Genomic DNA, 81,951 nt, shown 5'->3' with positions numbered 1-81,951 from the left:
CAGCACCGACCGAGGCCCAACCCGCCGGAACGGAGGTCGCCTGAAACTCACCGATCCACAGGATTTGACAATTCCTCGGTGATAAGGCACGCCCAGCTGTTGAGTCAAAAACTCGGTATCGCCGATGGTGCGGTGTTGGCGTTCGTCCAGGGTGCTCTCACGTGGTCCGACCTCGCGATGGTGGCCGCCGGTGATGCGTACCGGCGGACCGAGGTCGCGTTCCGATTCGCTGAGGAAAAGCGTGCGAGCTTTGTGCGCGACGTCTTGCTCGGAACCATTTCCGGCGCCGAGCTGGCGATTCAGGCCGATGCTCTTGGCCTAGACCCGGCCGGTAGCTACGTTGCGATTCGCGGCTTGCCGATGCCCGGCATGTCGAGGCGAAAGTTGGAGTGGACGCTGGGATTTCATGGTGCGAGCGAACAAACGTCGGGTCTGTGTGCGGTAGTCGACGGATGTGTGGCCGGCTTCTTGAGTGAACGACCAACCCGGGACCTGGACGTCGTCGCCGGCGCCGGGCCGGCACTGCCGCTCGATGAGATGGCGGAGTCCTATCGACTCGCGACGCGGGCGCTGATCACGGCTCAGAAGTTCGGTATGCGAGGGGTGCAAGACATCTCGTCGGTCGGGCTGCGTGCCGCCATGGTGGCTGACACCGAGGTCGGGAAGGCGATGCAGACGCGTTACGTCGGCCCGCTACGGGACAGTGGGTCCGCTCAAGAGTTGATCACGACCATTGATGCCTACCTCGAATGTGGGATGAACGTAGAGCGGGCCGCGAAGCAGCTGTATGTCCACCAGAACACCGTCCGGTACCGATTGGCGCGATTCGAGGAACTGAGCGGCTGCGACATCCACGATGTGGAGGATCTCTTCGGGATCTGGTGGGCATTGAAGTACCGATAGCGAGTTAGCGTCGGCCCGGCGAGGGGACCTGTTCACCGGGGTCCGAACAGTCGTCGCAACAGCAGCGCCACCTCGACGTCGAGGCGGTCGTTGCCGATGGGTCGGCCCCGCCGTAGCTCGGCCCGGCCGATGCGGTACCGGACCGAGTTGAAGTGCAGGTGCAATTCTGCAGCCGCGGCAGTGAAACTCGATCCGGTGCGCAGGAACACGCTCAGCGTTTCGCGAAGCCGTTCATCGCTGTCAGTGTCTTCGGCAAGCGGGCCGAGCACCTCTGCGATCCACTTGTGCACCGAGTCTTGTCTCTCTTTGAGTATCGCCGCGAGCAGAATCCCCGGTTCATCCGCCGGGGTGAACCGTTTGTTGCGTGCATCCGAGGCGACCGCGACCGAAAAAGCGGCGGCAGCCTGTTCGTGAGAGCGGCGGAACCCGGCCACGCCGGCCTGGGGTATGCCGGCAGCAAGATACGGTGCAGTGGGTTCGCTACGGACGAATTCACCGACCCGCTCCAATGCCGACGTGCCGTCGCACGTGGCCAGCGGAATCCAGGCCCATCCGGTCAACCGATCCGCGGAGATGAACAACGGCTTCTCTTGTACCCCAAGCAGTTCTGCAACACGGTGCACGAACCGCTCCAAAGTGGCCAGTTCGTCGTTGTTGCCGGATTCGGCAGTCGACAACACCAGCGCGAGATGCGTCCGTTTCAGTGGGTATCCGATCGAGGCGATCATAAGGTCGGTATCGACGTCGCCACCTTCGAGAAGCTCGCGAACACGCAAGGCGCGCAAGCTGCTTCGCTTATCCTGCCAACGATCGTGCTCTTGTTGATACGTGGCGATCGACAGTTGCGTCACCCAGTCGATATATCCGAAGGACAGCTCGGTAATCAGCTCGAAAGTATCCAGCTGAAGTTGGGTCTCCAATCCAGACGCGCGGATAGCGTCCAGCATGATGCCCAGGACTGTCTGATGACCGAGGCGGTAGGCCCGAACCAATGCCGTGGACGCCACTTCCCGCTGAGCCAACCTGCGTGCGTATTCCATGGCCGCGGTCGGCGGCTCAAGACTCTCCAAGGGAATGTTGTTGCGAACTGCGGTGAAGAACGTATCGATGTTGGCCGCGGTGTTGTCACGCAACAGCTGTAGCAACTGCGTGTCGCCACGCAACTCCGAAACGTCGCGCAGGAGAACCTCCTGCGTTGCCTGAGTGACCGCACCCAACTGGTCTCCGAGACGAGCGATGATGCCGGCTGCGGACTCGGCCACGCGCTCGGTGTATTCACGGTTTTGTGCCGTCATGACCAGGAACCCTAGTAGCACGTCCGGGGTATCAGCCGCGGATTTGTATGCAGCATATGAAAACACTCCCCGAGTTGGTCAGGTCGCTACGTCGTCTCGGGGCGGTAATCGCCGTACCTTCGTCTATGCGCCGACAAACAGGATCGGCTCGGCCATAAGTCATTTCTCGGGCGCTGGTCTATCACAGGCCGTACACCCCGCCGTCAACACCTCGACCGGAAATGGAGCCCCATGTCGATCACCGATTCCGTCGACAGCATCGAGCAGGAGCCCGCGGGAAGCCGTGCCCTCCCGGACCCCGGCGCGTTGGTCCCGGCACTGGCATGGCCGACGGTAAGCCTATTCGCCGCCTCACTCGTCGCATTCGTCTTCGCTACGGTCGGCTACGCCCAGGGCTGGCTACCGGCCTGGGTGACCATTGCGGTCAACGCGACGGTCACCTTCACGATGTTCACCGTGCTGCACGACGCCATCCACTACGCGATCAGCACCGTGAGATGGGTGAACGGACTCTTCGGTCGATTGGCCATGCCGTTGATCGTGCCGATCCTGTCGTTCCCGACTTATGCGTTCCTCCATATCGAGCACCATCGGCATGCGAACGACGACGACAACGATCCCGACGCCTGGGCCTCCCACGCCCCGAACTGGCAAGCGCCGGCACGCTGGGCGTTGGCCGAACTGTTCTATGGCAAGTACCTCATCCCCGCGATCCCCAACCGGCCGAAGGCCGAGGTCGCCGAGACCCTCTTCGTCTTAGTACTGAGCGTCATCGGAGTGGCCGTAGCGATTGTCACCGGCCATCTCTGGACCCTCGCCGTGGTGTTCCTCATCCCGCAGCGCATCGGAATCTTCTTCTTGGCTTGGTGGTTCGACTGGATGCCACATCACGGACTGGAAGCCACGCAGCGCAGCAACCGATACCAGGCCACCCGCACCCGCGTCGGGATGGAGTGGCTGTTCACCCCGCTGATGCTGTCGCAGAACTACCACCTGGTGCATCACCTGCACCCATCCGTACCGTTCTACCGCTACGTCAAGACCTGGCGGCGAAACGAGGAAGCCTACCTGGACCGCGACGTCGCGATAGCCACTGTCTTTGGCCAGCAATTGAATTCGGATGAATTTCGGGAATGGAAGCAGCTCAATAGGAAGCTTGGGCGCCTGGTGCCAGTGCATATGCCGCTCACGTCGAGTGCGACTCACGCGGTGCTGCACCGGATTCCGGTGGCATCGGTCGCCCCCATCACCGATGACAGTACCTTGGTGACGTTCGCGGTGCCGGAGGCGCTACAGGACGAATTCCGATTCGAACCGGGTCAGCACGTCACGGTATGCACCAACCTCGGCGGCGAGGGCGTGCGGCGTAACTACTCGATCTGTGTGCCGGCCACAAAAACCCAACTGAAGATCGCGGTCAAACACATTCCCGGCGGGGCATTTTCAAGCTTCGTTGCCAACCAATTGAAGGCAGGAGACGTACTCGAACTGATGACGCCGACCGGCCGGTTCGGCACCGGACTGGATCCACTGGCGCGAAAGCACTACGTGGGATTAGCAGCCGGCAGTGGCATCACTCCAATCCTGTCGATCCTGGAAACGGTTTTGGAAATCGAAACCGAAAGCCGCTTCACGCTGATCTACGGCAACCGCACCAAAGAGTCGACCATGTTCCGCCGCGACCTGTGCCGCCTCGAATCCTGCTATGCGGACCGTCTCGAGGTCCTGTACGTGATGTCGTCGGAGCCACGGCATACTCCCGAGCTGAGGGGCCGGATCGACGCGGCTAAGCTCGACCGCTGGCTCACCACCTCGCTGCGGCCCGGCACCGTCGATGAATGGTTCGTGTGCGGACCGGCGGCTATGTCGACGGCTGCGCATGACACCTTGCTTCAGCACGGCGTGGATGCGGAACGGATTCACGTGGAGCTGTTCACCGGCTATACGAAAACCAGGTCGGTAGCGCATGATTACGCCCCCGCAACGTTGACGTTTCGGCTGTCGGGCCAAGAGCAGACCGTCGATCTGGCAGCGGGTGACTCGATCCTGGAGGCCGCGCTGCAGGTACGCGGCGATACTCCTTATGCCTGCATGGGCGGCGCCTGCGGTACCTGCCGCGCCAAGTTGGTGACCGGGACCGTCGAGATGGATCAGAACTTCGCTCTCGGACGGGCTGAATTGGACGCCGGCTACGTCCTGACCTGCCAGTCACACCCGAGCAGCCCCACGGTGTCTGTCGACTACGACGCATAGTCCTGGCCGTCGTTGAATGATCAGCTGCTGCGTCGACGACTGGGGCCAATCAGCCGAACACGAAGTAGCGCAACCACAGATAGATCGCCGACAGCGCCACCGACACCGCGGTCACCACGATGCCCTTACGGGTGAACTCCCAGAACGAGATGGGATTGCCGGCGCGGCGGGCGATTCCGAGCATCACCACATTGGCGCTGGCCCCGACCGCGGTCAGGTTGCCACCGAAGTCGGCGCCGAGCGCCAACGCCCACCACAATGCGTCGGGATGCAGGTCATCGGGCAGCGTGGCGCTCAACTCCGCGACGATCGGCGTCATGGTCGCCACGTAGGGAATGTTGTCGATGATTCCCGACACCGGAGCCGAGATCCCCAGGATTCCCATCGTGGTCAGCAGCGCATTGCCGCCGGTGAGCTCGGTGGCGGTCTTGGCCAACGCGCCGATCGCGCCGGTGTCCACCAGGGCGCCGACCATCACGAACAGGCCGGCGAAGAACAGCAGGGTCTCCCACTCGACCCCGGACAGGTAGTCCGAACGCTCCAGCCGGGAGATCACGATCAGCACGCCGGCTCCGAGCAACGCCACCACCGACGGTTCCAGGTGCAACGCGCCGTGCCCCAAGAACCCGGTGAACACCGCGGCCAGTACCACCCCGCACTTGATCAGCAGGCTGCGGTCGCGGATCGCCTCACGTTCCTCCAGGGCCATCACGTCGGCGACGCGGTCGGCCTCGACGGTGAACGATCCGGGGAACAGCCAGCGCAGCATGATGACGAACACCACCATCACGATGAGCACGATCGGCGCCAGGTGGATCAGAAACGCGTTGAACGTCAGCCCCGCACGGCTGGCGATGATGATGTTCGGCGGGTCGCCCACCAGGGTGGCGGCGCCGCCGATGTTGGAGGAGAACACCTCGGCCATCAAAAACGGCGCCGCGCTGATTTCGAGGCGGTCGCAGACCAGCAGCGTGACCGGGGCGATCAACAACACCGTGGTGACGTTGTCCAGCAGCGCCGAGGCCGCCGCCGTCACCAGCACCAGCAGGATCATGATCCGCAGCGGGGACCCATTGGCGCGTTTGGCGGCCCAGATCGCGATGTACTCGAACACCCCGGTCTGGCGCAGCACGCTGACGATGATCATCATGCCCAGTAGCAGGAAGATGACGTCCCAGTCGATCCCGGTCGAGTGCGAGTAGAAGATGTCATCGGAGCTGATCACCGGTAGGACGACGACGGCCGCCGCACCGGCCAATGCCACCAGGGTCTTGTTGACGCGGTCAGCGGCGATGAATGCGTAGGCGATCACAAAGACCGCTACCGCGAAATAGGCCATCCGGGGGAGATCAGACTTTCAGCGCGGTAGCCAGCAAACGCGACGCGGTGATCACGCCCTGCAGTTTACCGTCCTTGACGACGGCGACCAGCGGGCTGCGCAGCCGGGCCATGGTCGAGGCGACTTCGATCACCGTCTCGTCCGCCCTGGCGGTCGGCGCTTCGGGCAGATGCTCGGGCAGCATGTCGCGTACCACCTTGGTGCCCAGCTTCTCGGCGGCCTGGTCGGCCATGGACTCGTTGAGCACTCCGGCCAGCGACGGGTCGTCCTGGATGTAGCCCGGCACGATGAATCGCACCACCTGGGAGGCCGGCAGCACCGCGTACGGCTTGCCGGCCGCGTCGATCACCACAATGCCGGGTAAGCGGTGTTCGGCCAACAATCTGGCCGCATCCAGGGCGTTGGAGTCGATCGCCACCACTGGAAATTCTTCAGCTATCTCCTCGGCGCGCATAGGACGACCATACGATGGCCATCCGCCGCGGTGCGTAGACTGGCCGAATGCTTGAAGGGATCCGCGGCCCCGCCGATCTGCAGTACCTTTCGCAGGCGCAGCTGACCGGTCTGGCGGCCGAGATCCGCGAGTTCCTGATCCACAAAGTCGCCGCGACCGGCGGGCATCTGGGCCCCAACCTGGGCGTGGTGGAGCTGACGCTGGCGCTGCACCGGGTGTTCGACTCCCCGCACGACCCGATCATCTTCGACACCGGCCATCAGGCCTACGTGCACAAGATGCTGACCGGACGCGGCCCCGACTTCGGCACCCTGCGCAAGAAGGGCGGGCTCTCGGGGTACCCGTCGCGCGCCGAGAGCGAGCACGACTGGGTGGAGTCCAGCCACGCCAGCTCGGCGCTGTCCTACGCCGACGGGTTGGCCAAAGCCTTCGAATTGACCGGGCACCGCAACCGGCATGTGGTCGCCGTCGTCGGCGACGGCGCGCTGACCGGGGGCATGTGCTGGGAGGCGTTGAACAACATCGCTGCCGGCCACCGGCCGGTGGTGATCGTCGTCAACGACAACGGCCGCAGCTACGCGCCGACCATCGGCGGTTTCGCCAACCATTTGGCCGCGCTGCGGCTGCAGCCCGCTTACGAGCGCCTGCTGGAGCGGGGCCGCGCCGCGGTGCGCGGCATGCCGGTCGTCGGTGAAATCGGCTACCAGGTGATCCACAGCGTCAAAGCCGGACTCAAGGACGCGCTGGCACCGCAGGCACTCTTCACCGATCTGGGTCTGAAGTACCTGGGTCCGATCGACGGCCACGACGAAGCGGCCGTGGAGTCGGCGCTGCGTCGCGCCCGGGGCTTCGGCGGGCCGGTGATCGTGCACGTGGTCACCCGCAAGGGCAAGGGCTACGGTCCGGCCGAGAACGACGAGGCCGAGCAGATGCATGCCTGCGGCGTTATCGACCCGCTCACCGGCTACGCCACCGAAACCGCCGGCCGCGGATGGACGGCGACGTTCTCCGATGCGCTGATCGAGTACGGCGCCAAGCGCCGCGATGTCGTCGCGATCACCGCCGCGATGCCCGGCCCCACCGGACTGACGCCGTTCGGGCAGCGTTTCCCCGACCGGATGTTCGACGTCGGAATCGCCGAACAGCATGCGCTCACCTCGGCGGCCGGGCTGGCGATGGGCGGCCTGCACCCGGTGGTGGCGGTGTATTCGACATTCCTCAATCGTGCCTTCGACCAGATGCTGATGGACGTCGCGCTGCACAAGCTGCCGGTCACCGTGGTGCTGGACCGGTCCGGGATCACCGGCCCGGACGGCGCCAGCCACAACGGGATGTGGGATCTGTCGATCTTGGGTATCGTGCCGGGCATGCGGGTGGCCGCGCCGCGCGACGGCGTCCGGCTGCGTGAGGAACTTGGGGAGGCGCTGGACGTCCAGGACGGGCCGACCGCGCTGCGCTTCCCGAAAGGCGATGTGGGCGAGGACATTCCCGCGATCGAGCGGCGCTCCGGGGTGGACGTGCTCGCCTTGCCCACGGACGGGCTGACCCCGGACGTGCTGCTGATCGCCGTCGGCGCATTCGCGCCGATGGCGTTGGCGGTGGCCGACCGGCTGCACAATCAGGGCATCGGCGTGACGGTGATCGACCCGCGCTGGGTGCTGCCGGTGCCCGGGGTCATCGCTGAGCTAGCGGTCAACCACAAACTGGTGGTGACCTGCGAGGACAACGGTGTCGCCGGCGGCGTCGGCTCGGCGGTGTCGGCGGCGTTGCGGCGCGCCGATATCGACGTGCCCTGCCGTGACGTCGGTCTGCCGCAACGCTTCTACGACCACGCTTCCCGCGGCGAGCTGCTGGCGGAGATCGGCCTGACCGCCCAGGACGTGGCCCGCCAGATCACCGGCTGGGTGGCGGCGATGGGCAGTTGCAGCAGCTGCGTCGAAGAGGTCAGCGAGCACCTGGACTAGTTCGCGGGGGCAACACCTTGTCGAACAACCAGGTGAAAACGAACGTGTAGACGAGGAAGAACGCCAGCAGGCCGACCTCGAGACCGAATGCCTGCAGCAGTGACACGTGCAGGATCCAGGCCACGACCGGCAGCAGCACCACAACCAGCCCGCCTTCGAACCCGATGGCGTGCACCACCCGGCGCCGCGGAGTGCGGGTCGGGGAGGCCTGGCGCCGTTCCCATGCCTCGAACACGGTGTTCCAGATGTAGTTCCACACCACCGCAACCGTGGATGCCGCCACCGCCATGCCCCCGGAACTGCCGCCGCCGAACCCCAACGCGACAAGGCCGATGGCCGTCAGCGCGATGGCGATGAGTTCGTAGCTGATGACGTAGATGATCCGGCGAACAACTGGTGACACAAGGCCCTCCGAGGAGAATCGTCCATGGGAAGTCCTTGACGGTTCGCGTCCATGGCGGCCGTCGCGCGAGAAGCGCTGGCCGACTGCTGAATACGGTTGTTGTGTCCGCAGTCTAGCAACACCGTATGCGGCGGCCGGGGTGCACGCCGCCCGGCGGACGCCCTAGGCGTCGGCGGTCTTGCCGAGGGCCTGAGCCAAAACCCGCACCGTGAGCTCGCGTTGCCAGGGCCGGGCGCCGCCGGCGCTGAGAAATTCTTCGATCGTTACCGCGGGCTCGGCTGTGGCCGGATCCCAGTCCCAGCACAGCCGGCGCAGCAGGTCGGGGGAGAGCAGGTTCTCGGTCGGCACCGTCACCTGCTCGGAGAGCCGGCCCAGCGCGGCACGGGCCGCCTCCAGCCGGGCGGCCGCCTCGGGCCTGCGCCGTGACCAGCGCGACGGCGGCGGTGGGCCGTTGTGGGGTTCGACGGAATCCGGCGGCTCGGGGTTCTCGCGGGCAGCGGCCAGCGCGGCCAGCCAGGTCGCCGCGCTGTGGCGCTGCTTGGGCCCGCCGAAGACCGGTAGGGCCAGCAGCTCCTCGACGGTGGTGGGGTTGGCGATGGCCGCAGCGACGATCGCCGAGTCGGGCAGGATCCGGCCCGGGGCGATATCGCGGCGCGCCGCGATCCGGTCGCGTACCGTCCACAGTTCGCGCACGGCCGCCAGGCCGCGCCGGTCGCGCACTTTGTGGATGCCCGACGTGCGCCGCCAGCGGTCCCGGCGAGTCGACGTGGTGAAGTCAGCGCTCCGCAGATGGTTGAATTCCTGCGCTGCCCAGTCGGTTTTACCCTGATCGGCGAGCACCTCGGCGATGGCGCCGCGAAGATCGATCAGCACCTCGACGTCCAGTGCCGCATAGTTGAGCCACTCGGCGGGCAGCGGGCGCTTCGACCAGTCGGCGGCGCCGTGCCCCTTGGCCAGGCCCAGCCCCAGCAGCCGCTGCACCATCGCGGCCAGGTTGACCCGCTCGTAGCCGGCCAGCCGCCCGGCCAGCTCGGTGTCATAGAGCGCCTTCGGCCACATGCCGACCTCGGCCAGGCAGGCCAGATCCTGGTCGGCGGCGTGCAGGATCCATTCGTCGTCGTCGAGCACCTCGGCGACCGGACGCAGCAGGGCCGCCGGATCCTCGCCGGCGCCGACCGGGTCGATGAGCACGGTCCCGGCCCCGGCGCGCCGAATCTGGATCAGATAGGCGCGGTTGGAGTAGCGGAAGCCCGATGCCCGTTCGGCATCCACCGCGAACGGACCGTGGCCACCGGCCAGCAGGTCGGCGGCGGCACCGACCTGCCTAGGGGTGACCGAGACCTCCGGCACCCCGTCGGCGGGGCAGCGCAGGGGAGTCGGCTCGGGTAGGTCGGGGGCCGGTTCGGTGATCTGTTCAGACATCTCAGACGCGGGTTCGGGAGCTGAGATCGGTGATCCCGACCGGTGGCAGGCCCGCAGCGTGCTCGAGGACTTCGCAGAACGCCTGGACGTGCGCGCCTAGTTCCGGGGTGGTCGCCGTCCAGGACGCCCGCAGCTCCAATTGGTGTCCGCGGGGCGGCCCGGAGATGTCGCCGTAGCGCACCGAGGTGGTCGCGGTGACGGTCCCGCCCAGCGCGGTGACGTGCTCGGTGCGGGAGCCCAGCGCCTCGACGAGCCAGCTCCAGGCTACCTCGGGCAGCAGCGGGTCGATCGCCTCCTGCGGGTCCAGGTCGGCTTGGATGAACGCCACCAGACGCATGGTGCCATCCCAGGCGTCGGTGCCGTCGGGGTCGTAGAGCAGGATCAGGCGGCCGAACGCGTCGCCGTCGGAATCCTCCGGAACGAAGTCGGTCTCGGGATGCTTGACCTCGGCGCCCAGCGCGTAGCTGTAGGGCGCCAGACGCTGCGGGGGCCGGATCGGGCCCAACTCGATTTCTGACCGCACGGTTGCGGCGTGCATCGTTGCCACCGCTTCCCGGAAGGGGGCAGGCTCGGCTGATGTCACGGGTGCCGCTCCTTAACTCATCGCTGTGCGCCGCCTACCTACCGGGTAGCCAGCGGCCGGCCCCCGGGTGCTGTTATGCACCGCCGCGACGCGGGTCGCCGCATCTCACGCTAACCCCCGGCGTCGATCGGCGCAGACAGGCGCGCCGAATCGGGGCTGGGACCGCCGCATGGACCCGGCGGTTCAGCGAGGCTCGACGGAGGAGAGCCGAAGCTGGGACCGCCGCATGGACCCGGCGGTTCAGCGAGGCTCGACGGAGGAGAGCCGAAGCTGGGACCGCCGCATGAATCGGGACAGTTCGCCCGCGTAACCGGGCCGTGGCAGCATTGACCGTGATGAGTGCCCGTCGTGAGCTGCCCGATTCCCCGTTCCTGGCCGCCGCTGCCGGCCGGCGACCCGCCCGGGTGCCGGTCTGGTTCATGCGCCAGGCCGGCCGGTCGTTGCCGGAATACCGAGCGCTGCGCGCCCAGCACAGCATGCTGGACGCCTGCTTCGACCCGGAGCTGGTCTGCGAGATCACCCTGCAGCCGGTGCGCCGCCACCGCGTGGACGCCGCGATCCTGTTCTCCGACATCGTGGTGCCGCTGCGCGGCGCCGGGGTGGACCTGGACATCGTGCCCGACGTCGGGCCGGTGATCGCCGACCCGGTGCGCAGCGCGGCCGACGTCGCCGCCTTGGGCCCGCTGGACCCGCAGCGGGTGACGGCCGTCGCCGAAGCGGTATCGCTGCTGGTGGGAGCACTCGGCGAGGTACCGCTGATCGGCTTCGCCGGGGCACCGTTCACCCTGGCGTCCTACTTGGTCGAGGGCGGACCCAGCAGGAACCACGCCCACACCAAGGCGATGATGCTGGCCGACCCGGACAGCTGGCATCAACTGATGACCCGGCTCACCGACCTGACCATCGCGTTTCTGACCGTTCAGCTCGACCACGGCGTGGACGCCATCCAGCTGTTCGACTCCTGGGCGGGCACCCTGAGCCTGGCCGACTACCGCCGCTTCGTGCTGCCGCACAGCGCCCGGGTGTTCGCCACGCTGGCCGACGCCGACGTGCCGATGACGCATTTCGGTGTGCAGACCGCCGAGCTGCTGGGCGCCATGGCAGAAGCCGGCGCCACCGTGGTGGGGGTGGACTGGCGCACCCGCCTGACCGATGCCGGCGCCCGCGTCGGCGCGGGCGTTGCCCTGCAGGGCAACCTGGACCCGGCAGTGCTGTTGGCGGGTTGGCCGGTGGTGGAACGCGCCGCCCGCGCCGTCGTCGAGGACGGCCGCGCCGCGGTGGCCGCCGGAGCGTCCGGGCATGTGTTCAACCTCGGACACGGCGTGCTGCCGGAATCGGACCCCGGCATTCTCACTGATCTGGTGTCGCTGGTCCATTCATTGTGACCACGTCGTATTGCGTTGTCGGAGGTGGTATCTCCGGTCTGGCCGCCGCCTACCGACTGCGCGCGACGCTCGGCGAAGCGGCCGATATCACCGTGTTCGATCCGGCCGACCGGCTCGGCGGCGTGCTGCGCACCGAGATCCTGGGCGGTATCCCGGTGGACGTGGGTGCGGAGGCGTTCGTCGCGCGCCGGCCGGAACTGCCCGCCCTGCTGGCCGAGCTGGGCCTGGCCGATCGGGAGCGCACCACCACCGGGGTGCGCCCGCTGCTGTACCGCCGGCGCACGCTGCATCCGCTGCCGCCGGGAACGCTCAACGGAATTCCGTCCTCGCCGGAGTCGATGGCCGGGCTAGTCGATGAGGAGACCCTGGCGCGCCTCGCCGGTGAGCCCTCCCGCCCGATGACGTTCGAACCCGGCAGCGACCCGGCGCTGGGAGCGCTGGTGGCCGACCGGTTCGGCGAGCAGGTGGTCGCCTGTTCGGTGGATCCGCTGATCGGCGGGGTGTACGCCGGTTCGGCGGCGACGGTCGGGCTGCGCTCCGCGGTACCGGGTCTGGCCGCCGCGCTGGACGACGGTGCCCCCAGCCTCACCGAGGCGGTGCGTCGGGCGTTGCCGGCGACCACCGGCGCACCGGTGTTCGGTGCTATCGCCGGAGGCTACCAGGTGCTGATCGATGCGCTGGTGCGCCGCAGCAGGCTGCGCTGGGTACAGGCGGCGGTGACCCAGATCGACCCGACCGGAGACGGTTGGCTGCTGCGGGACGCCGCCGGTGGCTACCACCGCGCCGACCGGGTGGTGATGGCCGTGCCCGCCAACGTGTTGGCCCGGTTGGCCACCGGGTTCGCGCCGCGCGCCGCGGCAACGGCCAGCCAGATCGTCAGCGCGTCGTCGGTGGTGGTGGCGCTGGCGGTGCCCGCCGGTGCGCCGTTCCCGGCCAACTCCGGGGTGCTGGTCGCCACCGGGGAGCGGCTCAACGCCAAGGCGATCACGTTGACCTCGCGCAAGTGGGACACCTGGGGGTATGGCGGCAAGGTGGAGGTGCTGCGACTGTCGTTCGGCCGGTTCGGCGACTCGCGCACCGGGGCCTCCGATCGTGAGTTGGTGGCGTGGGCGGTGGCCGACCTGGAAACCGTCTTCGGTGCCGTGGTGGACCCGCTGGAGGTCCGGGTGCAGCGCTGGCCCGCGGCGATGCCGCAATACCGGTCCGGGCACGCCGCCCTGGTCGCCGGGTTGCGCGCCGGACTGCCGCCGACGGTGGCGGTCGCGGGCAACTACCTCGACGGCATCGGGGTGCCGGCCTGCGTTGCGGCGGCCGATCGTGCGGTGGCAGCCGTGATCAGCGCCACCCCGGCGCCCTAGAGACCTTCAGGGCGTGTCGTGGCAGCATGAGACCATGGCGCACCTCGATTACGACAAGCTGAATTCCACCCTCCGCTACGTGATGTTCTCGGTGTTCTCGGTCCGCCCCGGGGCCCTCGACGACGGGCCGGTCAGCCGTGATGAGGTGGCCGACCAGGCGGCCACCTTCCTCAAGCAGCAAGAGGAGCGCGGGGTGGTGATTCGCGGGATCTACGACGTGGCGGGTCTGCGCGCCGACGCCGACTTCATGATCTGGACTCACGCCGAGCGTGTCGAGGACCTGCAGGCCACCTATGCCGGTTTCCGGCGCACTGCGCTCGGCCGGGCCTGCACCCCGGTGTGGAGCAACGTGGGACTGCACCGGCCCGCCGAGTTCAACAAGAGCCATGTGCCGGCGTTCATCGCCGGTGAGCCGGCCGGCGCCTACATCTGCGTGTACCCGTTCGTGCGCTCACACGAGTGGTATGTGCTGCCCGAGGAGGACCGCCGCCGGATGCTGGCCGAACACGGGATGGCCGCCCGGCCCTACAAGGAGGTCCGCGCCAACACCGTGCCGGCTTTCGCCCTCGGTGACTACGAGTGGATCCTGGCGTTCGAAGCGCCCGAACTCGACCTCATCGTCGACCTGATGCGCGATCTGCGTAACACCGAGGCGCGCCTGCACGCCCGGGAGGAGACTCCGTTCTTCACCGGTCCCCGCATCGAGGTCGAGCAGTTGGTGGCCGCCCTGCCGTGAACTCGTCGACCGCCGACGACGCCGAACGGTTCGAGGAGATCTACCGCGCCGATCAGACCGCCCGGGGATTGCCGGCTTCGACGCCGTGGGACATCGGCGGACCGCAGCCGGCGGTGCGGCGTCTGGTGGCGCTGGGTGCGATCCGGGGGGCGGTGCTCGACCCGGGGACCGGGCCGGGTCACCACGCGATCCACTTCGCCTGGCACGGCTTCGACGCGACCGGCATCGACGTGTCCGAGACGGCCATCGAGCGCGCTCGTGCCAATGCGCTGGCGGCGGGGGTGACGGTCGATTTCCGGGTCGGCGACGCCAAGACTCTCGACGGTTTCACCGCTTGTTTCGACACCGTGGTCGACACCGCCTTCTACAACACGTTCGGCGGTGACGCCCAGCACGAGTACCTGCGGGCGCTACACCGGGCGACCAGGCCGGGTGCCCGGCTCTACATGGTCGAGGCCGCCGACTACAACATCAACGGGTTCTTCATGCCCCCGGCGATGTCGGTCGACGAGCTGCGATCCGGGCTACCGGCCGGTGGCTGGCACATCGACTACCTGGGGCCGACCAGCTATCTGGTCAATGTCAGTGCGGCGGGGTTCGCCGCGCAGGTCGAACGGAATCCGGCCGCGCCGCCGCGGATCCGGGCGATCGCGCAACGGCTGGCCGTCATCGAGCCGTTGATGGACGGGCAGTTGGCGCACGCCCCGTTCTGGGAAGTCCACGCGACGCGTATCGACTAGCTTTCGCCGCGGCCGCGGGCGCCTCCCACTCGTCGAGCCTGTAGTTAGCGCGGAAAAGTGCGAGTGGGGACCTCGGTAACTACAGCCTCGGCGCTCAGGACGACGGGACCAACCGGAGGCAAATCGAGTTGATGCAGTACCGCTGGTCGGTGGGGGTGGGGTAGCCCTCTCCGGTGAACACGTGGCCGAGGTGGCTGTGGCAGGCCGCGCACAACACCTCGGTGCGCCGCATCCCCAGCGAGTCATCCGGGCGCAGTATCACCGCATCGGAGTCGGCCGGGTCGAAGAACGACGGCCAACCGCAGTGCGACGGGAATTTCTCTGTGCTGCGGAACAATTCGGCGCCGCACGCCCGGCACTCGTAGACGCCCTGGGTGGTGGTGTCGGTGTATTCGCCGGTGTTCGGCGGCTCGGTACCGGCGCGGCGCAGCACCGCGAACTCTTCGGGGGTGAGTTTGCGGCGCCACTCGTCGTCGGTGAGCGCCACCTTGGGAGAGGTCATGCGTCCACGTTAATCCGCTTCGGCTCGGCCGTCAGCCAGGCCGGATCGATCCCGTCGTCCAGGCGGCCCTGCTCCTTGGCGTCGAGGTAGCGGTAGCACAGCACCGTGCAGATCACGATCAGCAGCAATGACCAGCCATAAGTGATCTTGAGGTAGTCCAGCGGCCGGCCGATATTCATCCACCGGAAGATGAGCCACTTGTCCAGAGTCATGAATCCGTAAATCCCCAGCCATGCCGGCCAGTTGCGCAACACCGAGTTCGGCAGCACCACGGTCATCAGGAACGGGAACAGCACGATCGAGTAGTAGCCCTGGCCCAGCGACAGCACCAGAAACGACGTGGTCAGCAGCACACCCGAGGAGGTCAGCAGCCAAAAGCGGGGGTCGTGGGTGCGGTAGTAGCGGTACAGCAGCCACAAGCTGACCGCCGCGATCACGGTGAACAACACCCGCATGAACAAGATCAGCGCGGGAGGAAGGCCGAAGAACACGCCGTTGCCCAGGATCGAGGAGTTGAAGTAGTCGCGGGTGCCCATGATGTAGGGAACCGTATGGGTGAAGTAGCTGGTCGGATCGCTGGCCAGCGGAAACGCCACCAGGTTGAACAGCAGCGGCGCCGCGACCGCGCCGATCAGCGGCCGCCACTGCCTGCCCAGCACCGGCAGCAACAGCAGCGGCGCCAGCACCGGCTTGACCACCAGGGTCAGCCCGATCGCGACACCGGCCCACCACTGGCGGCCGTGTCGGCCGTCGAGCACCCAGCGCAAGAACAGCACCTCGGCCAGCAGGATGACGCCGTTGATGTTGGTGAACACCAGCGTGCTCGACACACTCTCGGTGAGAAACATCGCGGCCAGCAGGGCCGGGGCCGCCACCGAGGTCAATCCGAAACCGAACATCCGCAGCAGCAGGTAGGCGGCGAGCAGGATCGCGATCGTGTTGGTGGCGATGAAGGTGTACCGCGACAGGGTCTCGGGCAGAAACCCGAACGGCGACATCAGCAGGGTGCCGCCGGGTGAGTACAGGTAGTGCGGGTCGACGTAGTCGAAATGCTCGTTGTAGATGTCCAGGCCGTGCCGGAAGTTCAGCACCGCGCGGTATACCGGCTTGAAGTCGTCGGTGATGTTGCCGTTCAGCGGCAGGATCACGGCACGGTGAATGACCGACATGATGGCCAGTGGCCACAGCACCGACCGCAACACGGTCGCGGTGCTCGGCGGGCTGGTGGGAGGGCGGAATGCGGTGAGCAGACTGGCGCGAAGTGAGTTCACTGCTGTCACCAGCGCACCGTACACCGAACGGGGGCGGCGCCCCGGCTCAGGCCGGGCAGTAAACGTCGGTGTCGGGTAGCTTGCCGCTGTCGAGATAGCCGATCAGCGGCGGCAGGGTGCACGATGAGTACACGGTGGCCCCGTGGCCGATGCCCTGCCACATCACCCGCTTGCTGGCCGCGCCGGCGTTGATGACGGCCGCGGCGGTGGCCGCCACGCCCTCCTCGCCGACGATCGGGTCGTTTTGCACCCCGAACAACAGCACGTCGACCTTAAGGTCCTTCGGCTGCTCCGGGGTGGTGCTGCTGGGCCAACTCAGGCACTGCGCCATGTCGAGGGCCCCGACGGCGCCGAACTGGGGGTAGAGCTTGCCCCAGGCGACCACGAGTTCCCGGACCCGGTCGGGGGTGGGCCGGTTGAGTGCGTCGGCGCACGAGTTGATGAAGTGGCCGTCGCTGCCGACCGTGCCTTGGGCCCGGTTGATCAGGTTGGTCAACAGGTTGGGGTCGCCGGCGTTGGCCGAGGCCAGCGCCTTGGCCAGGTCGTTGGTGGCGCTGACGCGGTCACCGATGGGATAGCCCAGGGCTGTCACGATCGCATGCGTCACCGCGGCCGTCGAGGCGCCGCCCGGGCCGTGCCCGGACCGGGCGGAGTCCAGCACCGCGTCGACGACGCCCTTGGGGTCCGGGGCCAGGGCGCAGTTCACCGCGACGCATTGCGCGCTGAACGCTTCGAATGCCGCCTCCTGGCCCTTGATCCGCTGCTCGGCGGCGGCCTCGGCGGCCACCCCGAGCGGGATGGGGGAATCCAGCGCCAGCCGGGCCACCTTGCCGGGATGCGATGCGGCGTAGGCCAGGGCGACCTGGGCGCCGTTGCCGATCCCGATCAGCGCCAGCGCCGGGACGTCCCAGATACTGCGCAGCCGTTCGAGGTCGGTGGCGGCGTGGGTGTTGTCGTAGGAGGACTCCCCGGGGGAGATGGAGTCGGTGCAGTCGGTGGTGGCGGTCATCGCGACGTCGCCCAGGTTGGCCACCGGGTCGTCACCGGGGGCGAATTGGGCCAGGTTCCACATCTCTTCGCGATCGGTGCGCTCCCGACAGTCCACCGGGCTCGACATCCCGGTGCCGCGCCGGTCCACGGCGACGACGGGGTGTCCGTTGAGCACGTCGGCACCGCCCCGCGCCAGCCAGGTCGGCAGCTGCAGCGACGACGGCAGGTCCCAACCGGTGGTGAAGATCACCGGCCCGGCGTCGGCCGGGGTCTGCACCGACCGGGCCCGCACCACACCGATGCTGATCGCCGAGGAGCCGCCGCCGAGCGGGTCGACGTCGGCGTCGTAGCTGGCGCAGTCCAGCCGCACGCCGGGGGTCGCGGGCACCGCGGCGTCGTTGAATACCCGTGCCGTGCAGTCATGCCAGGGCAGGTCGTTCTTGGGCACCTCGACCGGCGGGGGGCCGGCGGTGTCGGGGGTGGATTCGGGTTGACCCTGCGGGCCCGCGCCGGAATTGGTCGCGAAGCGTGGATCGGCGGCCAGCCCGGGCGCACAACCGGACAACACGATCGCCACCGGCAGGGCGGCCGCGAGCGCGATCCTGGCAAGCCTGGAGTGGCGGGTCATGCCTGCCACCTTATAGGCGGGCACTTTTGACGTAGCGGCCGTAGAGGTAGCCGGATTCGTCGGTCAGCAGATGCGCACACCGCATCCGGGTCGCGACCTCGCCGGGACCGGTGGCGATGCGCCGTGCCAGCCCCCCGACGAGAAAGGGCGCGACGGTCAGACACAGCTCGTCGAGCAGATCGCGTTCGATGAAGGAGCCCAACAGGGTTGGGCCGCCTTCGGTGAGCACCCGATAGTGTCCGCGCGCGGTTAGGGCGGACAGGACGGCCACCTCGTCGACCCTGGCCGGGTCGCCGGCCGAGCAGTCCAGGACCTCCGCGTGCCCGGCCAACCGCCGCCGGGTGTCCTCGGCCGCCGCCGTGCTGGTCAACACCAGCGGCGGCACCTCGGTGTCGGTGAAGACCCGTAGGCCCCTGTCCAGTTGCCCGGAGCTGCTGACGATCGCCAGGCCGGGCACCTCGGACTGCCCGCGGTCGCGGCGGCGCTGGCGCTCGGTGACAGTGAGCCTGGCCCCGCCGTAGTTCTCGACCCGCACTGTGCCCGCGCCGACCACCACGATGTCGGCCAGGGCCCGCAGCAGCATGAACAGCATCCGGTCGCCCGGGCCGCCGAGGTCGCCGGTCTTGCCGTCCAGCGTTGCGCCGCCGTCGATGCTGCCGATGAAATTGGCCCGCAGCCACAGGCGCGGGCTCTCCGGTTCGGGGTAGGCGTACAGCCGGGCCAGGTCGGCATCATCGACGGGCTGAGCCGCATCCAGCCGGGTGAAGCCCGGGTCGGCGCTGAGGTCGGACATGGCCACGATTGCACCATGTGGCTACAGTTCCTGCGTGCCTAACTCCGCCGCCGAGTCGATCGACCACCTGGTGGACCGGCATCCGGCAGTCTCACCGGAGCGGTTGATCGCGCAGCTCAAGCCGCCGCCGACGTTCGCCGAGGCCAGTTTCGCCAGTTACCGGCCCGACCCTGCCGAGCCCACCCAGGCGGCGGCGGTAGCGGCCTGCACCGCGTTTTGCGGGCAGGCGCTGCAACGGCGAGCCGGGCGGCGCCGACTGCTGGGCAGACGCGAAGTGCTGCCCGGAGTCGGGCTCTACCTCGACGGCGGGTTCGGTGTCGGCAAGACCCACCTGCTGGCGTCGGTCTATCGCGAGATCACCGAAACCACCGGGGGAGAGCAGCCGCATCGGACGGCCTTCGCGACGTTCATGGAATTGACCCAGCTGGCCGGTGTGTTCGGTTTCACCGAATGCATCGAGCTGCTCGGCGCCTACACGGTGGTGTGCATCGACGAATTCGAACTCGATGACCCGGGCAACACCACCTTGGTGTCGCGGCTGCTGTCGGAACTGGTGGCGAGCGGGGTCTCGATTGCCGCCACGTCGAACACCCTGCCCGAGCAGCTCGGTGAGGGGCGCTTTGCCGTCCAGGATTTTCTGCGCGAGATCCACGCTCTGGCAAGCATTTTCACTCCGGTGCGGGTCGACGGACCGGACTATCGGCATCGGGACCTACCACCGGCGCCCGAACCGCCGCCGGCGCAGCAGGTTGTGCAGCGCGCCGCGGCACTGCCCGGTGCCACCCTGGACGACTTCGACGCGCTGTGCGCGCACCTGGCCACCATGCACCCGTCGCGGTACCTGACGCTGATCGAAGGCGTCACCACGGTCTTTCTCACCGACGCGCACCCCATCGACGACCAGAACGTGGCGCTGCGCCTGGTCGCGTTGACCGACCGGCTCTACGACGCGGGCATCCCGGTGGTGGCCTCGGGGGCGAAGCTCGACGCCATCTTCAGTGCCGAGATGCTGGCCGGCGGCTACCGCAAGAAATACCTGCGGGCCACGTCGCGGCTGTTGGCCTTGAGCAGCGGCGGTTAGTGAGGCTCGACGGAGGAGAGCCGAAGCTGGGCCGCCGCATCAGACCCGGCGGTTAGTGAGGCTCGACGGAGGAGAGCCGAAGCTGGGCCGCCGCATCAGACCCGGCGGTTAGCTCACAGATTCCACTGCGCCAGGCGCAGACCGGTGTTGCGGGCGAGCATCACCACGTGAGTGACCAGCCCGCGGTAGACGTCCCAATAGACCCCGCCGGTGACGGTCGAGCCCTCCGGGGCGTTGGTCAGCACCGCGTCCAGGGTGGTCGGGTCATCGGTGTGCTTGGACACGTAGGCGTCGCCGCCGGGCGTGACACCGTCGAACGTGACTGAGGCCGCCATGATGTAGGGGTTGGGCACCGAGACCGGGTGGATGGTCACGTTCGCCCGCCACGGACCGCCCTGGGCGCGCCAGCGCGGCGAGCCGTTCTGGCCCCAGCCCGGCGGGATCTCGCTGGGCACCACGTCGTGCACGGTCACATCGGCGATGATCTTGCCGAACGCCTCGTCCTGGTACTGGATGCGCAGGGTGTCGCCGAGCCGGCCGATCGGGGCTTCCGGGGTGGTCGTGGGCGTGGCATATCCGGCGGCCGGCGCCGTCAAGGCCACCACGGTGACTACGGAAGTGGCCAGGGCCAGAATCCAGCGATGCATCATGTCCTTCTTCGATTGGTTTGTGGGCATGATGGCACATCGAGGTGGTGGGCGCACCGGCCTTGCTCAGGGGCGATCGCGAAGTGTTTCAGGGCGTCGGTCACCTCTCGGGTTCAGACTTCTCGGCGGCCGGTTTGGCGGTGATCGACTCCAGGGCCTTCGCGAGGTCGGCCTCGACCCTGTCCCGGTCCACCCCGGCGCGACGCAGCGGTCCGGTGTCGTCTTCGGATTCGAGCAGTGCCAGCAGCAGGTGCTCGGTGCCGATGTAGTTGTGCCCGAGGCGAAGTGCGGTGCGGAACGTCAGCTCCAGCGCCTTGCGGGCTGGCCCGCTGAAGGGAATCAACGCGGGCGGTTCGCCCTCGCCGGGCGGCAGGGTGACGGCGGCGGCGACGGCGCCCGGGTCGATGTGCTGTGCCGCGAGCAAGGCGGTGGCAAGGGCGTCGGGATCGTGCAGCACACCCAGTACCAGGTGTTCGGGGGTGATCTCGGCGTTGCGGGCCCGGTGGGCGGCGTTCTGAGCCGCCACCACCGCGCTGCGTGCCCGGGGAGTGAAGCGGGCGAAGCCCTGCTCGGCATCCAGGGCGGCGGTATCGGGGCGCGGGACGAACCGTTTCTGGGCGGCCTGCTTGGTGACACCCATGCACTTGCCGATCTCAGTCCACGACGCGCCAGACCGGCGGGCCTGGTCGACGAAATGCCCGATCAGGTGATCGGCGACCTCGCCGAGGTGCTCGGCTGCCAGCACGGCGTCGGTCAACTGCTCCAGGGGGTTGTCGTGCACGCCGGTGATGGCGTTGATGAGGTCGTCGAGGCGTACGGGCGGCGTCAGGGGAGTCGGTTCGGCCATATCGTCAACTTTAGGTTGACGATATGGGTTCGTCAACCGTTAGTTGACGATGTACGGGGTGGGGTCAGGAGAGCAGCCATTCGCCGAAGTCGTAGGCGAACCCCGACGACGGCGCGTACCTGACCTTCGTCGGGTTGACGCCGTGCGGTAGCGCGAACACGACGCAGCCGATCGCCGACTCGCCGGGGCTGAGGTGAAACATGCCGGATTCGAAGTTCGTGCATTCGCTGACATTGTTCAGATCCGCCCCGTAGCGCTGGCCGTCGGAACCGAACACCGAGACGTTGGTGTTGACGTCGCCGTCGATGTCCGTCGTCCCCGGGTCGGTGATCTTGAGCCGCGTCGCGATGTAGGTGGCGCCGGGGTCGCCGCCGGCCGGGGTGACGGTCGCGGGGTTGATGACACTGTCAAGGGTGACGGCGATGGTGCTGCCGTCGGCGCGGGTCAGGGTCAGGGTGTCGCCGGTGTGGCCGGTGGCTTTCGGTGTGGCGCTACTGGATTCGGGCGTCTCGATCGATGTGGGGGCCTTCGGCGATTCGGTGTGGCCCGAACACGCCGCCAGCACACCGGCGGACAACAGGGCGCCCGTCGACAGGGCGATGACGGATCGATTCATGGGGGTCATCCTTCGGTACCTTTCCGGCGACACGGGCGTTACTACCGATTGTGCTGCCTGGCCGCCGGTCGGTGGGGAACGACCCGCGATCCGGCCGGGACGGTGACGGCGTGAGGTGGCCTGCGGGCGAGCGGCAAGGGGGAGATCGGTGGTGGGCCCGCCGGCGCCATGCCCGTCCCGGAGCGAAGCGCGAACATCTCCGCCGGCAGGGCATCGGCCCCGACAACACGTGCCGGAACTCGGTGTCGACAAGGTGAAACCGTGGTGCGCGGTACTGGGATTGAACCAGCGACCTCTTCCGTGTCAGGGAAGCGCTCTCCCGCTGAGCTAACCGCGCTTAGAGCCAAGGAACGGAGGTGGAGACGGGAATCGAACCCGTGTGCACGGCTTTGCAGGCCGTTGCCTCACCACTCGGCCACTCCACCGTAAGGGGTTGATGCCACTTGACACCCTCGAGCGGATGACGGGATTCGAACCCGCGACCCTCACCTTGGCAAGGTGATGCGCTACCAACTGCGCTACATCCGCGTGCCACGAGCGAGATCGTCGCCCGTCGCGAAGCAGAACATTAGTCCACTGATGTGAGACAACACAACTTGCCCCGTCAGATCGGCGAGTCGGGCGAAAATCGCCCTGCGCGTTGGGGCGCCGGGACCGGGGCGTGCTAGTCTTCGACCTCGTTCATCCGGTCTCGTAGCTCAGGGGGAGAGCGTCCGCCTCACACGCGGAAGGTCGCTGGTTCGATCCCAGCCGGGACCACAAAATTTGCGCGGTCGTGCCGGCCGCCTTGGCCGATCTCGCCGGTTCAGATCGCTCGCACGGCGCAGGTGTTCAGGCGATCATCGGGTCGATTGCAGACCGGGGCACCAGCACGTGTAACGCCCCAGCGGAGGCGGGCAACAACACACCCTGGTCGAAGAAGAAGATCACCCCGTCGTTGACCACCGCGAAATTCTGATAGTTGGCGGGGTCATACAGTGCGGATTGCGCGATCGGCAACGGTGGTGGCGCCGCGGCGGACGTGGTCGTCGTCGCCTCTCCCGATTGTGCGGGCGGCGGTGCCAGCTGCTGCTGCAGCTCAGCTTGGACAATCGGGGCGACCGTCTTCAGCGGATCGTCCACCTGCCACAACGGCGCATGCTCCTTATCGTCGGGGGCAGGCGCGTACGTGATCGCCTTGCGGTAGGTCTGGTCCCAGTTGAATGCCTTGTACGTCGTCTGGGGCGCCCCGCCGACGCTCTGGTGCACCGTGAACACCACCGCTTGGGTGCCGCGCGGGGGAATCGACGAGGTGTATTCCGTCGGCTTGATGCTCAACTCGTACGGTGCGCTGCGAGGCGCGCCCGACTTGGCCGAGTTGAGGAAAGCCTCACGGGTCTGGGCGATGTACTCGGCGACCGGTTTCTGGTCGGGGTAGTTCAGCGGCATGCTGATGTCGACCTTGTACCCGGGGTCGGAGAGCTGGATCTCACACGTGCGGCCGGTATTGCCACCGTGGAGCTCGGCGCAGTAATCCTTCGGGGCCGCCACAGCCGCGGGCACGCAACCGACCATGGCGGCAACCGTCATGACCGCCACGCTGAAAGACCGCATGGGTGATACCTCCTAGTAAAGGCGGCAACGCGCCGCGAGCAAAGATTAGCGCGCGGCCACCCCCACTACGGCTGGTGAAAGGGCTGGCGAAAGCTAGACCATCTCGGGCACGTTCAAGTGGGCGATCGCCAAGTCGAACTCGGCGACTTCGAGCACCTCGGCGCCGGCGTCGTTGACCGCCCGGGCCCAAATCGCCTGCTCACCGCTGCGGCTGGCCACCATCGCGGCGCGGTCCTCGAAACTGATCGAGGAAACCGCCCGCCCCGAGGCCCGGTCCACCAGCAGGGTGGTGCTGCAGAAGCCGTCGAGGTCGGCCATCGCGGGTATCAGCGCCAGCTTGTAGGTGTCGATCATCCGCTCCAGACCTGCCGGGTCGGTCCGCAGCCAGGTGACCCGCACGCCGGCGTGCCGGCGGGAGCGGTGATCGCGGCGTACCGCGGCGATCTCCCAGCGGGTGATCTCGGCGGTGGCGTGGAAGATCTCGGTGGCACGGTCACATAGCTGCTGGGCGCCGGCCTCGCTGGCGCGCAGGGTGTCCTCGTCCAGCCATGACGACGTCACGATGCACCGGCCGGCGTCGCGGTCGACCAGCATGGACATGCCCGCGCAGCCGTCCATGTCGGCCAGGGTCGGCATCACCACGCCGCGAACGTGAGTGATTCCCTCATCGAGGAAGGACGGATGGGCATGAATGGTGGTTGCACGCGCGAACATATCGGCCTCCGAGTGATCGGGGCGACGCCCCGGCGGCGCCGCCGGTCCCTTCCACCATGCTCCGGCTACGCGGCGGGGACAACCCCTATCCGGCGCCTTCTTCGACGACGTCGGTCGCGTGGCGATGCTGGGCCTCCAGCTCGGCGATGTGGGCGCCGATACGTCCCCGCAGCGCGATGGTGCCGATGACACCGGCGAGCACCGCGACCAGCAACGCGACCCAGGAGAACCGGGACAGCCAGTGCTCGGCGGCCATGCCGGCGTAGTAGACCAGGGCGGTGGTGCCACCGGCCCAGCAGATCGCGCCGGTCACGTTGGCGGTGAGGAACTGCGGGTAGCGCATCTTCAGCGCCCCGGCCAGCGGCCCGGCGAAAATACGCAGCAGTGCCACGAACCGGCCGAAGAACACCGCGCTGGTGCCCCAGCGGGCGAACAGGTGTTGCGCGTAGGCCACGTGGCCGGGACCGAAATGCCGGGGAAACCGCCGGCCCAGGCGGTCGAAGAGCGGCATCCCGAAGCGGCGCCCGATCGAGTACCCGATCGAGTCACCGATCACCGCGCCGATGATCGCGGCCACCGCGACCCCGGCCGGGTCGACGGCCAAGTCATGTCGCGACGACAGCAGCGCGGCGCCCACCAACATGACTTCACCGGGCAACGGGACGCCCAGGCTCTCGATCCCGATTACACCGCCGACCAGCAGATAGACCAGCACGGGCGGGATCGACAGCAACAGGACATCCACCGACATGCGGCCAAGCATGCCTGACGCCGACCCGATACACCCACGCAGACCGTTGTCCAGCGAACATCGGATCACCTTGTAGCGTTACTCGGGCGCTCTCCGGCGGTCGAATCGAGGATGGTCAGTGGAATTCAACCTCGCCCAGGTGTTCTCGGCGGTGGCGACGGCCGTCCCGGACCGCGACTGCGTGGTCTTCGGCGACCGCAGACTGTCTTATGCCCAGATCGAGGACCGCTCCCACCGCCTGGCGCGGGCGCTGTATGAGCGCGGACTGGGCGCGCGCCGGGAGCGCTCGGAGTTGGCCGCCCACGAATCAGGGCAGAGCCATCTCGGGCTGTACCTGGCCAACGGCAATGAATACCTGGAAGGGATGCTGGGGGCCTACCACGCCCGCGTCGCACCGTTCAACGTCAACTACCGCTACGTCGCCGACGAGCTGGTCTACCTGCTGGCCGACGCCTCGGCCGAGGCGGTCATGTACCACGCGCGGTTCGCCCCCACGCTGGCCGCGGCGCTGCGGCAGGCCGGTGGCCGGCTGCCGCCGATGCTGTTGATCCACGTCGACGACGACTCGGGTAACGAACCGCTGCCCGGCGCACTGCGCTACGAGCAACTGCTGGCCACCACCTCAGCCACCGCGCTGGATCTGCCGCTGTCGCCGGACGACCTGTACGTGCTCTACACCGGCGGCACCACCGGCATGCCCAAAGGCGTGCTGTGGCGCCAGCACGACATCTTCATCAGCGCGATGGGTGGCCGGGAGGTCGGCACCGGCGCCGTTCCCACCAGCCTGGAGGAGATCGTCGAACGCGCCCGCGCCGCCGGGCCCGCGAGCTCGATGACGGTGGCTCCGCTGATGCACGGCGCCGCCCAGTGGGCCGCGTTCATCACGCTGCTCGGCGGGCGACCGTTCGTGATGTCGGCGATCACCGAGCGGTTCGACCCGGTCGCGACCTGGGAGATGGCGGCCAAGGAGCGTGTCATCTCGCTCTCGATCGTCGGTGACGCCTTCGCCCGGCCGCTGGCCGACGCGCTGGAAGCTGGCGGTCCCGAGCTGGCCGAACGCCTGGCGGGCCTAGCCGTGTTGGCCAGCGGCGGTGCCCCGCTGACCGTGCCGCTCAAGAAACGGATCCTGGACCTGCTACCGAACCTGTCGATCCTTGACGCCGGCGGCTCCTCGGAGACCGGGGCGCAGATGGCCCAGACCACCAGCCGCGGCCAGGTCTCGACCGGCCGGTTCACCCCGAACCCGGGCGCGGTCGTGGTCAGCGAGGACATGACCCGCATCCTGCGGCCCGGCGACGACGAGATCGGCTGGCTGGCGCAACAGGGTCATGTGCCGCTGGGCTACCTGGGCGACCCGGAGAAGAGCGCGCGCACCTTCCCGGTCATCGAAGGCATCCGGCATGCGGTCCCCGGTGATCGGGCCCGCTGGGATGCCGACGGCGGCATCGAGCTGCTCGGCCGCGACTCGGTGACCATCAACTCCGGCGGCGAGAAGATCTACGCCGAGGAGGTCGAGGCCGCCGTCGCCCGGCATCCGGCCGTCTACGACGTCGTGGTGGTGGGCCGGCCCAGTCCGCGGTGGGGCCACGAGGTCGTCGCCGTGGTGCAGCTGGCCGAGGGGGCCGAGGCCGACGCCGATGCCATCGTCACCGAGGCGGCCCGCTACATCGCGCGTTACAAGCTGCCCAAGGACGTGGTGTTCTGTGAGCGGGTGCAGCGCTCGCCGTCGGGAAAGGCCGACTACCGCTGGGCCACAGCGCAGGCGGCGGCGGTCCATACCTAGCCGAACCGGGGCTTGCGCTTCTCCCGAACGGCGGCCAGGCCCTCATGCACGTCCGGGCCGGAGAAACCGAGGAACTCCAAACCCAGTGCGGTCTCGAAGGCCGGCGCAAACTGCCGGTACCAGTAGTTGAGACTGTGCTTGGTGAACCGGATCGCGTCCTGGGCGCCGTGCGCCAGGTCATCGGCGATGCGCGTCGCGGTCGCCAGCACCTCCTCGTCATCGACACATTTGGAGACCAGCCCGATCCGTTCGGCCTCCTCGCCGTGCAGCGTCTCGCAGGTCAGCAGGTAGTACTTGGCCTTGGCCATGCCCACCAGCAGCGGCCAGCAGATCGCCGCGTGATCTCCGGCGGCCACGCCCAGCTTGGTGTGGCCGTCGATCAGCCGGGCGGTGCGCCCGGCCACCGAGACGTCGGAGAGCAGCGCAACCACCAGACCGGCGCCGACGGCGGGGCCGTTGATCGCCGAGATCACCGGCTTGGAGAAGTTGACCATGTTCAGCACCAGGTCGCGGGCCTCCCGCAGCACCTGCATCCGCCCGGGGTAGTCCCCGATGGTCTTCTCGATCAGCTCGAAGCTGCCGCCGGCGGAGAAGGCCTTGCCCTCACCGCGGACCAGCACCGCGCGCACCGCGTCGTCACGTTCGATCGCCGGCCACACATCGGCGAGGTCGCGGTGCATCTGCGGGCCCACCGAATTGAGCCCGGGCGCATCCAGCACCATCTGCAGCACACCATTGTCGCCGGGCTCGAGTCGAAGGGTGGGGAAGTCGCGGTATCTGTCGGGCATCAGTTGTTTCTACCCGACCGTCACCGGTGCGGTCTAGCGCCGGGAATGGTTCTCCGCGCAGAAACGCGAATACGGCTGGTATGCAAAGGCTTCCGACGAAAGAGCGTCCGCGGCCGGAGTCAGTCCGCGACCGGTCGACCGTACCGCCCGCCTGACCGGTGCCGCTGGATCAGCCGGTCGCCATCAGGTTCAAGAACTGGCGTTTCTGGTGAATCGTCAAGTAGCGCAAGCCATCTGGCCCGGAAATGAACTGTCGCCGGGATCGCCTGGGCATCCACAACAGCGCGCCCGAGGTCAAATCGACGGTGCCCAGTTCGGTGGTGAGCCGTCCGCTACCGGACAGCACGTGGATCAGGGCGTCGATTTCGGGGCCGACGTGCATGCCGGTGTCCTGGCCCGCCGACAGGCTGGTGACGTCGGCGTCGATCTCGCGGCTCTGGACGTCGAGCTTCCAGACCACCCCGGCCGGGTCGGGTTCCACGCCCTCGCCGGTGGTCGTGGTGTCGGTCAGAATCCACGGCACCGCGGTCGAGGAGAGCCGAGAGATTCTGGTCCGCCACAGCGCGCCGCGGTCACGGCCCTTCTCCAGGTACTCCCACCCGTAGCTACCGGGATGCTCGCGTTCGAACTCGAGGCGCAAAGGTTCAGGTTCGTGGTCGTTGAGCAGCACAAACGACTCACCGACAGCCAGTTTGGCGAAGGTCGCGAAGATCGTCTTGTGCTTCTCCGGTTTGGGTAGCACCCGGGCGTCGAGTTCGGCCTCCGGCATTAGGCCTGCCTTTCTAGTTTCTACAAAATCCCTTGTGTAAACTCTACGCCCATGGCATATGTGATCGGGAAGCCGTGCGTTGACGTGATGGACCGGGCCTGCGTGGAGGAGTGCCCCGTCGACTGCATCTACGAAGGCGGGCGAGCCCTCTACATCCATCCTGATGAGTGTGTGGACTGCGGTGCTTGCGAGCCGGTGTGCCCGGTCGAGGCCATCTACTACGAGGATGACCTTCCGGACGAGTTGCAACCCCACCAGGCTGACAACGCGGCGTTCTTCACCGAGGCCCTGCCGGGACGCGATGAAGCACTCGGCTCACCCGGCGGCGCCGCCAAGGTCGGCCCGCTGGGGATCGACACCCCGCTAGTGGCCAGCTTCCCCCCCCAGGGGGAGTGAGCGACATCGCCAAACCGCCTGGGCCGCCTGGAGGACGTCGACTCGACGTACTTCGGCTGGTGCAGGCCGCGGACGAGCCGCTGAGCATCGCGCAGATCGCCGACGAGTTGGGGGTGCATCCCAACACCGTGCGCTTTCACCTGGACACCCTGGTGGAAGAAGGCCGCGTCGAACACACCGAACCCGACCACAAGGGCCGGGGCCGTCCGGCGCTGATGTTCCGGGCGATCCGGCAGATGGACCGTGGCGGCACCCGCCGGTTCCGGCTGCTCGCCGAGATCCTGACCATCGGTCTGGCCGCCGACTCCGATCCCAGCGGCAAGGCGCTGGCGGCCGGCCGGGCGTGGGGGCAGCGCATGCGGCCGCTGAACCGCCCGACCGAGCCGGTCGACGCCCAGGAGTCGACCGACCAGCTCGTCGAATTGCTCGACGAGCTGGGATTCCAGCCCGAACAGCTCGAACCCGACGCCGCCGGCGAGCAACAACTCGGCCTGCGCCACTGCCCGTTCCTGGAGCTCGCCGAGACCTCGACCGAGGTGGTCTGCCCGATCCACCTGGGCCTGATGCAGGGTGCGTTGGAAGCCTGGGACGCCCCGGTGACGGTCGATCACCTCGACTCGTTCGCCAAGCCCGATCTGTGTGTGGCGCATCTGACCTCGGTGAAAGTCGATCAGCCCACACCGGGCCCGAACGGGGCCCGGATCGATCAGTCCCCGCCGGGGACGGTGCGAGTGGAAGGTTCTACCGGGTGAGCATGGCTTCCGGCGTCGCAGTCGCGGCGACATTTCTCTGGCTGGGCATGGTGATCGCGATCTCGTTCATGGAAGCGCCGCTGAAGTTCCGCGCGCCCAACGCGACCATTCCGGTCTGCCTCGGGATCGGCCGGTTGGTGTTTCGGGCTCTCAATGCCGCCGAGTTCGTGCTCGCCGCGGCTATCGCGGTGACGTTCGCCGTCGAGCCCCCGAGCGCCGCGGGCGTCGTGACGTTCGCGGTCGCGGTGGCCATGTTGTTCGCCCAGATGCTGGCCGTGCGGCCCCGCCTGAGCCGCCGCGCCGACCAGGTGCTGTCCGGATTGGACGCGCCGCGATCCCGGGCGCACTACGCCTACGTCGCCTTGGAGCTGATCAAGGTCGCCGCACTGGTGCCCCTGGGCATCGTGTTGCTGTCTCGCTGAGTGTCCGTCCCGAACACCTAACCGCCGAGCCGAAGGACTACCGATGGAATCGACCTCCCTGACCGCGTTGGCCGATGAGAAGCTCGCCGAGGCCAGGCAACACCACAGTGGGCGTTCGGCGCACACCGTCTACGGCGGTTCGGTGCACCACCTGCGCCAGACGCTGGTCGCGCTGAAGGCCGGCGAGGCGCTGGCCGAACACGACAGTCCCGGGGAGTCGACGCTGCAGGTGCTGCGCGGCCGGGTGCGGCTGACCGCCGGCGACGACGCCTGGGAGGGCTCGGCCGGAGAACTCGTCACCGTGCCGCTGGCCCGTCATGCGCTGGAGTCGCTGGAGGACTCGGTGGTGCTGCTGACGGTCGCCAAGAGCGCCGCGCACTGAGCGTGGCCGCGGCCGCACTCGCCACGCCCTGGTCGGTGCGGACCGGGTTGCGGGTTCCCATCGTCAATGCCCCGATGGGCGGGGTGGCCGGTGGTCGGCTGGCCGCCGCGGTCACCGCCGCGGGCGGGCTGGGCATGATCGGGATGGGCAGCACGGCCACGGCCGCGTCGCTGACCACCGAGCTGGCCCTGGCCGGGTCGGCGAGGTTCGGAATCGGCTTGGTGGACTGGGTGATCCGCGATGCCCCGGACCTGCTCGACACTGCCCTGGCCGCCGGCCCGGTGCTGCTCTCGGTGAGCTTCGGTGACGACCTGTCCTGGGTGCAGCGCGCCCACGCTGCCGGGATCCTCGCCGCCACCCAGGTCTATGACGTCGAGACCGCCCGGCGTGCGCAGGATGCCGGGCTGGACGTGCTGGTGGCCCGCGGAGCCGAGGGTGGCGGCCACGGCGAGGTGAGGCTGGCCACGCTGCCGCTGCTCGACGCCGTGCTGGACGCCGTGACGGTGCCGGTATTGGCCGCCGGCGGGATCGCCTCGCCGCGCAGCCTGGCCGCGGTGCTGGCGGCCGGGGCGGCCGGCGCCTGGCTGGGCACCTGCCTGTCGGCCTGCCCCGAGGCGTTGACCGGCGATGGCGCCCGGCGCGCCCTGATCGCGGCGGCTGGCACGGACACGGTCACCACCCGGGTCTTCGATGTCGGTCAGCGACTGGATTGGCCGGCGCGGTTCCCGTCGCGGGTGTTGCGCAACGAGTTCGTCGGTCGCTGGGCGGGCCGGGAGGGTGCCCTGGTCGACGATGCGGAAGCCGGCGCGGAACTGGCGGCCGCTATGGCCGCCGACGATCACCGCATCGCCCCGGTCGACGCCGGGCAGGGCGTGGGGCTGCTCGGCGGCAGCCGTACGGTGTCGGTGGTTCTCGACGAGTTGTGCACCGGGGCGCAACGGTTGCTGGCGCGCTGGGCCTAGCCCGGGTCCGGTGCGGCGCTGAGCACGACGCAGCAGCGCGAGGGGTCCGGGCACAGCCGGGTCCGCGGGCCGTGCGGCGCCAAAGCATCGCTGACACCGCCGATCAGCGCGAGGTTCATGGTGCAGGCCAGCTCCGTCTGGGCCTGGGCCAACGCGTGGAACGGACAGTTGGCCAAGTAGACCTCAGACGCGGCGGGGCCTTCGCGCGGTTCATAGCCGTGTTCGCCGAGCACGCGGATGGCCACCTCGAGCGCGGCCTGCGCGTCGGCGGGCGCTCGTCCCGCGGTCGCCGTGCTGCCGAGTTCGCGGCCGTAGTCGTGGGCCAGGGTTCGCAGTACGTCGATCGCCGGTGTGCCGGTGCGGGTGGATTCGGCGATCGCCTCGGCCATCAGCCGACCGGCCAGCTCGTATTCGCGCGGCGGCAAGCTGACGGCGATCTGGGCCAGGGAGCGTCGGTAGCGCTTCGACGGGCGGCCCGCACCGGGCCCGGAGCGGCCGGTGAGCCGGGCGTAGTCGCTCTGCAGCAGGCCGTCGGCCTCCAACCGGTCCAGATGGAACTTCGCCTGGTGGCGGGCGATTCCGGTCGCGGCGGCAGCCTCGTCGCGGCTGACCGGGTGGGGTTGGGCGGCGACGAATCGGTACAGCTCGCGGCGGACCGGATCGGCCAGGGCGCCGATCCCCGTCACGTCGCGGTCGCGGTTGGGCATGGTCACCGAACTTCTATCGGATGAAACTCTTGACGTTAGATTCTACTCGTTCTAACGTACAAATTGTCGATCGTTAGAACTGAGGAGGATGCCATGGGTACTACCGGTCATGCGAGTTCACCTGCCATTTCGGGGCGGTTGAAGGATCCGCTGTTCGAGGCGTTCTTCCTGCTGCGGACCCTGTTCACGGTCGCTCCGATCCTGTTCGGTCTGGACAAGTTCTTCAACCTGCTGCCGCACGTGCCCGACGGCGCGGGACCGGGTCACTGGGATAAGTATCTGGCCGGCTGGATCAACGACATCCTGCCCGGCAACGGCGACCAGGCGATGTACCTGATCGGCGTCATCGAGATCGTGGCCGGTGTCCTGGTCGCCGTCGCGCCGCGGATCGGTGCCTGGGTGGTGGCCGCCTGGCTCGGCGGCATCATCGTCGACCTGCTCACCTTGTCCGGCTACTACGACGTGGCGTTGCGCGACTTCGGTCTGCTGGTCTCCGCGGTCGTGCTGGCCCGGCTGGCGCAGGCCGTGCACACCCGCCAGGTGACCTGACACCGGCCGCCGCAGACCCGCGACCGCGCCACGACAACCCGATCCGGTCGTGGCGCGGTCGCGCCACCTCGGCGGTCACACCGCGCGCAGATAACGCGTGGCGATGACGCGCTGCGCCACCCGAGCCACCGGCCCGCCCACCCTGATCCACCAGGTGGCGGGCCGGGAGAACGCCCGCACCTGCGCGTAGACGGCGTCATCGGCCGGGTCGTAGCGCACCGCGAACAGCTCCTCACCGGATTCGGGATGCCCGGGGAGCGTGCCGTAGGCGAACCCGCGCCGGTTGTCCTCCTCGATCAGGTAGACCACCCGGCACGGTGCGCTCAGAAATCCCATCCGCACAACCACGGTCGTGCCCACCTCGGCGACGTCGCTGTCTGCCCGCACGCCCAAGCCGGCGCCGCGCTGCATGCCCCAGTGCAGCACCGCCTCGCCCGCCTCCTCGAAGCGCCGCCGGCCGCGGCCGATAGGGGCGGTGTGCTCCAGATGGTGGTATCCCTCGGGCAGTGCTCCGGCGGTGGCGCCCACCTCGGTGTAGGTCAGCTGGAGGTCACGCAGCTTGCTCAGATCCACCGGGCCAACCCTGCCATCGCGGCCGCGGCGTCCGCTCGAGAATCGGCTGAACGTTAAATAGACGGGTGACAGCCCCACATGCCGGCGGCGGTTTCAACCCGCCCGAGCCGACCAAGAAGGGCGGGCCGGACTACGGCCGGTTCCTGGAGACGATGCGTGCCCTGCAGGATCACGCCCGCGCCGCCGACGCCCCCGACGAGGTGATCAGCCGGGCAGCCGACTCGCTACAGGACATCTGCGATCTGTTGGCACCGTTCGACGCCGACGAATGGTCGTCACCGTCGGGGCGCCGGCTGGATCTGCCCATGCGCGGCAACCTGCTCCCGGTGCCGATGAAACTCAAGAAGAGTGAGGACGGGCGGCTGCGCGGCTGGGCCCGGTTCCGACGCTTCCACCTGGGACGTAACGGCGCCGCACACGGCGGCGCCATCGGGTTGCTGTTCGACTCGGTGCTGGGAACCGCATCGTGGTTGCTGACCGGCGGCCCCTACCAGCGCACGGCCTACCTGCACGTCAACTACCGCAGCATCGTCCCGATCGACCGGGAGTTGCAGCTCGAGGCGTGGATCAGCCGGACCGAGGGTCGCAAGATCTTCGTCGAGACCACCCTGTGCGACGGCGACACGCTGCTGGCCGACGGCGAGGCGTTGTTCGTGGTGCTCAAACCCGGGCAGCCATGAGCTCGGCCAGGATCGTTTTCGACGAGATGGACACCGGCCCGGAGCACTTCGCCGCGCGGCTCCCGCTGCCGGGCGAGCTGATCCGGTTTCTGCCCGGCGACGATCGGCCCGACTACTGTCTGGTGAAACTCGACCAACCGCTGCTGTTCGTTCCCGAACCGCCGCAGGAGATACCGGATTGGCTCAAAGAGCGCATCGCGGTCAACGCTTGGCCGACACCGGGCTTCGACATCGGCCGGGCCAGCCCCGACCTGGTGGTCCGGCCACCGGATCGGCCCCCCGCGGTCTGGGTGCACGGACTGATCATCTGCGCGCGGATGGTCGGAACACAGCTGAGTCCGACGATGCGCGATCTGTGGGTCAACGTCGCCTACATCATCGACTCGTCGCAGTTCGGTGCGGACCGGGTGGACTTCGAAAAGAACTACCCGGCCGCGATCGCGCGGATCAACCTGGTCGAGCCGTAACCGGCACTGGTGACGTTTGTTCGGCCTGGGGCAACCGGTGGTGCCCGTCCCGATAGCATGGTCCGGACATCCCGAACGCCCCTACATCCCTGGAGATCAGCAGATGAGCGCGCCCGCCATCCCCGCCCCGGCCACCCCGATTCGGGTGCCCGCCGGAACCACGGCGGCAGACGCGGTGCGCGCGGCGGGCCTGCCCAGCCGCGGGGCACCCGATGCGATCGTGGTGGTGCGCGACGCGCAGGGCAAGCTGCGCGACCTGAGCTGGATTCCCGACGCCGACACCGAAGTGACCCCGGTTCCGGCCGACACCGAAGACGGCCGCAGCGTCATCCGGCACTCGTGTGCGCACGTGCTGGCCCAGGCCGTGCAGGAGCTGTTCCCGGCCGCCAAGCTCGGCATCGGTCCACCGATCACCGACGGCTTCTACTACGACTTCGACGTGCCCGAGGCCTTCACCCCGGAGGATCTGGCCGCGTTGGAGAAGCGGATGCGGGCCATCATCAAAGAAGGCCAGCTGTTCTCGCGACGGGTCTATGAGTCCAAAGAGGCCGCACGTGCCGAGCTGGCCGATGAGCCCTACAAGCTGGAACTCGTCGACGACAAGTCCGGCGACAGCGAGATCATGGAAGTCGGCGGTGATGAGCTGACCGCTTACGACAACCTCAATCCCCGGACCCGCGAGCGGGTCTGGGGCGACCTGTGCCGCGGTCCGCACATCCCCACCACGCGGTTCATCCCGGCGTTCAAACTCACCCGCTCTTCGGCGGCCTACTGGCGCGGCGACCAGAACAACGCCAGCCTGCAACGCATCTACGGCACCGCGTGGGAGTCCCAGGAGGCGCTGGACCGTCACCTGGAACTGATCGAGGAAGCCCTGCGGCGCGACCACCGCAAGCTCGGAGTCGAACTGGACCTGTTCAGCTTCCCCGACGAAATCGGTTCGGGCTTGGCGGTTTTCCATCCCAAGGGTGGGATCATCCGCCGGGAGTTGGAGGACTACTCGCGGCGCAAGCACATCGAGGCCGGGTACCAGTTCGTCAACACTCCGCACATCACCAAGTCGGCGCTGTACGAAACCTCCGGCCACCTGCAGTGGTATTCGGAGGGCATGTACCCGCCGATGCACATCGACGCGGAGTTCGCCGAGGACGGCACGCTGCGAAAGCCCGGGCAGGACTATTACCTCAAGCCGATGAACTGCCCCATGCACCACCTGATCTACCGGTCACGCGGGCGCTCATACCGGGAACTTCCGTTGCGGCTCTTCGAATTCGGCAGCGTGTACCGCTACGAGCGTTCCGGGGTGGTGCATGGCCTGACCCGCGTTCGCGGCATGACCCAGGACGACGCGCACATCTACTGCGCCCGGGAGGGCATGCGCGACGAGCTGACCTCCTTGCTGCGCTTCGTGCTCGACCTGCTCGCCGATTACGGCCTGGACGACTACTACCTGGAACTGTCCACCAAGGACCCGGAGAAATACGTCGGCTCCGACGAGGTGTGGGAGGAGGCCACCGAGACGCTGCGCGAGGTCGCCGAGGCATCCGGGCTGACCCTGGTGCCCGACCCGGGCGGTGCGGCGTTCTACGGGCCGAAGATCTCGGTGCAGGTCAAGGACGCCCTGGGGCGCAACTGGCAGATGTCGACCATTCAGCTCGACTTCAACATGCCCGACCGGTTCGAGTTGGAGTACACCGCGGCAGACGGCACCCGCAAGCGCCCGGTGCTCATCCACCGGGCCCTGTTCGGCTCGATCGAGCGATTTTTCGGTGTCTTGACCGAGCACTACGCCGGGGCGTTCCCGGCTTGGCTGGCGCCGGTGCAGGTGGTCGGCATCCCCGTCGCCGACCAGCACGTGGCCTACCTCGACGAGGTTGCCGCACAACTGCGCAGCCACGGGGTGCGGGTCGAGGTGGACGCAAGCGACGACCGGATGCCCAAGAAGATCGTCAACCACACCAACACGCACGTGCCGTTCATGCTGTTGGCCGGTGACCGCGACGTCGAGGCGGGCGCGGTCAGCTTCCGGTTCGGCGACCGCACCCAGATCAACGGCGTGCCGCGCGACGAGGCGGTCGCTGCGATCGCCGGCTGGATCGCCGCACGCGACAACACCGCCCCGACCGCGGAGACGGTGGAGGCGGTGCTCAAGGCGGGCGACGTCCGGTGACCGGTGATGGGGGCGGCGAGCAGGGGATCGTGGACACCGGTGTCGGTGAGCCCGATCGGCTCGAGCGATTGTGGACTCCTTATCGGATGACCTATCTGGCCGAGGCGCCCCTCAACCGTGCGGAGTCGGGGTCGGCCCGGTCTCGCCAGCCGTTCACCGACATCCCCACGCTCTCCGACGAGGAGGGGCTGGTGGTGGCGCGCGGCGAATACGTCTACGCGGTGCTCAACCTCTACCCGTACAACCCCGGCCACCTGATGGTGGTGCCCTACCGACGGTTCTCGGAGTTCGAAGACCTCACCGAACCCGAGGGCGCCGAGCTGATGACGTTCATCCAGAAAGCCATCCGGGTGATCAAGGCGGTGTCGCGCCCGCACGGGTTCAACGTCGGTCTGAACCTGGGCGAGTCGGCCGGCGGGTCGCTGGCCGAGCATCTGCACGTGCATGTCGTGCCGCGCTGGGGTGGCGACGCGAACTTCATCACGATCGTCGGCGGCTCCAAAGTGATCCCGCAGTTGCTGCGCGACACTCGCCGGCTGCTCGCCGACGAGTGGGCGAAACAACAATGAGCAGACTGCCTTTCCTGTCCCGAGCGACGTTCGCCGGTATCACCACTCCGGTGGCGCGGGCGTTCCTGCGGGCCGGGCTCACCGCCGACATCGTCACGATCCTGGGTACCGCCGGTGCGGTGCTGGCGGCGCTGACACTGTTTCCGACGGGTCAACTGTTCGCCGGCACGTTGGTGGTCTGGTTCTTCGTGCACTTCGACATGCTCGACGGGGCGATGGCCCGCGAAAGCGGCGGCGGCAGCGCTTTCGGGGCGGTGCTGGACGCGACCTGCGACCGGATCAGCGACGGCGCGGTGTTCTGCGGGCTGGCGTGGTGGGCGGCGTTCGGCCTGGACAGTGCCCCGCTGGTCGTCGCGACGTTGATCTGCCTGGTGACTTCCCAGGTGATCTCCTACATCAAGGCGCGCGCCGAAGCCAGCGGCCTGCGTGGCGACGGTGGTTACATCGAACGCCCGGAACGGCTGATCATCGTGCTGGTGGGCGCCGGATTGTCCGACCTGCCGGTGTACCCGCTGCCGTGGGCGCTGCACGTGGCCATGTGGCTGCTGGCGGTGGCCAGCCTGGTCACCTGCGCCCAACGTCTGCACACCGTGCGCACCTCGCCGGGCGCGGTGAAACCGTTGCAGGACGCCGACGGCGAGGGACCAGACGGATCGTGACATTCCTCCCGAGCGGTCTGCGAGTTCCCGGGCTCAGCCAGCTGGACGCCTGGGCCACCGACGCCGGCTTCGCCGCGGGCTGGATGATGGTGCGCGCGCTACCGGAATTCGTCGCCCGCAACGCATTCGATGCGGGCGCGTTGATCGCGGCCCGCGGCAGGGGACCCGAACAGTTGCGCAAGAACCTGGCTCGTGTGCTGGGGGTGACACCGGACCAGGTGCCGGCGGCGCTGATGCGGTCCTCGCTGGCCTCCTATGCCCGGTACTGGCGCGAGGCCTTCCGGCTGCCCACCATGGATCACGCCGCGTTGGCCGGGCGGCTGCACGGTTCGGTGCGGGGCAAGCAGTACATCGAGGCCGCGCTGCAGACCGGTCGCGGCGCGGTGCTGGCGTTGCCGCACAGCGGCAACTGGGACATGGCCGGGGTCTGGCTGGCGCAGACCCACGGCGGGTTCACCACGGTCGCCGAACGGCTCAAACCCGAGTCGCTGTACCGGCGCTTCGTCGACTTCCGGGAAAGCCTCGGCTTCGAAGTCCTGCCGCTGTCCGGCGGCGAACGCCCCCCGTACGAAGTGCTGGCCGAGCGACTGACGGCCAACGGGCTGGTCTGCCTGATGGCCGACCGCGACCTGACCCGCAGCGGCGTGGCGGTCGACTTCTTCGGCGAGACCACCCGGATGCCCGCCGGCCCGGCCAAGCTCGCCATCGACACCGGAGCGGCGCTGCTGCCGGCGCACTGCTGGTTCGACGGCGACGGTTGGGGAATCCGGATCCATTCGCCGCTGGACTGCTCCAGCGGGGATGTCGATGCGATCACCCAGGCTCTGGCCGACACCTTCGCCGAGGGCATCGCCGTCTATCCGGAAGACTGGCACATGATGCAGCCGCAGTGGGTGGCCGACCTTCCCGAATCGCGACGGGCGCGCCTGGGGGAGAGCTGATGCGGATCGGCATGGTCTGCCCCTACTCGTTCGACGTGCCGGGCGGGGTGCAGGCGCATGTGCTGCAGCTGGCCGAGGTGTTGCGTGCCCGCGGACACGAGGTCAGTGTGCTGGCGCCGGCCTCGCCGCATGTGGAGCTGCCCGACTACGTCGTCTCCGCCGGCAAGGCCCTCGCGATCCCCTACAACGGGTCGGTGGCTCGGCTGCAGTTCAGCCCCGCCGCGCATCGCAAGGTCAAGAAGTGGCTCATGCGGGCTGAATTCGACGTGTTGCACCTGCACGAGCCGAACGCCCCCAGCCTGTCGATGCTGGCCCTGAACGTGGCCGAGGGCCCGATCGTGGCCACGTTTCACACCTCGACGACGAAATCGCTGACGCTGAGCATGGCCCAGGGCCTGCTGCGGCCGATGCACGAAAAGATCATCGGCCGCATCGCGGTCTCGGATCTGGCCCGGCGCTGGCAGATGGAGGCGCTGGGATCCGACGCGGTGGAGATCCCCAACGGGGTCGATGTGGCCGCGTTCGCCATGGCGCAGCCGTTGCCCGGCTATCCGCGCAGCGGCCGTACGGTGTTGTTCCTGGGCCGCTACGACGAGCCCCGCAAGGGAATGGCGGTCTTGCTGGGGGCGCTGCCGGCGCTGGTCGCGAAGTTCCCCGATCTCGAAGTGCTGATCGTCGGCCGCGGTGATGAGCCCGAATTACGCAGCACTGCAGGAAAATTGGCCGGGCATCTGCGGTTCCTGGGGCAAGTCGACGATACCGAGAAGGCGTCGGCGCTGCGCAGCGCCGACGTCTACTGTGCGCCGAACACCGGCGGTGAGAGCTTCGGCATCGTGCTTGCCGAGGCGATGGCGGCCGGCGCCGCGGTAGTCGCCAGCGACCTGGACGCGTTCCGCCGGGTGCTGCGCGACGGGCAGGCCGGCCGGCTGGTGCCGGTCGATGACCATGCGGCCCTGGCCGCCGCCTTGATAGAGGTGCTCGACGACGACGCGCTGCGGGCGTCATACGTGGCGGCGGGCCGCGAGGCGGTCCGACGCTACGACTGGTCGGTGGTGGCCGGCCAGATCATCCGGGTCTACGAGACGGTCGCCGGCGTCGGCCGGAAGGTCTCGGTGGGCGACTGATGGGCCCGACGATCGCCGGCACCGTGCTGGTGCTGGTCGCCGTGGCGGTGCTGGCCGCGGCGGTGGGCTGGGCCTACCAGACCGCTAACCGGCTCAACCGGCTGCACGTGCGCTGCGACCTGTCCTGGCAGGCGCTGGACGGAGCCCTGGCGCGCCGGGCCGTGGTGGCCCGGACCGTAGCGATCGAGGCCTACGGCGATGCGGTGGCCGGCCGGCGGCTGGCCGCCCTGGCCGATGTGGCCGAGCGCGCGTCGCGCGACGTGCGTGAGACGGCCGAGAACGCGTTGTCGGCCGAACTGGCGATGGTCGACGCCGCGTCATTGCCACCGGCGATGGTCGCGGAACTGGCCGACGCCGAGGCCCGGGTGCTGCTGGCCCGCCGGTTTCACAACGACGCCGTCCGCGACACGGTGGCACTGCGCGAACGGCCACTGGTGCGGGCATTGCATCTGGGCGGGACCGCGCCCATGCCAACATATTTCGAGATCGTCGAACGGGCAGGCATGATTGCGCACGGCGATCACGGAGTGCTGGATCCGCGCGTCTCGGCGCGGGTGGTGCTGCTCGACGAGACGGGGTCGGTGCTGCTGCTGCGCGGCCGCGACCCGGCCCTGCCCGACGATGCCGACAACCCGGCACCGCGCTGGTGGTTCACCGTGGGCGGGCAGGTGCTGCCCGATGAACCGCTGGCCGACGCGGCCGCACGCGAACTGGCCGAGGAGACCGGCCTGACGGTCGACCCCGGCGAGCTGATCGGACCGATCTGGCGCCGCGACGCCGCCTTCGAGTTCAACGGCGAACGGCTCGACAGCCAGGAGTTCTTCTTCGTCCACCGCACCGGCCGGTTCGAGCCGTCCGGGGCCGCTCGAACCGGGCTGGAGCGGAGCTACCTGCACGGGCACCGCTGGTGCGACGCCGACACGATCGCGCAGTTGGCCGCCGGCGGCGAAAAGGTCTACCCGCTGCAACTGGGCGAGCGCCTCGCCGAGGCGGCCCGGCTGGCCGACGCCGCCGGTACGGCTCCGGACATCCGCCGGATCACCTGAGGCGGCGCCCCGGGCGGGAAAACCCCCCTGGCGGTAAGCCACCCCGCCTAGCCTGGACGGGTGACTGCCAAGCGATCCCATCGCGCCGTTCAGGTACCGTCCGCCGGCGCGTCACTGACTCTGGTCGACGTCGACACCCCCGCACCGGGCCCCGGCCAGGTCCGGATCGCCGTGGCCGCATGCGGTGTCTGCGGTACCGACCAGGCCTTCGTCAACGGTGGCTTCCCCGCGATGTCCTGGCCGGTGACGCTCGGGCACGAGATCGCCGGCACCATCGCCGAACTGGGCTCGGGTGTGACGGACTGGCAGGTCGGCGAGCGGGTCGCGGTCGGTTGGTTCGGCGGAAACTGCAATCACTGCATTCCTTGTCGCAAAGGCGATTTCATTCATTGCGCCAATGGGCAGGTACCCAGCTGGCACTACCCGGGCGGCTACGCCGAATCGGTGACGGTGCCGGCCAACGCCCTGGCCCGGATCCCCGAGGAGTTGTCCCTGGTCGAGGCCGCACCGATGGGCTGTGCCGGGGTGACCACGTACCACGCACTGCGGTCGACGAAGGCCCGGCCCGGCGACCGGGTCGCCGTGCTCGGGCTGGGCGGGCTGGGGCACCTGGGCGTGCAGTTCGCCGCCGCGATGGGCTTCGAGACGATCGCGGTCGCGCGCGGCGCCGCCAAGGAAGCCGATGCCCGCGCGCTCGGCGCCCACCACTACATCGACTCGACCGCCGGGGACGTAGCCCAGGCGATGGCCGCGCTGGGGGGAGTGGCGGTGGTGCTGGCCACCGCGGCCAACTCGCGAGCGATGGCCGACACCGTCGGCGGCTTGGCGCCGCGCGGGGAACTCATCACCATCGGGGTCACCGCCGATCCGCTACCGATCGCGCCCGTTCAACTGATCACCCCGGGGGTCAGCATCACCGGCCACCCGTCGGGCACGGCGCGCGATATCGAGGAGACCATGGCCTTCGCGGTGCTGTCGGGGGTGCGGGCCCGCGTCGAAGAGCGGCCGCTGGCCCAGGCCGCCGAGGCGTATGCCGCCATGGAGCAGGGCCGGGCGCGCTACCGCATGGTGCTGACCATGTGAGCAGCCGACCGGCCGGTCAGGCGCTGCGCAGCGTCGCGTCGTAGTCCCAGCGCGTGGGGGGCGTCATCCCCGGCGGCATCCACCCGATGAACAGGTGCCCCTCGGGGTGGGCGCGAGACGTCGGCTCCACCCCCAGCAGGGCCCGGACCTTGTCGATCGGCTGATCCAGGAGCTCCTCGTAGGGGGCGGCCATCAGGTTGTCGGCCCGTTGCCCGCGGCGTACCGCCTCGCGAAAATAGCGCAGCTTGCGGCTCGGCGAGGCGGGGATCACCGACCCGAGCAGGCCGAGGCTGAGCGCTTTGAGCGCACCGGAGGGCTCCATCTGCCCGCAGTGGAAGCCGAGGTTGCCGAACTCTCCTCCCATGTCCGGCCCGTAACCGCCGAGGGTGTGGAACATGTCGTGCAGGGCGGTGCCGCGCCGCATCATGAAAAAGAAATCCTCGTCCCAGCCGCGGCGCTCGGCGATCGGCCGGATCACCGTGTCCACGTCGAATACCCCGGCATCGAGCCGGTTGGTGCGCAGAAACGAGCGGTAGGCGTGGCCCAGCGATCCCACCGGGAGCGAGGCCAGATAGTCGTCGTCGCCCAGCAGCGCCAACAGATCCGGTTTCTCGGCGAACAGCCGCCGGCCGTTGGGATGGGCCCGCAACTGGTGATAGCTGCGCGCCAGGATCGGCGCCGCGAGGCCCACGATCAGGTCGAAGGCAGAGCTTCCGTTCTTTCCCGGGTTGGCCAGCAGGCGCCAGGAACCGAACACCGCCCGCCAATCCCGCTGCTCGGGTACGCCCGTGTATGTCGCAGCCATGCCGACCAACTCCTCCGTCGGTAACGCGCGGGGAATGCAGTGAGGCTAATAATAGACAAATGAATGAAGATGTCCATATATGCCGAGCGGGCCGGACATGACGGTGCGGCGGCGGGGCCGACCACCCGGCGGCGGTAACCCCCCCGAGCACGCCCGAGAGCTGTTGTTGGACGCCGCGGAGCGCTCCTTCGCTCGCCGCGGCTATCGAGCCTCGACCATGCAGGTGATCGCGCGCGAGGCCGGCTACACCCGGGCGGTGATCTACCGCCACTTCGCCACCCGGGACGAGCTGCTCGACGCCTTGGTGGTGCGGGTCGCCGCCCGCAAGATCGCCGAGATCACCACCCGGCTGCAACCGGCGACCGACCCGGGCGTCCTGGTGACGGAGTCGCTGGTGCTGGTGGCTACCGAAGTCGCCCACGATCCCTTGCTGCGGGTGATCTCCGAGCACAGCGACGAGGGCAACGTCGCGGCACTGATCGCCCGGTCGGTGACCCTCAGCGAGTTGTTGGCGGGCCTCTACGAGATCGGGTTCGAGCAGGCCGGCGAGCAGTTGCGGCCCGGGCTTCGCCCCGGTGATGCCGCCCGCTTCGTACTGTCGGTTGCGCTCGGGCTGCTGCTGGGACTCATTCCCGGCGCCCACGACGCCGACCGGGTCCGCCGCTACGTGCAGGTGTTCGTGTTGCCGGCGTTGATGGCCGACCCGCCGCCGGCAGGTCCGGTCTTCGCGTTGCAGGAATAGTCCCGCGGGTGCGACGCCGAAAATCGGGTCGCGGGCGCCCACTACACTGGGCGAGTATCACGAGCGAGGAGAAGCATTCAGTGGACAGCGCGGCCCAGAACGGCTCGCGCGCCGACGACGACGCAGCGCAAAGCGATGCGGAGCAGCGGCGCCTTAATACAGCCGGCGGACAGACCGGAACAGCGCGGGTCAAGCGCGGCATGGCCGAGATGCTCAAGGGCGGCGTCATCATGGACGTCGTCACGCCCGAGCAGGCCCGCATCGCGGAGGGCGCCGGCGCCGTCGCGGTGATGGCGCTGGAGCGGGTGCCCGCCGACATCCGCGCCCAGGGCGGGGTGTCGCGGATGAGCGACCCGGACATGATCGAGAGCATCATCTCCGCGGTGACCATCCCGGTGATGGCCAAGGCGCGCATCGGCCACTTCGTCGAAGCGCAGATCCTGCAGAGCCTCGGAGTGGACTACATCGACGAGTCGGAGGTCCTCACCCCGGCCGACTATCAGCACCACATCGACAAGTGGCAGTTCACCGTTCCGTTCGTGTGCGGCGCGACCAACCTGGGTGAGGCGCTGCGCCGGATCACCGAGGGAGCGGCCATGATCCGCTCCAAAGGTGAGGCCGGAACCGGGGACGTCTCCAACGCCACCACCCACATGCGTGCCATCGGCGGCGAGATCCGCCGGCTCACGTCACTGTCTGAAGACGAATTATTCGTCGCGGCAAAAGAATTGCAGGCGCCTTACGACCTGGTCGCCGAAGTCGCCAAGGCCGGCAAGCTGCCGGTGACGCTGTTCACCGCCGGGGGCATCGCGACGCCGGCCGACGCGGCGATGATGATGCAGCTCGGCGCCGAGGGTGTGTTCGTGGGTTCGGGCATCTTCAAGTCCGGTGATCCGGCGGCGCGCGCGGCCGCCATCGTCAAAGCCACCACCTTCTATGACGACCCTGATGTGCTGGCCCGGGTGTCGCGCGGGTTGGGCGAGGCGATGGTCGGCATCAACGTCGAGGACATCGCACAACCGCACCGGCTCGCCGAACGCGGCTGGTAGACATTCTCCGTGGCGATCGAAGAGATCCTCGATCTCGAGCAACTCGAGGTCAACATCTATCGCGGTAGCGTGTTCAGTCCGCTCTCCGCCAACCATCAGCGCACCTTCGGCGGGCACGTCGCCGGTCAGGCCCTGGTGTCGGCGGTACGCACCGTGGACCCGCGATTCCGGGTCCATTCACTGCACGGCTACTTCCTGCGACCCGGAGATGCCAGGGCGCCCACGGTATTTCTCGTCGAGCGGGTGCGTGACGGCGGTTCGTTCTGCACCCGTCGGGTCAACGCGGTGCAACACGGCGAGACGATCTTCAACATGTCGGCGTCGTTCCAGAGCGAGCAACGCGGCATCGCACACCAGGATGTGATGCCCGACGCACCCGACCCGACGGACCTGCCCGACATCGCCGCCATGAAGGCCTTCGACGACGAGGGCTTCAAGGCGTTCGCCGAGTGGGAACTGCGCCGGGTGCCGGCCGAACTGTTGCCGCACATCCCGGGCAAGGTCGCCGAGCAGCAGGTCTGGTTCCGTCACCGCGAACCCCTGCCCGACGATCCGGTGTTGCACATCTGTGCGCTGGCCTACATGAGCGACCTGACCCTGCTCGGCGCCTCCTGGTCGATCCACCCCGACGAGCGCGATCTACTGCAGGTGGCGTCGCTGGACCATGCGATGTGGTTCATGCGGCCCTTCCGGGCCGACGAATGGCTGCTCTATGACCAGTCGTCGCCGTCGGCGAATGCCGGCCGGTCGCTCACCCAGGGCAAGATCTACAACCGATCCGGAGACATGGTGGCGGCCGTCATGCAGGAAGGGCTGACCCGGTACCCGTCCGGGCACCACCCGGCCGGCCGGTGAGCAATCCGCGCATCGGCGTCCTCGCCCTGCAGGGCGACGTCCGCGAACACCTCGCCGCGCTGAATGCCGTTGGCGCCGACTCGGTGCCGGTGCGCCGCCACGCGGAGCTCGACGCCGTCGACGCCCTGCTGATTCCCGGTGGCGAGTCGACCACCATGAGTCATCTGCTGCGCGAGCTGGAGTTGATCGAGCCGCTGCGGGCCCGACTGGCCGGCGGGATGCCGGCCTACGGATCCTGCGCGGGCATGATCCTGCTGGCCAGCGAGATCATCGACGCAGGAGCGCAGGGGCGCGCCGCCGTCCCGTTGTCGGGGATAGACATGACCGTGCGGCGCAACGCCTTTGGCCGCCAGGTCGACTCCTTCGAGGGCGACGTGGACTTCGCCGGCCTCGACGGTCCGGTGCACGCGGTCTTCATCCGGGCGCCCTGGGTGGAGCGGATCGGGCCGGGGGTCGAGGTGTTGGCCCAAGCCGCCGGACACCCGGTTGCGGTACGGCAGGAAGCGGTGCTGGCCACCTCGTTTCATCCGGAGGTGACCGGCGATCGCCGGATCCATCGACTGTTCGTGGACATCGTCACCGAGAAAGCCTGACCGCCGCTGACCAAAAAATACCGTCGCAGGCACCGGCCAGGCATGATGTTGGCATGGCAGATCTTGCGCGGGGCGGTTTTCGGCGCGCGGTAAAGCTGGCCAGCCTCCCGGCCGGGGTCGCGGGCCGCGCAGCGCTGGGCGTGGGCAAGCGGATGACCGGCAAGACCAAGGACGAGGTCAACGCCGAGCTTTTGGAGAAGGCCGCCGACGAGATGTTCAAGGTGCTCGGCGAGCTCAAGGGCGGCGCGATGAAGGTCGGCCAGGCGCTGTCGGTGATGGAGGCCGCGATCCCACCGCAGTTCGCCGAGCCCTTCCGCGAGGCGCTGGTCAAGCTGCAAAGCGAGGCCCCGCCGCTTCCGGCGGCCAAGGTGCACCGGGTGCTCGACGCCCAGCTCGGCACCCGATGGCGGGAGCGCTTCGCGTCCTTCGACGACACCCCCGCGGCATCGGCGAGCATCGGGCAGGTGCATCGGGCGGTCTGGAAGGACGGCCGCGACGTCGCCGTGAAAATCCAATATCCCGGTGCCGACGAGGCGCTGCGCGCCGACCTCAAGCTGATTCAGCGGTTCAATTGGGTCGCCAAGCAAGTCGTACCCGGCGCGGACGTGGACCGGCTGGTCTCGGAGATCAACGACACTCTGGAAGCCGAACTGGAATACCGTCGCGAGGCCGACAATCAGCGCGCCTTTGCCAAGGCTTTCGCCGGTGACCCGAAGTTCTTCGTGCCCGCGGTGGTCGCCAGCGCACCGAAAGTCATTGTCTCGGAGTGGGTTGAAGGCCGGCGCCTGTCTGCGGTCATCAGCAGTGGCACCAAACAGGAGCGGGACTCGGCGTGCGCGCTGCTGCTGGAGTTCACCTTGAGCTCCCCGGTGCGGGTCGGGCTGGTGCATGCCGACCCGCACCCGGGCAACTTCATGCTGCTGCCCGACGGGCGGCTGGCCGTCATCGACTTCGGCGCGGTCGCCGAACATCCCGGCGGAATCCCCCCGGAGTTCGCCGAACTGCTGTGCTGGGCGCGTGACGAGCAGTGGGACGAGGTGATCCGGCTGCTCAAGCAGCTCGGCTTCATGCCGGCCGACTATGACCTCAGCGGCGAGCAGCTGGTGGAGTACATCCAGCCGCTGTGGCCCTACATCGACCCGCTGCGGTCGGGGGAGTTCCACTTCACCCGCAAGTGGTTCCAGAAATCGGCGCTGGTCACCACCGATCCGCTGGCGGAAGGCTTCGGCGACCGATTCAAGATGGCCCGCCAGTTGACCATTCCGGCCGGCTACGTCATGTTGCTGCGCACGCTGGGCGGTTTGCTGGGTGTCGCGGTGCAGCTGGACGCCCACGTCGACTACGCCGCACTGATCGAACGATGGGTGCCCGGATTCTTCCCGCCGAACCAGCCCCCGGCGCGCGAGCAGGGCTGACACGTAGACTCGTCGGGCGAAGTTTTTGATTTGACAGTGAGGTAGGCAACTGATGAGCGGCCATTCCAAGTGGGCCACCACCAAACACAAGAAGGCCGTTATCGATGCTCGTCGGGGCAAGAATTTTGCTCGGCTGATCAAGAATATCGAGGTTGCGGCACGGGTTGGTGGTGGTGATCCGTCGGGTAATCCGACGTTGTATGACGCCATCCAGAAGGCGAAGAAGAATTCGGTGCCCAACGACAACATCGAGCGGGCCCGCAAGCGTGGTGCCGGCGAGGAGGCCGGTGGGGCGGACTACCAGACGATCACCTATGAGGGCTATGGACCCAACGGGGTCGCGGTGCTCATCGAGTGTCTGACCGATAACCGCAATCGTGCCGCCAGTGAGGTGCGGGTGGCGATGACGCGTAACGGGGGCACGATGGCTGACCCGGGATCGGTCGCCTACCTGTTTTCCCGCAAGGGGACGGTGACGCTGGAGAAGAACGGGTTGACCGAGGACGACGTGTTGGTGGCGGTGCTGGATGCCGGTGCTGAGGACGTCAACGACCTGGGGGAGAGCTTCGAGGTGATCTCCGAGCCGGGTGACCTGGTGGCGGTGCGTACCGCGCTGGTCGACGCCGGGATCGACTATGAGTCGGCCGAGGCGAGTTTTCAGCCGTCGGTCAGTGTCGCGGTGGACGTCGAGGGCGCTCGTAAGGTGTTCAAGCTGGTCGAGGCGCTCGAGGACAGCGACGACGTCCAGAACGTGTGGACCAACGTCGAGCTGTCCGACGAGGTGCTGGCCGAACTGGCCGAGGACTGAGCAGGCCCGGGCGTCAGTCGGCTCGCGCAGCCGTCGGCATCAGGTCCGGTTGCGTGATCTCGAACGGTCCGGCTTCCACGGTGACCGCCCGCAGGGCGCCGTTCCAGCCGAACGGTGGCAGATAGTCGTCGCAGACCGGTAGACCGCGGTCGTAGCCGAGTGTCAGTTGGGAGCCGCCGTGCTGCCAGACGAACGGAAGCGGACACCCGGCCGAGCCGCTGGCGACCACGGCGTCGTCGACGACAAGGTCGGCGCGCACTCCGCCGGACACCGGCTTCAGCACACAGCCGAGGCGGTGCGCTCCCGGGGGTAGCTGCTGGTCGGACTGCAGGGTGAGCGTTTCACGGGGCAGTGCGACCGCGAGCTTGAGTTGTCCCCCGATCGCATAGGCGACCAGGCCGCCGTTGCGGTCACCGATGGCGAACAACACCCCGCCGGCACCCGTGTCGGCGACCTCGGCATCAGCCATGATTCGGCCGCCCCCCACCAGCAACGGCAAAGCCTCATCGGACACCGGGCCGCCGCCGGGAGAAAGGGTGACCCGCCGAGGGTATTGCAACTCGGTCGCGGCAGACAGCCGATCGATCAGCGATTCGCAAAGCGGGAGAACATTATTGGCTTCGGCCTCGGCCGACCATTGCTGTTTGAGACGCTCGAGCACCTCGGGATGCTCCGACGCGACGTCGCGGGACTCGGAGAAGTCCTCGTCGAGGCGGAACAGCGACCAGCGGTCTTCGTCGAGATCACGGTTGCCCGGCAGCAGGAGTTGCGCATCCTTCACGCCGTCGTGATCGGTGGTCGCTTTCCAACCGTCGGCGAAGATCGACCGCGACCCCAGCATCTCGAAATACTGGACGGACCGCGGGTCGGGAGCGGCAGGATCGGCGAACGTCGCCAGCAGGCTCGCGCCGTGCAACCGAGATTGGGTGACACCGTCGACGACCTCGGGAGCATCCACCGTGCAGGCATCGAGCACCGTGGGCACCAGGTCGATCGCATGCGCGAATTGTGCTCGGGTACCGCCGTAGTCGCGGATATGTTTCGGCCAATGGGCGATAAGGGGGACACGGCTTCCGCCGACCCAACCGTGACGCTTCCACAGCCGGAACGGCGTGTTGCCGGCCCACGCCCATCCCCAGGGGCCGACACCGCCCTGCGCGCCGGCCGCATTGTCGGAGAGCACCAAGATCAGGGTGTTGTCGAGGACCCCGGTGCGTTCGAGGACGTCGATCAACCGGCCGATCTGGGCGTCGGTGTGGCTCACAAAGCCGGCGTACACCTCGTGCATACGGGCGTAGAGCCGGCGCTCGGCCCGACTGAGATCGTCCCACGCCGGGACCCACGGCGGCCGGGGCGTCACTGTGGTCGTCTCGGGAACGATTCCCAAAGCCACCTGGCGGATCAATGATTCGTCGCGCCAGCGGTCCCAGCCGTCATCGAACCTGCCCACGTATTCGTCCGCCCGCGACTGGTCCAGCTGATGTGATGAGCGCAGGGCACCGGGAGCGAAATAGAGAAAGAACGGCTTGCCCGGCGCGCCGGCCTGCTGGCTGAGCACCATGCGGATCGCCTCGTCGGCAAGGTCTTCGGTCAGCCGGTAGCCGTGTTGGGGTTCAGCGGGCGGCTCGACGAACGAGTTGTCCCGAACCAATTCCGGCGCGACCGGGTTGGCGTCACCACGAAGGAAACCGTAGAAGCGTTCGAAACCCAGGCCGAGCGGCCAGCGTCCGAACGGTCCGGCACCGGAGCGTTCACCCCGCGGGGTCAGATGCCATTTGCCCACCGCCATCGTGCTCCAGCCGCAGTCACGCAGCAGCCGCGGGAGGGCCGCCGCTGAGCGTGGGATGCGTGCGGTGTAGCCCGGATGCGAAGCAGGCAGATCGGCGAGGAAACCCATGCCGACGGAATGGTGGTTGCGGCCGGTGAGTAACGCCGCCCGGGTGGGCGAGCACATACCTGTCACATGGAAGCTGTTGTAGCGCAAACCCCCTGCTGCAAGTCGGTCGACTGTGGGAGTGCAGATGTCCGAACCGAAGCAGGCGAATTGGGCGAAGCCGAGATCATCGAGCACCACCACCACGACGTTCGGGGCGTCTTTCCGGGGGTGCTGGCTCATCGGTACCTCGCCTTCTTCGTGTCGAAACTGATGCCTGCCGCTCCACGGTGTCGGGCCGCAGACGCTGGATGGATAAAGGCGTCGGTGCGGCGGTGGTCATCGATAGCCTGCGCTCCTCGGCGGCGTCACGGCGGTCGAGGGCCGGCGTGAGTCAGGTGTGACCAGGCGTCGTTCCCGGAGTGGGGTCACGCCGCTGCGGGGGTGGACCGAAACGGCGCGCACCCTGCGCGACGCCGGTCGGCGCCGGACCGTCCGACGGACCGCCGCGGGACGTCCGCGGCCGCGGATCGCGGCCTCCGGTAGTACCTGACACCGGCTATGAACATGTATTCCGCTGCGGCAGAGGGCATGTCGAATAGGCGGCACGGGCGAAGCAGCCAGGCGCGCCGGCGGTGCCGCCCTCGCCGGCCGGTCGCCAGGATCGCTCAGGCAGGTCGTGGTGATCGGCTGAAGGCGACTTGCCGTCACCGCGTCGGATGCTGCGGCGACACCGGGTGGCCGCGCTGCGTCGTGCTGTCGGGGCCGCCGCCGAGCTGAAATCATCCTGAGCGAATCGGTGCTGGGGCAGGACCGGGGGGCCGGCGTTCGGGCAGGCTTGGGCGCGCCGAGGGATCTGCCGGCACGGCCCCGCGTGTCCTACCCGGGCGCGTCGGTCCCAACGGCTACTGTTCGAACAGGTGTTCACTACGGTAGGGAGCGTGCGGTGCGCGTGATGGGTGTCGACCCCGGGCTGACCCGCTGTGGGCTGTCGGTGGTCGAGGGTGGCAGCGGACGCCAGGTCACCGCCTTGGATGTCGACGTGGTGCGCACCCCGGCCGATCAGCCGCTACCGCAGCGGTTGTTGACGATCAGTGACACCGCCGAGCACTGGCTGGACACCCATCGCCCAGACGTCATCGCCGTCGAGCGGGTGTTCTCCCAGCACAACGTCTCCACCGTGATGGGCACCGCCCAGGCGGGCGGGGTGATCGCCCTGCAGGCCGCCAAGCGCGGCATCGCGGTGCACTTCCACACCCCCAGCGAGGTCAAAGCCGCAGTCACCGGCAACGGGTCGGCCGACAAGGCGCAGGTGACGGCGATGGTCACCAGAATCCTCGGGTTGCAGCAGAAGCCCACGCCCGCCGACGCGGCGGACGCTCTGGCGCTGGCGATCTGCCACTGCTGGCGCGCCCCGATGATCGCGCGGATGGCTGCCGCCGAGGCGCTGGCCGCCGAACAGCGGCGCCGCTACACCGCCAAACTCAAGGCGGCGCGGGCATGATCGCCTCGGTGCGCGGTGAGGTCATCGACATCGCCCTCGACCATGTGGTGATCGAGGCGGCCGGAGTCGGCTACAAGGTGATGGCCACCCCGGCGACACTGTCGACGGTGCGCCGCGGCACCGAAACCCGGTTGATCACCGCGATGATCGTGCGTGAGGATTCGATGACGCTGTATGGCTTTCCCGACGCCGACGCGCGTGATCTGTTCCTCACATTGATCGGGGTGTCGGGGATCGGACCCAAGATCGCCCAGGCCGCCCTGGCGGTCTATGACGCGACCGCACTGCGGCGGGTGCTGGCCGACTCCGACGTCACCGCGCTGACCCGGGTGCCGGGCATCGGCAAGCGTGGTGCCGAACGCCTGGTGCTGGAGCTGCGCGACAAGATCGGGCCGGTCGCCGCATCCGATGGGGCCGTCTTCAACGGGCACGCGGTACGCGCACCGGTCGTCGAAGCCCTTGTCGGGCTTGGCTTCGCCGCCAAGCAGGCGGAGGAGGCCACCGACAAGGTGCTGGCCGAGGATCCTGAAGTCAGCACGTCCGATGCCCTGCGGACCGCGCTGAGCCGGCTGGGGAAGACCAAGTGAACGAGCCCGACGAGCCTGAAGTCCGCGAGGTGTCGCCGGCGTTGACGGTCGGCGAAGGCGATATCGAGGCCGGCCTGCGCCCACGCAGCCTGGCAGAGTTCATCGGCCAGCCCCGGGTGCGCGAGCAGTTACAGCTGGTGATCGAAGGCGCCAAGAACCGTGGCGGCACACCGGATCACATCCTGCTGTCCGGTCCGCCCGGCCTGGGCAAGACGTCGCTGGCGATGATCATCGCCAGCGAACTCGGCAGCTCCCTGCGGGTGACGTCAGGGCCCGCGCTGGAGCGGGCCGGAGACCTTGCGGCGATGCTGTCGAATCTGGTCGAGCACGATGTGCTGTTCATCGACGAGATCCACCGCATCGCCCGGCCCGCCGAGGAGATGCTGTACCTGGCGATGGAGGACTTCCGGGTCGACGTCGTGGTCGGGAAAGGCCCGGGGGCGACCTCCATCCCGCTGGAAGTCGCGCCGTTCACTCTGGTCGGCGCCACCACCCGCTCCGGGGCGCTGACCGGTCCGCTGCGGGACCGGTTCGGGTTCACCGCGCACATGGATTTCTACGAGCCGGCCGAATTGCAGCTGGTGCTGGCGCGCTCGGCGACGATCCTCGGCATCGAACTGGGCGCCGAGGCCGCGGCCGAGGTCGCGCGCCGATCCCGTGGCACCCCGCGGATCGCCAACCGACTGTTGCGCCGGGTCCGCGATTACGCCGAGGTGCGCGCCGACGGGGTGATCACCCGCGACGTCGCGAAGGCCGCGCTGGCCGTCTACGACGTGGACGAGTTGGGGCTGGACCGTCTCGACCGGGCGGTGCTCTCGGCGTTGACCCGAAGTTTCGGTGGCGGGCCGGTCGGGGTGTCCACACTGGCGGTGGCGGTGGGGGAGGAAGCGGCCACCGTCGAGGAGGTCTGCGAGCCGTTTCTGGTGCGCGCCGGGATGGTCGCCCGCACCCCGCGGGGCCGCGTCGCCACATCGGCGGCCTGGACGCATCTGGGTATGGTGCCGCCGGCCGCAGCGGGGGGACTGGGGCAACCCGAGCTGTTCGACTGACCGCTACAGCTTCGCCAGTTCACCGGCCAGCACGTCCAAGCCCTCGGCGAGAAGTTCGTCGCTGATGGTCAACGGCGGCAGCAGCCGCAACACGTTGCCGAATGTGCCGCAGGTCAACACGATCACACCCGCCCGATGACACGCCGCGGCAAGCGCTTTGGTCAGTGCCGGGTCGGGTTCAGCGTCCTCGGGCCGGACCAATTCGACGGCGATCATGGCGCCGCGGCCGCGGACGTCGCCGATGCGGTCGTCGTCGGCCTGCAGCCGGCCCAGCCGCTCGAAGGCCACTCGCTCGATGTGCCGGGCCCGCCCGATCAGATCGTCGGCCTCGACGGTGGCGAACGCCCCCAGCGCCGCCGCGCACGCCACCGGGTTGCCGCCGAACGTCCCGCCCAGGCCACTGACCTGAGGGGCGTCCATGATGTCGGCGCGTCCGGTGACCGCCGACAGCGGCAACCCGCCGCCGATGCCCTTGGCGGTGCAGATCAGGTCCGGGGCGATGGGTTCGTGCTCGCAGGCGAACATCGCCCCGGTGCGCGCGAAGCCGGTCTGCACCTCATCGGCGATGAACACCACGTCGTTGTCGCGGCACCACGCCAGCAGCGCGGGCAGGAAACCCGGCGCCGGAACGATGAACCCGCCCTCGCCCTGGATCGGCTCGATGACCAGCGCGGCCAGGTTGTGGGCGCCGACCTGGTTCTCGAGGACACCGATGGTGCGCTCGGCGGCCCGCTCGCCGTCGCTGCCCAATTCCTTGTCGATCAGCCCGTCCCGGTAGGGATAGGACGCCGGAGCGCGGTAGATATCGGGCGCGAACGGCCCGAATCCGCTCTTGTAGGGCATCGATTTGGCCGTGAGAGCCAAGGTCAGGTTGGTGCGGCCGTGGTAGCCGTGGTCGAACGCCACCACCGCGGACTTACGCGTGTAGGACCGGGCGATCTTGACGGCGTTCTCCAGGGCTTCGGCGCCGGAGTTGAGCAGCACCGAGCGTTTCTCGAAACTGCCCGGGGTGAGCTGGTTGAGCGCTTCGGCGACGGCCACATACCCCTCGTAGGGCGTCACCATGAAGCAGGTGTGGGTGAACGCGCCGACCTGCTCGCGCACCCCCTCGACCACGCGCGGTGCGGCATTGCCGACGGTCGTCACCGCGATCCCCGAACCCAGATCGATCAGCCGGTTGCCGTCGACATCCTCGACGATGCCCCCCGTGGCGCGGGCGGCGTAGACCGGCATGGTGCTGGCCACCCCGCGCGCCACGGCCGCCGCGCGGCGCCCGGCCAGCCGCACCGAGCCGGGCCCGGGAATCTCGGTGGCCAGGTGACGGCTCTGCGGCAGCGGCGGCACAGACATGGGCGGTCTCCTTAGCGGTCCGGGGCGGTCCTTGCCGCGGGTCAGACCTGGCCGAGCGGTCGGCAGGCGTTGCCGAAGGGGTTCCACCACTCGCCGGGCGGGCAGTCCAACGGGGTCGGCCCCTGGCCCAGCGGCATGCAGGTGTTGGTGCTCGGCTCCCAGTACTCGCCGCCCGGGCAGTCCAGCGGCGTCGGCCCCTGGCCCAGTGGCATGCAGGTGTTGGTGCTCGGCTCCCAGTACTGGCCGTCCGGGCAATTCAGCGGCGCCGCCGAACCGATGGCCGGCGCTGCGAAAGCCCCAACCGCCAGCGGAGCTGCCGCGAATGCAACGGCCGTAGCCAGACCATATGCGATGTTTCTCACCGGCCGACCTTTCTCGCTCATCCTGACCCACGATTTCCCACAGCCTAGGCGGCGAACAGCGGTACCGACTCGGAGTCGCGACACACAGTGGCACACTGTTGTCATCGCAGCGGCCCGTCATACCTGGCCCGGTGCCGAAGACTAATAAGAACGAATTGAAAGATCGGTCGTCGTCATGAACAACATGGTTGCCTTCCTGCCCCTGCTCATCGTCATGGGCGCATTCATGTTCTTCGCCTCGCGACGGCAGAAGCGCGCGATGCAAGCCACCATCGATCTGCACGAGTCACTGCAGGTGGGCGACCGTGTTCACACCACCTCCGGATTGGAGGCCACCATCACCGGTATCACCGATGACACCGTCGATCTGGAGATCGCCCCCGGCGTGGTGACCACCTGGATGAAGCTGGCGATCCGCGACAAGATCGAACCCGAGGAGTTTGCCGCCGAAGCAGCGGTCGAGCAGGCCACCGAAGACGTCTAGCCACCGGCGCCCACGACGCGCGGAACGCCTGCCCCAGCACCGAGCCTGCCAGCCGGGCACGTACCCTTTGCGGGTGCGGTCGAACTGATCGTCGCGAGCCGACCCAGCGCGGACCAGCCCCGACGATCGCGAGAGCGCATCGTGCAATGAGCGAAGGAGACTGAAACACGTGGCATCGCCTTCGGCGCCGGTGCACCCTGCCCGCAACCTGGCGGTGTTCCTGGCAATGCTCATCGGCGTCTACCTGCTGGTGTTCCTGACCGGAAACAAGCTGGCCGAACCCAAGCTCGGCATCGACCTGCAGGGCGGCACCCGCGTGACGCTCACCGCCCGCACTCCGGACGGCTCCGCCCCGACCCGCGACGCGCTCAACCAGGCGCAACAGATCATCAGCGCGCGTGTCAACGGCCTGGGGGTGTCCGGGTCCGAGGTCATCATCGACGGCAACAACCTGGTCATCACCGTGCCCGGCAGCGACGGCAACGAGGCGCGCACCCTGGGGCAGACCGCCCGGCTCTACATCCGGCCCGTGGTCAGCGGGGTGTCGGTGGAGGAAGCAAAGCAGGCGGGCGGCGGCCAGATGCCCGGGCTTCCCGGCGGGCCCGGACGGCCCGGCCTGCCCCCGGGGATTCCCGGTGTTCCGGGCGGAGTGCCCGGCGTCCCAGGCGGAATTCCCGGCATGCCCGGTGCAGTGCCCGGTACGGGTGCAATCCCCGGCCTGCCCGGATCACCGGCCAACGGCGGTCAGGCCGGTGATCAGGGCCTGCCGGGTGGGGGCGGCGCCGGCGGGGAAGGCCTGTTCGGCGGGAACGACTCGTTTCCTCAGCAGCCGCTGACCCCCCCGGCACAGCCGCGGCCCTACCCGCAGGAGCCGGCCCCGTCGCCGGGCACACCCACGGAGAGCCCCGCGCCGGGTAACACCACCGAGGCCCCGGGCAGCCCCGGGTCACCGGGCACGGGCGAGGCGCCGGGCCCCGGAGCGCAACTGCCCGGTCTGCCGGGTGTGCCCCCTCTTCCGGGTCAGCCGGGCCAGCCGCAGGGCCTGGCGGCCCGCATCGCCGCGGAGAAGCGGCTGCGGCAGAGCGACAACAAAGTGGTGCAGGCCCTGGCCCTGCAGATCCAGGCCAACCGGTGCGACAAGGAAGACATCCTGGCCGGCAACGACGACCCGGACCTTCCCCTGGTGACCTGCTCGCAGGACCATCAGACCGCCTACCTGTTGGCGCCGTCGATCATCAGCGGTGACCAGATCGCCGACGCCAGCTCAGGCATGGACCAGCGCAGCGGCGCCAACATCGTCCAGGTGCAGTTCAAGAGCGCCGCGGCCGACATCTGGGCCGATTACACGGCGGCGCACATCGGCACCCAGACCGCCTTCACCCTGGACTCCCAGGTGGTCAGTGCGCCGCAGATTCAAGAGGCGATCCCCGGCGGACGCACCCAGATCACCGGCGGCTCACCGGGATTCACCCAGGACGAGGCGCGTCAGCTGGCCAACGTATTGAAGTACGGGTCGCTGCCGCTGTCGTTCGAGGCTTCGGAGGCCGAAACCGTTTCGGCCACACTGGGAATGACCTCGCTGCGGGCGGGTCTGATCGCCGGCGCGATCGGCCTGGCGCTGGTACTGGTCTACTCGCTGCTCTACTACCGGGTGCTCGGGGTGCTCACCGCGCTGTCGCTGGTGCTTGCCGGCGCCGTGGTGTACGCGATCCTGGTGCTGTTGGGCAGATACATCAACTACACGCTCGACCTGGCCGGCATCGCGGGTCTGATCATCGGTATCGGCACCACCGCCGACTCGTTCGTGGTGTTCTTCGAGCGCATCAAAGATGAGATCCGAGAAGGCCGGTCGTTCCGCTCGGCGGTGCCGCGCGGTTGGACGCGGGCCCGCAAGACGATCGTGTCCGGCAATGCGGTGACCTTCCTGGCCGCGGCGGTGCTGTACTTCCTGGCGGTCGGCCAGGTGAAGGGCTTCGCGTTCACCCTGGGGCTGACCACGATCCTGGACCTGGTCGTGGTGTTCCTGGTGACCTGGCCGCTGGTGTACCTGGCGTCCAAGTCGCCGACTCTGGCCAAGCCGACCTACAACGGCCTCGGTGCGGTTCAGCAGGTGGCACGCGAGCGGCGGGCGGTAGCCAGGGCGGGCGGCAGACCGGGCGGCAGACCCGGAGCCAAAGCGGGCGCGCGGGTGACCGCCCAGTCGACGGGACAGGGATAGCCAGATGGCCAAACCGAGCACCAAGGGCGGCACGAAGCGCGCCACGAAGAACACCGAGGCGGTCGAACTGACCGACACCGGCACCGCCGTCGAGGAGACGGCCCGCAAGACCACCGGCACGCCGCGGCCGCCGAAGCACAGCTTCTTGTCGCGGCTCTACACCGGCACCGGTGCGTTCGAGGTCATCGGCAAGCGCCGGCTGTGGTACGCGGTCAGCGGCGCAATGGTCGCGATCGCGATCCTGAGCATCCTGATCCGCGGCTTCACCTTCGGTATCGACTTCGCCGGCGGCACGAAGGTCTCCTTCCCGCGAGGCGAGACCTCGGTCACCCAGGTCGAAGAGGTCTTCCGCAGCAGCGTCGGCAGCAGCCCCGAATCGGTGGTGGTGGTCGGCAACGGCTCGTCGGCGACCGTGCAGATCCGCGCCGAGACGCTCACCAACGAGCAGACCGAGAAGCTGCGCGACGCCCTGTTCGACGCGTTCCAGCCGGTCGGCCCCGACGGGCAGCCCAGCAAGCAGGCGATCAGCGACTCGGCGGTGTCGGAGACCTGGGGCGCGCAGATCACCCAGAAGGCGGTGATCGCGCTGGTGGTGTTCCTGCTGCTGGCGTCGCTCTACATCACCGTCCGCTACGAGTGGTACATGACGCTGGCGGCGATGATCTCCATGGTTTTCGACGTCCTTGTCACCGCCGGGGTCTATTCGCTGGTCGGCTTCGAAGTCACCCCGGCCACCGTGATCGGATTGCTGACGATTCTCGGGTTCTCCATCTATGACACCGTCATCGTGTTCGACAAGGTCGAGGAGAACACCCACGGCTTCGAACACAAGACCCGGCGCACCTACGCCGAAGAGGCCAACCTGGCGGTCAACCAGACCTTCATGCGGTCGATCAACACCAGCCTGATCTCGGCGCTGCCGATCATGTCGCTGATGGTGGTCGCGGTGTGGCTGCTGGGGGTGGGAACGCTGCAGGACCTCGCGCTGGTGCAGTTGGTCGGGGTCGTCGTCGGCACCTACTCGTCGATCTACCTGGCCACGCCGCTGCTGGTCACCCTGCGGGAGCGCACCGAGTTGGTGCAGAACCACAACCGAAAGGTGATGCGGCGACGCAAGACCGCGACCGGTGCCAAGTCCGTGCCGGCCGCCGCCGAGGACGACACCGCCGAGGACGACATCGCCGATAACGACGAGGACGAGGCGACCGTGGCCGCGGGGACCCCGGCCCCCTCGTCGTCCGCCCCGGCACCGGGCGCCAAGCCGGTGCGACCCACCAGCCGGCGCACCCAGCGGCCGACCGGCAAGCCGGGCGCCGGACGGTAACGCCGTGGCGGCCCGTTATCGGTCCGCGGCGGCCCTGCTGGTGGCGGTCGCCACCGCGGTGAGCGCCTGGTCGGTGTCGGCATGCACCAGCGCGACCGTCGACCAGATCGACTACGCCGTGGACGGCGGCCTGCCCACCTACAACACCACCTCGGTGGCAGGCGCGGCCTCGGCGGCGCCGCAGGCGTTCTCGCGCACCCTGACCGGCTTCGGCTACCACGGACCGGACGGGCAGATCGTCACCGACCACGACTTCGGCAGCATCTCGGTCGTCGGCCGCGCTCCGCTGGTGCTGGACTACCAGATCGCCGAGGCGGCGGTCTATTCCGACTCCCACCCGATCACCTGCGACGACCTGGTGCTGGCGTGGGCCGCGCAATCCGGGCGGTTCGAGGGGTTCGACGCCGCCAGCCGGGCGGGCTACCTCGACATCGAGCACATCGACTGCCAGCCCGGCGCCAAGAAGGCCCGGGTGTCGTTCTTCCCCGACCGCAACATCGTCGCCCACGAGGAGCTGTTCACCGCGACCTCGATGATGCCGTCGCACATCCTCAGCGACAAACTCGGCCTGAACGTCACCGAGGCGGTGCTGGGCAAGTTGGGGCCGGTCGAGGATGTCATGCCGAAGATCGCCGCCGCCTGGAACACCACCTGGCGGCTCGACCACGACGCCGACCTGCGGAACTTCCCGTCATCGGGGCCTTACAAGATCGATTCGGTGCTCGACGGGGGCGCCGTGGTGCTGGTCGCCAACGACCTGTGGTGGGGCGCCAAGCCGGTCACCAAGCGGATCACGGTCTGGCCGCAGGGCGCAGACATCGCAGATCGGGTCAACAAACGCGTCGTGGAGGTCGTCGACGTGGCGACCGGCTCCGCCGGATCCCTGATCACCCCGGACGACTACCAGAGCAGCGACAGCCCGTCGGGCGGTATCGAGCAGCTGATCTTCGCCCCGTCCGGGCCGCTCGCGGAGATCCCGGCGCGCCGGGCGGTGGCGCTGTGCACCCCACGCGACGTGATCGCCCGGGATGCGGGCGTGCCGATGGTCAACTCCCGCCTGAACACCGCCATCGACGACGCGTTCGACCAGGCCGAAAACGTGCCCGAGGCCGAGCAGTTCGCCCGCGCCGATCCCGACGCCGCCCGCGACACGCTCGGCGGCAAACCGTTGACGGTGCGGATCGGCTACCGCGGGCCCAACACCCGGCTGGCCGCAGTGGTCGGGGCGATCAGCGAATCGTGCGCGCCGGCCGGGATCACCGTCACCGAGGTGGCCTCCGACGGCATCGGCCCGCAGGCACTGCGGGACGGCCAGATCGACGTTCTACTGGCGAGCACCGGCGGATCCACCGGCAGCGGCTCGACCGGGTCGTCTGCGATGGACGCCTACGAGCTGTTCAGTGGCAACGGCAACAATCTGTCCGGCTACCACAACGACCAGATCGACGGCATCATCTCCGCGCTGGCGGTGACCGCCGACCCGGCGGAGATGGTCCGGCTGCTGGCGGAGAGCGGCCCGGTGCTGTGGGCCGATATGCCGACCCTGCCGCTGTACCGTCAGCAGCGCACCCTGCTGTCGTCGAAGAAGACGTACGGGGTGGCCGCCAACCCCACCCGGTGGGGCGCCGGCTGGAACATGGACCGCTGGGCGCTGCAACAGTGAAACCCGCCGGAGGGCCCGACGATGCTGCCGCCGAGGCCATCGCGTCGTTGACCCGCGAAGTGGCCGATTTCCCCGCCCCCGGAATTGCGTTCAAAGACCTGACCCCGGTCTTCGCCGACGCCGCCGGGCTGGCCGCGGTCACCGACGCGCTGGCCCGCGCCGCCGCCGGGGCCGACGTGGTGGCCGGCGTCGACGCGCGGGGATTTCTGCTGGCCGGGGCGGTCGCCGCCCGGCTCGGGGTGGGGGCGCTGGCCGTTCGCAAGGGCGGCAAACTACCGCCGCCGGTGCTGTCGGAGTCCTATCAGCTCGAATACGCCCAGGCGGTGCTGGAGATCCCCGCCGAGGGAATCGATCTGGCCGGCCGCCGGGTGGTGATCCTCGACGACGTTCTGGCCACCGGCGGCACGCTGGCCGCCGCCCGGCGGTTGTTGCAGCGCGCCGGAGCCGAGGTGGTCGCGGCCGCGGTGGTTTTGGAGCTGGCCGATATGGGCGGACGCGCCGCGGTGGCACCATTGCAGCTCGTGAGCCTTCGGCTGATTTAGCCGATATTCTCGAGGTCGGAGGTGAGCGACGTGGGCTTTGATCAGGGCTCAGCAGAGAACTCCGAGCAGGACCGGCGCGACGCCGAGGGGGGCCAGCCGGTGGCGGTCTTCCAGCCTCCTGCCCAGGACTCGCCCACCGAGCGCACCGACCTGCTCAAGGTGCCCACCAGCGCGTCCCGACGGGTACGGGCGCGCATCGCCCGGCGGATCACCGCCCAACGCGGCGCGCTGAGCCCGGTGCTGGAACCGCTGGTCGCGGTGCACCGGCAGTTCTACCCCAAGGCGAACCTGGCGTTGCTGCAACGCGCCTACGAGGTCGCCGAACAGCGGCACGCCACCCAGTTGCGCCACTCGGGTGACCCCTACATCACCCATCCGCTGGCGGTCGCGACCATCCTGGCGGAGCTGGGCATGGACACCATCACGCTGGTGGCCGCACTGTTGCACGACACCGTCGAGGACACCGGCTACACCCTGGAGGCGCTCGGCGGCGAGTTCGGCGACGAGGTCGCCCACCTGGTCGACGGGGTGACCAAGCTGGACAAGGTGGTGCTGGGCACCGCGGCCGAAGCCGAGACGATTCGCAAGATGGTCATCGCGATGGCGCGTGACCCGCGAGTGCTGGTGATCAAGGTCGCCGACCGGCTGCACAACATGCGCACCATCCGCTTCCTGCCGCCCGAAAAGCAGGCTCGCAAAGCCCGTGAGACGCTGGAAGTCATTGCGCCACTGGCGCATCGGCTGGGGATGGCCACCGTCAAATGGGAGCTCGAGGATCTGTCGTTCGCGATCCTGCACCCGAAGAAATACGAGGAGATCGTGCGGCTGGTGGCCGACCGGGCGCCGTCACGCGACACCTACCTGGCCAAGGTGCGCAACGAGATCATCAACACGCTGGCGAAGTCCAAGATCGCCGCGACCGTCGAAGGCCGGCCGAAGCACTACTGGTCGATCTATCAGAAGATGATCGTGCGGGGCCGCGACTTCGACGACATCTACGACCTGGTGGGGCTGCGGATCCTGTGCGACGAGATCCGGGACTGCTACGCCGCGGTCGGCGTGGTGCACTCGCTGTGGCAGCCGATGGCCGGCCGGTTCAAGGACTACATCGCCCAGCCCCGCTACGGCGTCTACCAGTCGCTGCACACCACGGTGATCGGCCCGGAGGGCAAGCCGCTGGAGATCCAGATCCGCACCCGTGAGATGCACCGCACCGCCGAATACGGCATCGCCGCGCACTGGCGTTACAAGGAAGCCAAGGGCCGCAACGGGGTTCCGCACCCCAACGCCGCCGCCGAGATCGATGACATGGCCTGGATGCGTCAGCTGCTGGACTGGCAGCGGGAGGCCGCCGACCCCGGTGAGTTCCTCGAGTCGCTGCGCTATGACCTGGCCGTCAAGGAGATCTTCGTCTTCACCCCCAAGGGCGATGTGATCACCCTGCCCAACGGTTCGACGCCGGTCGACTTCGCTTACGCCGTGCACACCGAAGTCGGCCACCGTTGCATCGGCGCCCGCGTCAACGGCCGGCTGGTGGCATTGGAGCGCAAGCTCGAAAACGGCGAAGTGGTGGAGGTTTTCACTTCGAAGGCCCAAAACGCCGGGCCGTCACGGGACTGGCAGCAGTTCGTGGTGTCGCCGCGGGCCAAGGCCAAGATCCGGCAGTGGTTCGCCAAGGAACGCCGCGAGGAGGCGCTGGAGTCCGGTAAGGACGGGATCGCCCGCGAGGTGCGCAGGGTCGGCCTGCCGCTGCAGCGGCTGGTCAACGGCGAATCGATGGCCGCGGTCGCTCGCGAACTGCACTACAGCGACGTGTCCGCGCTCTACACCGCCGTCGGCGAGAACCACATCTCGGCGCACCACGTGGTGCAGCGGCTGGTGGCCCAGCTCGGCGGGGTGGATCAGGCCGAGGAGGATCTGGCCGAGCGGTCCACCCCGCTGACCATCTCCCGCCGTGAACGCCACACCGACGACGTCGGCGTCGCGGTGCCCGGCGCGCCCGGCGTGCTGACCAAGCTGGCCAAGTGCTGCACCCCGGTGCCCGGCGACGAGATCATGGGCTTCGTCACCCGCGGCGGCGGCGTGTCGGTGCACCGCACCGACTGCACCAACGCCGATTCGCTGCGCCAGCAGGCGGAGCGGATCATCGACGTCAAGTGGGCGCCGTCGCCGTCGTCGGTGTTTCTGGTGGCTATTCAGGTCGAGGCGCTGGACCGCCACCGCCTGCTGTCGGATGTGACCAAGGTGCTCGCCGACGAGAAGGTCAACATCTTGTCGGCCTCGGTCACCACCTCACGCGACCGGGTGGCGATCAGCCGGTTCACCTTCGAGATGGGCGACCCGAAGCACCTCGGGCACCTGCTCAATGTGGTCCGCAACGTCGAGGGCGTCTACGACGTCTACCGGGTGACGTCCGCGGCCTGAGGCGGCCCGCCCCCTAGTCGGCGCGCACGGACTTGATCGTGACCTTGGTGGCGGGCGGTCCGTCGTCGGGGCTGCGTCCGCCCGGCGCCACACCGGCCTCGGCGATCTTGTCCAGGGTGGCCAGACCGTCCTGCTGGATCCTGCCGAAGACCGTGTACTGCGGCGGCAGCATCGAGTCCCGGTACACCAGGAAGAACTGGCTGCCGTTGGTGCCCGGCCCGGCATTGGCCATCGCCAGGGTGCCGCGCGGATACGTCACCGGCTGCTGGGCTGCGGGGTCGCCCTTGGCGTACTGGTCGGTGGGGTATTCGTTGTCGAACTCATAGCCCGGGCCGCCGGTGCCGTCGCCGGCCGGGTCGCCGCACTGCAGCACGCTGAGCATCGGCGACGTGGTGAGCCGGTGGCACTGGGTTCCGGAGAAGAAGTCTTTGGCGCCCAGGCTGATGAAACTGTTCACGGTGCAGGGTGATTGGGCATTGTTGAGCATCAAACCGATGGGGCCCTGGTCGGTCATCATCGACACGCTGACCTCGGCGGGCTCGGTCGGAACCTTGCCGGACCGCGGCGGGTCGACCGGTTTGCTGGCCGGCCGCGCCTTGGGGTACTGGCAGTCGGCGCCCAGGGTGGGCGAGGCGGTGAACTTCGGCAGCTGTCCGGGTTCGCCGGGCGAGGCCGCGGCAGAGTCGGCGGCCTCCGAGGTCTCCGACGTCGAGGCGGCGTTGACGTTGCCCGAGTCGCCGTCATCGCGCAGCACCACGAACACCACCCCGGCCAGTAGCGCCACGGCCACCACCGCGCCGGCGATCATCAGGATCCGGCGCTGCTTGCGGTCTGCCTCCGCGCGCTGGCGCACCTGCTCCTCCAGCTTGCGCTTGGCCTGGGCGCGCCGTTCTTCGTTCGTGGACACCGCCGGATTACCTCCCTGGCTCGCGGGTGAGTCGGCTCTACAGTCTGCCAAAGTCTCACCAGCACCGCCCACGTCCACGCCGCAACGGCGCGCAATGGGAAACTGGTCGACGTGTTGGTCACCGGATTCCCCGCCGGAATGCTGGCGTGCAACTGCTACGTCGTGGCGCAGCGGCAAGGCGCCGACGCGATCATCGTCGACCCCGGGCAGCGCGCGATGGCCCGGCTGCGCCACATTCTCGACGAGAATCGGCTGACGCCGTCCGCGGTGCTGCTCACCCACGGCCACATCGACCACATCTGGTCGGCGCAGAAGGTCTCCGACACCTACGGCTGCCCCACCTACGTTCACCCCGAGGACCGATTCATGCTCACCGACCCGCTGCGCTCTCTTGGCACGCTGCCGGGCCAGGCGCTTTTCGGCGTGCTGAGCAAAGTGATGTTCTCCGAGCCCAGACAATTGGTCGAGCTGGATCGCGACGGGGACAAGATCGGCCTGGGCGACACCACCGTCACCGTCGACCACACCCCCGGGCACACCCGCGGTTCCGTCGTCTTCCGGGTCGCAGGCTTCGACACCGAGGTGGTGTTCAGCGGGGACACCCTGTTCCAGAATTCGGTCGGTCGCACCGACCTGCCCGGCGGCAGCGGCCGTGATCTGATGAACTCGATCGTCGACAAGCTGCTCCGCCTCGACGACGACACCGTGGTGCTGCCCGGCCACGGACCCAAGACCACCATCGGCGCTGAGCGCCGGTTCAATCCGTTTCTGGAAGGGCTGAGTGCGTGAGCACCTTTGCCGCGCCCAAGGGGGTGCCCGACTATGTTCCCCCGGCCTCGGCCGGCTTCGTCGCGGTGCGCGACGGTCTGTTGACCGCCGCCCGCCGCGCCGGTTACGGCGACATCGAGCTGCCGATCTTCGAGGACACTGCGCTGTTCGCACGCGGGGTGGGGGAGTCCACCGACGTGGTGTCCAAGGAGATGTACACGTTCGCCGACCGCGGGGACCGTTCGGTGACGCTGCGCCCCGAGGGCACCGCCGGGGTGGTGCGCGCGGTGATCGAGCACGGGCTGGACCGCGGCCAGCTGCCGGTCAAACTGTGTTACTCGGGGCCGTTCTTCCGCTACGAACGTCCGCAGGCCGGCCGGTACCGGCAGCTGCAGCAGGTCGGGGTGGAGGCGATCGGTGTCGATGATCCGGCGCTGGACGCCGAGGTGATCGCGGTGGCCGACGCCGGGTTCCGTTCGCTGGGCCTGGACGGGTTCCGGCTGGAGATCACCTCGCTGGGCGACGACACCTGCCGACCTGCGTACCGAGAATTGTTGCAGCAGTTCCTATTCCGGCTCGACCTCGACGAGGAGACCCGTCGGCGCGCTCAGATCAACCCGTTGCGGGTGCTCGACGACAAACGCCCGCAGGTGCGTGAGATGACCGCCGACGCGCCGGTGATGCTCGATCACCTCTCGGATGCCGCCAAGGCGCATTTCGACACCGTGCTGGCGCACCTGGCCGCGCTGGGCGTGCCGTACGAGGTCAACCCGCGCATGGTGCGCGGCCTGGACTACTACACCAAGACCACCTTCGAGTTCGTGCACGACGGGTTGGGCGCGCAGTCCGGCATCGGCGGCGGGGGACGCTACGACGGGCTGATGAGCCAATTGGGCGGGCAGGACCTGTCCGGGATCGGCTTCGGGCTCGGGGTGGACCGGACCCTGCTGGCGCTGGCCGCCGAGGGCAAGTCGGTGGGGGCGACCACCCGGTGCGACGTGTTCGGGGTGGGGCTGTCCGAGGCGGCCAAGTTGCGGTTGGCGGTCCTGGCCGGCCGGTTGCGCGCCGCCGGGGTGCGGGTCGACCTGGCTTACGGGGATCGCGGCCTCAAGGGCGCGATGCGCGCCGCCGACCGCTCCGGCGCGGTGGTCGCGCTGGTAGCCGGTGACCGCGACCTGGCGGCCGGCACCGTCGGCGTGAAGAACCTGGCCACCGGGGAGCAGGTCGACGTGCCGATCGACGATGTCGTGGCTCAGGTGTTGGTCCGGCTGCCGCGAGATTGAAACCATGCAGGAAAAGTCGGCGAATTCCCTGCATGAGTGCAATTTCGCGGACTTGGTGCCGTCAGCAGTCGGGCGCGCGGTCGCGAGGCCTCCGGTAGCGTTGCGTGGTATGACGACCATGCGAAACGCGACAGTCAGGTTCGGCGCGGTGTTGCTGATGGCCGCCGCCGGGGTGGTGACCGGCCAAGCGACGGCATTCGCGGACCCGGGGGAGACGCCGACGCCGACCCCGACCGAAGCCCCGGCGGCGTCGCCGGCCGAGGGGTCCCCGGCGGAGTCCCCGGCGCCGACCCCGAACGAGAACGCGACGGAACCCTCGGCGGATGCCCCGGCCCCGAAGAAGAGCACGGCCGGCGGTCACGAGGTCACCTACACGATCACCGCCACGAGTGATCTGACCGGCAACATCTCCTACATCAAGACCGACCCGCCGAGCATGGCCGCCTACAACGCCAACTCCTCGGAGTACCTCGAGACCATCCGCGTGCCGATCGGCGGGGGACAGCCGCTGGTCTACACCACCACGCTGGCCGACCCGAGCCAGTGGGCGCTGGTCACCGCCAGCGGCGGGTTGCGCATCAACCCCGAGTTCCACTGCGAGATCGCCGTCGACGGTGAAGTGGTGGTATCCCAGCAGGGCGGCAGCGGCGTGACCTGCTCGACTCGCCCCTGGTAAAGACCGATAGGTCAGCCGGCGAACACGTAGACCCAGGCCTGCGCACCGGAGCGCAGCGGCACCGAAATCCGCCGGTAGGCGTCGACTTCGTAGTCGTCGGCGGCCGCCAGCTCGGCCGTGCTGATCGCGAACACCGTGCCGCTGACGAACGCGTCGGGCGCCGCCGAGGGGCGCAGGATGGGGTGGCGGTCGCTGCCGCTGAGCTCGACCACCTCGGGGTCGGTGATCGTCACGTAGTCCAGGTCATAGCCGATGATCGCGTCGGGCCGACCGTCCAGTTCACGCCCGAAGGTGCTGCGCTGCACCTCGGGTAGCCGCAGGGTGCCGTAGGAGAACAGCAGCTCGGTTTTCACCGCGCGGCGCCGGTCTCATCCGTGGCCACGACGAGGACCTCGGCCGGTTCGCTGCCGACCGCCCGGATGCGATGGCTGATCGAGGCGTCGAAGTAGGCGCTGTCGCCGGCCGCCAACGTCCAGGTCTGATCGCCGTACTCCAGTTCGATCATCCCGGTGTGGACGAAGACGAGCTCCTGGCCGTGATGAAGTGCGTGCAGCGGATGCGCATCCCGCGCGGTGTGCCCGCCAGGCCGTAATACGAACGGGGACATCGATTTTCCCAGCATGCCTGAGGCGACCGGCCGGTAGCGCTGGCGGTCCGTGCTGCGGTCGGCGGCGCGGTCGACGGCGATCTTGTCCTCCTCGCCGCGTTCGGAGAACAGTTGCGCGACATCGACCTCCAGGGCCTGGGCCACCTTGATGGCGGTCGCGATCGATGGTGTGCTGCGGCTGCGTTCGATCTTGGACAGGTAGCTCTTGGTCAACCCGGTCCGCTCGGCGAGGCCCTCGAGGGTGAGCCCCCGCTGTTTGCGGACGGTGCGCAACAGTGCCGTCATGGGATCATGATGACACAAAGTGATGACACAATGTGTCCTATCGTTTAAGGTGGTGTCATTATCGTCTTCCGCTGAGGAGCCCCCATGGGTACCACTTTTCACGATTCCAAGCCCGACCTGATGCAGCGCGCCGAGCGCCGGTTCGCGGAGAATTTCGGGCAAGACGATTGGTCCATCCGCCAGAAACTGGCGTTGACCTGCCGGGTCTTGTCGGACCGCGGCCACGACTCAGGGCTGGCCGGGCAGATCACCGCGCGCGCCGAGGCGCCCGGTACGTACTACACCCAGCGCCTGGGCCTGGGGTTCGACGAGATCACCGAGGACAATCTGCTGCTCGTCGATGAAGACCTCAACGTCCTCGAAGGCGACGGAATGGCCAACCCCGCCAACCGCTTCCACAGCTGGATCTACCGGGCGCGCCCCGACGTGCAGTGCATCGTGCATACCCATCCGTTCCACGTGGCCGCGTTGTCGATGCTGGAGACCCCGCTGATCATCTCGCACATGGACACCACGCCGCTCTATGACGACTGCGCGTTCCTGCCGAGCTGGCCGGGGGTGCCGGTCGGCAACGAGGAGGGCGAGATCATCTCGCAGGCCATCGGCGACAAGAAGGCGATCCTGTTGGCTCACCACGGTCAGATCGTGGCCGGCGCCAGCGTGGAGGAGGCGTGCTCGCTGGCGGTGCTGATCGAACGTGCCGCCGCGCTGCAGCTGGCCGCGATGGCCGCCGGCACCATCAAGGAACTCCCCGAGAAACTGGCCCGCGAAGCCCACGACTGGACCTTGCTGCCCAACCGCAGCGCGGCCAATTTCGCCTACTACGCCCGTCGGGCGCTGGCCGGCCACCCCGACGCGATCAGCCGATAGAAAAGGAGCATTTCGTGGCAGTACAGTTGCGCGGCATCATCGGCTACCCGGTCACGCCGTTTGCCGACGGTGCCGGTATCGACACCGCCGCCTTGACCACCGTCATCGACCGCCTCGTAGAGGCCGGCGTGCACGCCATCGCGCCGTTGGGCAGCACCGGTGAACTGGCCTACCTCAGCGAAGCCGAGTTCGACACCGTGGTCGACACCTCGATCGCGGCGGTCGCCGGACGCCTGCCGGTGCTGGTCGGGGTGTCGGACCTGACCACCGCCACGACGGTGCGCCGGGCCCGGTACGCCGCGCGGGCCGGCGCCGACGCGGTGATGGTCGCGCCGGTGTCGTACTGGAAGCTCTCCGAGCGGGAGATCACCACCCACTATCAGGCGGTCTCCGATGCGGTCGACATCGACATCGTCGCCTACAACAACCCGGCTACCTCCGGGGTGGACATGAGTCCCGAGCTGTTGGTGGGGATGTTCCAAGACATCGAGCACGTCACCATGGTCAAGGAGTCCACCGGGGATCTGACCCGGATGCTGCGTATCGCCAAGCTGTCCGACGGGCACCTGCCGTTCTTCAACGGCAGCAACCCGCTGGTGCTCGACGCGCTGCGCGCCGGGGCCGCCGGCTGGTGCACCGCCGCGCCCAACCTGCGTGCCCAGCCGTGCCTGGACCTCTATACCACCATCACCGCCGGTGAGCTCGACAAGGCGCAGGCGCTCTACGACGACTTGAAGCCGCTGCTGGAGTTCATCGTGGCGGGCGGGCTGCCCACTACGGTCAAGGCCGGTTTGGAGTTGCTCGGTGTACCGGCAGGAGCGCCGCGGCGCCCCCTGCTGCCGCTCGACGAGGCGGGCCGCGCTGAATTGAGCCGGTTACTCGCGCTTTAACCCAGATCGGCTGCGGCGAAGGTGTCGCACTGGTTGGGGTCGCCGGTCTGGTAGCCGACGGTGAACCAGTGCTGACGCTGCGCCGACGCGCCGTGAGTCCAGGACTCCGGGTTGACGTGACCGGTGGCGGCCTGCTGAATGCGGTCGTCGCCCACCGACGCCGCCGCAGACAGCGCGTCGCGGATGTCGTCGTCGGTCAAGGGTTTGAGGAACGGCACTCCGGTGCTCTGCTGCTTGGTCACCGATGCGTAGTGCGCCCACACCCCGGCGTAGCAGTCGGCCTGCAGTTCGGTGCGCACCCCCGCGCCGGTGGCGCCCTGCGCGCCGTGCTGAGCCCGGCCGAGCACGCCGCGCAGGTTCTGCACGTGGTGGCCGAACTCGTGGGCCACTACATACTCCTGTGCCAGCGGCCCGCTGCTTGAGCCGAACTGGTCGACGAGCACCTGGAAGAAGTCGGTGTCGAAGTAGGCGGTCTGGTCGGCGGGGCAGTAGAACGGCCCGACGGCGCTGCTGGCGGCCCCGCATCCGGTGTTGGTCTGCCCGGTGAAGAGTTGCACCTGCGGGCGGCTGTAGCCGGGCATCAGCTCCGACCACACCGCGTCGAAGGAGTTCGCGGTGGCCACCACCCGGCACTGCACGTATTTCTTGGCGTCCGCACCGGTGCGGCACTTGTTCAGGTCGAAGCCCGGCGCCGAGTACTGCCCGCGGTCCACCGGCTGCTGGCTGAGCACATCACCGGGGTCGGCCCCCAAGAGCAGCGCCACCACCAGAATCACCAACCCGGTGATACCGCCGCCGATCGCGATACCACGGCCGGCCCCGCCGGATGAGGTGGTGCTGGTATCGATCTGGATACCTTCGTTGAAGGTCATCGCACGCTCCGTCGGATTTCCGTAGTTTCACTGGTGGCCGGCCGCCCGGCCTATGAGTCCCCTTAGCTTCGCACAACCGCACCGGCCAGCCGGGCTGGTTGCCGGCGGCGGCGAGCGGTTGACCATGACAAATCCAGGCGCCGGCTAAGTGAAGACAACTTTGTCTGACCAGTTCCCAAACCTTTACTGAATGTTTGTCGCGGTGCTGTACGGGGTGGAGATACCGGTGTTACGTTCTGCTTCCGGCTGTAGAGGGACCAGCACCCTCAACGGCCGCTACAGCTATCTGGAGAGGTTGCCTGCTCGGTGAACACGTCAGCTCATCGTCGCGCCCCGATACGGCGCCTCGGGTTGAGCCGTCGGATCGCACCGGCAACCGAATCCTTTATCAGACCGTTATTACAGGAGTCGGCTAGAGTGACGTGCGTCAACTCGTGACCCAGCCTTCTATCGCGTAACACCACATCGCTTCAGGTCCAGGAGGAAAGATGGCATTCGTAACCGCTCAGCCGGAGGTTCTGACGGCGGCTGCGGGCAGCCTGTCGGGAATCGGTGACTCTATGACCGCGGGAATGGCTGCCGCGGCAGCTCCCACCACCGGAGTGATCCCCCCTGCGGCCGACATGGTGTCGGCGTTGACTGCTGCCCAATTCGCCACCCACGCCCAGCTGTTCCAGCAGGTCAGCGCCCAGGCTGCGGCGGTTCACCAGCAAATCGTGGCCACCCTGAGCGGGAACTCGAACGCCTACGCCCTCACTGAGGCTGCCAACGCCGCTGCGGCCGGCTGAGTCGGGGCGCGTCCATGAGCTTCAGTGTGTTCCCGCCGGAGATCAACTCCGGCTTGATATATACCGGGCCCGGCTCGGCGCCCCTGCTCGAGGCGGCGGCGGCCTGGACGAACCTGGCAGCCGAACTCTCGACATCGGCGACGGCGACGCACTCGGTGATCACCAACCTCGGCTCGACCTGGACCGGGATGGGATCCGCGGCGGCGACGTCTTCGGTCACGCCCTATGTGGCCTGGCTGGAGCAGGCGTCCGCCAACGCCACCCAGAACGCGGCTTTGGCCACCCAGGCGGCCGCGCTGTTCGAGGCGGCCAGGTCAGCGTCGGTGCCGCCGCCGGTGATCGCGGCGAACCGGGCGATGCTGCTGGCGTTGATCTCGACCAATTTCTTCGGGCAGAACACCCCCGCCATCGCCGCAACCGAGGCCCAATATGAGGCGATGTGGGCGCAGGACGGTGCCGCGATGGACACTTACAATGCGTCGGCGCAGGCCAACAACAATCTGATGCAGGCCCAGACGGCGCCGCCGAACTCCGCTCAGGCGACGCAGCCGGGCTCGGCCGCGGACAGCAGCGGAGCCCCGATCCCCGGCAGCCCCGACGGCGGGACCGTCAACCCGGGGTACAACCTGTCGACCATCGGCGGGATCTTGAACACCCTTGGCATCCCCGACACCGCGCTCTCGGGTGTCGACCCGACCCTGCTGGCCACGCCGATCAACACGCTGACGTCGCCGATGACGATGGGTACGTCGTTCGGCATGATGGCGATGCGCATGCTGATGATGCTGCCGCAGCTGGCCCGGATGGGTGCGATCGGCGGAACGAGTGCCCTGGCCGGACAGTCCGCCGGGGCCACCGGCGCCGGCACCTTGATGACCCAGATCGGCGACTTCGTCAACGACAAGCTGCAGGGCGCCGTCGGCGTGCTGGCCGGACACTTCAGCTCTGCCACCAACGCGATCTCCGCCAAGCTCGGGCAGGCCGCCTCGATGGGCGCGCTGAAGGTGCCGCAGGCCTGGTCGATGGCCGCCGACGGCATGGTCCGTGCCGCCCCGGTGCTGCCGTCCACCACGGTCAGCGCCCCCATTCAGACCATGTCGGCGTCATCGGGACTCCCCGGTGGCCCGTTCGGCAACGCGCTGATGGGCGCCATGGCCGGACGCGGACTCGGCGCGGTCGCCGCCAAGGCCCCCAAAGTGATGCCCCGTTCGCCGGCCGGCGGGTAACGGAAGGGGCCTGATCAGACGTGTCCGCCGGGCCGCCGCCCGGCACCACAACGAATTCCGAGCAAGAAGGAGAGATTTTCATGGCAACTCGTTTTATGACTGATCCGGACGCGATGCGTGCGATGGCGGGGCGTTTTGATGTGCACGCCCAGACGGTTGAGGATGAGGCCCGGCGGATGTGGGCGTCGTCGACGAATATTTCCGGGGCGGGCTGGGGTGGTTTGGCCGAGCGGACCTCGATGGACACCATGGGTCAGATGCAGACGGCGTTTCGCAACATTGTGACGATGCTGCACGGTGTGCGTGATGGGTTGATCCGTGACGCTAACCACTACGAGCAGCAGGAAGCTGCTTCCCAGCAGATTCTGTCGAGCTAGCACGGTCAGAAGGAGAATCTCAGATGAGCATCAATTACCAGTTCGGTGACGTCGACGCCCACGGTGCGTTGATTCGGGCGCAGGCGGCGTCGTTGGAGGCTGAGCATCAGGCGATCGTGCATGATGTGCTGGCTGCCGGGGATTTCTGGGGTGGCGCGGGTTCGGTGGCGTGCCAGGAGTTCGTGACGCAGCTTGGGCGCAACTTCGCGGTGATCTATGAGCAGGCCAACGCCCACGGTCAGAAGGTGCAGACCGCCGGCAACAACATGGCCAACACCGACGCCTCCGTCGGCTCCAGCTGGGCCTGACCAACCCGCAACCCGCAGCGCGGCAGCACACCGATCCACCGGTGTGCTGCCGCGTGTTGCAATTGGTGGGGTGGTGGCAGGCGTAGCCCTACCGCTGCGTGATCCAATAGCCAAGTACATCGGCAAGGTAGAGGAGGGTAGTGATGGACCCGAGCACGCGCACCGACATCACCGTCAACGTCGAGGGATTCTGGATGTTGCAGGCGCTGCTGGACATCCGCCATGTCGCGCCCGAGTTGCGTTGCCGACCTTATGTTTCCACCGATTCGAACGACTGGCTGTCGGAACATCCCGGCATGGCCGTCATGCGCGAGCAGGGCATCGTCGTCGACGACGAGGTCAACGAGGTGGTCGCGGCCCGGATGCGGGTGCTCGCCGCGCCCGACCTCGAGGTGGTCGCCCTGCTGTCGCTGGGCAAATTGCGCTACGGCGTCATCGATGACGAGGATCAGCCGCCGGGCACCCGCGACATCCCCGACAACGAGTTCCGGGTGCTGCTGGCACGGCGCGGGGAACACTGGGTGTCGGCGGTGCGGGTCGGCACCGACATCACCGTCGATGACGTCTCGGTGACCGACGCCGCCTCGATCGCCGCGCTGGTGATCGACGGCATGGAATCCATCCACCACGCCGACCCGGCCCAGATCACCGCGGTCAACGTGCCGATGGAGGAGATGCTGGAGGCCACCCAGAGCTGGCAGGACTCCGGCTTCAACATCTTCACCGGGGGAGACCTGCGCCGGATGGGCATCAGCGCCGCGACCGTCGCGGCCCTGGGCCAGGCGCTGTCGGAGCCCGCCGCCGAAGCCGCGGTCTACGCCCGGCAATACCGCGATGACGCCAAAGGCCCCAGCGCCTCGGTGCTGTCGATCAAAGACGGGTCCGGCGGCCGGATCGCGCTGTATCAGCAAGCGCGCACCGCTGGATCCGGCGAAGCGTGGCTGGCGATCTGCCCGGCCACCCCGCAGCTGGTCCAGGTGGGCGTCAAGACCGTCTTGGACACCCTGCCCTACGGCGCGTGGAAAACGCATCGACGGGTCTAGCGGACCGCCGGGGTTGGCGCAGGCCGAAATGTCGTGTGACGCACCGGGAAATTGGGCGGTAAACGCGAATCGTGCGAATAACATGCATTGCCTTTAGAATTAGAAAGACTTTGAAATGACAAATTGCGAGGCGGCAGCTATGGCTTCTACCGGGTCAGTATTCGTCGATCAGGCGGTGCGGTCATGACCACGGCGATCGAGTCGGCGCAGCCGGGCGGCGAAGTCGCCCCGTCGGCGCCCCGGGCCGTGGTGGTCGGAATCATGGCCGGTGAGGGTGTCCAGATCGGGACGCTGCTGGACGCCGACGCGCCGGTGTCGGTGATGCTGGACCCCTTGCTCAAGGTGATCAACGGCCGGCTCGCCGAACTCGATGAGCCGACCCTGCAGGCCGAAGGGCGCGGCCGCTGGGTGTTGTGCCTGGTCGACGGCACGGCGCTGCGGCCGAACCAGTCGCTCACCGAACAGGACGTCTACGACGGGGACCGGTTGTGGCTGCGGTTCATCGAGGACCGGGAGCGGCGCTCGCCGGTCATCGAGCACATCTCCACCGCGGTCGCGGTGAACCTGGCCAAGCGGTTCGCCCCGGTCGATGCGGCCACCGCGGTGCGGGTCGGGGTATCGACCCTGGCGATCGGTGTGCTGCTGGCGACCGGGCTGCTCGCCGCCTGGCGCTATCAGCACGACACCTGGCTGGCGGCCGGGTTCAGCGCGGGATTGGCGCTGCTGGTGCTGATCGCCGCCGCGCTGATCCTGATGCAGGCCCGCAACGCGTCCGACCGGCGCGTCGGTGACATCCTGCTGGCCAGCGGGCTGGTGCCGCTGGTGGTGGCCGCCGCGGCGGCGGTGCCCGGCTCGGTGGGTGCCGCGCAGGCGGCGCTGGGCTTCGGTGTCGCCGGCATCGGCGCGCTGTCGGTCATCCGGCTCACCGGACGGCAGTTGTCGGCCTACACCGCCGTCGCCGTCATCAGCGTGGCAGTGATGGTCGCCGGGGTGCTGCGGATGCTGTTCGTGACCGGTGCGGTAACGCTGATGGCGTGCGTGTACCTGGCCTGTGTGCTCGCCTACCAGGGCGCTCCGTCGCTGTCGCGGTGGCTGGCCGGCCTGCGGCTGCCGGTCTTCCCGTCGGCGACCAGCCGCTGGGTGTTCGAGGCCCGTCCTGACCTGCCCACCACGGTGGTGACCACTCCGGGCAGCCCGCCGTCTCTGGAGGGGCCGGAGTCGGTGCGCGAGGTGGTGCTGCGCGCCGAACGGGCCCGGTCGTTCCTGACCGGCCTGCTGTCCGGGCTGGGTGTGCTGATCGCGGTATGCGTCACCGGTTTGAGCGACCCCCACTCGGACCGGTCGTGGCTGCCCGTGCTGCTGGCCGGACTGACAGCCGGATTCCTGGTCTTGCGTGGCCGATCCTTCCGGGACCGTTGGCAGGCGGTCACGGTGACCCTGACCGGTCTGGTGATCGTCGCGGCGGTGGTGGTGCGCTTCGTGGTGGTGTTGTGGACGCCCACCACCCTGGTGGTCGGCGCGGCGCTGCTGGTGCTGATCCCGATGTTCGGCCTGTTGTCCGCCGTGATCGTGCCCAACACCATTTACAGCCCGCTGTTCCGCAAGTTCGTGGAGTGGATCGAATATCTGTGCCTGATGCCGTTGTTCCCGCTGGCGCTGTGGTTGATGAATACCTATGAAGCCATCCGGTACCGGTAGGGGCGTGCGTCGGCTGCAACGCACCGCGGCCGCCGGCGCCGCGATGATCATGATGACGAGTGGCTCGCTGGCCGGTATGCCGGTCGCCGGGGCTATCGAACCACCGGCAATCGATCCGGCCGCGCTGCCGCCCGACGGCCCTCCCGGGCCGCCGCAGACCATGCGGCAGACCTCGTACTGCACCGAGGTGGGCGTTCTGCCGAACACCGACTTCCGGGTGCAGCCGGCCTACATGGACATGCTCAACCTGCCCGAGGCGTGGAAGTTCGGTCGTGGGGGCGGTGTGACCGTCGCGGTCATCGACACCGGAGTGACGCCGCACCCGCGGCTGCCGAACCTGATCGGTGGCGGCGACTACGTGATGGCCGGCGGTGACGGACTGTCCGACTGCGACGCCCACGGCACCCTGGTGGCCTCGCTCATCGCCGCGATGCCCGACAACGGGGTGACTCCGCTGCCGCCGCCGCGCCAGACCCGCCGTCCACCGTCGGTTCCCACCAACGAACCTCCACCACCGACGCCGGCGCCGCAGACGACGATCGTGGTGATGCCGCCGCCGGCACCGCCGCCTGCGCCACCACCGGCCGAAGGCGAAGAGCCGGCCAACGGGCCCGCCGCGCCGGGGCCGGCTCCGGCACCCGCTCCGGCGCCGGCTCCCGCACCGGCGCCAGGCCCGGCTCCGGGTCCGGCGCCCGGCCCGGGCAACGGTGCGGCCAACGGCGCGGCGTCGGCCCACACCGGCGACGGTGCTGCGGCTGGCATCGCGCGATCGGCCGGGTTCTCCGGACGGTCACGGGTGGCTCCGGTCGACTTCCGTGCACCGAGCGCCCCGCCACCACCGGGAGCGGCTCCCGATGCGTTCAGTGGGATCGCCCCCGATGTGCAGCTGATCTCGATTCGGCAGTACAGCGCGGCCTTCGGGCCCAAGGAGCCGTTCGGCGACGGACAGGACCCGCAGTTGCGGGAGAAGACCGACGGACTGCGCACCATGGCGCGGGCGATCGTGCACGCTGCCAACATGGGCGCGCAGGTCATCAACATCTCCCAGGCCATCTGCATGAACGTGCGGACCATGCTCGATCAAGCCGATCTGGGTGCGGCGGTGCGCTACGCCGCGGTCGAGAAGAACGTGGTGATCGTTGCGGCCGCCGGCGACACGAGTTGGCGGGACTGCAAGCAGAACCCGAGCTACAACGCGATGCGGCCCGACGACCCGCGCGACTGGAACGGCGTCAACACCGTGGTGACCCCGGCGTGGTACGACGAGTACGTGTTGACGGTCGGTGCGGTGGATTCGGCGGGTGCGCCGCTGACCAAATCGAGTGTGGCCGGGCCGTGGGTGTCGATCGCCGCACCGGGCACCGACATCGAAGGTCTTTCACCCCGCGACGACGGACTGATGAACGCGGTCGACGGACCGGAGAACTCGCTGCTGGTTCCGTCGGGCACCAGTTTCTCGACGGCGATCGTGTCGGGTGTGGCGGCCCTGGTGCGGGCCAAATACCCGGAACTGACGTCGCATCAGGTGATCAACCGGCTGATCCGTACGGCACGCCCGCCCGCCCGCGGGGTCGATAATGTGGTCGGTTACGGCATCGTCGACCCGGTGGCGGCGCTGACCTGGGATGTCCCCGACGGTCCGGTTCAACCGCCGGAACGGCTGTCGGCGCCCCTGCAGGTGCCGCCGATGCCGCCGGAACGCGACATGACACCGGCGTGGGTCGCCGGCGCCGGGCTGTTGGCGGCGCTCGCGGCAGCCGGTGTGGCACTGGGAGTGGCAGCATTGCGACGATCACGTAGGAACCGATGAAGGCACAGCACGCATTAGGTCTGAACCTGTCGTGGACGCGGGTGACCACGGTCTTTCTGGTCGACGTCGGGATCCTGGTCCTCGCCGGCCGTTGGCCCGGTGACCCGCAGGCCGCCGACTACGTCTGGTGGTCGGGTGTCGGCGTTGCGGTGCTGGTTGCACTCATCGCGCTTGTCACCTACCGGCAGGTGCCGATCAGCACGATGTGGGCGGCCTGGGTGGGCGACCAGTTCGCCGACCCCGAGTCGGCACTGAGCCGCGGCCGGACTCCCGCGGTCGATCATCACCGACGCTTCGGCCGCGAGCCGATCGGCATGCGCGAACACCAGGGCCGACTGGTCACGGTGATCGCCGTGGGCGGGCGTGCGGTACAGGCGACCGGCCGGCACGGACGGGGCTCGGAGCCGGTGACGCTGCCGGTGGAGCGCCTCGCTGCCGGGCTTCGCCAGTTCGACGTGCGCCTGGACAGCATCGACATCGTCACGGTGGGAACCCGCAGCGCCCCCCGCGACTCCGACGAGGTCGACTTCGAAGAAACCCCGTCCATGCCTGACCACCGGCAGACCTGGCTGGTGCTGCGGATGGACCCCCAGCACAACGTCAACGCGGTGGCGGCGCGCGACTCGCTGGCCTCCACGCTGGCGGCGGCCACCGAGCGGTTGGCCGAGGAGATCGACGGGCGCCGGCTCAGCGCCCGGCCGCTGCGCGCCGACGAATTCGACGCGGTCGACGATGCCGTCCTGGCGGGCCTGGAGGTCGGGCAGCTTCGGCACCGACTGTTCCGGGCACGGCCGGAAGGCCACGTCACCAACTTCTGGGTTTCGCCGGACGACATCTCCGCGGAGAACCTGGAGCATCTCTGGTATCCCGAGACCGATGCGACCGTGGTAACGGTGCGGCTCGCCCCCGGCGGCGGCCGGACGACCGCCGTCTCGGTGCTGGTGCGGTATCACAGCGCCGCGCAGCTGAGCCGGAACGTGCGGGCCGCGCTGAACCGATTCGTGGGCCGGCGTCAGCTGGCGGCGGTCTGCGCCAGCCTCCCGGCGCCGACGGCGCTTCCGCGTATGGCGGTGCCTGGCCGGCACCTGCAGGACGGCGACGACCTGGCGGTGTCGGTCGACGCCGTGCCGGAGTACGAAGCTGCTCCCGCGCCCGGGACACGGTCGTGACCGGCCCCCAATCCGCCACGACCGACGCACGCAACGCGATGGTCGCCGGCATGCTGGCATCCGGGATCTCGGTCAACGGGTTGCAGCCCAGCCACAACCCGCAGGTCGCCCTGCAGATGTTCACCACCGCCACCACCATCGACCCGAGCATGTGCGATGCCTGGCTGGCCCGGGTGCTTGCCGGCGACTCCGACCTCGAGGTGTTGGCCAACGCCTGGGCGACGATCCGCACCTTCGGTTGGGAGACCCGGCGACTGGGCTTGTCGGACTTGGAATTCCATCCCGAGGTCTCCGACGGGATGTTCCTGCGGCTGCGGGTCACCAGTGTGGAGTCGCTGGCCGCCGCCTATGCCGCGGCGCTGGCGGAGGCCAAGCGCTACGAGGAGGCGGCAAAGCTGCTCGACGGTATCGAGCCGCGAAACCCCTTCGAGACCGAGCTGGTCAGCTATGTGCGCGGCCTGCTGTACTTCCGGACCGGCCGCTGGCCGGACGTGCTGAAGCAGTTCCCGGCCGCGGCACCGTGGCGCCAGCCTGAGCTCAAGGCGGCGGCCGCGGCGATGGCCACCACGGCGCTGGCCTCGCTGGGGGTGTTCGAGGAGGCGACGCGGCGGGCTCAGGAGGCCATCGAGGGCGACCGGGTGCCCGGCGCCACCAATGTCGCGCTCTATACGCAGGGCATGTGTCTGCGTCACCTTGGCCGGGAGGACGAGGCCGCCGAGCTGCTGCGCCGGGTCTATTCGCGGGACGCGAAGTTCGCGCCGGCCCGTGAGGCGCTGGACAACCCGGACTACCGGCTGATTCTGACCGACCCCGAAACCATCGAGGCCCGCACGGACCCGTGGGACCCCAACAGCGCGCCGACGCGGGAGCAAGCCGAAGCGCACCGGCATGCCGAAGAGGCGGCCAGATACCTGGCCGAAGGCGATGCGGAGCTGGCCGCCATGCTCGGCATGGAGCAGGCCAAGCGGGAGATCAAGCTGATCAAGGCCACCACCAAGGTGAACCTGGCCCGGGCCAAGATGGGCTTGCCGGTACCGGTGACTTCGCGGCACACCCTGCTGCTCGGCCCGCCCGGTACCGGCAAGACGTCGGTCGCGCGCGCTTTCACCAAGCAGTTGTGCGGCCTGACGGTGCTGCGCAAACCGCTGGTGGTGGAGACCAACCGTTCCAAGCTGCTGGGCCGCTACATGGCCGATGCGGAGAAGAACACCGAGGAACTGCTCGAGGGGGCGCTCGGCGGCGCGGTGTTCTTCGATGAGATGCACACCCTGCATGAGCGCGGCTACAGCCAGGGCGACGCCTACGGCAACGCGATCATCAACACGCTGCTGCTCTACATGGAGAACCACCGCGACGAACTGGTGGTGTTCGGTGCCGGCTACGCCAACGCCATGGAGAAGATGCTCGAGGTGAACCAGGGCCTGCGCCGACGGTTCTCCACCGTGATCGAGTTCTACAGCTACACGCCGCCGGAACTGCTGGAACTGACCAAGATGATGGGCGCGGAGAACGAGGACGTGGTCAGCGACGAAGCTGTCGAGGGGCTGCTGCCGTCCTACACCAAGTTCTACAACGACGAGAACTACTCCGAAGACGGCGATCTGATCCGCGGTATCGATGTGCTGGGCAACGCGGGATTCGTCCGCAACGTGGTGGAGAAGGCCCGAGACCATCGCAGCTTCCGGCTCGACGACTCCGAACTCGACGCGGTGCTGTCCGGCGACGTCACCGAATTCACCGACGAATGGCTGCACAAATTCAAGGAATTGACCCGCGAGGACCTTGCCGAAGGGCTCAGCGCGGCCGTGGCCGAGAAGAAGCCGTCCTGACCCGACAGCGTCCCGCCAGCCGATTCACAGTGCCGCGACCGCGCGCCCGGGTTGACGCTTGCTGATACCGGTGCCACCATTGCGCAGGTAGGGGGCCGGTACTTCACTCCAGCCCCATCGATTCGCGGTGGCGCAAGGAGGTGACGGCGAGACTTGTATCCCGGTAATTGTGCCTATCGACTGAGATCGGCGAATGTTTCGTTCCGATCCGGCTTCGGCGCCGTTTCTGAATTCTAAGATCGCGTTGTGTTGGGCCCGTTCCGGTATGACGGTTTACCGTCGTAGCCGGCTACCTGCTCGACGCGCCCGGTGATCGCCGGTCGCTCGCCGGCCGGCACCTTCAAAGGAGGGCCCCATGACATTTGTGAACACCCAACCCGAGGCGCTGAACGCGGCCGCGGGCAACCTGGCCGCCATCGGCTCGGCGCTGAGTGCTCAAAACGCCGCCGCGGCGGCACCGACCACGGGTGTGGTTCCGGCTGCAGCGGACGAGGTTTCGGCGCTGACAGCGGCCCAGTTCGCCGCGCACGCCAGCATGTACCAGTCGATCAGCGCTCAGGCGGAGGCCATCCACGAGGCCTTCGTTGCGACGTTGAACACCAGCGCGAATTCGTACGCGGCGACCGAGGCGGCCAACGCCGCGTCGGCCGGGTAATTCCGCTTCAGCTGCGTCACAATAACTTTCACGAACCGAACGAACCAAGGAGAGATTTCCATGACTGCTCGTTTTATGACTGATCCGGACGCGATGCGTGCGATGGCGGGGCGTTTTGATGTGCACGCCCAGACGGTTGAGGATGAGGCCCGG

At 68.4% G+C, this 81,951-nt stretch carries 82 protein-coding genes, 4 tRNA genes and 1 pseudogene; 56 read left to right on the top strand and 31 right to left on the bottom strand.

All coding sequences use genetic code 11. The features are described from left to right. Window positions 1-78 precede the first annotated feature (78 nt). Window positions 79-903 (top strand): PucR family transcriptional regulator, encoded by an 825-nt coding sequence (locus BST28_RS24790; RefSeq protein WP_234808299.1) that lies wholly within the window; start codon window positions 79-81, stop codon window positions 901-903. Between the two features lie 32 nt (window positions 904-935). Here the strand turns inward: BST28_RS24790 and BST28_RS15105 are convergent, their stop codons facing one another. Continuing rightward, window positions 936-2,198, bottom strand: a complete 1,263-nt coding sequence (locus BST28_RS15105) for a PucR family transcriptional regulator (RefSeq protein WP_019734952.1) — start codon at window positions 2,196-2,198, stop codon at window positions 936-938. A gap of 231 nt (window positions 2,199-2,429) precedes the next feature. Here BST28_RS15105 and BST28_RS15100 point away from each other — a divergent pair, with 231 nt between their 5' ends. Beyond that, entirely contained in the window at window positions 2,430-4,451 is a 2,022-nt protein-coding gene (locus BST28_RS15100) for a fatty acid desaturase (protein ID WP_083081693.1), read from the top strand. A 49-nt stretch (window positions 4,452-4,500) separates the two neighbouring features. Here BST28_RS15100 and BST28_RS15095 read toward each other — a convergent pair whose 3' ends face one another. Together BST28_RS15095 and BST28_RS15090 are read right to left on the bottom strand one after the other, a co-directional pair. Then, a complete protein-coding gene (locus BST28_RS15095; RefSeq protein ID WP_019734954.1) occupies window positions 4,501-5,790 on the bottom strand; it encodes an ArsB/NhaD family transporter in 1,290 nt (429 codons plus the stop codon). Between the two features lie 10 nt (window positions 5,791-5,800). Continuing rightward, window positions 5,801-6,244 carry a CBS domain-containing protein gene (locus BST28_RS15090; RefSeq protein ID WP_083081690.1) on the bottom strand — a complete coding sequence of 148 codons (444 nt, stop codon included), beginning with the start codon at window positions 6,242-6,244 and terminating at the stop codon, window positions 5,801-5,803. Between the two features lie 47 nt (window positions 6,245-6,291). Between BST28_RS15090 and dxs the strand changes: the two genes are divergently transcribed. Continuing rightward, window positions 6,292-8,208 (top strand): 1-deoxy-D-xylulose-5-phosphate synthase, encoded by a 1,917-nt coding sequence (gene dxs, locus BST28_RS15085; RefSeq protein ID WP_019734956.1) that lies wholly within the window; start codon window positions 6,292-6,294, stop codon window positions 8,206-8,208. Here the strand turns inward: dxs and BST28_RS15080 are convergent. The 3 genes from BST28_RS15080 to BST28_RS15070 all read right to left on the bottom strand — a co-directional run bounded on the left by BST28_RS15080 (window position 8,189) and on the right by BST28_RS15070 (window position 10,571). Then, on the bottom strand, window positions 8,189-8,611 hold the full coding sequence (locus BST28_RS15080; protein WP_083081688.1) for a PACE efflux transporter: 423 nt from the start codon (window positions 8,609-8,611) through the stop codon (window positions 8,189-8,191). The two genes, dxs and BST28_RS15080, sit on opposite strands and share 20 nt — an antisense overlap. Window positions 8,612-8,773: 162 nt before the next feature. Next, window positions 8,774-10,033: a ribonuclease D gene (locus tag BST28_RS15075; RefSeq protein ID WP_083081686.1), complete on the bottom strand. Its 1,260-nt coding sequence runs from the start codon at window positions 10,031-10,033 to the stop codon at window positions 8,774-8,776. 1 nt (window position 10,034) lies between these two features. Further along, on the bottom strand, window positions 10,035-10,571 hold the full coding sequence (locus BST28_RS15070) for a DUF3000 domain-containing protein (RefSeq protein ID WP_170306898.1): 537 nt from the start codon (window positions 10,569-10,571) through the stop codon (window positions 10,035-10,037). Between the two features lie 380 nt (window positions 10,572-10,951). On the opposite strand from BST28_RS15070, the gene hemE reads away from it, so the two are divergent. Genes hemE through BST28_RS15045 form a run of 4 tightly spaced genes read left to right on the top strand, consistent with a single transcriptional unit; the run spans window position 10,952 to window position 14,835 of the window. Next, window positions 10,952-12,001 carry a uroporphyrinogen decarboxylase gene (gene hemE, locus BST28_RS15060; protein WP_019736657.1) on the top strand — a complete coding sequence of 350 codons (1,050 nt, stop codon included), beginning with the start codon at window positions 10,952-10,954 and terminating at the stop codon, window positions 11,999-12,001. Next, window positions 11,995-13,359, top strand: coding sequence for a protoporphyrinogen oxidase (locus BST28_RS15055; RefSeq protein ID WP_065288404.1), 1,365 nt, complete (start codon window positions 11,995-11,997; stop codon window positions 13,357-13,359). Before hemE ends, BST28_RS15055 begins: the two co-directional genes overlap by 7 nt. A gap of 34 nt (window positions 13,360-13,393) precedes the next feature. Next, a complete protein-coding gene (gene hemQ / locus BST28_RS15050) occupies window positions 13,394-14,095 on the top strand; it encodes a hydrogen peroxide-dependent heme synthase (protein WP_029248700.1) in 702 nt (233 codons plus the stop codon). Then, the gene (locus BST28_RS15045; RefSeq protein WP_109560712.1) at window positions 14,092-14,835 is read left to right on the top strand and encodes a class I SAM-dependent methyltransferase; all 744 of its coding nucleotides are present in this window, start codon (window positions 14,092-14,094) and stop codon (window positions 14,833-14,835) included. Before hemQ ends, BST28_RS15045 begins: the two co-directional genes overlap by 4 nt. Before the next feature lie 94 nt (window positions 14,836-14,929). On the opposite strand, the gene msrB is transcribed toward BST28_RS15045, so the two are convergent. Genes msrB through BST28_RS15025 form a run of 4 tightly spaced genes read right to left on the bottom strand, consistent with a single transcriptional unit; the run spans window position 14,930 to window position 19,019 of the window. Next, on the bottom strand, window positions 14,930-15,337 hold the full coding sequence (msrB, locus tag BST28_RS15040; RefSeq protein WP_083081683.1) for a peptide-methionine (R)-S-oxide reductase MsrB: 408 nt from the start codon (window positions 15,335-15,337) through the stop codon (window positions 14,930-14,932). Further along, a complete protein-coding gene (aftC, locus tag BST28_RS15035) occupies window positions 15,334-16,632 on the bottom strand; it encodes an arabinofuranan 3-O-arabinosyltransferase (RefSeq protein WP_083081681.1) in 1,299 nt (432 codons plus the stop codon). The genes msrB and aftC overlap by 4 nt, the downstream gene beginning before the upstream one ends. A 22-nt stretch (window positions 16,633-16,654) precedes the next feature. After that, window positions 16,655-18,226 (bottom strand): alpha/beta fold hydrolase, encoded by a 1,572-nt coding sequence (locus BST28_RS15030; protein ID WP_109560714.1) that lies wholly within the window; start codon window positions 18,224-18,226, stop codon window positions 16,655-16,657. 10 nt (window positions 18,227-18,236) lie between these two features. After that, window positions 18,237-19,019: a pyrimidine reductase family protein gene (locus BST28_RS15025; protein WP_019736117.1), complete on the bottom strand. Its 783-nt coding sequence runs from the start codon at window positions 19,017-19,019 to the stop codon at window positions 18,237-18,239. Between BST28_RS15025 and zapE the strand changes: the two genes are divergently transcribed. Beyond that, on the top strand, window positions 19,018-20,100 hold the full coding sequence (zapE, locus tag BST28_RS15020; protein ID WP_083081677.1) for a cell division protein ZapE: 1,083 nt from the start codon (window positions 19,018-19,020) through the stop codon (window positions 20,098-20,100). The two genes, BST28_RS15025 and zapE, sit on opposite strands and share 2 nt — an antisense overlap. Window positions 20,101-20,213: 113 nt before the next feature. On the opposite strand, the gene BST28_RS15015 is transcribed toward zapE, so the two are convergent. The 6 genes from BST28_RS15015 to BST28_RS14990 form a co-directional block, all read right to left on the bottom strand. Next, the gene (locus BST28_RS15015) at window positions 20,214-20,747 is read right to left on the bottom strand and encodes a hypothetical protein (protein ID WP_065288421.1); all 534 of its coding nucleotides are present in this window, start codon (window positions 20,745-20,747) and stop codon (window positions 20,214-20,216) included. Between the two features lie 100 nt (window positions 20,748-20,847). Then, the gene (locus tag BST28_RS15010) at window positions 20,848-21,594 is read right to left on the bottom strand and encodes a Clp protease N-terminal domain-containing protein (RefSeq protein WP_083081675.1); all 747 of its coding nucleotides are present in this window, start codon (window positions 21,592-21,594) and stop codon (window positions 20,848-20,850) included. Between the two features lie 64 nt (window positions 21,595-21,658). Then, entirely contained in the window at window positions 21,659-22,210 is a 552-nt protein-coding gene (locus BST28_RS15005) for a DUF4352 domain-containing protein (RefSeq protein WP_234808297.1), read from the bottom strand. A gap of 262 nt (window positions 22,211-22,472) precedes the next feature. Then, window positions 22,473-22,547, bottom strand: a tRNA-Val gene (locus BST28_RS15000). Window positions 22,548-22,564: 17 nt separating this feature from the next. Next, window positions 22,565-22,635: transfer RNA gene (locus BST28_RS14995), tRNA-Cys, on the bottom strand. A gap of 30 nt (window positions 22,636-22,665) precedes the next feature. Continuing rightward, window positions 22,666-22,738 (bottom strand) — tRNA-Gly (locus tag BST28_RS14990). A 159-nt stretch (window positions 22,739-22,897) separates the two neighbouring features. Here BST28_RS14990 and BST28_RS14985 point away from each other — a divergent pair. After that, window positions 22,898-22,969, top strand: a tRNA-Val gene (locus BST28_RS14985). 72 nt (window positions 22,970-23,041) lie between these two features. Here the strand turns inward: BST28_RS14985 and BST28_RS14980 are convergent. From BST28_RS14980 to BST28_RS14970, 3 genes are all read right to left on the bottom strand, one after another. Beyond that, entirely contained in the window at window positions 23,042-23,803 is a 762-nt protein-coding gene (locus BST28_RS14980) for an esterase (protein WP_083081673.1), read from the bottom strand. Window positions 23,804-23,896: 93 nt separating this feature from the next. Continuing rightward, the gene (locus BST28_RS14975; RefSeq protein ID WP_019736123.1) at window positions 23,897-24,517 is read right to left on the bottom strand and encodes an antibiotic biosynthesis monooxygenase; all 621 of its coding nucleotides are present in this window, start codon (window positions 24,515-24,517) and stop codon (window positions 23,897-23,899) included. An 85-nt stretch (window positions 24,518-24,602) separates the two neighbouring features. Further along, the gene (locus BST28_RS14970; RefSeq protein WP_083081671.1) at window positions 24,603-25,268 is read right to left on the bottom strand and encodes a DedA family protein; all 666 of its coding nucleotides are present in this window, start codon (window positions 25,266-25,268) and stop codon (window positions 24,603-24,605) included. Between the two features lie 118 nt (window positions 25,269-25,386). Between BST28_RS14970 and BST28_RS14965 the strand changes: the two genes are divergently transcribed. Beyond that, on the top strand, window positions 25,387-27,051 hold the full coding sequence (locus tag BST28_RS14965; RefSeq protein WP_019736125.1) for an acyl-CoA synthetase: 1,665 nt from the start codon (window positions 25,387-25,389) through the stop codon (window positions 27,049-27,051). Here BST28_RS14965 and BST28_RS14960 read toward each other — a convergent pair. Together BST28_RS14960 and BST28_RS14955 are read right to left on the bottom strand one after the other, a co-directional pair. After that, the gene (locus BST28_RS14960) at window positions 27,048-27,839 is read right to left on the bottom strand and encodes an enoyl-CoA hydratase/isomerase family protein (protein ID WP_019736126.1); all 792 of its coding nucleotides are present in this window, start codon (window positions 27,837-27,839) and stop codon (window positions 27,048-27,050) included. The genes BST28_RS14965 and BST28_RS14960 overlap by 4 nt on opposite strands. 169 nt (window positions 27,840-28,008) lie before the next feature. Next, window positions 28,009-28,608 carry a DUF2249 domain-containing protein gene (locus tag BST28_RS14955; protein WP_019736127.1) on the bottom strand — a complete coding sequence of 200 codons (600 nt, stop codon included), beginning with the start codon at window positions 28,606-28,608 and terminating at the stop codon, window positions 28,009-28,011. Between the two features lie 51 nt (window positions 28,609-28,659). Here BST28_RS14955 and fdxA point away from each other — a divergent pair, with 51 nt between their 5' ends. The 5 genes from fdxA (at window position 28,660) to BST28_RS14930 (ending at window position 31,522) form a co-directional block, all read left to right on the top strand. Further along, window positions 28,660-29,004: a ferredoxin gene (gene fdxA / locus BST28_RS14950; protein WP_019736128.1), complete on the top strand. Its 345-nt coding sequence runs from the start codon at window positions 28,660-28,662 to the stop codon at window positions 29,002-29,004. Further along, window positions 29,001-29,756, top strand: coding sequence for a helix-turn-helix transcriptional regulator (locus BST28_RS14945; protein ID WP_019736129.1), 756 nt, complete (start codon window positions 29,001-29,003; stop codon window positions 29,754-29,756). The genes fdxA and BST28_RS14945 overlap by 4 nt, the downstream gene beginning before the upstream one ends. 2 nt (window positions 29,757-29,758) lie before the next feature. Beyond that, window positions 29,759-30,178, top strand: coding sequence for a hypothetical protein (locus BST28_RS14940; protein ID WP_043335837.1), 420 nt, complete (start codon window positions 29,759-29,761; stop codon window positions 30,176-30,178). Between the two features lie 43 nt (window positions 30,179-30,221). Next, entirely contained in the window at window positions 30,222-30,560 is a 339-nt protein-coding gene (locus BST28_RS14935) for a cupin domain-containing protein (RefSeq protein WP_019736131.1), read from the top strand. Between the two features lie 74 nt (window positions 30,561-30,634). Then, a complete protein-coding gene (locus BST28_RS14930; protein WP_083081698.1) occupies window positions 30,635-31,522 on the top strand; it encodes an NAD(P)H-dependent flavin oxidoreductase in 888 nt (295 codons plus the stop codon). Here the strand turns inward: BST28_RS14930 and BST28_RS14925 are convergent. Further along, a complete protein-coding gene (locus tag BST28_RS14925; protein WP_019736418.1) occupies window positions 31,519-32,229 on the bottom strand; it encodes a helix-turn-helix transcriptional regulator in 711 nt (236 codons plus the stop codon). The genes BST28_RS14930 and BST28_RS14925 overlap by 4 nt on opposite strands. 93 nt (window positions 32,230-32,322) lie before the next feature. On the opposite strand from BST28_RS14925, the gene BST28_RS14920 reads away from it, so the two are divergent. Next, window positions 32,323-32,778 (top strand): DoxX family membrane protein, encoded by a 456-nt coding sequence (locus BST28_RS14920; protein WP_029249074.1) that lies wholly within the window; start codon window positions 32,323-32,325, stop codon window positions 32,776-32,778. A gap of 75 nt (window positions 32,779-32,853) precedes the next feature. Here BST28_RS14920 and BST28_RS14915 read toward each other — a convergent pair whose 3' ends face one another. Further along, window positions 32,854-33,351, bottom strand: a complete 498-nt coding sequence (locus tag BST28_RS14915) for a DUF1990 domain-containing protein (protein ID WP_019736420.1) — start codon at window positions 33,349-33,351, stop codon at window positions 32,854-32,856. Between the two features lie 65 nt (window positions 33,352-33,416). Here BST28_RS14915 and BST28_RS14910 point away from each other — a divergent pair, with 65 nt between their 5' ends. From BST28_RS14910 to BST28_RS14870, 9 genes are all read left to right on the top strand, one after another. Beyond that, window positions 33,417-34,031 (top strand): PaaI family thioesterase, encoded by a 615-nt coding sequence (locus BST28_RS14910; protein WP_083081668.1) that lies wholly within the window; start codon window positions 33,417-33,419, stop codon window positions 34,029-34,031. Continuing rightward, entirely contained in the window at window positions 34,028-34,498 is a 471-nt protein-coding gene (locus BST28_RS14905; RefSeq protein WP_083081666.1) for a hypothetical protein, read from the top strand. The genes BST28_RS14910 and BST28_RS14905 overlap by 4 nt, the downstream gene beginning before the upstream one ends. Window positions 34,499-34,601: 103 nt before the next feature. Then, entirely contained in the window at window positions 34,602-36,668 is a 2,067-nt protein-coding gene (gene thrS / locus BST28_RS14900) for a threonine--tRNA ligase (protein WP_083081663.1), read from the top strand. After that, window positions 36,665-37,237, top strand: coding sequence for an ATP adenylyltransferase (locus BST28_RS14895; protein WP_019736424.1), 573 nt, complete (start codon window positions 36,665-36,667; stop codon window positions 37,235-37,237). Before thrS ends, BST28_RS14895 begins: the two co-directional genes overlap by 4 nt. Beyond that, complete coding sequence (pgsA, locus tag BST28_RS14890) at window positions 37,234-37,896, top strand: phosphatidylinositol phosphate synthase (RefSeq protein ID WP_019736425.1); 663 nt, start codon at window positions 37,234-37,236, stop codon at window positions 37,894-37,896. The genes BST28_RS14895 and pgsA overlap by 4 nt, the downstream gene beginning before the upstream one ends. After that, window positions 37,893-38,837, top strand: a complete 945-nt coding sequence (locus BST28_RS14885) for a phosphatidylinositol mannoside acyltransferase (RefSeq protein WP_083081660.1) — start codon at window positions 37,893-37,895, stop codon at window positions 38,835-38,837. Before pgsA ends, BST28_RS14885 begins: the two co-directional genes overlap by 4 nt. Beyond that, window positions 38,837-39,961, top strand: a complete 1,125-nt coding sequence (locus BST28_RS14880; protein WP_083081657.1) for a glycosyltransferase family 4 protein — start codon at window positions 38,837-38,839, stop codon at window positions 39,959-39,961. Before BST28_RS14885 ends, BST28_RS14880 begins: the two co-directional genes overlap by 1 nt. Then, window positions 39,961-41,007, top strand: a complete 1,047-nt coding sequence (locus BST28_RS14875; protein WP_019736428.1) for an NUDIX domain-containing protein — start codon at window positions 39,961-39,963, stop codon at window positions 41,005-41,007. The genes BST28_RS14880 and BST28_RS14875 overlap by 1 nt, the downstream gene beginning before the upstream one ends. 60 nt (window positions 41,008-41,067) lie before the next feature. After that, window positions 41,068-42,090, top strand: a complete 1,023-nt coding sequence (locus BST28_RS14870) for an alcohol dehydrogenase catalytic domain-containing protein (protein WP_083081654.1) — start codon at window positions 41,068-41,070, stop codon at window positions 42,088-42,090. Window positions 42,091-42,106: 16 nt separating this feature from the next. Here the strand turns inward: BST28_RS14870 and BST28_RS14865 are convergent, their stop codons facing one another. Next, window positions 42,107-42,895 carry a Coq4 family protein gene (locus BST28_RS14865; RefSeq protein ID WP_083081652.1) on the bottom strand — a complete coding sequence of 263 codons (789 nt, stop codon included), beginning with the start codon at window positions 42,893-42,895 and terminating at the stop codon, window positions 42,107-42,109. A 79-nt stretch (window positions 42,896-42,974) separates the two neighbouring features. Here BST28_RS14865 and BST28_RS14860 point away from each other — a divergent pair, with 79 nt between their 5' ends. The 6 genes from BST28_RS14860 (at window position 42,975) to BST28_RS14835 (ending at window position 48,357) form a co-directional block, all read left to right on the top strand. Continuing rightward, the gene (locus BST28_RS14860; RefSeq protein WP_043336097.1) at window positions 42,975-43,637 is read left to right on the top strand and encodes a TetR/AcrR family transcriptional regulator; all 663 of its coding nucleotides are present in this window, start codon (window positions 42,975-42,977) and stop codon (window positions 43,635-43,637) included. An 80-nt stretch (window positions 43,638-43,717) separates the two neighbouring features. Continuing rightward, window positions 43,718-44,686, top strand: coding sequence for a pyridoxal 5'-phosphate synthase lyase subunit PdxS (gene pdxS, locus BST28_RS14855; RefSeq protein ID WP_019736432.1), 969 nt, complete (start codon window positions 43,718-43,720; stop codon window positions 44,684-44,686). A 9-nt stretch (window positions 44,687-44,695) separates the two neighbouring features. Next, window positions 44,696-45,541 (top strand): acyl-CoA thioesterase II, encoded by an 846-nt coding sequence (tesB, locus tag BST28_RS14850; protein ID WP_019736433.1) that lies wholly within the window; start codon window positions 44,696-44,698, stop codon window positions 45,539-45,541. Further along, a complete protein-coding gene (gene pdxT, locus BST28_RS14845; protein ID WP_083081651.1) occupies window positions 45,538-46,134 on the top strand; it encodes a pyridoxal 5'-phosphate synthase glutaminase subunit PdxT in 597 nt (198 codons plus the stop codon). The genes tesB and pdxT overlap by 4 nt, the downstream gene beginning before the upstream one ends. Window positions 46,135-46,187: 53 nt before the next feature. Then, window positions 46,188-47,549: an ABC1 kinase family protein gene (locus BST28_RS14840; protein ID WP_083081650.1), complete on the top strand. Its 1,362-nt coding sequence runs from the start codon at window positions 46,188-46,190 to the stop codon at window positions 47,547-47,549. Between the two features lie 52 nt (window positions 47,550-47,601). After that, window positions 47,602-48,357 carry a YebC/PmpR family DNA-binding transcriptional regulator gene (locus BST28_RS14835; RefSeq protein ID WP_083081649.1) on the top strand — a complete coding sequence of 252 codons (756 nt, stop codon included), beginning with the start codon at window positions 47,602-47,604 and terminating at the stop codon, window positions 48,355-48,357. A gap of 13 nt (window positions 48,358-48,370) precedes the next feature. Here the strand turns inward: BST28_RS14835 and BST28_RS14830 are convergent, their stop codons facing one another. Next, window positions 48,371-50,473, bottom strand: a complete 2,103-nt coding sequence (locus BST28_RS14830; RefSeq protein ID WP_083081648.1) for an arylsulfatase — start codon at window positions 50,471-50,473, stop codon at window positions 48,371-48,373. Between the two features lie 703 nt (window positions 50,474-51,176). On the opposite strand from BST28_RS14830, the gene ruvC reads away from it, so the two are divergent. Genes ruvC through ruvB form a run of 3 tightly spaced genes read left to right on the top strand, consistent with a single transcriptional unit; the run spans window position 51,177 to window position 53,370 of the window. Further along, window positions 51,177-51,734, top strand: a complete 558-nt coding sequence (gene ruvC / locus BST28_RS14825; protein ID WP_083081647.1) for a crossover junction endodeoxyribonuclease RuvC — start codon at window positions 51,177-51,179, stop codon at window positions 51,732-51,734. After that, the gene (ruvA, locus tag BST28_RS14820) at window positions 51,731-52,321 is read left to right on the top strand and encodes a Holliday junction branch migration protein RuvA (RefSeq protein ID WP_083081646.1); all 591 of its coding nucleotides are present in this window, start codon (window positions 51,731-51,733) and stop codon (window positions 52,319-52,321) included. Before ruvC ends, ruvA begins: the two co-directional genes overlap by 4 nt. After that, complete coding sequence (gene ruvB / locus BST28_RS14815; RefSeq protein ID WP_083081644.1) at window positions 52,318-53,370, top strand: Holliday junction branch migration DNA helicase RuvB; 1,053 nt, start codon at window positions 52,318-52,320, stop codon at window positions 53,368-53,370. Before ruvA ends, ruvB begins: the two co-directional genes overlap by 4 nt. Before the next feature lie 3 nt (window positions 53,371-53,373). On the opposite strand, the gene gabT is transcribed toward ruvB, so the two are convergent. After that, entirely contained in the window at window positions 53,374-54,714 is a 1,341-nt protein-coding gene (gabT, locus tag BST28_RS14810; RefSeq protein WP_109560713.1) for a 4-aminobutyrate--2-oxoglutarate transaminase, read from the bottom strand. A gap of 47 nt (window positions 54,715-54,761) precedes the next feature. Continuing rightward, entirely contained in the window at window positions 54,762-55,082 is a 321-nt protein-coding gene (locus tag BST28_RS14805; protein WP_165758091.1) for a hypothetical protein, read from the bottom strand. 175 nt (window positions 55,083-55,257) lie between these two features. Between BST28_RS14805 and yajC the strand changes: the two genes are divergently transcribed. From yajC to BST28_RS14775, 6 genes are all read left to right on the top strand, one after another. After that, window positions 55,258-55,566, top strand: a complete 309-nt coding sequence (gene yajC / locus BST28_RS14800; protein ID WP_019736245.1) for a preprotein translocase subunit YajC — start codon at window positions 55,258-55,260, stop codon at window positions 55,564-55,566. Between the two features lie 169 nt (window positions 55,567-55,735). Continuing rightward, complete coding sequence (gene secD / locus BST28_RS14795; protein WP_083081639.1) at window positions 55,736-57,784, top strand: protein translocase subunit SecD; 2,049 nt, start codon at window positions 55,736-55,738, stop codon at window positions 57,782-57,784. A gap of 4 nt (window positions 57,785-57,788) precedes the next feature. Then, window positions 57,789-59,108, top strand: coding sequence for a protein translocase subunit SecF (gene secF, locus BST28_RS14790; protein ID WP_083081637.1), 1,320 nt, complete (start codon window positions 57,789-57,791; stop codon window positions 59,106-59,108). Between the two features lie 4 nt (window positions 59,109-59,112). Beyond that, a complete protein-coding gene (locus BST28_RS14785) occupies window positions 59,113-60,771 on the top strand; it encodes an ABC transporter substrate-binding protein (RefSeq protein ID WP_083081635.1) in 1,659 nt (552 codons plus the stop codon). Continuing rightward, window positions 60,768-61,313: an adenine phosphoribosyltransferase gene (locus BST28_RS14780; RefSeq protein WP_083081633.1), complete on the top strand. Its 546-nt coding sequence runs from the start codon at window positions 60,768-60,770 to the stop codon at window positions 61,311-61,313. Before BST28_RS14785 ends, BST28_RS14780 begins: the two co-directional genes overlap by 4 nt. A 99-nt stretch (window positions 61,314-61,412) precedes the next feature. Next, entirely contained in the window at window positions 61,413-63,737 is a 2,325-nt protein-coding gene (locus BST28_RS14775; RefSeq protein ID WP_083081695.1) for a RelA/SpoT family protein, read from the top strand. A 13-nt stretch (window positions 63,738-63,750) separates the two neighbouring features. On the opposite strand, the gene BST28_RS14770 is transcribed toward BST28_RS14775, so the two are convergent. Beyond that, window positions 63,751-64,644: a peptidylprolyl isomerase gene (locus BST28_RS14770; protein WP_083081631.1), complete on the bottom strand. Its 894-nt coding sequence runs from the start codon at window positions 64,642-64,644 to the stop codon at window positions 63,751-63,753. A gap of 111 nt (window positions 64,645-64,755) precedes the next feature. Between BST28_RS14770 and BST28_RS14765 the strand changes: the two genes are divergently transcribed. From BST28_RS14765 to BST28_RS14755, 3 genes are all read left to right on the top strand, one after another. Continuing rightward, window positions 64,756-65,433 carry an MBL fold metallo-hydrolase gene (locus BST28_RS14765; protein ID WP_083081629.1) on the top strand — a complete coding sequence of 226 codons (678 nt, stop codon included), beginning with the start codon at window positions 64,756-64,758 and terminating at the stop codon, window positions 65,431-65,433. Beyond that, window positions 65,430-66,695, top strand: coding sequence for a histidine--tRNA ligase (hisS, locus tag BST28_RS14760; protein WP_083081627.1), 1,266 nt, complete (start codon window positions 65,430-65,432; stop codon window positions 66,693-66,695). The genes BST28_RS14765 and hisS overlap by 4 nt, the downstream gene beginning before the upstream one ends. Window positions 66,696-66,804: 109 nt before the next feature. Beyond that, window positions 66,805-67,371, top strand: a complete 567-nt coding sequence (locus BST28_RS14755; RefSeq protein ID WP_083081625.1) for an Rv2576c family protein — start codon at window positions 66,805-66,807, stop codon at window positions 67,369-67,371. 11 nt (window positions 67,372-67,382) lie between these two features. On the opposite strand, the gene BST28_RS14750 is transcribed toward BST28_RS14755, so the two are convergent. Together BST28_RS14750 and BST28_RS14745 are read right to left on the bottom strand one after the other, a co-directional pair. Next, a complete protein-coding gene (locus BST28_RS14750) occupies window positions 67,383-67,724 on the bottom strand; it encodes a gamma-glutamylcyclotransferase family protein (protein ID WP_083081623.1) in 342 nt (113 codons plus the stop codon). Continuing rightward, complete coding sequence (locus tag BST28_RS14745; protein WP_083081621.1) at window positions 67,721-68,263, bottom strand: helix-turn-helix domain-containing protein; 543 nt, start codon at window positions 68,261-68,263, stop codon at window positions 67,721-67,723. The genes BST28_RS14750 and BST28_RS14745 overlap by 4 nt, the downstream gene beginning before the upstream one ends. Before the next feature lie 84 nt (window positions 68,264-68,347). Here BST28_RS14745 and BST28_RS14740 point away from each other — a divergent pair, with 84 nt between their 5' ends. Beyond that, window positions 68,348-69,133 (top strand): aldolase, encoded by a 786-nt coding sequence (locus BST28_RS14740; RefSeq protein ID WP_083081619.1) that lies wholly within the window; start codon window positions 68,348-68,350, stop codon window positions 69,131-69,133. Between the two features lie 14 nt (window positions 69,134-69,147). Next, entirely contained in the window at window positions 69,148-70,023 is an 876-nt protein-coding gene (locus BST28_RS14735) for a dihydrodipicolinate synthase family protein (RefSeq protein ID WP_083081617.1), read from the top strand. Here BST28_RS14735 and ypfJ read toward each other — a convergent pair. Continuing rightward, window positions 70,020-70,895: a KPN_02809 family neutral zinc metallopeptidase gene (ypfJ, locus tag BST28_RS14730; protein WP_019736770.1), complete on the bottom strand. Its 876-nt coding sequence runs from the start codon at window positions 70,893-70,895 to the stop codon at window positions 70,020-70,022. The two genes, BST28_RS14735 and ypfJ, sit on opposite strands and share 4 nt — an antisense overlap. Window positions 70,896-71,383: 488 nt before the next feature. Here ypfJ and BST28_RS14725 point away from each other — a divergent pair, with 488 nt between their 5' ends. From BST28_RS14725 to BST28_RS14675, 11 genes and pseudogenes are all read left to right on the top strand, one after another. Next, entirely contained in the window at window positions 71,384-71,683 is a 300-nt protein-coding gene (locus BST28_RS14725; RefSeq protein WP_019736769.1) for a PE family protein, read from the top strand. 14 nt (window positions 71,684-71,697) lie between these two features. Then, window positions 71,698-72,909 (top strand): PPE family protein, encoded by a 1,212-nt coding sequence (locus BST28_RS14720; protein ID WP_065288415.1) that lies wholly within the window; start codon window positions 71,698-71,700, stop codon window positions 72,907-72,909. 80 nt (window positions 72,910-72,989) lie between these two features. Continuing rightward, window positions 72,990-73,286 (top strand): WXG100 family type VII secretion target, encoded by a 297-nt coding sequence (locus BST28_RS14715; protein WP_083081615.1) that lies wholly within the window; start codon window positions 72,990-72,992, stop codon window positions 73,284-73,286. Window positions 73,287-73,309: 23 nt separating this feature from the next. Further along, on the top strand, window positions 73,310-73,594 hold the full coding sequence (locus BST28_RS14710) for a WXG100 family type VII secretion target (RefSeq protein ID WP_083081613.1): 285 nt from the start codon (window positions 73,310-73,312) through the stop codon (window positions 73,592-73,594). 143 nt (window positions 73,595-73,737) lie between these two features. After that, window positions 73,738-74,637 (top strand): ESX secretion-associated protein EspG, encoded by a 900-nt coding sequence (locus tag BST28_RS14705; protein WP_019736673.1) that lies wholly within the window; start codon window positions 73,738-73,740, stop codon window positions 74,635-74,637. Window positions 74,638-74,820: 183 nt separating this feature from the next. Continuing rightward, window positions 74,821-76,335, top strand: a complete 1,515-nt coding sequence (eccD, locus tag BST28_RS14700) for a type VII secretion integral membrane protein EccD (protein WP_019736674.1) — start codon at window positions 74,821-74,823, stop codon at window positions 76,333-76,335. Then, window positions 76,313-78,145, top strand: a complete 1,833-nt coding sequence (mycP, locus tag BST28_RS14695) for a type VII secretion-associated serine protease mycosin (RefSeq protein ID WP_065289706.1) — start codon at window positions 76,313-76,315, stop codon at window positions 78,143-78,145. The genes eccD and mycP overlap by 23 nt, the downstream gene beginning before the upstream one ends. Then, complete coding sequence (gene eccE, locus BST28_RS14690; protein ID WP_065289707.1) at window positions 78,142-79,314, top strand: type VII secretion protein EccE; 1,173 nt, start codon at window positions 78,142-78,144, stop codon at window positions 79,312-79,314. Before mycP ends, eccE begins: the two co-directional genes overlap by 4 nt. Next, window positions 79,311-81,143, top strand: a complete 1,833-nt coding sequence (gene eccA, locus BST28_RS14685; RefSeq protein ID WP_065289708.1) for a type VII secretion AAA-ATPase EccA — start codon at window positions 79,311-79,313, stop codon at window positions 81,141-81,143. The genes eccE and eccA overlap by 4 nt, the downstream gene beginning before the upstream one ends. 355 nt (window positions 81,144-81,498) lie before the next feature. After that, entirely contained in the window at window positions 81,499-81,798 is a 300-nt protein-coding gene (locus BST28_RS14680) for a PE family protein (RefSeq protein WP_019736859.1), read from the top strand. A gap of 60 nt (window positions 81,799-81,858) precedes the next feature. Continuing rightward, window positions 81,859-81,951: pseudogene (locus tag BST28_RS14675) on the top strand (WXG100 family type VII secretion target); the annotation flags it as partial.

It is taken from the genome of Mycolicibacter kumamotonensis (genome assembly GCF_002086285.1).
Taxonomy (GTDB): Bacteria; Actinomycetota; Actinomycetes; order Mycobacteriales; family Mycobacteriaceae; genus Mycobacterium; species Mycobacterium kumamotonense.
Note: the sequence above shows the minus strand (reverse complement) of the source record. Positions and strands in the feature narration are given on the sequence as shown.

Bases quoted from the DNA above. Each gene is read 5' to 3' on its own strand.
- BST28_RS15105 (WP_019734952.1), bottom strand. From the start codon at position 2,198: ATGACGGCACAAAACCGTGAATACACCGAGCGCGTGGCCGAGTCCGCA.
- BST28_RS15100 (WP_083081693.1), top strand. From the start codon at position 2,430: ATGTCGATCACCGATTCCGTCGACAGCATCGAGCAGGAGCCCGCGGGA.
- BST28_RS15095 (WP_019734954.1), bottom strand. From the start codon at position 5,790: ATGGCCTATTTCGCGGTAGCGGTCTTTGTGATCGCCTACGCATTCATC.
- BST28_RS15090 (WP_083081690.1), bottom strand. From the start codon at position 6,244: ATGCGCGCCGAGGAGATAGCTGAAGAATTTCCAGTGGTGGCGATCGAC.
- dxs (WP_019734956.1), top strand. From the start codon at position 6,292: ATGCTTGAAGGGATCCGCGGCCCCGCCGATCTGCAGTACCTTTCGCAG.
- BST28_RS15075 (WP_083081686.1), bottom strand. From the start codon at position 10,033: ATGTCTGAACAGATCACCGAACCGGCCCCCGACCTACCCGAGCCGACT.
- BST28_RS15070 (WP_170306898.1), bottom strand. From the start codon at position 10,571: ATGCACGCCGCAACCGTGCGGTCAGAAATCGAGTTGGGCCCGATCCGG.
- hemE (WP_019736657.1), top strand. From the start codon at position 10,952: ATGAGTGCCCGTCGTGAGCTGCCCGATTCCCCGTTCCTGGCCGCCGCT.
- hemQ (WP_029248700.1), top strand. From the start codon at position 13,394: ATGGCGCACCTCGATTACGACAAGCTGAATTCCACCCTCCGCTACGTG.
- msrB (WP_083081683.1), bottom strand. From the start codon at position 15,337: ATGACCTCTCCCAAGGTGGCGCTCACCGACGACGAGTGGCGCCGCAAA.
- BST28_RS15030 (WP_109560714.1), bottom strand. From the start codon at position 18,226: ATGACCCGCCACTCCAGGCTTGCCAGGATCGCGCTCGCGGCCGCCCTG.
- zapE (WP_083081677.1), top strand. From the start codon at position 19,018: ATGGCCACGATTGCACCATGTGGCTACAGTTCCTGCGTGCCTAACTCC.
- BST28_RS15025 (WP_019736117.1), bottom strand. From the start codon at position 19,019: ATGTCCGACCTCAGCGCCGACCCGGGCTTCACCCGGCTGGATGCGGCT.
- BST28_RS15015 (WP_065288421.1), bottom strand. From the start codon at position 20,747: ATGCATCGCTGGATTCTGGCCCTGGCCACTTCCGTAGTCACCGTGGTG.
- BST28_RS15010 (WP_083081675.1), bottom strand. From the start codon at position 21,594: ATGGCCGAACCGACTCCCCTGACGCCGCCCGTACGCCTCGACGACCTC.
- BST28_RS15005 (WP_234808297.1), bottom strand. From the start codon at position 22,210: ATGAATCGATCCGTCATCGCCCTGTCGACGGGCGCCCTGTTGTCCGCC.
- BST28_RS14980 (WP_083081673.1), bottom strand. From the start codon at position 23,803: ATGCGGTCTTTCAGCGTGGCGGTCATGACGGTTGCCGCCATGGTCGGT.
- BST28_RS14975 (WP_019736123.1), bottom strand. From the start codon at position 24,517: ATGTTCGCGCGTGCAACCACCATTCATGCCCATCCGTCCTTCCTCGAT.
- BST28_RS14970 (WP_083081671.1), bottom strand. From the start codon at position 25,268: ATGTCGGTGGATGTCCTGTTGCTGTCGATCCCGCCCGTGCTGGTCTAT.
- BST28_RS14960 (WP_019736126.1), bottom strand. From the start codon at position 27,839: ATGCCCGACAGATACCGCGACTTCCCCACCCTTCGACTCGAGCCCGGC.
- BST28_RS14955 (WP_019736127.1), bottom strand. From the start codon at position 28,608: ATGCCGGAGGCCGAACTCGACGCCCGGGTGCTACCCAAACCGGAGAAG.
- fdxA (WP_019736128.1), top strand. From the start codon at position 28,660: ATGGCATATGTGATCGGGAAGCCGTGCGTTGACGTGATGGACCGGGCC.
- BST28_RS14940 (WP_043335837.1), top strand. From the start codon at position 29,759: ATGGCTTCCGGCGTCGCAGTCGCGGCGACATTTCTCTGGCTGGGCATG.
- BST28_RS14935 (WP_019736131.1), top strand. From the start codon at position 30,222: ATGGAATCGACCTCCCTGACCGCGTTGGCCGATGAGAAGCTCGCCGAG.
- BST28_RS14930 (WP_083081698.1), top strand. From the start codon at position 30,635: ATGGGCGGGGTGGCCGGTGGTCGGCTGGCCGCCGCGGTCACCGCCGCG.
- BST28_RS14925 (WP_019736418.1), bottom strand. From the start codon at position 32,229: ATGCCCAACCGCGACCGCGACGTGACGGGGATCGGCGCCCTGGCCGAT.
- BST28_RS14920 (WP_029249074.1), top strand. From the start codon at position 32,323: ATGGGTACTACCGGTCATGCGAGTTCACCTGCCATTTCGGGGCGGTTG.
- BST28_RS14905 (WP_083081666.1), top strand. From the start codon at position 34,028: ATGAGCTCGGCCAGGATCGTTTTCGACGAGATGGACACCGGCCCGGAG.
- thrS (WP_083081663.1), top strand. From the start codon at position 34,602: ATGAGCGCGCCCGCCATCCCCGCCCCGGCCACCCCGATTCGGGTGCCC.
- pgsA (WP_019736425.1), top strand. From the start codon at position 37,234: ATGAGCAGACTGCCTTTCCTGTCCCGAGCGACGTTCGCCGGTATCACC.
- BST28_RS14880 (WP_083081657.1), top strand. From the start codon at position 38,837: ATGCGGATCGGCATGGTCTGCCCCTACTCGTTCGACGTGCCGGGCGGG.
- BST28_RS14875 (WP_019736428.1), top strand. From the start codon at position 39,961: ATGGGCCCGACGATCGCCGGCACCGTGCTGGTGCTGGTCGCCGTGGCG.
- BST28_RS14865 (WP_083081652.1), bottom strand. From the start codon at position 42,895: ATGGCTGCGACATACACGGGCGTACCCGAGCAGCGGGATTGGCGGGCG.
- BST28_RS14860 (WP_043336097.1), top strand. From the start codon at position 42,975: ATGCCGAGCGGGCCGGACATGACGGTGCGGCGGCGGGGCCGACCACCC.
- BST28_RS14840 (WP_083081650.1), top strand. From the start codon at position 46,188: ATGGCAGATCTTGCGCGGGGCGGTTTTCGGCGCGCGGTAAAGCTGGCC.
- BST28_RS14835 (WP_083081649.1), top strand. From the start codon at position 47,602: ATGAGCGGCCATTCCAAGTGGGCCACCACCAAACACAAGAAGGCCGTT.
- BST28_RS14830 (WP_083081648.1), bottom strand. From the start codon at position 50,473: ATGAGCCAGCACCCCCGGAAAGACGCCCCGAACGTCGTGGTGGTGGTG.
- ruvA (WP_083081646.1), top strand. From the start codon at position 51,731: ATGATCGCCTCGGTGCGCGGTGAGGTCATCGACATCGCCCTCGACCAT.
- yajC (WP_019736245.1), top strand. From the start codon at position 55,258: ATGAACAACATGGTTGCCTTCCTGCCCCTGCTCATCGTCATGGGCGCA.
- secF (WP_083081637.1), top strand. From the start codon at position 57,789: ATGGCCAAACCGAGCACCAAGGGCGGCACGAAGCGCGCCACGAAGAAC.
- BST28_RS14755 (WP_083081625.1), top strand. From the start codon at position 66,805: ATGACGACCATGCGAAACGCGACAGTCAGGTTCGGCGCGGTGTTGCTG.
- BST28_RS14745 (WP_083081621.1), bottom strand. From the start codon at position 68,263: ATGACGGCACTGTTGCGCACCGTCCGCAAACAGCGGGGGCTCACCCTC.
- BST28_RS14740 (WP_083081619.1), top strand. From the start codon at position 68,348: ATGGGTACCACTTTTCACGATTCCAAGCCCGACCTGATGCAGCGCGCC.
- ypfJ (WP_019736770.1), bottom strand. From the start codon at position 70,895: ATGACCTTCAACGAAGGTATCCAGATCGATACCAGCACCACCTCATCC.
- BST28_RS14725 (WP_019736769.1), top strand. From the start codon at position 71,384: ATGGCATTCGTAACCGCTCAGCCGGAGGTTCTGACGGCGGCTGCGGGC.
- BST28_RS14720 (WP_065288415.1), top strand. From the start codon at position 71,698: ATGAGCTTCAGTGTGTTCCCGCCGGAGATCAACTCCGGCTTGATATAT.
- BST28_RS14715 (WP_083081615.1), top strand. From the start codon at position 72,990: ATGGCAACTCGTTTTATGACTGATCCGGACGCGATGCGTGCGATGGCG.
- BST28_RS14710 (WP_083081613.1), top strand. From the start codon at position 73,310: ATGAGCATCAATTACCAGTTCGGTGACGTCGACGCCCACGGTGCGTTG.
- BST28_RS14705 (WP_019736673.1), top strand. From the start codon at position 73,738: ATGGACCCGAGCACGCGCACCGACATCACCGTCAACGTCGAGGGATTC.
- eccD (WP_019736674.1), top strand. From the start codon at position 74,821: ATGACCACGGCGATCGAGTCGGCGCAGCCGGGCGGCGAAGTCGCCCCG.
- mycP (WP_065289706.1), top strand. From the start codon at position 76,313: ATGAAGCCATCCGGTACCGGTAGGGGCGTGCGTCGGCTGCAACGCACC.
- eccE (WP_065289707.1), top strand. From the start codon at position 78,142: ATGAAGGCACAGCACGCATTAGGTCTGAACCTGTCGTGGACGCGGGTG.
- BST28_RS14680 (WP_019736859.1), top strand. From the start codon at position 81,499: ATGACATTTGTGAACACCCAACCCGAGGCGCTGAACGCGGCCGCGGGC.